This is a genomic window from Fibrella arboris (assembly GCF_041321095.1).
GTDB lineage: Bacteria > Bacteroidota > Bacteroidia > Cytophagales > Spirosomataceae > Fibrella > Fibrella arboris.
On record NZ_JBGGWE010000001.1, the window covers coordinates 288,357 to 403,699 of the forward strand.

Annotated in this window: 79 protein-coding genes and 2 tRNA genes (2 of these 81 cut by a window edge); 40 read left to right on the plus strand and 41 right to left on the minus strand. The window is 55.2% G+C overall.

Translation table 11 applies throughout. From position 1 onward, the window contains the following. The 5 genes from ACAW75_RS01120 to ACAW75_RS01140 all read left to right on the plus strand — a co-directional run. Nucleotides 1–1,467, plus strand: the 3' portion of a protein-coding gene (locus ACAW75_RS01120; protein ID WP_370726819.1) for an FAD-dependent oxidoreductase. Its footprint begins 255 nt before the window's first position; only the last 1,467 of its 1,722 coding nucleotides appear in the window; its start codon lies beyond the left edge, outside the window; the stop codon is at nucleotides 1,465–1,467. A gap of 79 nt (nucleotides 1,468–1,546) precedes the next feature. After that, entirely contained in the window at nucleotides 1,547–2,461 is a 915-nt protein-coding gene (locus ACAW75_RS01125) for a sugar phosphate isomerase/epimerase family protein (protein ID WP_370726820.1), read from the plus strand. A gap of 139 nt (nucleotides 2,462–2,600) precedes the next feature. After that, nucleotides 2,601–3,836: an AGE family epimerase/isomerase gene (locus ACAW75_RS01130; protein WP_370726821.1), complete on the plus strand. Its 1,236-nt coding sequence runs from the start codon at nucleotides 2,601–2,603 to the stop codon at nucleotides 3,834–3,836. A 187-nt stretch (nucleotides 3,837–4,023) separates the two neighbouring features. After that, nucleotides 4,024–6,216 carry an alpha-galactosidase gene (locus ACAW75_RS01135; protein ID WP_370726822.1) on the plus strand — a complete coding sequence of 731 codons (2,193 nt, stop codon included), beginning with the start codon at nucleotides 4,024–4,026 and terminating at the stop codon, nucleotides 6,214–6,216. A gap of 207 nt (nucleotides 6,217–6,423) precedes the next feature. Beyond that, nucleotides 6,424–7,887: an APC family permease gene (locus tag ACAW75_RS01140; RefSeq protein ID WP_370726823.1), complete on the plus strand. Its 1,464-nt coding sequence runs from the start codon at nucleotides 6,424–6,426 to the stop codon at nucleotides 7,885–7,887. A gap of 123 nt (nucleotides 7,888–8,010) precedes the next feature. Here ACAW75_RS01140 and atpC read toward each other — a convergent pair whose 3' ends face one another. From atpC to ACAW75_RS01160, 4 genes are all read right to left on the minus strand, one after another. Continuing rightward, nucleotides 8,011–8,259 (minus strand): ATP synthase F1 subunit epsilon, encoded by a 249-nt coding sequence (atpC, locus tag ACAW75_RS01145; RefSeq protein WP_085411989.1) that lies wholly within the window; start codon nucleotides 8,257–8,259, stop codon nucleotides 8,011–8,013. A gap of 103 nt (nucleotides 8,260–8,362) precedes the next feature. Next, nucleotides 8,363–9,886 (minus strand): F0F1 ATP synthase subunit beta, encoded by a 1,524-nt coding sequence (atpD, locus tag ACAW75_RS01150; RefSeq protein WP_370726824.1) that lies wholly within the window; start codon nucleotides 9,884–9,886, stop codon nucleotides 8,363–8,365. 370 nt (nucleotides 9,887–10,256) lie between these two features. Beyond that, nucleotides 10,257–11,291 carry a fatty acid desaturase gene (locus ACAW75_RS01155; protein ID WP_370726825.1) on the minus strand — a complete coding sequence of 345 codons (1,035 nt, stop codon included), beginning with the start codon at nucleotides 11,289–11,291 and terminating at the stop codon, nucleotides 10,257–10,259. Between the two features lie 304 nt (nucleotides 11,292–11,595). After that, nucleotides 11,596–12,294, minus strand: coding sequence for a porin family protein (locus ACAW75_RS01160; protein ID WP_370726826.1), 699 nt, complete (start codon nucleotides 12,292–12,294; stop codon nucleotides 11,596–11,598). A gap of 271 nt (nucleotides 12,295–12,565) precedes the next feature. Between ACAW75_RS01160 and ACAW75_RS01165 the strand changes: the two genes are divergently transcribed. Next, on the plus strand, nucleotides 12,566–13,390 hold the full coding sequence (locus ACAW75_RS01165; RefSeq protein ID WP_370726827.1) for a lysophospholipid acyltransferase family protein: 825 nt from the start codon (nucleotides 12,566–12,568) through the stop codon (nucleotides 13,388–13,390). A 105-nt stretch (nucleotides 13,391–13,495) separates the two neighbouring features. Then, nucleotides 13,496–13,717, plus strand: a complete 222-nt coding sequence (locus tag ACAW75_RS01170; protein ID WP_370726828.1) for a hypothetical protein — start codon at nucleotides 13,496–13,498, stop codon at nucleotides 13,715–13,717. Between the two features lie 64 nt (nucleotides 13,718–13,781). Here the strand turns inward: ACAW75_RS01170 and ACAW75_RS01175 are convergent, their stop codons facing one another. Then, nucleotides 13,782–15,407, minus strand: a complete 1,626-nt coding sequence (locus ACAW75_RS01175) for an acyl-CoA carboxylase subunit beta (protein ID WP_370726829.1) — start codon at nucleotides 15,405–15,407, stop codon at nucleotides 13,782–13,784. A 201-nt stretch (nucleotides 15,408–15,608) separates the two neighbouring features. Here ACAW75_RS01175 and ACAW75_RS01180 point away from each other — a divergent pair, with 201 nt between their 5' ends. The 12 genes from ACAW75_RS01180 (at nucleotide 15,609) to ACAW75_RS01235 (ending at nucleotide 24,702) form a co-directional block, all read left to right on the plus strand. Then, nucleotides 15,609–16,313: a dioxygenase family protein gene (locus ACAW75_RS01180; protein WP_370726830.1), complete on the plus strand. Its 705-nt coding sequence runs from the start codon at nucleotides 15,609–15,611 to the stop codon at nucleotides 16,311–16,313. A 146-nt stretch (nucleotides 16,314–16,459) separates the two neighbouring features. Next, nucleotides 16,460–16,840 (plus strand): DUF8478 family putative metalloprotein, encoded by a 381-nt coding sequence (locus ACAW75_RS01185; RefSeq protein WP_370726831.1) that lies wholly within the window; start codon nucleotides 16,460–16,462, stop codon nucleotides 16,838–16,840. A 39-nt stretch (nucleotides 16,841–16,879) separates the two neighbouring features. Then, a complete protein-coding gene (locus tag ACAW75_RS01190; RefSeq protein ID WP_370726832.1) occupies nucleotides 16,880–19,300 on the plus strand; it encodes a TonB-dependent receptor in 2,421 nt (806 codons plus the stop codon). A 67-nt stretch (nucleotides 19,301–19,367) separates the two neighbouring features. After that, entirely contained in the window at nucleotides 19,368–19,562 is a 195-nt protein-coding gene (locus ACAW75_RS01195) for a hypothetical protein (protein ID WP_370726833.1), read from the plus strand. Nucleotides 19,563–19,703: 141 nt separating this feature from the next. Further along, the gene (locus ACAW75_RS01200) at nucleotides 19,704–19,976 is read left to right on the plus strand and encodes a type II toxin-antitoxin system death-on-curing family toxin (RefSeq protein WP_370726834.1); all 273 of its coding nucleotides are present in this window, start codon (nucleotides 19,704–19,706) and stop codon (nucleotides 19,974–19,976) included. A gap of 108 nt (nucleotides 19,977–20,084) precedes the next feature. Beyond that, nucleotides 20,085–20,456, plus strand: coding sequence for an aspartate 1-decarboxylase (panD, locus tag ACAW75_RS01205; protein ID WP_370726835.1), 372 nt, complete (start codon nucleotides 20,085–20,087; stop codon nucleotides 20,454–20,456). A gap of 100 nt (nucleotides 20,457–20,556) precedes the next feature. Beyond that, the gene (locus ACAW75_RS01210; protein ID WP_370726836.1) at nucleotides 20,557–21,579 is read left to right on the plus strand and encodes a lysylphosphatidylglycerol synthase transmembrane domain-containing protein; all 1,023 of its coding nucleotides are present in this window, start codon (nucleotides 20,557–20,559) and stop codon (nucleotides 21,577–21,579) included. Between the two features lie 36 nt (nucleotides 21,580–21,615). Next, complete coding sequence (locus tag ACAW75_RS01215) at nucleotides 21,616–21,870, plus strand: hypothetical protein (RefSeq protein WP_370726837.1); 255 nt, start codon at nucleotides 21,616–21,618, stop codon at nucleotides 21,868–21,870. 127 nt (nucleotides 21,871–21,997) lie between these two features. Continuing rightward, a complete protein-coding gene (locus ACAW75_RS01220; RefSeq protein ID WP_370727098.1) occupies nucleotides 21,998–22,183 on the plus strand; it encodes a type II toxin-antitoxin system RelE/ParE family toxin in 186 nt (61 codons plus the stop codon). Continuing rightward, the gene (rfaE2, locus tag ACAW75_RS01225) at nucleotides 22,180–22,662 is read left to right on the plus strand and encodes a D-glycero-beta-D-manno-heptose 1-phosphate adenylyltransferase (protein WP_370726838.1); all 483 of its coding nucleotides are present in this window, start codon (nucleotides 22,180–22,182) and stop codon (nucleotides 22,660–22,662) included. Before ACAW75_RS01220 ends, rfaE2 begins: the two co-directional genes overlap by 4 nt. 161 nt (nucleotides 22,663–22,823) lie before the next feature. Next, nucleotides 22,824–23,507 (plus strand): zinc metallopeptidase, encoded by a 684-nt coding sequence (locus ACAW75_RS01230; protein WP_370726839.1) that lies wholly within the window; start codon nucleotides 22,824–22,826, stop codon nucleotides 23,505–23,507. 55 nt (nucleotides 23,508–23,562) lie between these two features. Next, complete coding sequence (locus ACAW75_RS01235) at nucleotides 23,563–24,702, plus strand: cyanophycinase (protein ID WP_370726840.1); 1,140 nt, start codon at nucleotides 23,563–23,565, stop codon at nucleotides 24,700–24,702. A gap of 287 nt (nucleotides 24,703–24,989) precedes the next feature. Here ACAW75_RS01235 and ACAW75_RS01240 read toward each other — a convergent pair whose 3' ends face one another. Beyond that, nucleotides 24,990–26,834: a glycoside hydrolase family 13 protein gene (locus tag ACAW75_RS01240; protein WP_370726841.1), complete on the minus strand. Its 1,845-nt coding sequence runs from the start codon at nucleotides 26,832–26,834 to the stop codon at nucleotides 24,990–24,992. Nucleotides 26,835–26,876: 42 nt separating this feature from the next. Next, a complete protein-coding gene (locus tag ACAW75_RS01245; protein ID WP_370726842.1) occupies nucleotides 26,877–27,674 on the minus strand; it encodes a phytanoyl-CoA dioxygenase family protein in 798 nt (265 codons plus the stop codon). A 190-nt stretch (nucleotides 27,675–27,864) separates the two neighbouring features. Between ACAW75_RS01245 and ACAW75_RS01250 the strand changes: the two genes are divergently transcribed. Further along, the gene (locus tag ACAW75_RS01250) at nucleotides 27,865–28,710 is read left to right on the plus strand and encodes a helix-turn-helix domain-containing protein (RefSeq protein WP_370726843.1); all 846 of its coding nucleotides are present in this window, start codon (nucleotides 27,865–27,867) and stop codon (nucleotides 28,708–28,710) included. A gap of 72 nt (nucleotides 28,711–28,782) precedes the next feature. Here ACAW75_RS01250 and ahcY read toward each other — a convergent pair whose 3' ends face one another. Then, nucleotides 28,783–30,093 (minus strand): adenosylhomocysteinase, encoded by a 1,311-nt coding sequence (ahcY, locus tag ACAW75_RS01255; RefSeq protein WP_370726844.1) that lies wholly within the window; start codon nucleotides 30,091–30,093, stop codon nucleotides 28,783–28,785. A 361-nt stretch (nucleotides 30,094–30,454) separates the two neighbouring features. Between ahcY and ACAW75_RS01260 the strand changes: the two genes are divergently transcribed. After that, nucleotides 30,455–30,658, plus strand: a complete 204-nt coding sequence (locus tag ACAW75_RS01260) for a DUF8507 family protein (protein ID WP_370726845.1) — start codon at nucleotides 30,455–30,457, stop codon at nucleotides 30,656–30,658. A gap of 17 nt (nucleotides 30,659–30,675) precedes the next feature. After that, a complete protein-coding gene (locus ACAW75_RS01265) occupies nucleotides 30,676–31,080 on the plus strand; it encodes a PIN domain-containing protein (RefSeq protein WP_370726846.1) in 405 nt (134 codons plus the stop codon). 31 nt (nucleotides 31,081–31,111) lie between these two features. On the opposite strand, the gene ACAW75_RS01270 is transcribed toward ACAW75_RS01265, so the two are convergent. Further along, complete coding sequence (locus tag ACAW75_RS01270) at nucleotides 31,112–32,641, minus strand: M20/M25/M40 family metallo-hydrolase (RefSeq protein WP_370726847.1); 1,530 nt, start codon at nucleotides 32,639–32,641, stop codon at nucleotides 31,112–31,114. A gap of 150 nt (nucleotides 32,642–32,791) precedes the next feature. Between ACAW75_RS01270 and ACAW75_RS01275 the strand changes: the two genes are divergently transcribed. After that, a complete protein-coding gene (locus tag ACAW75_RS01275; protein WP_370726848.1) occupies nucleotides 32,792–33,076 on the plus strand; it encodes a hypothetical protein in 285 nt (94 codons plus the stop codon). 42 nt (nucleotides 33,077–33,118) lie between these two features. Here ACAW75_RS01275 and tssD read toward each other — a convergent pair whose 3' ends face one another. Continuing rightward, nucleotides 33,119–34,225: a type VI secretion system tube protein TssD gene (gene tssD, locus ACAW75_RS01280; RefSeq protein ID WP_370726849.1), complete on the minus strand. Its 1,107-nt coding sequence runs from the start codon at nucleotides 34,223–34,225 to the stop codon at nucleotides 33,119–33,121. 453 nt (nucleotides 34,226–34,678) lie between these two features. On the opposite strand from tssD, the gene ACAW75_RS01285 reads away from it, so the two are divergent. The 3 genes from ACAW75_RS01285 (at nucleotide 34,679) to ACAW75_RS01295 (ending at nucleotide 36,969) form a co-directional block, all read left to right on the plus strand. Continuing rightward, the gene (locus tag ACAW75_RS01285) at nucleotides 34,679–35,356 is read left to right on the plus strand and encodes an MFS transporter (RefSeq protein ID WP_370726850.1); all 678 of its coding nucleotides are present in this window, start codon (nucleotides 34,679–34,681) and stop codon (nucleotides 35,354–35,356) included. Between the two features lie 5 nt (nucleotides 35,357–35,361). After that, a complete protein-coding gene (locus ACAW75_RS01290; protein WP_370726851.1) occupies nucleotides 35,362–35,871 on the plus strand; it encodes an MFS transporter in 510 nt (169 codons plus the stop codon). A gap of 162 nt (nucleotides 35,872–36,033) precedes the next feature. Further along, nucleotides 36,034–36,969, plus strand: coding sequence for an SPFH domain-containing protein (locus ACAW75_RS01295; RefSeq protein ID WP_370726852.1), 936 nt, complete (start codon nucleotides 36,034–36,036; stop codon nucleotides 36,967–36,969). Nucleotides 36,970–37,076: 107 nt separating this feature from the next. Here the strand turns inward: ACAW75_RS01295 and ACAW75_RS01300 are convergent, their stop codons facing one another. Further along, nucleotides 37,077–39,263: a protein-disulfide reductase DsbD family protein gene (locus ACAW75_RS01300; protein WP_370726853.1), complete on the minus strand. Its 2,187-nt coding sequence runs from the start codon at nucleotides 39,261–39,263 to the stop codon at nucleotides 37,077–37,079. A 234-nt stretch (nucleotides 39,264–39,497) separates the two neighbouring features. Here ACAW75_RS01300 and ACAW75_RS01305 point away from each other — a divergent pair, with 234 nt between their 5' ends. The 3 genes from ACAW75_RS01305 (at nucleotide 39,498) to rpsJ (ending at nucleotide 43,192) form a co-directional block, all read left to right on the plus strand. Then, the gene (locus ACAW75_RS01305) at nucleotides 39,498–40,397 is read left to right on the plus strand and encodes a helix-turn-helix domain-containing protein (RefSeq protein WP_370726854.1); all 900 of its coding nucleotides are present in this window, start codon (nucleotides 39,498–39,500) and stop codon (nucleotides 40,395–40,397) included. 213 nt (nucleotides 40,398–40,610) lie between these two features. Next, nucleotides 40,611–42,725 (plus strand): elongation factor G, encoded by a 2,115-nt coding sequence (gene fusA / locus ACAW75_RS01310; protein WP_370726855.1) that lies wholly within the window; start codon nucleotides 40,611–40,613, stop codon nucleotides 42,723–42,725. 161 nt (nucleotides 42,726–42,886) lie between these two features. Continuing rightward, a complete protein-coding gene (gene rpsJ / locus ACAW75_RS01315) occupies nucleotides 42,887–43,192 on the plus strand; it encodes a 30S ribosomal protein S10 (RefSeq protein WP_085411961.1) in 306 nt (101 codons plus the stop codon). 143 nt (nucleotides 43,193–43,335) lie between these two features. On the opposite strand, the gene ACAW75_RS01320 is transcribed toward rpsJ, so the two are convergent. From ACAW75_RS01320 to ACAW75_RS01340, 5 genes are all read right to left on the minus strand, one after another. Beyond that, complete coding sequence (locus tag ACAW75_RS01320) at nucleotides 43,336–44,214, minus strand: MerR family transcriptional regulator (protein WP_370726856.1); 879 nt, start codon at nucleotides 44,212–44,214, stop codon at nucleotides 43,336–43,338. 193 nt (nucleotides 44,215–44,407) lie between these two features. After that, complete coding sequence (locus tag ACAW75_RS01325) at nucleotides 44,408–45,070, minus strand: carotenoid biosynthesis protein (protein WP_370726857.1); 663 nt, start codon at nucleotides 45,068–45,070, stop codon at nucleotides 44,408–44,410. Between the two features lie 75 nt (nucleotides 45,071–45,145). Then, a tRNA-His gene (locus tag ACAW75_RS01330) sits at nucleotides 45,146–45,221 on the minus strand. 111 nt (nucleotides 45,222–45,332) lie between these two features. After that, entirely contained in the window at nucleotides 45,333–45,947 is a 615-nt protein-coding gene (locus ACAW75_RS01335) for a superoxide dismutase (RefSeq protein WP_370726858.1), read from the minus strand. 47 nt (nucleotides 45,948–45,994) lie between these two features. Next, entirely contained in the window at nucleotides 45,995–46,432 is a 438-nt protein-coding gene (locus tag ACAW75_RS01340; RefSeq protein ID WP_370726859.1) for a nucleoside deaminase, read from the minus strand. 77 nt (nucleotides 46,433–46,509) lie between these two features. On the opposite strand from ACAW75_RS01340, the gene ACAW75_RS01345 reads away from it, so the two are divergent. Beyond that, on the plus strand, nucleotides 46,510–46,998 hold the full coding sequence (locus ACAW75_RS01345) for a hypothetical protein (protein WP_370726860.1): 489 nt from the start codon (nucleotides 46,510–46,512) through the stop codon (nucleotides 46,996–46,998). A gap of 126 nt (nucleotides 46,999–47,124) precedes the next feature. On the opposite strand, the gene uvrB is transcribed toward ACAW75_RS01345, so the two are convergent. Then, nucleotides 47,125–49,146 carry an excinuclease ABC subunit UvrB gene (gene uvrB, locus ACAW75_RS01350; RefSeq protein WP_370726861.1) on the minus strand — a complete coding sequence of 674 codons (2,022 nt, stop codon included), beginning with the start codon at nucleotides 49,144–49,146 and terminating at the stop codon, nucleotides 47,125–47,127. A gap of 178 nt (nucleotides 49,147–49,324) precedes the next feature. On the opposite strand from uvrB, the gene ACAW75_RS01355 reads away from it, so the two are divergent. Continuing rightward, entirely contained in the window at nucleotides 49,325–50,323 is a 999-nt protein-coding gene (locus ACAW75_RS01355; protein WP_370726862.1) for a glycoside hydrolase family 43 protein, read from the plus strand. Nucleotides 50,324–50,487: 164 nt separating this feature from the next. On the opposite strand, the gene ACAW75_RS01360 is transcribed toward ACAW75_RS01355, so the two are convergent. The 5 genes from ACAW75_RS01360 to ACAW75_RS01380 all read right to left on the minus strand — a co-directional run bounded on the left by ACAW75_RS01360 (nucleotide 50,488) and on the right by ACAW75_RS01380 (nucleotide 58,344). Next, entirely contained in the window at nucleotides 50,488–51,864 is a 1,377-nt protein-coding gene (locus ACAW75_RS01360) for a M16 family metallopeptidase (RefSeq protein WP_370726863.1), read from the minus strand. A 24-nt stretch (nucleotides 51,865–51,888) separates the two neighbouring features. Continuing rightward, complete coding sequence (locus ACAW75_RS01365; RefSeq protein WP_370726864.1) at nucleotides 51,889–53,232, minus strand: M16 family metallopeptidase; 1,344 nt, start codon at nucleotides 53,230–53,232, stop codon at nucleotides 51,889–51,891. An 80-nt stretch (nucleotides 53,233–53,312) separates the two neighbouring features. Continuing rightward, a complete protein-coding gene (locus ACAW75_RS01370) occupies nucleotides 53,313–54,845 on the minus strand; it encodes a M61 family metallopeptidase (protein ID WP_370726865.1) in 1,533 nt (510 codons plus the stop codon). Nucleotides 54,846–55,017: 172 nt separating this feature from the next. Then, nucleotides 55,018–55,893 carry a TspO-related membrane protein gene (locus tag ACAW75_RS01375; protein WP_370726866.1) on the minus strand — a complete coding sequence of 292 codons (876 nt, stop codon included), beginning with the start codon at nucleotides 55,891–55,893 and terminating at the stop codon, nucleotides 55,018–55,020. 207 nt (nucleotides 55,894–56,100) lie between these two features. Beyond that, nucleotides 56,101–58,344 carry a S9 family peptidase gene (locus tag ACAW75_RS01380; protein WP_370726867.1) on the minus strand — a complete coding sequence of 748 codons (2,244 nt, stop codon included), beginning with the start codon at nucleotides 58,342–58,344 and terminating at the stop codon, nucleotides 56,101–56,103. A gap of 193 nt (nucleotides 58,345–58,537) precedes the next feature. Here ACAW75_RS01380 and accC point away from each other — a divergent pair, with 193 nt between their 5' ends. Next, nucleotides 58,538–60,031 (plus strand): acetyl-CoA carboxylase biotin carboxylase subunit, encoded by a 1,494-nt coding sequence (accC, locus tag ACAW75_RS01385; protein ID WP_370726868.1) that lies wholly within the window; start codon nucleotides 58,538–58,540, stop codon nucleotides 60,029–60,031. 81 nt (nucleotides 60,032–60,112) lie between these two features. Here accC and ACAW75_RS01390 read toward each other — a convergent pair whose 3' ends face one another. The 4 genes from ACAW75_RS01390 to ACAW75_RS01405 all read right to left on the minus strand — a co-directional run bounded on the left by ACAW75_RS01390 (nucleotide 60,113) and on the right by ACAW75_RS01405 (nucleotide 64,291). After that, complete coding sequence (locus tag ACAW75_RS01390) at nucleotides 60,113–61,510, minus strand: mercuric reductase (protein ID WP_370726869.1); 1,398 nt, start codon at nucleotides 61,508–61,510, stop codon at nucleotides 60,113–60,115. Between the two features lie 27 nt (nucleotides 61,511–61,537). Continuing rightward, complete coding sequence (locus ACAW75_RS01395) at nucleotides 61,538–62,035, minus strand: DUF4126 domain-containing protein (protein WP_370726870.1); 498 nt, start codon at nucleotides 62,033–62,035, stop codon at nucleotides 61,538–61,540. Between the two features lie 201 nt (nucleotides 62,036–62,236). Continuing rightward, entirely contained in the window at nucleotides 62,237–63,127 is an 891-nt protein-coding gene (locus tag ACAW75_RS01400; protein ID WP_370726871.1) for an FKBP-type peptidyl-prolyl cis-trans isomerase, read from the minus strand. A gap of 87 nt (nucleotides 63,128–63,214) precedes the next feature. Next, on the minus strand, nucleotides 63,215–64,291 hold the full coding sequence (locus tag ACAW75_RS01405) for an MBL fold metallo-hydrolase (protein ID WP_370726872.1): 1,077 nt from the start codon (nucleotides 64,289–64,291) through the stop codon (nucleotides 63,215–63,217). A gap of 45 nt (nucleotides 64,292–64,336) precedes the next feature. On the opposite strand from ACAW75_RS01405, the gene ACAW75_RS01410 reads away from it, so the two are divergent. The 4 genes from ACAW75_RS01410 (at nucleotide 64,337) to ACAW75_RS01425 (ending at nucleotide 70,008) form a co-directional block, all read left to right on the plus strand. After that, nucleotides 64,337–65,005, plus strand: coding sequence for an NUDIX hydrolase (locus tag ACAW75_RS01410; RefSeq protein ID WP_370726873.1), 669 nt, complete (start codon nucleotides 64,337–64,339; stop codon nucleotides 65,003–65,005). 108 nt (nucleotides 65,006–65,113) lie between these two features. After that, nucleotides 65,114–65,185: transfer RNA gene (locus ACAW75_RS01415), tRNA-Arg, on the plus strand. A gap of 439 nt (nucleotides 65,186–65,624) precedes the next feature. Further along, nucleotides 65,625–67,295, plus strand: coding sequence for a sulfatase family protein (locus ACAW75_RS01420; protein WP_370726874.1), 1,671 nt, complete (start codon nucleotides 65,625–65,627; stop codon nucleotides 67,293–67,295). Nucleotides 67,296–67,806: 511 nt separating this feature from the next. After that, a complete protein-coding gene (locus ACAW75_RS01425) occupies nucleotides 67,807–70,008 on the plus strand; it encodes a TonB-dependent receptor (RefSeq protein ID WP_370726875.1) in 2,202 nt (733 codons plus the stop codon). Between the two features lie 33 nt (nucleotides 70,009–70,041). On the opposite strand, the gene ACAW75_RS01430 is transcribed toward ACAW75_RS01425, so the two are convergent. The 8 genes from ACAW75_RS01430 to ACAW75_RS01465 all read right to left on the minus strand — a co-directional run bounded on the left by ACAW75_RS01430 (nucleotide 70,042) and on the right by ACAW75_RS01465 (nucleotide 77,816). After that, the gene (locus ACAW75_RS01430) at nucleotides 70,042–70,455 is read right to left on the minus strand and encodes an EamA family transporter (RefSeq protein WP_370726876.1); all 414 of its coding nucleotides are present in this window, start codon (nucleotides 70,453–70,455) and stop codon (nucleotides 70,042–70,044) included. Nucleotides 70,456–70,554: 99 nt separating this feature from the next. Further along, nucleotides 70,555–71,634, minus strand: coding sequence for a 4-oxalomesaconate tautomerase (locus ACAW75_RS01435; protein WP_370726877.1), 1,080 nt, complete (start codon nucleotides 71,632–71,634; stop codon nucleotides 70,555–70,557). Between the two features lie 49 nt (nucleotides 71,635–71,683). Further along, nucleotides 71,684–72,535 (minus strand): NAD(P)-dependent oxidoreductase, encoded by an 852-nt coding sequence (locus ACAW75_RS01440; RefSeq protein ID WP_370726878.1) that lies wholly within the window; start codon nucleotides 72,533–72,535, stop codon nucleotides 71,684–71,686. Then, nucleotides 72,520–73,125, minus strand: a complete 606-nt coding sequence (locus ACAW75_RS01445; protein WP_370726879.1) for a 4-carboxy-4-hydroxy-2-oxoadipate aldolase/oxaloacetate decarboxylase — start codon at nucleotides 73,123–73,125, stop codon at nucleotides 72,520–72,522. Before ACAW75_RS01445 ends, ACAW75_RS01440 begins: the two co-directional genes overlap by 16 nt. Nucleotides 73,126–73,229: 104 nt before the next feature. Further along, entirely contained in the window at nucleotides 73,230–73,946 is a 717-nt protein-coding gene (locus tag ACAW75_RS01450) for a PIG-L deacetylase family protein (RefSeq protein WP_370726880.1), read from the minus strand. A gap of 119 nt (nucleotides 73,947–74,065) precedes the next feature. Continuing rightward, the gene (locus ACAW75_RS01455; protein WP_370726881.1) at nucleotides 74,066–75,064 is read right to left on the minus strand and encodes a VOC family protein; all 999 of its coding nucleotides are present in this window, start codon (nucleotides 75,062–75,064) and stop codon (nucleotides 74,066–74,068) included. After that, nucleotides 75,061–76,356, minus strand: a complete 1,296-nt coding sequence (locus ACAW75_RS01460; RefSeq protein WP_370726882.1) for an MFS transporter — start codon at nucleotides 76,354–76,356, stop codon at nucleotides 75,061–75,063. Before ACAW75_RS01460 ends, ACAW75_RS01455 begins: the two co-directional genes overlap by 4 nt. Further along, complete coding sequence (locus ACAW75_RS01465) at nucleotides 76,353–77,816, minus strand: subtype B tannase (protein ID WP_370726883.1); 1,464 nt, start codon at nucleotides 77,814–77,816, stop codon at nucleotides 76,353–76,355. The genes ACAW75_RS01460 and ACAW75_RS01465 overlap by 4 nt, the downstream gene beginning before the upstream one ends. A 328-nt stretch (nucleotides 77,817–78,144) precedes the next feature. Here ACAW75_RS01465 and ACAW75_RS01470 point away from each other — a divergent pair, with 328 nt between their 5' ends. Further along, the gene (locus ACAW75_RS01470) at nucleotides 78,145–79,038 is read left to right on the plus strand and encodes a helix-turn-helix domain-containing protein (protein WP_370726884.1); all 894 of its coding nucleotides are present in this window, start codon (nucleotides 78,145–78,147) and stop codon (nucleotides 79,036–79,038) included. A 208-nt stretch (nucleotides 79,039–79,246) separates the two neighbouring features. Next, nucleotides 79,247–80,908: a carboxylesterase/lipase family protein gene (locus ACAW75_RS01475; protein ID WP_370726885.1), complete on the plus strand. Its 1,662-nt coding sequence runs from the start codon at nucleotides 79,247–79,249 to the stop codon at nucleotides 80,906–80,908. Between the two features lie 77 nt (nucleotides 80,909–80,985). On the opposite strand, the gene ACAW75_RS01480 is transcribed toward ACAW75_RS01475, so the two are convergent. The 7 genes from ACAW75_RS01480 to ACAW75_RS01510 form a co-directional block, all read right to left on the minus strand. After that, nucleotides 80,986–82,329: a HupE/UreJ family protein gene (locus ACAW75_RS01480; RefSeq protein ID WP_370726886.1), complete on the minus strand. Its 1,344-nt coding sequence runs from the start codon at nucleotides 82,327–82,329 to the stop codon at nucleotides 80,986–80,988. Then, entirely contained in the window at nucleotides 82,316–83,755 is a 1,440-nt protein-coding gene (locus ACAW75_RS01485) for a DUF3500 domain-containing protein (RefSeq protein WP_370726887.1), read from the minus strand. The genes ACAW75_RS01480 and ACAW75_RS01485 overlap by 14 nt, the downstream gene beginning before the upstream one ends. Nucleotides 83,756–83,957: 202 nt before the next feature. Further along, nucleotides 83,958–84,782, minus strand: a complete 825-nt coding sequence (locus ACAW75_RS01490) for a type 1 periplasmic-binding domain-containing protein (RefSeq protein ID WP_370726888.1) — start codon at nucleotides 84,780–84,782, stop codon at nucleotides 83,958–83,960. Nucleotides 84,783–84,806: 24 nt separating this feature from the next. Next, entirely contained in the window at nucleotides 84,807–85,679 is an 873-nt protein-coding gene (locus ACAW75_RS01495; protein ID WP_370726889.1) for a hypothetical protein, read from the minus strand. Between the two features lie 5 nt (nucleotides 85,680–85,684). Beyond that, complete coding sequence (locus ACAW75_RS01500; protein WP_370726890.1) at nucleotides 85,685–86,248, minus strand: hypothetical protein; 564 nt, start codon at nucleotides 86,246–86,248, stop codon at nucleotides 85,685–85,687. A gap of 65 nt (nucleotides 86,249–86,313) precedes the next feature. After that, nucleotides 86,314–99,591 carry an Ig-like domain-containing protein gene (locus tag ACAW75_RS01505; RefSeq protein ID WP_370726891.1) on the minus strand — a complete coding sequence of 4,426 codons (13,278 nt, stop codon included), beginning with the start codon at nucleotides 99,589–99,591 and terminating at the stop codon, nucleotides 86,314–86,316. A gap of 45 nt (nucleotides 99,592–99,636) precedes the next feature. Then, nucleotides 99,637–112,209 (minus strand): DUF8202 domain-containing protein, encoded by a 12,573-nt coding sequence (locus ACAW75_RS01510; protein WP_370726892.1) that lies wholly within the window; start codon nucleotides 112,207–112,209, stop codon nucleotides 99,637–99,639. A 1,255-nt stretch (nucleotides 112,210–113,464) separates the two neighbouring features. Here ACAW75_RS01510 and ACAW75_RS01515 point away from each other — a divergent pair. Both ACAW75_RS01515 and ACAW75_RS01520 read left to right on the plus strand, forming a co-directional pair. Further along, the gene (locus tag ACAW75_RS01515) at nucleotides 113,465–114,655 is read left to right on the plus strand and encodes a sensor histidine kinase (RefSeq protein WP_370726893.1); all 1,191 of its coding nucleotides are present in this window, start codon (nucleotides 113,465–113,467) and stop codon (nucleotides 114,653–114,655) included. 26 nt (nucleotides 114,656–114,681) lie between these two features. Then, nucleotides 114,682–115,343, plus strand: the 5' portion of a protein-coding gene (locus ACAW75_RS01520; RefSeq protein ID WP_370726894.1) for a LytR/AlgR family response regulator transcription factor. Its footprint extends 34 nt past the window's final position; 662 of the gene's 696 nt are visible here — the first part of the coding sequence; its start codon is at nucleotides 114,682–114,684; the stop codon falls past the right edge of the window.

Below are 115,343 nucleotides of genomic sequence, written 5' to 3' on the forward strand. Positions count from 1 at the left end.
CATTTTTACGCCAAAGACAGCGAGAACCCATACATACAGGACAAGCCTTTCGACTGGATTCAGGGGAATCAGGTAGGTGGTCGGTCGTTATTGTGGGGGCGGCAAACCCAGCGCTGGAGCGATTTCGATTTCAGCGGCCCCGCCCGTGATGGGTTCGCCGTCGACTGGCCCATTCGCTACGCTGATCTCGCTCCGTGGTACAGCCATGTGGAGAAGTTTGCGGGCATTTCGGGCAACCGCGACGGCCTGGCTACGCTACCCGACGGCGAGTTTTTACCGCCTCACCAGATGAGCTGCGTAGAAAAATTCTTTACGCAACAGATGGCTGAGAAATACCCCGACCGGCCCGTCATTATTGGTCGGGCGGCGCACCTCACAAAGCCGAACCCGATCCATACGAAACAGGGACGTGCCCAATGCCAGCACCGCACGCTCTGCGAACGCGGCTGTCCGTTCGGTGGCTACTACAGCAGCAATTCGTCGACGATTCCGTGGGCGATGAAGACCGGCAAGCTCACCCTCCGGCCCGATTCGGTGGTGCATTCGGTGATCTATGACGAGAAGAAAGCCGGGGCCGCGTCCGACAAGGCCACCGGCGTTCGGGTGATCGATGTGCATACCGGCCAGATGACCGAGTATTACGCCCGCATTTTGTTCCTCAACGCTTCGACCCTGAACACGAACAAGATTCTGCTGAACTCCACGTCGACCCGCTTTCCCGCCGGATTGGGCAATGATAATGGGCTGCTGGGCAAGTTTATGGCTTTTCATAGCTACCGGGGGCGCGTTACCGCCCAGTATGACGGCTTCGCCGATTCAACAACCTGGGGCCGACGGCCCAACGGCTGTTACATTCCCCGGTTTCGGAATGTGCATAAGCAGGAAACGAGCGGGCCGGCGTCCCTGTTTCTACGGGGCTATACTTCTACCTTCTACGCGTCGCGCCCTTCACAGGTAGACAAAGACGGGTTTGGCGCCGACCTGAAAGAACGCTTGAGCCGCTACACGCCTGGTCCCTGGCAGGTATTGTCAGGGATGATGGGCGAAACGATTCCGAAAGAAGCCAGCACCGTCCGCCTCGACCCAGCGCTGACTGATCAGTGGGGCGTTCCGTTACTTCGCGTGTCGGTTACTTACGACGATAACGACGAAAAGATGCTTCGTGACTTCTGGACACAGCTCTCCGAGATGTATGACCGCGCCGGTTTCACCAATATCAAAACCCACGACACCGGCCGACTACCGGGTAGCGAAAACCACGAGATGGGCGGCGTCAGGATGGGCCGCGACCCGAAAACGTCGCTGCTCAACCAGTGGAATCAACTGCATACCTGTACAAACGTGTTCATCACCGACGGTGCCTGCATGACATCCACCTCGAGTCAGAACCCGTCGCTGACCTACATGGCCCTCACCGCCCGCGCCGTCGACTACGCCGTGAAGCAGATGAAACGGGGGGATTTATGATTGGCAGGCTTCGCGCTCAGTTGCTTTTGGCTGCAGCCAGAAGCAACTGAGCGCGAAGCCTGCCATACCAATTAAACTCATGAACAGACCAACGCGCCGCGACGCACTAAAAACAACACTTTTGGGCGGACTGTCTACGGTCTTGCTGGGTACGTTGCCAGGTTTTACAGCCAGAAAACCGCGTTTTTCGTTCTCTACGCTCGGTTGCCCAACATGGGATCTGGCCACCATTCTAAACGTTGCCGCCAAATCTGGTTATCGGGCTGTTGAGTTTCGGGGGGTGCAGGGTGAACTGGATCTGACCAAAATACCGGCGTTTAGTTCGGTCTCCCGCGCCAGAGAAACACGTACCCAGTTTGCCGATCGGGGCGTTCGTATCTGTAACCTGGGGTCGTCGGCCCAATTGCACCATGCTGATGCCAGCAAACGGCAAAAGAACCTCGACGATGCCCGCCGCTTCATCGATCTGGCCCACGAACTCGATTGCCCGTTTGTCCGCGTTTTTCCCGACCAGCTGCCGCCCGACCAGCATCGACCAGACACACTGCGGCTGATCAGCGACGGGCTGCTGGAGTTGGGTACGTATGCCAAACCCAGCGCAGTGACGGTGCTGCTCGAATCGCACGGGGAGCTAACCCGGAGCGACTTACTGCTTCCGATCATGCAGGCGGCCAGACACCCGAACGTAGGCCTGATCTGGGATATCGTCAATATGTGGGTCGATGCAAAGGAAGCCCCGGCGGCGGTTTATCGACAACTGAAACCATTCATCCGGCATGTGCACGTGAAAGACCTTCATTTGGTAGATGGGAAACAGCAGTATGTGCAGGTTGGGCAGGGCGAAGCCCCCCTTCGCGAAGCCATCAATGCGTTAAAGGCCGGTAGCTACAGCGGGTATTATAGCTTTGAATGGGAGAAACTGTGGCACCCGGAGATACAAGACCCTGAACAAGTCATCCCCCAGTACCCCGCCGTAATGAAAACCTACTTCTGACGTGAGCACGCGGAGGCTAATGGTACGCGGATTTTGGATTTACGTGGATTCTGAGGGCTGAAGCAGGGCAAATCCGTTTTGAATCCAAAATCCGCGTACCATCAGCCTCCGCATACCAACCAACAATCTGTGTCCGATCATGACCGTACCCGACCTGCGCCTCTGGCAGCGTGAACTCAGCCAGGAGTTGAAAGATAGTCTGGCCTACTGGCAACGCTACGCCCCCGACCCAGTCAATGGCGGATTCTACGGAACGGTGGGATACGACAACGTACCCAGACCCAACGACGCGAAAGGCGTGGTGTTGAACAGCCGTATTCTCTGGACGTTTTCGGCCGCGGCCCGCCATACGCAGCACGATGATGAATACCTGCCGGTGGCAAAACGCGCTTTCGACTACCTCAATACCTATTTTCGTGATCCGCAATACGGTGGCGTGTACTGGATGGTCGATGCCCAGGGCAAACCAACGGACGATAGCAAGCAGCTGTACGGACAGGCGTTTGCGGTCTATGGTCTGAGTGAATACTACCGCGTTACGAAGCATAAACCAGCGCTGGAATTCGCGCAGGCCATTTACCGCAACATGGTGAAACACGCCTATGACCCGGCAAAAGGCGGTTTCATCGAAGCTTTTGCCCGCGACTGGACCGAAGCGACATCGTATGCTATTGCGCGCAAAGACAACGGCGAGAGCAAGACGATGAATACGCACCTGCACATCCTGGAAGCCTTCGTCGGCCTGCTCCGCGTCTGGCCAGATAACGGCCTGAAAGCGCAGGTACGTGGCCTGATCCACAATTTTCTCGGCCATATCATTGATTCTAAAACGCATCGGATGGTGCTGTTTCAGGGTATGAGCTGGGAGCCGCGCCGCACGGGCATCAGCTATGGGCACGACATTGAGGCATCATGGCTGTTGCTCGAAGCCGCCGAGGTCTTGCACGAAGCCGATTGGCTGGCCAACGTGCGCAAAGAATCGGTGCTGATGGCGCGGGCGGCGCTCTCTGGCCTTGATGCAGATGGCGGCATGAATTACGAATATGAAGGCCCCGACGAGCACAAGCCCACGCAACGCCACGACGAGGGCCACTGGAACCGCGAACGGTCGTGGTGGGTCATGGCCGAAGCGATGGTTGGTTTCATGAACGCCTACCAGCAGACCAAAGACAACCTATTCCTCGATAAGTCGGCCGCTAGCTGGGAATTTATTAAAACGCACCTGCTCGATACAAAAAACGGCGAGTGGTTCAGCGGCGTCGACCCGGCAGGTAAGGTGCTGGGCAACACCAAAATCAGCGCCTGGAAATGCCCCTACCATAGTGGCCGCGCCTGCATCGAAACCATGGAGCGAATCGGAAAATTAATCGACTGACGGCTCGATAACCTATCAATACAGCTTAATTTGAGCTGATTTACGCATAGCACTAGCTGTAAATTTCTGCTGATTCAGGGCATTGCTGCCGCACGGCCCTCCGACTAGGCGTCAGCAATGCGCTAAAGCAATCCATTGAAGAATTATCCATAACTCACGTTAATTTAGACGCTCTTTCTCACTCCTTATGCGCTTCCTGATTACCCTCAGTCTGCTTTTCGCCTTATCGGTGGTAGCCCAGACAGCCGTTGCGGCCATCATCGAGATTCCTATCGAAACCGCCCGGACAGCCCTCGTGCTCCGGGTCAATAACGAAGGCCATCTGGTTATTGTCCATCACGGAAAGCGGCTGCAACAGGCCAGTGAATACAGCCGTTTACCGGGTATAACGTACCTGAACGAAGGCTATTCCGATTTTTACAACGCCGCCTACACACCCGCCGGCTCACGCAGTTTGCTCGAACCAGCCATTCAGGCTACCCACGCCGACGGGAACCCCTCGCTCGATCTGGTCTATGTTCGGCACGAAACAAAACCAGCCGGACAGGGCCAGACCCTGACAACCGTGTTGCTGAAAGATCCACAGTACCCGTTTGAGGTGACCCTGAATTTTCGGGCCTACCAGAATGAAGACGTCCTCGAAAGCTGGTCAACGATTCGGCACACGGAAAAGAAAGCGGTTCGGCTGCAGAAATATGCATCGGCTAACCTATACCTGTCAGCAGGCAAGTACTTCCTGACGCATTACCACGGAAACTGGGCCAGCGAGGTACGGCCCGAAGAGACACAGCTCACGGCGGGCATGAAAGTGCTCGACAGCAAGCTGGGTACCCGCGCCCAGATGCTCCAGTCGCCCATGTTCATGCTCTCGCTGAACCAGCCCGCGCAGGAAGAGCAGGGCGAGGTGCTGGCCGGTACACTGGCGTGGTCGGGCAATTTCCAGTTCGCGTTTGAGTTGGATCCATACCACAACGTCCGGGTGCTGGCTGGCATCAACCCCTACGCCTCGGAATACACACTTGAACCCGGCCGCGACTTCACTACCCCCGCGTTGATCTACACCTTTTCGACGCAGGGCACGGGCGGCGCCAGCCGCAGCCTCCACCGCTGGGCCCGTAATCATCGTATTCCGCAGGGAAACGGCGATCGGCTCACACTGCTCAACAACTGGGAAGCCACCCAATTCGACTTCGACGAACCTAAACTGGTCGATCTGTTTAAAGACGGCAAGAAACTCGGCGTCGATCTGTTTCTGCTCGATGATGGCTGGTTCGGCAATACATTCCCCCGCAACAATGACCGGGCGGGCCTCGGCGACTGGCAGGAAAACAAGGCAAAGCTTCCCCACGGGCTTGGGTATCTCGTGAAAGAAGCCGACGCGGCGGGCGTCAAATTCGGTATCTGGATCGAGCCGGAAATGGTCAATCCCAAAAGCGACCTCTATACGAAACACCCCGATTGGGTGATCAGGCTCCCCAACCGCGAAAATGCCGTTTTCCGTAACCAGCAGGTGCTGGATCTATCGAACCCGGCCGTGCAGGAATTCGTCTACGGCGTAGTTGATGGCCTGTTCACCAAAAATCCGACGCTGGGGTATATCAAGTGGGACTGTAATGCGGTGATCTACAACGTTTATTCATCGGTCAATCCAACCAATCACGTGTACGTCGATTACGTGCGGGGGCTGTATAAGGTGCTTGATCGACTGCGGGCCAAGTACCCGGCTGTTCCGATGATGCTTTGCTCGGGCGGCGGTGCGCGGGTCGATTATGGCGCGCTGAAGTACTTCACCGAATTCTGGCCCAGCGACAATACCAGTCCCAGCGAGCGAATTTTTATCCAGTACAACTATTCGATGTTTTTCCCGGCCATTGCCACCTGTAACCACGTCACCAACTGGAGCAACGTACCCATCAAGTTCCGCACCGACGTAGCCATGATGGGGAAGCTGGGTTACGACCTGGTGGTGAGCCACCTGAAGCCCGACGAGCTAACATTCAGTCAGCAGGCGCTGAAAAGCTACGAGCGACTGAAACCCGCCATCTACCACGGCGACCTCTATCGGCTTCAGTCGCCCTACGCCAACGACGTGGCATCGATGCTGTACGTGAGTGAAAAGCAGGACAAAGCCGTGCTGTTTGCGTACCTAGTCAACAGCCGTTTCAAAGCGGGCAGCGACCTGCCGCCCATCCGGCTACGGGGCCTGCAACCTGACAAACGGTATACCGTTCAGGAAATAAACCTGATGCCCGGCGCTAAATCACCCATCGATCCAGCCGTTACCTATTCCGGCGATTTCCTGATGACGGTTGGCCTGAACCCCGCCGTCAATGACCGCCGTACCAGCGTTGTGCTGGAAGTGACGGAAGCGGGGAAGTAGAGAAGTCCTAACTACCCCTCGTTGTCGCTCGCCTGTGGCGAGTGACGATTATCTATAGGGCCTCTGGCCCGTTCATAGCTAACGAAGCAGTATTATGCCTATCGTCAGTAATTGTCTACCAACGGGCCAGAGGCCCTATCGATAATCGTCACTCGCCACAGGCAAGCGACAACGCAAGCCAACGATACTAGTCGTGACCAACCGCTGTTGGAACTTTACGTACCCGGTGCGGATTCACAGACGTATACAACCTACAGTCAGGAACTGCTTGATTTGAACACGTCTACTTCTTCCAACGTACCTGAGTCAACGCCTTCGGCAGGGTTACCCCGCCGGCTTAGTTTAGTGCAGGGAACGGCCCTGAACATGATCGACATGGTGGGGATTGGGCCGTTTGTGGTGCTTCCGCTCGTGATGAAATCCATTGGCGGGCCGCATTTTCTGCTGGCCTGGGCCCTGGGCGCACTTATCTCCGTCATCGACGCCCTGGTCTGGTCAGAACTTGGCGCGGCCTTTCCGCAGGCTGGCGGCAGCTACCAATTTCTGAAGATCTCGTACGGTGACCAGAAATGGGGTAAGCTCCTCTCCTTCCTCTATGTCTGGCAAACGCTGATTCAGGCCCCACTCGTTGTTGCGTCGGGCGCGATTGGCTTTGCTCAGTATGCTTCGTACCTCTACCCACTCGACGAAATCACGCGCCGGATCGTTTCGGGGGCGGTGGTGCTGCTCGTCATTGCCCTACTCTATCGCCGCATCGATGGTATTGGCCGTATCAGCGTGCTGTTGTGGCTGTGCGTGCTCGGTACGATGGGCTGGTTGATCTTCGGCGGTCTATACTACGGAACGCGGTCGGTAGGTACGTTGCTGAGCGACGCCTGGACGTCGGCCGAGCGCGTTTCGCCTACCGTATTAGCAGCCTCAATTGGCGTAGCTTCGGTAAAGACAATTTATTGTTATCTAGGCTATTACAACATCTGTCACCTGGGGGGCGAGATCAAGAAACCGGAGCGAAATATCCCGCTGAGCATGTTCCTGTCGGTAGTCGGCATTGCGGTGCTCTATGGTGCGTTGAACCTGAGCGTTGCCAGCGTATTACCCTTCGAGAAAGCCGCCAACAGCCCGTTTATCGTGAGCACGATGGTGGAGGCGCTATACGGTAGCGGGGCAGCCCGGTTTGCCACGTTGCTGGTGCTGGTCGTTGCCTTTTCGTCGCTCTTCGCGGTACTGCTCGGTTATTCCCGCGTTCCCTACGCCGCTGCCGCCGACGGACAGTTTTTCAATGTATTCGCCAAGCTCCACCCTACCCGCGAGTTTCCGTACATTTCACTCCTCTTTCTGGGCGGATTGGCGTTCATCTTTAGTTTGCTATTTAAACTAGCCAACGTCATCACGGCGATTCTGGCCATGCGGGTCGTCATTCAGTTCATCGGGCAGGCGGTGGGTTTGCTCCTGTTGCATCGAAAACGGACGGCCGAGGACAGACCTGCGGTGCATTTCCCGTTCCGAATGCCGCTGTACCCGTTACCCGTAATTCTGGTCATCGCCGTCTGGAGTTACATTTTTTATTCTACCGGCACAGCCTATATGCTCTCCGGTATGACCGTTACGGCGCTGGGCACCATAGCCTACCTGCTCATATCACGAGCGCGGAAATGGTGGCCGTTCCGTTGAAACTTGCTTCGTGTCATGGTCCCGTTGTCGCTTGCCTGTGGCAAGCGACAACGAGCAACCCAAACCCCACAAAAAAAGCAGACCCATTACTGAGTCTGCTTTTTGTACAGAGGTACGTTCGTCTTACGCGGCCAGAACGGCTTCGGCCAGAACCAGCACGCGGTTGCGGAGAACTTCTACCACGCCGCCATCCACGGTAAAGGTTTTCACCCCGCCCGATGTGGCAATGGTAACCGGCCCACGAGCCAGTGTGCTCACTAACGGCGCGTGATCGTTCAGCACCTGAAACTGACCTTCCGACCCCGGAAACGTCACCGACGAAGCCTCGCCTGAAAATACCTTCCGGTCTGGCGTTATGATATCGAGTTGCATCTTTATAACGTTTTCTGTTTACCGTTTGCCGTTTACTGTTGCTTCGCTAACTCAACTACTTGGCCTGTGCAGCGCAACAGAAAACAGCAAACAGAAAACTACCTTATTGTCCTGCTTCTTTCAACAGACGCTCACCTTTTTCAACGGCGGCTTCGATGTTACCAACCAGGTTGAACGCTGATTCGGGCAGGTGGTCATACTTGCCATCGATGATCTCGTTGAAGCCTTTGATGGTTTCTTCGATCGGCACCAACACCCCTTTCAGACCGGTGAACTGCTCGGCCACGAAGAACGGCTGCGACAGGAAGCGCTGAACCCGACGGGCCCGGCTTACCACCAGCTTATCTTCTTCCGACAATTCTTCCAGACCAAGAATGGCGATGATATCCTGCAATTCTTTGTAGCGTTGCAGAATCTCTTTCACGCGCTGAGCCGTACCGTAGTGCTTCTCGCCCAGTACCTCAGCCGACAGGATCCGCGACGTAGAGTCGAGCGGGTCAACGGCAGGGTAGATACCAAGTTCGGCTACTTTCCGGCTCAATACCGTCGTGGCGTCAAGGTGAGCAAAGGTCGTGGCAGGGGCGGGGTCAGTCAAGTCATCGGCAGGTACGTATACGGCCTGTACGGATGTGATAGAACCACGCTTGGTCGACGTGATACGCTCCTGCATGGCACCCATTTCGGTGGCCAGCGTAGGCTGATACCCTACGGCCGATGGCATCCGGCCCAGCAGAGCGGATACTTCTGAACCGGCCTGCGTGAAGCGGAAGATGTTATCGATAAAGAACAGGATGTCGCGGCCTTCACCTTCGCCTTCACCATCACGGTAGTATTCGGCGATCGTCAGACCCGACAGGGCCACACGGGCACGGGCTCCGGGGGGTTCGTTCATCTGACCGAATACGAACGTAGCCTGCGATTGCTTCAGCTCTTCGTAGTCAACTTTGGTCAGATCCCAACCGCCTTCTTCCATGCTGTGTTTGAACGCGTCGCCGTATTTGATGATACCGGCTTCGATCATTTCACGCATCAGGTCATTTCCTTCGCGGGTACGTTCGCCTACACCGGCAAACACCGACAGGCCTTCGTAGGCTTTGGCGATGTTGTTGATCAGTTCCTGGATCAATACGGTTTTACCTACACCGGCACCACCGAACAGACCAATTTTACCACCTTTCACGTAGGGAGCCAGCAGGTCGATTACCTTGATACCCGTATACAGTACTTCGGTCGACGTTGCCAGGTCTTCGAACCGGGGAGCAGCCCGGTGAATCGATGACCGACGCTCGTTTGGCAGTGCGCCCAGACCGTCGATAGGCTCGCCTACGACGTTGAACAGACGGCCTTTGATGGCTTCGCCGATGGGCATTGTGATGGGACTACCCAGGTCAATCACATCCATGCCGCGCTGTAACCCTTCAGTCGAATCCATCGCAATGGCGCGAACACGATCTTCGCCAAGGTGCTGCTGGCACTCCATGATAACGACCTGGCCATCGGGCCGCGTTACCTTAAGGGCATCGAGAATAGCCGGAATCCGAGCGCCTTCTGCCTCGAAACTCACGTCTACAACCGGGCCAATCACCTGTGTGATCTTACCCGTATTGACTGCCGTTTCCGTAATCATTGGTATATGGTAAATATGAAAAGTAAGAACCTATTTCAGCCCGCAAAAGTAGGAATAAAACCGCGCAATCGCAAAGTTCATCGTACATGTTCCTGGCCTACGCACAGGCCTAAACCAATTGTGCAAAAGGTTTTTAGGCCTGTGCACGCCAAAATCGCGGGTTTGTGATTTTTGGACAAAAACAAGGTGGACTCCTAATCTGTATCGGCTTCTACCCCCAACCCCCTGAAGGGGGCTATTGCGCTGCTTGCTAAGTCACGGAGCTTTAGCCCCCTTCAGGGGGTTGGGGGTAGAAGCCGATACAGATTAAGACAACAAAAAAAGCCCGCCTCTGAATCAGAAGCGGGCTTTCCTGTGAAATCTAGGTAGGTTAAACCGTTGCGGGCTGCGGCTGGGCCTGCGCCTGAATCAGCTCCACGTCAGGCTTCGACTGGTCGTCGAGGGTAACGCGGCCGCGCTCTTTACGTACGATACGCGAGTACAGCGACACTTCCTGGCTGAAGAGGAACAGGAACAGCAGTTTCACATAAGACGTGTGGTACTTCAGTGTCTCGTAGTATTCAGGAGCCGATTTTTTCAGTTGCGGCAGCTTATTCCAGGGGACTGAGGGGAAATCGTGGTGTTCGTTGTGGAACCCTACGTTCAGGTTCACGCTGTTCAGTTGGCCGTAGTAGCTGTACGTTTCCTGCTCAGGGTCGAGGGTCAGGTAGTGTTCCTGAATCCAGCGGGCGCCCAGTGGGTGCAGGCCAACCGAGAAGAACAGACACATCACCATGAAGGCAAGCGCTTTCCAGCCGAAGAAGACAACGATCAGCACGTCGAACACGAGTTGAACCACTACGTTGGCGACCACCCATTTGTCAATCACGGCCAGTTCGATGCAGCGGAGGGTACGAATGCCCTGGAAGATCGGGAACAGCAGCAGCCAGATGGCTTTGCCAATGGCGTAGTTGTTGATCAATTTGGCCTCGTACCAGTCGGGCAGATCGGCATCGAGTTCGTGAACACCCTGGAAGGCGTGGTGCTTGATATGGAAATTCTTGAAGGAGATAGCCGTCGGGAATACCGTTGGCAGATTGGCGAAAATGCCCGTCCAGATGTTGGCGGCGGGCTTACGGAAAATCAGGTTGTGCGCCGCTTCGTGAATACAGATAAACAGCGTGTGGGCCGGAAACGCACCGATGAACCAGGCAGCCGCAACAACCATCCACCAGGGCTGATCACGCAGGAACCAGGCCATCGTGATGATCATGGCCACACAGCCAAGCGCAACCCAGAACGTGGTAGGATTTTTTTGCCCAATCAGCTTTTTCACTTCCGGGTGGGCTTTCATAATCTGCCGCGTACGCATCCGGTGCGGCTCCGATTTGGTTGAGTACGTAAAGTCGTTAATGAGTGTTGCCATGTTCGGTTTGATGAATTGAAGGCCGGTAAAGCCGGAGGCAGTATCTTTCTAGTTACGAATTGACAAAAATAAACAGAATTGAGTGCCCCTCAACGTCTTTTTCTCAATTGTATACATGACCAATGTCATTTTGTAGGCGGAAGATGATGCGTACGCGGATTAGACCTGACTGGCGCTGCTTACTTCCGAAATACGTGTAGATCCCGTTCAGCCGTCAAATCCGCGTACCCATCGTTACCCGCACAAAAAAGACGTACCCACCAGCGGCAGGTACGTCTATCGATTGATTCGTAATCAACAAAAATTAAAGCGTAAATGCGTAGCCGAGCGACACACCGACGCTGCGGTTGCGAACGGGAAGGTTAACCAAAGGCACTTGTAGCTGACGAGTTAGTCCATAGTCATAACGGGCTTCAACAAAAAACTTGCCAGTTCCTGTGTCGGCCGATAAGCCCAGCCCCCCTACCGCGCTGATATCCCAGGGGTTAAGCGTGTTGCCGAAATCAAGGTCAACGTCCATGTTTTTGGTCGTGAATAACGCCGTGGCACGGGTTCTGATGCGGCCGTCGAAGGTATAACCAACGGCGGGGCCACCGAAAATATAGGGCTGCACAGGGCCATCGGTCAGGTTGGCTTTGAACAGCAGCCCGGTTTGAACCGACTGTGTTTGGTAGGCCATTCGCGCACCAATGGGAATATCGATGATGCCCAGATCAAGACTTGTGCCTTCGCGCAGAACGAAGCCTTTCTGAACGTAGCCAACTTCGGGCCGGAACGACACCCGGTCAGTGATGGGCACGTCCAGGAAAATGGCGGCGGCCGGACCAGGCGACAGTTCGGGCTGTACCGGCAGGTTTTTCATCAGCGAGGGTTCAGAGACGGTCCCCCAGTTTACGCCACCCCGAACGCCAACCTGCACCTGAGCAAAGGATGATGAACTAACGAGAAGAGCGGCGACCGTGAAGGCAGAAGCAAAAAACGTGTTTACGAGCTGAGTTTTCATGATCAGTAGAAAGGTTGAATTAGATGGCCCCGACGGTATGTCTATGTGGGTTGTTGAAAAGGTAGATCGGGAAGTAGAACGTCAGCTATAGGCGCGTTTTGTGGTTATTTGTAGCTTGGATGGCCAAACGTGGCTGAAGGATTAATGCCTTGTCAAAAAATTTTTCACAGAGCCAATTCTAGTTTTCGCACGCTTTGCCTCCCTATTTTTTTGTACTTTTCCCCGAAAACATTGACACCCCTTTCGGGCTTATTAGCTTACTTTCCCTCTTATGCGTTACGTTAAACCGACCCGCTTCAGCTACCTGCCCAAGCCCCTCGACAAGCTCGATTTCATCGGTCTGTTCGAGTGCGACCCATTTGGTAACTGGCTGCTGTTCAGACGTATTATTATCGCAACGGTAGGCTGGTTTACCTATTTTCGCTACACAACGGTTAACCGGATCAAGATCGAAGGCACCGAGCATCTGGAGAATTTGCCGATCAATAACGTCCTGTTTCTATCGAATCATCAGACCTATTTCGCCGATGTTATTGCCTTCTTTCATGTGTTCTGCGCCGTGAAATGGGGCTTCAAAGACACCATACTACCCCCAATGTACCTGATGGCCCCCCGTGCCCGGCAGTATTATGTGGCCGCCAGCGAAACGATGCAGAAAGGAATTTTAGCTAAGATCTTCGCCCTTGGCGGTGCGCTTACGATTGAACGGTCGTGGCGGGCCGATGGCCGTGAAGTGCAGCGTAACGTTGATTCGGCGGCGGTTGATAAAATCCAGATCGCGTTGAAACACGGTTGGGTCGTGAGTTTTCCGCAAGGAACAACCAAGCCCTTTGCCCCTATCCGTAAGGGAACAGCCCACTTGATCATGGCCAACGATCCTATCGTCATTCCGGTGGTCATTAACGGGTTCCGGCGGGCGTTTGACAAGAAAGGGTTACGCTTCAAAAAGCGGAACACACAACTATCCATCCGCTTCAAAGCCCCGTTGATTATCGGCCCTGGCGAAAGCGTAGAGGAGATTGTCGAGAAAGTCAGGAAGGCCATCGAGCAGGATATACCCGAACGGATGGACTGGGTGCAGGGAAAAGAAGGGTGATTTTTAAACCTATACGGTCTCAAAAAGACCGTATAGGTTTAGCTTTTGCAACCCTTTCAGGCTAATCGAGGTCTTTCAGGTACGTTATCTTTCGCCATACAAGTTATGAAAACGCTCCTGACATTCCTGAGCCTGTCCTGCCTGCTGGGGTGCTCCCGAAACACCCTAGAACCCGTGGGTGACTGTGTGCCAAAGGTCAATACCGATTGCTTCTGCACGTACCAGTATGATCCCGTTTGCGGTTGCGACGGACGTACCTACGGTAATGCCTGCGAGGCGGCCTGCGCTGGCGTGAGCTATACGAAGGGGGCGTGTACAGGGAAATAGTCTTCCAGGGCACCAGCCCTGGAGTGAATCAATTTCTCGACTCCAGGGCTGGTGCCCTGGAAAACTACGTCTGGATATTCCCTACGTTGAACGCCTTGGTGATAGGCGCATGGTTAGCAGCTTCGATGCCGGTTGAGATATAACGGCGGGTATCGAGCGGGTCAATCACGGCGTCGACCCAGAGGCGGGCGGCGGCGTAGTAGGGCGATAGCTGCGCGTTGTACTGATCGGTAATTTTCTGCAACAGCGCCTGCTCATCTTCGGGCGTAATGGTTTCGCCTTTCGCTTTCAGAGATGCCACCTGAATTTGTAGCAGTGTTTTCGCCGCCGAGGCACCGCTCATCACGGCCATCTGGGCGGTGGGCCAGGCAATCATCAGCCGGGGGTCGTAGGCTCGTCCGCAGAGGGCGTAGTTGCCCGCTCCGTAGCTGTTGCCCACCACAATCGTGAACTTGGGAACCACCGAATTGGCCATGGCACTGACGAGCTTCGCCCCGTCTTTGATGATGCCCCCCTGTTCGGCGCGGCTACCTACCATGAAACCCGTCACGTCCTGAATGAACACCAGCGGTATGTGTTTCTGATTGCAGTTCATGATAAAGCGGGCCGCTTTGTCGGCTGCGTCGCCGTAGATCACGCCGCCCATCTGCATTTCCACCGGTTGCCCCGACGTACCCGGGCCAGTGCGTACTTTGGCTTTTACTACCTTGCGCTGATTGGCCACGATCCCGACAGCCCACCCGTCGATGCGGGCGTAACCGCAGAGCAACGACTGCCCGTAATCGGGTTTATAGGGGTCGAATTCGGAGTGGTCGATGAGCCGGTCAATGATCGTTTGCATGTCGTAGGGCTTTACCCGGTCCTGCGGCAACAGCGTGTAGATTTCCGTTGGGTCGAGGGCTGGCGGGGCCGGTGTGGCGCGACTGAACCCGGCGAGGGGCTGACCGCCCGTTTTATCAAGAATGCGCTTTATGGCATCGAGACAGCGCTGATCATCAGGGTATTTATTGTCGATCACGCCCGAAATTTCCGTGTGCATGGCCGCTCCACCCAGTGTTTCGGCACCCACATCTTCACCAATCGACGATTTGACGAGGTAAGGGCCAGCCAGAAAAATGGAACCGGTGCCTTCCACAATCAGGGCTTCATCTGACATGATGGGCAGGTACGCCCCCCCCGCCACGCAGCTGCCCATGACGGCGGCCACCTGCAACACACCCATGGCTGAGAGATGCGCGTTGTTACGGAACATCCGGCCAAAATGGTCTTTGTCGGCAAATACTTCATCCTGCAACGGCAGGTATACGCCCGCGCTGTCGACCAGGTAGATAATGGGCAGGCGGTTCTCCATCGCTATCTCCTGCGCCCGAAGGTTCTTTTTGGCCGTGATCGGAAACCAGGCGCCGGCTTTCACCGTGGCGTCGTTGGCCACGATCACACATAACCGCCCCGACACGTACCCCATGCCCGTCACGACGCCACCCGACGGGCAACCGCCATGTTCGGCGTACAGGCCATCGCCGGCAAACAGGCCGATTTCAAGAAATTCGGTGTCAGGGTCGATCAGGTACGTTACCCGCTCACGGGCGGTCAGTTTTCCTTTTTTGTGCTGATCGTCCAGTTTTTTCTGGCCGCCGCCGAGTTGGGTACGTGCGGTCTGCTGGTTCAGGTTGTCGAGAAGGCGTTGCATGAAAATGGGGGGTGTCCCTTTGGCGGTAGCATCTAAACGGCGAATATCGGCCAGTTGTTGTCAAGGCAATGAGTAGCCCTGATCGGTAGAGCAGCCAGACAGTTCTGGTTCGACCATACAATTCCCTGGCTCGTCAGGCGAAAAAGTACGCCCGTTCATAACCCGTTGACACTTAATCAACCATAATCAATAGCTTCGGGCATGAAGCACCTACTACCGCTGCTTATTGGGGTAATAAGTCTGCCACTCGTCGGCCAATCAGTTCGCTGGCAGGCAGCAATCAACGCACTGAAGGCGCGCTTATCGACGCAGGCTACCCGGCCAATGTACGATTCGCTGCACGCGCTAATCACCAACCACTATGCCCATTTGACAACAAATCAGCGTAGCGATATCCGCAAAACGCTGGACAGTGAGGCACGATGGGCGGTTGGCACTCTTTGTAGTGCCACGGAAAAGGGGCCAAAAATGACAATCAGCGGGCAAATCACGGATGAGCTGGGGACGCCCATTCCCAATGCCCGGCTGACCATTTACCACGCTGACCAGCAGGGATACTACGCGCCCGCTGACGCTGTTTCACACAAAATGAGCGAGACTGATCCACGGCTTTTCTGCGTGTTAGTCACCGGTCAATCAGGCAGCTACCGGTTTGGGACCGTTCGGCCTGCCAGCTACCCGATTCAGTATAATGGCCGGACTATTCCACAGCATATTCACATCAATTGCACGGCAGAAGGCTACAAAACGCGCAGGGTGCAGGTCGTATTTGCCGACGACCCCGCCATGAACGACCCTTACTGGCGTACCTGGGCGACCAGACTAACGTACCCGATCCTTCAACTAAAGATCACAAACGGGATCGGCCTGCATGGCAACTGCGATCTGGTTATGAGCAAGCTGTAGCCACGGACTATACGTATAAAGGGCTGTACTGATCCGTTCCTTTCAGAAAAGACGCATTGAGTACATATTCGTTAATGATTTACTTTGTAGCGTGACGCAGTACATCGGCAGAAACCCAAAAGTCGTACGTCCTGCTTTACTGGCTGATGCGCAAGAACGCTACATATCGACTAACCGTTGCCCGGCTGCTGCTGCTGGTTCAGCTCTTCATGCTGACCAACGCCGTGGTGTTCCGGCATGCCCACCGGCTGCCCGACGGTACGATTGTCGTTCACGCGCACCCTTTTCTACCCAAAGCCCTGGGTGGGCCCGGCTCCGACCCCGTTCAGCCGAACAACCACACCAAGCAGGAGCTGATCTGGCTCGATGCCATGACCGACGTGGCCTATCCGTTCACGGAACCCACGTTTTTCGCGTTTCAGGTACCCGATCAGCCACTCCCCCCCGCTCCTGCGTCTGCCATTCATGCGCAGGTACGTTGGGGTACTTTCACCTGTTTTTCGCACAGAGGTCCGCCGTTGGCGTAAGCATCCGCTTACTGATTGTCAACCAACGTCTGTTTCTCTATGAAGATTTTACTCCTCATGGTGGCCTGTCTCGGGCTGCCTGTTTCTGTTTGCATTGCCCAAAACACACTGACCGGTCGCGTAACGCACGGTGAATCGGGTGAGGCCGTGATTGGTGCGGCCATTTATTTGCCAGACCTACGCCTCGGTGCCACTACCGACCTCGACGGAGCGTACCGAATTACTAACCTGCCCGCCGGTACGTTCACGGCGCAGGTCAGCTATATTTCTCACAAGACGCTGGTGCAGAGCGTGGCCATCAGTGGGGCCACAACAAAGGATTTTGTGATGGAAAACGCCTCGCAGATGCTCGAAGAAGTGATCGTGTCGGGGGCGTCGACCAAGACCATTATCCGCGAAAGTCCGGTGCCGATTGCCGCCATGTCGCAGCTTCGGCTCATGCAGCAAAGTTCGACCAACCTGATCGATGCCGTGTCGAAACTACCGGGCATGTCGCAGGTGACAACCGGGGCGGGTTTAAGTAAGCCCATTATTCGCGGACTGGGTTTCAACCGGGTCATCACCATGCACGACGGCATTCGGCAGGAAGACAACCAATGGGGCGAAGAACACAGCATTCAGCTCGACGAATATTCGATTGATCGCTACGAAGTGATCCGGGGCGCGGGCAGCTTGATGTACGGTTCCGACGGGTTGGGCGGGGTGGTTACGGCCCTGTCGCCGCGCCCGGTGGAAGAAGGCAAAGTTCGGGGGCGGGTGCTGACCAGCTACCAGAGCAATCATGGGCTGCTGGGCGCGTCGGTACAGGCGGCGGGCAACCAGAACGGCTTTGTCTGGCTGGCAACGGCCTCGACCAAATCGGCCGGGAACTACCAGAACCGGGCCGATGGGCGTGTTTACGGGTCCAACTACGCCGACCTCTTCGACATCAGTGGGTACGTTGGGCTGAATAAACGCTGGGGGTACTCGCGGCTCTATTTTCTCCGAACCGAACAGAAGTTCAACATCATCAACGGCACCCGCGACACCCGGACCGGCCGCTTCACCACCGCATCAATTCTAGCCAATGGTGAGGTAGCCGACCGGCCCGTTTCTGATGGTGAGCTCACGAGCCGGGAGTTCTTGCCGTTCAACTCGCAGCGGCTGGTGAACGCCAAGGTTTCGCTCAACAACCTGTTTCAGTTTGCCAACGGTGGCTCCCTGACGGCCAACCTCAGCTATGCCCGTAACCGCCGCGACGAGTTTGCCGACGTGCTTCGACCCAATCAGGCGCAGTTGGGTCTGTTTCTGTACACCAATTACTACGACGTCCGCTACAATTTCCCGACGAAAAATAACCTGGAACTGACCGTTGGCAGCAACGGCATGCAGCAGTCGCTCGACAACCAGGGGTATCAGGCCTTGTACCCCAACTACACCCTCTTCGATAACGGCGAGTTCATCTTTGCGAAGAAGAACATCGGCAAGTTGAAGATCAGCGGCGGTGCCCGTTTCGACATCCGCATGCTGACCATCGGCTCGTTGTACATCGACGCCAATGATGCTTTCCAGGTACGTTCGCAGGGGCCCAACAGCGAACGGTTTAGTGGTACCGACAAAACCTACCGCAACGTGTCGGCCAGTCTGGGTGGGGTGTACTCGGTAACCGAGAAGCTGAACCTCCGCGCTAACGTATCGCGGGGATTCCGGGCCCCCACCGTGCCTGAGCTATCGTCGAATGGCGTACACGCAGGTACGTTCCGGTACGAAATCGGTAAGCTCGACGCGGTGCCGGAAGTAGCCTATCAGGGTGATCTCGGCCTGACGTTCGAAAGCAAAAACTGGTATGTCGATCTGAGCCTGTTCCAGAACAGCATCCAGAATTACATTTATTCGGAACGGGTACTGAACCGGGCCGGCACCGATTCGCTCTTTCAGGGCAACGTACCTGTGTTTCGTTATGCGCAGGGCAACGCCCGACTGCAGGGCCTCGAAGGCATGGTGACCTATAACCCGGCATCAGCCCGGTGGTTCAGCCTGACGCAGACCTACTCGTCGGTGTTCGGGCGGAACCTCTCGGCCACGACCGACGATGCCCAGTTTCTGCCGTTCATGCCTGCACCGCGCTGGGTCACGCAACTCCGCCTTACCCGCGACCGGATCGGGAATCGCTTCCGTAACCTCTATGCTACTATGGATATCGAGCTTACGCAACAACAGGATCGGTTTCTGGCGGCCTCGAATACAGAAACGGCCACACCGGGCTATACACTGGTGCACATCGGTGCCGGTGGCGACATCACGAACAATCGGAAACAGACACTTTTCTCCGTTTATTTCTCAACCACGAACCTGTTCGATGTCATTTATCAGGCTCATCAAAGCCGCCTGAAATACCTTGACCCAAACAACGCCACCGGCCGCGTGGGCGTGTTCAACATGGGCCGGAATGTAAGCCTGAAAGTAGTGGTGCCGTTCTAACGTACCAATCAACTTTTGCGAATCAGATGGTGTTGAGTAGATTGGGTACGTTAACCAACAGGTAGTCATGACAAAAGTTGTAGATAAAGGGCTTGTCAAAGAAGCCCTTCGGGAGTTAATTCAGGAGGAGCCTGAACTGTTTCGCAGTATGTTAAAGGGACTGTTGACTGAAACGACAAACACAGTGGATGACGTTGAATTTAACCAGTTAATGCAACACAATTTTCAACGCTTCGACGCTACTTTCCGGGCTTTGGCTTAATGCGGTACTTAACTAAACAGGAGGTAGTTCGCTTGAACAAAGCGACGGTGGATAAACATGGTGGGAACTTCATGCCGCCTTCTAATTTCCTGCACGAAGAAAACCTGGATTACCTGCTCGAAGCCGTTCATTCTGAACTGTTTGGCGAACCTAATATACCTAACCGTATCCGACAAAGCAGCTGTATACTGCTACAGCATTATCGGCAATCACATCTTTTCTGATGGAAATAAGCGTACAGGGTTGGGTGCTGCTTTGATGTTTTTAAACCTGAATAAATTCGACCTATCACCTTCAGTTGATGATCCGTTGTTGACTGATTTTATTCTGGCGGTCGCCTCTGGCCAGTCGAGTTTAGATGAATGCCGGGCCTGGTTTGCGGCGTATATAGTTGCGCTTTCAGAGCGACTGTAGGCAGGTACATTCTGAACGTTACCCTACACGCGCTTGTTTTGCTCACCGGAAGGCGGCAGCTACCTTTGCTGCCGCCTTCTGCATGAAGAAGCCTTTCAAGAACAGACCATGTTGCTTACCCTAATGAAATCGAAGTTGCACCGCGTGAAAGTCACTCAGGCTGAGTTGAACTACGTGGGCAGCATCACCATCGACGAAGACCTGATGGACGCGGCGGGTCTGCTGGAAAACGAGCAGGTACACATCGTGAACAATAACAACGGCGAACGGCTCATCACGTATGTCATCACCGGTGAGCGCGGTACGGGCATTATCTGCCTCAACGGAGCCGCCGCCCGCCGCGCTCAGCCCGGCGATATCATCATCATCATTTCGTACTGCATGCTCACCGACGAAGAAGCCAAAACGCATAAGCCGCTGGTTGTCTTCCCCGACGAAAATAACCGTCTGGTAACCGGCGGGCAGGCAGCAAGGGGGTAAATTTTACAGTTTGCCGTTTGCTGTTTACTGTTGCGCTGCCAAGGAGTGAATCGCTGAAGTGGCAGCGCAACAGTAAACGGCAAACAGTAAACTTCTTTCTATGAAAAACATCCTTACCTACGCCATTTCCCTCGCTGTGGCCGGGGGGCTTCTCTGGTTCGTCTTCAAAGACATTGACCTGAATGCGATGTTCACCGCCATTGGTCAGGCCAATCTGATGTGGGTTGGTGTCTATGCCGTCCTTGCGATGCTGTCGCACTGGAGTCGGGGTGTACGCTGGAGTCTACTGCTCGAGCCCGTAACCGGCCATCGTCCCTCGCCATTCGACTCGACACTGGCGGTCATGACGGGCTATTTTGCCAACCTGCTGATTCCCCGCATGGGCGAGGTAACCCGTTGCGGCACCATGAACCGGCTCGAAGGCATACCGGTCAACGTCAGCTTTGGGACGGTCGTGGCCGAGCGCATTTTCGACGTGCTGATGCTGGTCGTTATCATTGGGCTTACGCTGGTGCTGGAATTTACCCGCCTCAGCGATCTGGTCTTCGGCCTGTTTGCGGGCAAGGGTGGGACCGGTAGTCGCACCGGCCTTTATTTATTTCTCGCCGTTGGCATAGGTGGAGCGGTAGTGGCCTGGTTCATGTATAGCAAATACAAGGAAGTGCTCCGCCGCAACGCGCTGTTTGTCAAAGTGGAAACGTTCGTTCTGGGCCTCATCGATGGGCTGCTTAGCGTACGTAAACTTCGCCAGCCTGGCCTGTTCGTCTTCCACACGCTGCTGATCTGGGGGCTGTATTACCTCACCATGTACGTCCTGTTCTTCGCCATGCCCCAGACGGCCAATCTCGGTCCGGTAGCGGCGTTGACGATTCTGATGATGGGTACCATTGGTATGGCGGCACCGACGCAGGGCGGCCTGGGTGCCTTCAACATTATGGTAGGTTCGGCACTGGTGCTTTACGGACTGACTCAACAAGACGGTCAAACGCTGGCCACACTGATGCTCCTGTCGCAATGGGCCGTGGTGATCGTTTTCGGCGGATTATCATTCCTGATTGTGCTGAGCCGTACCAAAAAGGCAGGTGCCGAAGTAGGTACGTCGCCGGTCAGCGCTGATCAGTAATTGGTTATCTTTGATTACAGCAAACTTGATTTAATAATGAGCACGGTTGAAACATTGCATCGAGTTGTCGATAATCTTCCAGAAGAGGCTCAAATCGACCTTATCCGCTATATCGCGGTGAAATACGATGACTTTTTACCACCTCTTACCGATGAAGAGAAAGAGGATACAGATGCGCTCATTAATAAACTGTTGACTGAGCGCTACACCTCGTACAAAAAGAATCCAGAAACAGCTATTCCTGCTGACGAATCACGCCGTAGAACCAAGGACAAGTATGGCTGGAAATAGTAATTTCAGTGTGCTGTTGGCGGTTGAGGCGGATAGAGATAAAGAAGCGATTATTGATTAGTACGAGACGATTAGGACGGACCTTGGCTTAGACTGGCTGAATGAGTATGATCGTGTTGAGGCTGTCATAGCGTCGAACCCCTATTTGTACGAAGAGAATTTACTTTTCATTAGGCGTGCAGTGCTGCACCGATTTCCCTACACTGTGTATTACAGAATAGACGAGGAGGATCAAATCATCATTATTCTGGGGGTACTGCATCAACGACAGGATAGAAACGAGATATTACGCCGAATAAACCTCATTGAATGACTTCTCAGAAAATCGTTTCCCGCGATGAAGCGGCGGCGCAGGTACGTGCCTGGCACACTGACGGACAGCGTGTTGTGTTCACCAACGGCTGCTTCGACATTGTGCATCTCGGCCACATCGATTACCTCGAAAAAGCACGCGCGCTGGGTGATAAACTCGTGCTGGGGCTAAATACCGACGCGTCTGTTAGCTGTATAAAAGGGCCCCTGCGTCCGGTGGTGAATGAGCAGGCCCGCGCCCGCCTGATGGCCGCCCTGCAATTCATCGATCTGGTCACGCTTTTCGGTGAACCCACCCCGCTGGAACTGATCGAAACCCTGCGGCCCGACGTGTTGGTGAAGGGTGATGATTACACCGTAGCCACCATTGTAGGAGCCGATTTTGTGCTGGGTCATGGCGGTAGCGTTGAAACCATCGCACTGGTTCCGGGTTATTCTACCAGCGCCCTGATTCAGAAAATAGTCGAAGCATATGGGTAAGTTCTCTGTTTAGAGTTTACTGTAAACAGAGAACTTACCGTTGACCACCGGTGCCCACTCTGGATAAGTGGCGGCATAAATGGGCACAATTTTCAGCCCGATTCTGTTTTATTGGTAGGTGCGTGAATCAGTTCGCCACCTCATAAACTAACTCGAAGACCATGCCTGGTGCCTATTTATTAATGATTATCCTGTTCCTGGTGGGGCTGTTTGTCCAGTGGCGACTCAAAAGCAAATTCACGGAATATTCGCAGATCGCGCTCAGTAGCGGACTTAGCGGTGCCGAAGTAGCGCAGAAAATGTTGTCCGAAAATGGAGTCACCGACGTGCGAGTGCTCTCTGTTGACGGGCAACTTACCGACCATTATAATCCGCAGGACAAAACCGTGAATCTCTCGCCCGATGTCTACCACGGGCGGAGCGTGATGGCGGCGGCCGTAGCGGCGCACGAGTGCGGTCACGCGGTGCAGCATAAAGTGGCTTATGGCCCGTTGCAGTTCCGGTCGGCCATTGTACCGTTTGTCAGCGTGTCCTCGCGTTATATGCAATGGATTCTGCTGGCCGGTATCCTGATGATCAACAGCACGTTGCTGCCCTTGCAGATTGGAGTTGCTTTATTTGCTGTAACGACCCTGTTTACGTTCATCACACTGCCCGTTGAGTTCGACGCCAGTAAGCGGGCTTTGGCCTGGATCGAGAGCCGGGGCGTTGTGTCGCAGCGCGAATACGGCGTGGCGAAAGATGGGCTGAAATGGGCCGCTATGACTTATGTAGTAGCCGCGCTTAGTTCACTGGCTACGTTGCTCTATTACGTGAGCATCCTGAACGGCCGCAGCCGCGACTGAGAAGTTGCCTGGTTCCCTTCCGCCACCTAGCGAAGGACTGTCAACTTCTGGACTTATGGATTTTTGTAAAGCCGGGTACGTTGCAACGTACCCGGCTTTTTTTATGACCGTTTTCCGCCGTTCTTTCGGGCGGCAACGTACCTGGTACCTTATGCATTTTATACCCCAATGCCCTTTTTTAGCTCGGTTACCCTATTTTTTGCTGCTTCTGACAGGGCACGTCGCCTATGGTCAAAAAGTAGCTGAGCCAACACCTGCCACGTCTACCGGTCCCGTTACGTGGCTTACGGGCGATCCTGCCGATGTAGCGACGCCCACTACGTCGGGGATGTTGCTGGCTGGTGGCAGCACCGACGTAGACGAAGCCATGCGCTGGTTTCTCAGAAAATCGGGCGGGGGCGATGTGGTGATCTTACGCGCCAGCGGGGCCGATGGCTATAACACGTACCTGCACACCACGCTGGGTGTGCCCGTGAACTCGGTCGAAACTATCTTGCTGAATTCAACCGAGTGGGTGAATGATGAACGCGTGGCACAGACGATCAGGAATGCCGAAGCCTTGTTTATTGCTGGTGGCGATCAGGGAAAGTATGTCCGTTTCTGGAAGGATTCGAAAGTAGAAGAGGCGATCAATTACCTGATCAAGACCAAAAAAGTACCTGTGGGCGGCACCAGTGCGGGCTGCGCCATACTCGGCCCAATTTATTACCCTGCCTTCAAGGAAAGCCTGACAACTGCCGAAGCCCTTGCCGATCCTTACCATGCCAACCTGATGCTAGGCCGAAACGATTTCATCGATGCGCCCTTTCTGACAAACACCATCACCGATACCCACGTTGCCGAGCGCAACCGGCAAGGCCGACTGGTGGCTTTTCTGGCCCGTGCCCGCACTGACTGGCACCTCAACGCACGAGGCATCGGGATAAGCGAAAAGACAGCCGTTGGCCTTGAACCAACCGGCATGGCGCACGTTTTTGGCCAGGGTGTGGCTTACTTTATGACGCCTGCCAACTCAGATAAACCAGAACAGTGCACGGCTGGTAAACCGCTGGTTTGGTTAGCTGGCAAAAAGGCCATTCGCGTTGTCGAGATACGGAATCCAGGTACGTTCAATTTGAAAACATGGACTGTTCCAACGGGAGGTCAGGTTACGTATTGGTACGTGGCAGACGGGGTATTGCAAATGCAGCTTTAAGAAGTTTACTGTCTTCTGTCGCGCTGCTAAGCAGCTGTTTGCGTTAGCTAACTCCCCGCGTAGCGACATAATGTTTATAGTTATGTTGCTTTCTATAAGCTTTTCCGTCGCATAGCGACCTAACTGATATGCTTTTGTTAGGTCGCTATGCGACGGAAGGAGATTCAATCAACTCAATTTTCTACCGACATCAAGTCGCTACGCGACGAGTTGGCTAACGCAAACAGCTGCTTAGGCATGTTATGCTGATGTAGCGAAGCAACAGAAGACAGTAAACTGTAAACTTCTTACTTCACCTCCCAGATTACCGCGCTCATGGCAGGCACGGTCAGCGATTGGCCCAGCATTTGCGTCTGACCCGTCTGGATGTTCCGGGCGGTTTGGTGGCCGTTCAGCAGTTCAGCGTAGTTGGCTAACTCAAGCGATCGGGCTTCGGCATTCTTGTTCATCACGACCATCACCTTCTGCGACGCGTTGTGGCGGAAATACACGTAGATGCCATTGCTGGCCGCGAAATGGGTTAGCTTCCCTGTCTGCACAGCAGGCGTGCGCTGCCGCCATTGTAGCAGTTGCTTTAGAAATTGCTGTGCTTCCCGTTGCTGATCGGTCAGGCCTTTGCCGGTGAACGCATTGGCTGTATGGTCTGCCCAACCACCGGGCATCTCGCCCCTGATCTCATCGTGGCGGTCGCTTTTCGGGTTGGTCATCAGGACTTCGGTTCCGTAAAAAAACTGCGGAATCCCGCGCGTGGTCAACACCTGAACCATACCCATTTTCCAGCGATCGAACTTCTCATTGATCTGGGTGTAGAACCGGCTCATGTCGTGGTTATCGGGGAAAACAACCAGGTTAGTCGGGGTTTCGTAGAGGAAGTCCAGCGCCAGGGTTTGATAGAGCTTCATCAGACCCTGATTATAGATTTTATCATCTTCGTTCAGGGCCGACACCAGCGCGTTTTGCTGGGGGAAATCGAACATATTCGGCATGTACGACACGTAGCCGTTCCGGTTCTGTTTGCCTTTTTGCCAGAACGCGATGATCGCCGGGTTCATCGACCATTCTTCGCCTACCATCGAAAAATTCGGGTATTCCTGCATCACCCGCCGCGACCATTCGGCCATAAAATTTTTGTCCGGGTATGGATACGTATCCATACGAATTCCGTGCAAATCAGCGTATTCGATCCACCAGATCGTGTTCTGGATCAGGTACTGGGCCAGCAGCGGATTGCGTTGGTTCATGTCGGGCATGGCCGATACGAACCAGCCATCGGCAAACCGTTTTTTATCGTAATCCGAAGCGTGTGGGTCCTGGTTGGTCTCGCGGGAATGGTTGGTTATTTCGGGCTTGTTCTGGTAGTTGAGCCAATCGTCGGTAGGCAGGTCGGCCATCCACCAATGGCCGGAACCGCAGTGGTTCATGATCATGTCGATCACCAGTTTGATGCCCTTTTTCGTCGCTGCTTTCGACAGGTCCCGATACGCTTCGTTGGTACCAAAACGCGGATCAATCTTATAGAAATCGGTGCTGGCGTACCCGTGATACGAGGCCTGCTGCATCTTGTTTTCGATCAGCGGATTGATCCATAAGGCCGTGAACCCCATGTCTTTGATGTAATCCAGATGATCCACAATACCCTGAATATCACCACCGTGACGTGTGTCTCGCCCTGTTCGGCTGGCCGGGTCGGGCAGGCCGGGTACGTTGTCATTAGCGGGGTTTCCGTTGGCAAAACGGTCGGGGGTGATCAGGTACATGACATCGGCCGGTGTGTAGCCCTGCCGTTGCGCCGAGCCTGTTGACCGCGCCTTCAGCTCATACGGATACGTCATCACCGACTTTCCGTTCTTTAGAAACTGAATCGGGAACGTACCCGGCTTCGCGGCGGGGCCAACAACCAGATCGATGAACAGGTAGTTGGGGCTTTTCACCTTCGTTACCTTCGCCACTCTTACACCAGCATAGGCCAGTTTAGGTTGCGTTTCGGCAATATTTTTCTCGTGTATCAGCAGTTGCAGCCGCGTATCTTTCATGCCCACCCACCAGAAAGCAGGCTCGACTCGCTGGGCTATGAGTGCATAACCCGTATTGAGGAAAAGAAAAACAGTGGTCAGAAATCGGCGTATAGTCATAGTAAAGTGGCCTATTCGTCAAAAGTGGCAGATAGTACAAAGTCAGTACAAAACCGGGTTCAATTCGGAATCGATCTCCTGCCCAATCCTGGCACCAGGGCACCACGTATGCCAGTCGTTCTCCTGGTTTTTATTGATGGGTTGCGCCAGCTTCATGGCCTTGTCCATGTAAATCACGGTCATGACCTTGCGCATCTGGTCGGTTATGTTGGCCCCGGCGCGGTGGAACACCCAGCCCGAATGGAAGCTTACTTCGCCCAGTTCGAAGGGTTCAACGACGTGTTCAAAATCGGTAACACGCAGTTTTTCAGCAATAAGCTTTTCGCTGTCGTCGCCGATACTCAATTCACGACCTTCCACAATCTGATGACTACCGGCGCTGAACTCAAGCGGCCCCATTGGTAGCGGTACCGCCTGAAGCGGAATCCAGGCCGTAATGGTTTTGTCGCTGCTGAGTGGCCAGTAATATTGGTCGGCATGCCAGGGCGTAATGCCACCGCCACCTTCCTTGAACAGCGCCTGGTCGTGGTACATCCGAACGCCGTCTACCCGCATCAGGTCGGCAGCGATTTTGGCCAGTCGCTTGCTAAAGACGAACGCTTTCACGTCGTCGTTTTCGCGCCAGAGGTTGAAGAGTTGCAGGAACGCTTTGCCATACGTATCCCGCTCATCAAGCGCGGCTGTTACCCTGTTCATCTTCGCCACCTGTTCGCTGATCAGTTTGTTATACTGCGTCAGCGTAGCGGCGTCAAAGACGTTTTTGAGCTTAATAAACCGGTTTTTCTGGTAGAAATTAATTTGCTCAGTTGTGAGTTCGTAAGGCGTTTCCAGCGATTTCATAAGGGTATACACTTGTCGGATTATATTGACGTACCTGGATCTTACTACAAAAATGCACACCCGATCGGTCACACCGTTTTACCTGTTTACTCCTATTTTATGCCGATATTACCATCAGCTAATCAAATACTCGCTCAGTGAGGTAATATCGGCGCAAATACATAGTCTGTTATTCTAAAGCAGTTAATCCATGAAACCGGAACTTGAACTGGGCATCACCAATTTGCCCACTGCTTCGTTTAAAGCTTTTCGGCGACAGCAGCCAGTTTTTGAATCGCACTGGCACTATCATCCAGAACTGGAGTTGGTCTACTTCGCCAAAGGGAAGGGGGTGCGGTTTATTGGCGATGATATTTCGCTATATGCTGAAGGAGACCTATTTCTGATTGGCGAAAACGTACCACACACTTTTGTCAGCTACGCCGATGAGTCTACACCGTTGGTTGAGGCCTTTTGTATTCAGTTTCCGAAAGAAATCTTTACTTCATTTGCGGAATGTCGACCGCTGACCAACTTCTTCCAGGCTGCTAAACGAGGCTTCGCTTTTCCGAAGCCAGGCGATTTGCTCGTTGGGAAGGTAAGGGAGGTGCTCTGTCACACGGGTACGTCTGCCCTGATCAGGCTCATCGAACTGCTGGATCTCCTTCGCAACGTACCTGAGCCAGTGCCGATTTTACCACAGGCATACCAGCGCCAGTCTGTTTTAGCGGATGCGTCGGCTCGCATCCGAACGGCTCTTGATTACATCAACGAGCACTATCAGCGGCCGATTCCGTTACTGGAAATTTCAGGTATATGTCATTTTTCACCCAATGCGTTCTGCCGCTGGTTCAAGCAGCACATGGGCATGACGTTTATCGACTACCTGAATAAAGTCCGGCTGACGCACGTCTGCCAGTTATTGACCTCAACCGATGCGCCTATTAATCAGATTGCCCTTCAAACGGGGTTCGATAATATCAGTACGCTAAATCGGCTTTTTCAGGCCAGGCTAGGTACGTCGCCAGGAAAATACCGGGCGAGTAAAGTAGGTTAAGCGTTAAAAAGGCGCTGCCGAAGCACTACTCAGTACCTCAGCAACGCCTTTTTAACGCTTACCTTCTATCGTTTAATAGCGGTACAGCTCCGATTTGAACGGGCCGGACACTTGCACGCCGATATAATCAGCCTGCGCTTGTTCCAGTGGTTCCAGCTTCGCGCCAACGTGGGCGAGGTGCATGGCGGCTACTTTCTCGTCGAGTTTCTTAGGTAGCACGTAAACCTTGTTTTCGTACTTGTCGGGATTTTCCCACAATTCGAGCTGGGCCAGTGTCTGGTTCGCAAACGAGCACGACATCACGAACGATGGGTGGCCCATGGCACAACCGAGGTTTACCAGACGACCTTCGGCCAATACGATGATCTCTTTACCGTCGATCTCATACATATCCACCTGTGGTTTGATCTGGCTCTTGGTAGTACCGTAATTTCCGTTCAGCCACGCCATATCGATCTCATTGTCGAAGTGGCCGATGTTACACACCACCGATTTGTCGCGCATGGCCTTGAAGTGACGGTCTTTGATGATGCCGATGTTGCCGGTGGCCGTTACGAAGATGTTGGCGCGGGTTACGGCCTCATCCATCGGAACCACTTCGTAGCCGTCCATAGCCGCCTGAAGCGCACAGATCGGGTCAATTTCGGTTACCAACACACGGCACCCAGCCCCCCGCAACGACTCAGCCGAGCCTTTACCTACGTCGCCATAACCAGCCACAACGGCCACTTTACCGGCCAGCATCAGGTCAGTTGCCCGACGGATCGCGTCGACCAGCGACTCGCGACACCCGTATTTGTTATCGAATTTCGATTTGGTTACCGAGTCGTTTACGTTGATGGCAGGCAGGTGCAGCGTACCATTCTTCATGCGCTCATACAGGCGGTGAACACCCGTCGTGGTTTCTTCTGACAGCCCTTTGATGCCCGCGATCAGTTCAGGGTATACGTCGAACACCATGTTGGTCAGGTCGCCGCCATCATCGAGGATCATGTTGAGGGGCTGCCGATCTTCGCCGAAGAACAGCGTCTGCTCGATGCACCAGTTGAATTCTTCTTCGTTCATTCCTTTCCAGGCATAAACGGGAATGCCTGCAGCGGCAATGGCAGCGGCGGCGTGGTCCTGCGTTGAGAAGATATTGCACGACGACCAGGTCACATCGGCACCCAGGGCTACCAGTGTCTCAATGAGCACGGCAGTCTGGATGGTCATGTGCAGGCAACCGGCAATGCGGGCACCTTTCAGTGGCTGACTTGGCCCAAACTCTTCACGCAGGCCCATCAGGCCGGGCATTTCGGCTTCGGCCAGGCGAATCTCTTTCCGGCCCCACTCAGCGAGGGCGATGTCCTTAACTTTGAAGGGGACGTATGTTGACGTTTGCATATCGATTGAACGACGTCGGTTGTTATGATTGCGATGTTCTCTTTTCCGTAATCTGAAAACAGGCTTCTCCGTTCTGGTTCTAGCTGATTTCTTAGGAAAGTACAAAACTACGGAAGGTCAGCCAGAAAGGCTAACCGTTGCTTTAATAGATGTGGCGAATAGAGCCGGGTACGCTGCTGTTCGCTGCTGTGTATGAGCAACGTACCGGATGCGGTGCTGTTTTCACCCTCTGCTCACAGTCGCATCAGGGCCACGTAGGTTTCCAGGCGCAGGTTTTCGGCGTGCTGGTTGTTGTTATGGCCGGGCTTCTTCTGAAATCCCTTTTATGTTTATTTTGTTACCTGTCAAAACGTACTGTACTATGGTTCATCCACCGCTCACCAACGTGCAAGCTGAATTGTTGAAGCTCTTTTCACGCCAAATACCCGACGAGGATCTGGAAGAGCTTCGACACGTTATGGCTGCTTTTTTATTGGAGAAAGCCCGCCAACGGGCCGATGCCGTCTGGGAGCGGAAAGGGTATTCTGATGAGACAATCAATGAGTTACTAAGCGGTGATGCCTGACCGAATAACCGCCGTTATTGATACCAACATACTACTCGCCGCTCTTCCGAGTCGGTCGCCGTATCGCCTTATTTATAGACGCACTCATTGCCGGGGCCTATGAAGCCTACGTATCCACCGACGTGCTGATGGAGTATACCGAAAAGATCGCCCAATTCTTCGACCATGAAGTAGCCGAAGATTTTCTTGGTGGACTACTGCTACTTCCCCATGTTTATAGGACAGAGATTTATTTTAACCTTGCTCTGATAGAGGCCGACAAAGACGATAATAAGTTTGTCGACTGCGCTTTTTCGGCCAATGTGCAGTACCTCGTCACGAACGACCGACATTTCAACGTGCTGCGTCAATATGATTTTCCTAAAATCAATCTGATTAGAGCTGACGAATTTACCGAGCTGCTTCGTGCTACCATCAGTTGACCTTGACGTAATAGGCTCGCCCGCGTATTCACTACAGCCGCATCAGGGCCACGTAGGTTTCCAGGCCATCCCAGAGGTTTTGCAGGCGCAGGTTTTCGTTTTCGGCGTGCTGGTTGTTGTCGTGGTTGGCAATCGGCACGGTGATCGTGGGCGTTTTAAGTATCTGGTCGAACAGATAGAGGGGTAGACTGCCGCCGAGGCTGGGTTGCAGCACAATGTCGCCTTTCACCGTCGATTGCACGGCTTTCACGACCGTCTGGGCAATGGGCAGATCCATCCGGGTACGTTGCGCATTATAACCCGACTTGGCTACGATCCGGGCAATACGTGGGTATTTGGCCCGTTCTTCGTCGGTGATGCTTTCCTGCTGGGTTACGTAATAGCCCTGCGCCACCACATGATCGATCACTTTCTGTACCTGCCGTTTGGCGTCATTGCCCAACACCAGCCGAAGATCAAGCGCGGCCGTAGCTGAGGTCGGAATGACGTTGGCGGCCAGCTTACCCACATTGGCACTCGCAAACCCGTTGATGTTCAGCGACGGACGCATCAGCAGGTCAGCCAGTGGTTTACCGCCGCCTTCGGCCACGGTAAAACCCAACTCTTTTTTTAGCTGCTCGTCGACCGGCGGAATCTTGGCCAGCGCCTGTTTTTCCAGATCGGTCAGTGGCGTCACATCGTCGTAAAACCCCTTGATGAGCACGTTCCCGTCGTCGTCTTTCATGGATGTCAGCAGCCGGGCCAGCATCATGGCGGGGTTGGGTGCCCAGTTGCCGTAGTGGCCGCTGTGCAAGGGTCGTTTCGAGGCGAATACTTTCAGTTCCAGGTTCACGTCGCCCCGCACGCCGAAGAGCACCTGTTTGCGCCCCGTCTGGTGCACCGGTCCGTCGCAGATGATCCAGAGATCGCTTTTCAGTTTGTCTTTATGGCGTTCCAGAATCTCGTTCAGGTGCGCCGACCCCGCCTCTTCTTCGCCTTCAAAAAAGAATTTGAGGTTGGCGGTTGGTTTCATATTTAGCTTCACCAGCGCGTCGTAGGCAGCCAGAATCGCGAAAACGCCCGCTTTATCGTCTGATGTGCTGCGCCCGTAGAGGCGCCAGTTTGGGTTGATGAAAGCGCCTGTTTTAGGCAGTTCAATGGCCTGTCCCCCGGCATCGAGCGCCGCGCTATATAAAGCTGGCTCGAAGGGTTTCAGGCCATCGGCCCATTGGTTGGGGTTCACCGGCTGTCCGTCGTAGTGCGCGTAGAAAACGACTGTTTTAGTGGCACCCGGCACCATCACTTCGCCATAGATAGCAGGTGGAACGCCTTTTGTTGTTCCATCAAGCCGTTGGGGCTCCATACCCCGCCGCTTTAGCATATCGGCAATGTAATTGGCCGTTCTCTGAATGCCGACAGTATCATAGACCACGTTGGGAATGGCCAGTAACCCCATAAATTCATCGAGCAGTTGCCGTTCGTGTTGCTGGCGGTAGGTACGTGTCTTCAGCGTCAGCTCGCTCTGGGCATAAGTAGTACTTGCGAGCAGGAGAGCCGGTATGAGGAGGGTAATTCGTTTCATAGACATAGGGCGCAGGGTACTGCCGTATAAACACCTAAGGTACAGACCGCTTCATTACCAGCCCCGATTTACCAAAAATAGGTGACTGCTTTGGTCAGCCGAAACGGCCAAACGCCTTTCCTTTTTTGGACCTTACTCTCGCTCGATACTATGAACACCTCAGCAGAAGCTCACTGCCTGGTGCGGCTGTTCGGCAAAAAACCGACCGAACTTTTCGAACAGTACCATGCCGAAAACCCGGATGGCGAAGCGCTGTCACACGCCCCCCCCCCGTTGGGCAGTCACCAACGGTCCTTCTGTCCCACGCTTTCGGGGCAAGCTCGTCTCAAAAGCCTGGTCCGTAGGGCGTGGGACGTACCTGAACGCGAGCTTGCTGCATCAGCGCCAGTGCCCCACGTGCAGCAGCAGGCTATTAATCTAAACCGTACAGTGTAGGGGCCGATTGATTCGTTTTAGTTATTGCGATTCGCTCTTATCTCATTCTATTATTCTTATAGACCCCGTATCACCATTAGACGAATAATTAGAATTTTTCTCGTGAGGATCTACATCTAATTTAAAATGCTTATTCGAATATTTTCGCTCACCCGACCATGACAGTTCAGCATTATCGAGAAAATTCATCGTTCGTCCAAAATTATAGGTTTCCTGGTAATTAGGTTCGGTCTCGCTATCAATTCGCTTGTTGTCTTTCCTGACTATCATCTCAAACTCTCCTCCCACGCCCGAAACCTCATCATCGCATACAAACTTTCTACTATAAGGAGGATCTTCATTGTTTTCAAAATCTTCTTTAGACATGTGATATTGATTAAATTTTTTAGGAAGCTCTATCCATGTTCTCCCTAAGTTATCTTCGAATTTACCATAACCCATCACTCTTGTTTCCCCTACTTTTCTTAATTCTGTCACTTCGTTTCCTACGTTAAATTTATTTCGATTTAGATGATAGTATAAAAACTGCTCTTCATTATAAGGCTCTCCCTTCAATTTAGCATCAATTACCCGTTTCACTTCTTTAGGGTCCATCGAATATTGCTTTTGTTCGGGTTTATTTTGGGGTAATTCCGGCACCTGCGCCACGGTCAATTGAGCGCTTTGCGGGGGTACCTTATGCTCTTGAGTGCGTTTGGCTACCTGAGCTACCTGCTTAGCATAACTCTGTCCTGCGCCGTGGCTTTCTACTGGCCAGTTGTTGTCGTGGATGATCGTTCCTACGGCTATGCGCTGCGGGCTGATACGTACCTGAATTTGTAGGCTGCCTCCGCCGCCAGCACCGGGTTGGAACCGCATCTGTAACCCCACACAGTAAGCACTGAAAAAGGAAATCGTCTTAAGTGTCGTTCTGGGTACGTCCTGCATCAGCACCAGTTGCCCGTCCTGCTGCATGGTAGGCGAAAACATCCATTGCATTAGGAAAGGCCGATCAGCGCCGGGTGCCGCCAGTACGCAGTCGATTGTGCCGCCATAGGTTGGCGAGGCAGGTCGACCCAGCGAGTCCGTATCCTGGTGAATGGCTAGTGAATAGGTAAGCAACGGGTAACGTACCCCCTGAACATCCAGGAAGGCAGCGAAAGAAGCCATAGAACAGGTGTGGTTAGTCTAGCGGCGCTGCCCGAGCAACAGCCGTAGCTCTAAAGTACACAGTTCGCACAGCAATTGATAGCGGCGACATGTCGCTCAGATGGCTGTTCATCAGCGAATTGACTAAACGGTAAAGTCGGGGAAAAAACCTTTTATCACGCCGATTCAATTTACCACGGCGATTGCCAGGCTGGGTCGGCGTACAGGCTACAGTGTGTTCAAACAAAGCAGCCCGCCGATTCTTGTCAACTGCAATCTATGCAGCGCATGGTTCGATAACGGCGTTGTCAACGAGTCATATTTGCGGGTGCATTGTATTCAACCAGTAAGGAATTAGAACATTCGCAGGCAATGAAACAAATTCTGTCGATTTGCATTTTTCCTGGAAGAAGTACCTGTTCTGGCTTTATCCGTTAATCCGAATTGTACTGCCCTGAGGCAGCCGCTATATGTATGAATAAGAATTTGCTGCCGCTGACGATGGGTGGTTTCGGGATTGGAATGACCGAGTTTGTGATGATGGGCATTCTCCCCGACCTCGCCCGAACGCTTCATATCTCTATCCCTGTGGCGGGTCACCTCATCTCGGCCTATGCGTTGGGCGTTGTGTTGGGGGCACCGCTACTGGTGGCCATGGCGGGCAATTATCCGCCCAAGAAAATTCTGCTGGGGCTGATGGCGCTGTTCACGGTGTTCAACATCCTGTCGGCCTTTGCGCCTACTTACGAAGTGATGCTGGTGACCCGGCTACTGTCAGGCCTGCCACACGGTGCTTTCTTTGGTGTGGGAGCCGTTGTAGCAAGCCGACTGGCTGGCCCCGGTAAAGAAGCACGGGCCATCTCGATGATGTTTGCCGGGCTCACCGTCGCCAACATCCTTGGCGTACCCCTGGGTACGTTCATTGGGCATGAGATAAGCTGGCGCATCACCTTCGTGCTGATCGGCGTGGTGGGACTGGTCACGTTGCTGGGTATCTACAAGCTGCTGCCCGAGATGCCGGTCGTGGGCGAATCGAACCTGCGTAAAGACCTAAAGTTGTTCACGTATGCTGAACCCTGGCTGATTCTGGGCGTCACGGCCATCGGTACGGGCGGTTTGTTTGCCTGGTTCAGCTACATTGCCCCCTCCTGACCGAAGTGGCTCATTTCGAGGCGAGCCAGATCACCTGGATTCTGGTGCTGGCGGGTGTCGGCATGGCCGTGGGCAACCTTCTTTCCGGGCTGGTGGCCGACCGCGTATCTCCTAGTAAAGCCACGATGCTGTTCCTGGCCCTGATGGTCGTCAGCCTGATCGTGGTCTTCTATGTGTCGCCGTTCAAATTGCCGCTGCTGGCCATGACGTTCATCACGGGGGCTATCTCGTTTTCGCTTGGGGCGCCCATCCAGATTCTGATGATCCGGGCGGCTAATGGCTCCGAAATGCTGGCTTCGTCTGTTACGCAGGCAGGGTTCAATATCGGCAATGCGCTGGGTGCCTTCCTGGGTGGACTGCCCATTGCCGCTGGCCTGGGCTATGCGTCGCCCCAGTGGGTTGGCGCAGGGCTGGCGTTCGCGGGCCTGTTGCTGGCTGCTGTCGTATACGGGCGTCAGCATGGGGCTCAACCCAATGTGGTCGATGTGGAGATGCCGGTTGAGGCCATCGGGTAAACCGGCTTCCGGTCGTTCAGTATTCCAGCCGCTTTCAGGTACGTTCGTCCGTGGTGGCGAACATCCTTACGGTAGCCGGCCCATTTATCCGGTTTGCCGGTTGATTATGAGCGCGAAATAACTAGCTTCGGCCTGTCACTATCTAAACCAGACTGACCGGCCATGCTCTTTACGCCTATCGTACTCGTTCTGATCGCGTTCATCGCGTTCCTGTCTATCGTCATCGTGCAACAGGGTACGGTGGCTGTCATCACTGTCTTTGGCAAATACAACCGGGTCCTGACGCCCGGTCTGAATTTCAAGATCCCGTTCATCGAGGTCATTTACCGCAAAATTTCGATTCAGAACCGGTCAGTCGAACTGGCGTTTCAGGCTATCACGGCCGATCAGGCCAATGTCAATTTCAAGGCGATGCTGGTCTATTCGGTCCTGAATCAGGACGAAGAGACGATCAAGAATGTAGCGTTCAAATTCATCGATGAGGCTTCATTCATGCAGGCGCTGATCCGTACCATCGAAGGGTCTATCCGTAGTTTTGTGGCTACCAAACGGCAATCAGAGATTCTGGCCCTGCGCTCCGAGATCATCGAACACGTTAAATTTCAGCTGGATACGCTGCTCGAGAGCTGGGGTTACCACCTGACCGACCTGCAACTCAACGACATTGCGTTTGATGAGGTCATTATGCGATCGATGGCGCAGGTAGTGGCCTCGTCGAACCTGAAAGCCGCCGCCGAAAACGAAGGACAGGCGCTGCTGATCACAAAAACCAAAGCCGCCGAAGCGGAGGGGAACGCCATCAAGATTTCGGCCGAAGCCGAGAAAACGGCGGCGCAGCTTCGTGGGCAGGGTGTGGCGCTGTTCCGCGAAGAAGTGGCCAAGGGTATGGCCGAATCGGCCAAAGTAATGAGCGAAGCCGACCTGGACGCCTCGCTGATCCTGTTCTCGATCTGGACCGAAGCCGTGAAACACTTCGCCGAAAACAGCAAAGGAAACGTCATTTTCCTCGACGGCTCAACCGATGGCATGGAGAAAACCATGAAGCAATTGATGGCTATCGAAAAGCTGAACGGATCGGCTGACGCAGGTAAGAAATAAGCTTTTGCGAGGTACGTTGCTTCTTACTGTGTATGGCTTCGCGAGCCTGTCGAAGGGCCTAGCTCGCGAAGCCATACACAGTAAGAAGCAACGTACCTCGCAAAAGCTTATTTTCTGGCAAAAGCAGCTTTACCTGAATCCAGGAACTTGCCGAACTTCTCGACGTTCAGATCGTAGTTGATGGGTGAAACCAGCAGCTTGCCGGTTTCATCAACGAGGCAGTAGTGCGGCTGGGCGTTGTTGCCGTAGCGGGTGATCTGCAAGTCGCCGTTCTGCGCTCCGATCGTTTTTTTCTGCTTCTGGTCGTAGTTCGACGTGTACCACTCCCCTTCCGGCAGTTCGGTTTTATCATCGACGTAGAGCGCCACCACCACGTAGTCATTTTGCAGGCGGGTCAACACCGTCGGCTCACTCCAGACGCGTTGCTCCATTTCGCGGCAGTTCACGCAGCCGTGGCCGGTGAAGTCGATAAACACGGGTTTACCTACGGTCTTACTGTAGGCCAGCGCTTCTTTATAATCGAAAAAGCCCTGAATACCGTGCGGCAGTTTAAACAGGTCGCCGTACCGAACGACCCGTTTTGTTCCCTGTTGGCCTGCTGTGTTACCAAAGCCGCCCCCATGCAGGTTAAAATCCTGCGATGTTTCGGGCGGCAAATAGCCCGCCAACGCTTTCAGCGGAGCCCCCCAGAGGCCCGGAATCATATAGACCACGAACGTAAACGTGATGATGGCCAGCAACAGGCGGGGAATGCTCACCTTTGAATTCGCCACCGGCAACCGCATACTGCCACTAGCCGTATCCACCGTGGTCATTTCGGGGCTATCGTGCGCCAGCCGGATTTTACCCAGCAAATAGAGCCCGAGCAAGCTGAAGATCACGATCCAGAAAGACAGGTACACTTCGCGGTCGAGCAGATGCCAGTGATACACCTGATCGGCAATACTCAGGAATTTCAGGGCCAGCGCCAGTTCCAGGAAGCCCAGCACCACTTTCACCGAATTCAGCCAGCCACCCGATTTAGGCAGTTTCTGTAACCACTGCGGAAAGAGCGCAAACAGCGTGAACGGAATGGCAAAGGCCGATGAGAACGCCGCCATACCCACAATTGGCTTCACTACTTCACCGCCCGCCGACGCCACCAGGATGCTGCCTACGATGGGGCCAGTGCAGGAAAACGAGACCAGCACGAGCGTGAAGGCCATGAAAAAGATACCAGCCAGACCGCCCCGTTCCGAAGCGGCATCGGCCTTGTTGACGATCGAGCTGGGCAGGGTAATCTCAAACAGGCCCAGGAACGATAGGCCGAAGGTGAAGAAAACTGCGAAGAAGAGCAGATTGGGTAGCCAGTGCGTACTCAGGAAATTGGCAAAAGCCGGGCCATTGATGCGCGACACCAACGTACCGATCAAGACATAAATGGCAATGATCGACGCGCCATACAGCAACGCTTTCCACCAGCCCCCCTTCTGGTGCGTAAAAAAGCTGACCGTCATCGGAATGATCGGAAACACGCAGGGTGTCAGCAAAGCTGCCAGCCCCGCCAGAAAAGCCGTGAGCGCAAAGCCCCAGAGCGATTGCGCCCCGCCCTGCTCCCCTTCCGGCTTCGCCAGCGGATCAACCTCACCAACTACCGGCGCCACCGACGTACCTGGCGCGGCTACTGTATCGGCAGCGATCACCTCAGGAGCAGACGAAACCGATTCAGGTACGTTGGCCGTAGCAGACGCTACTGTAGTGGTACTGGTTGGAGCCGAAGCAACGGCAGTCGTTACACTTTCTGGCGGCGTTGAGCCAGCTGCCACCGTCAACATAGATGATACGTCGAAATCGTCGCTGACCTGTACGCAGACTGTTGAACAGGTTTGGCCCTCAATGGTGCCTTTAAGCACAGGCTTATTGCTCAAAAGTTTCACCTTCTGGGTAAACACCGCCGGGTTGGGCATGATGTACGTATCCCCTTCCCAGACATCGTCGAATTTCGTTTCGTAACCAATAGAGCCCAGCTCGCCAACCGGTTGGAACGTCTTGTTTTTTTCCAGTGTCACGGTAGTTGCCTGTGGTCCCATCTCCAGTTTCGGATTGGTTTTGGCAGCGTACATATGCCAGCCTTCTTTAGAGCGGGCCGTGATCCGAATCTCAACGACATCGCCCACTTTCGCTTTCGTGGGCGAAACGCTATACGCAAACGTGGTGGGCTTGGTGATGTTATTCTGGCCAAACTGACCGAAGCTGGCCGTAACGGCGGTAAACAGGCAAAGCAACAGGCCCAACGGGGCAATAAACCGATTCATACAATGTAGGTACAACTAATAGGTTACGGAGGTAACGCGATTTGCCCGAAAAATAGTCGCTTTTATGCAGTAGTTCGAAAAGCAGACCTTACTCTTCGTAGACGGCAAAGCTAGTGCCACATTGCAGCCAGCGACCTTTTGCTAAAAATGCTCGACGTAATCTGTACATTTTATGTGAAATTCTGACTATTTTTACTGGGCTTTATACCTTCAACAGTTAAAATGGAGCACTAAGTGAAAGCGCTTTACGAAAAGGTAAATATTGACCAGGAACACTCATTGCTTGTAAAGCATATCCGTCTTACAGCGTTTGGGGCTTTATGGCATTACCATCCCGAGTACGAGCTTACGTACATTCTGGAGAGTAATGGCAAACGTTTTGTTGGCGATCACGTCACCAATTTTGAGGTAGGTGACCTGGTGCTGATTGGCCCCAACCTACCGCACTTCTGGCGAAATGATGACGATCGGTACGACGAACTGCCCGCTGAAGCCATCGTTGTTCAATTTCCGGCCACATTAGACGAAAACCTGCTGAGTGTTTTACCCGAATCGGGTGCCATTCGGCAATTGCTGCAACGTTCACGCTATGGCCTTTGCTTCAGCCCCGGCACAGTTTCCCGACTAGCCACCCGGCTGATTCAGTTACCTCACCTGGACGGCATGGCGCAGGTGCTCGAGCTTCTTGGCATTCTGAACGAACTGGCTGCCGACCGGGAGGCCATTCTTCTGGCCTCAGATAGTTATCAGCTGACGGCCAGCGAGGCCGAAACCGAACGCATGAAACGCGTGCTGGAATATGTCCTGAAGCACTTCCGTAAAGAGATCCGAATTGAGCAGATCGCCTCGGTAGCGGGTATGGCGCCGGCGGCCTTTTGCCGGTATTTCCGGAAACGGACAGGTAAATCGTTTGTCGAATACCTGAATGAACTGCGCATTAGTCACGCCCGGAAACTGCTGACCCAGGCCGATCTGAGCGTCAGTCAGGTTGGCTTTGAGTGTGGGTTTAATAATATCTCGCATTTTCACCGGCAGTTCAAACAGCAGACAGGCACGACCCCCATGCGCTATCAGGCCGTTTATCGCGATAGGCAATCGTCGTTGTTGCCTAGCATGGCTGGCTTACTATCATAAAGTTTATCGAAGCCTTTCTGATAAAGGGTAAAGACCGGAAAAGGTACGTTTCACGTCCCGGTCTTTACCCTTTATCATACTTAGCACTTTAACTTGACTTTCCCGCTGGAAGTCAGTAATTTTGCGACCTGATTCATGAAAGGCCAGCCCGTTCAACTGGGCAGGTTTCTTTCCACCGTTTTAGGATTACATAACTTTCTGTATAACAAGCTAATGGCTCGCGATTTATTATTGACGAGAAACATCGGTATCGCTGCCCACATCGACGCAGGCAAAACGACTACTACCGAACGTATTCTCTATTACGCCGGGGTAAGTCACAAGATCGGTGAGGTTCACGATGGAGCTGCCACAATGGACTGGATGGAGCAGGAGCAGGAGCGTGGTATCACGATCACTTCAGCCGCCACTACCGTTGACTGGACCTACCGCGACCAGAAATACCACATCAACATCATTGACACCCCAGGTCACGTTGACTTCACCGTTGAAGTGAACCGGTCACTGCGTGTGTTAGACGGTCTGGTATTCCTTTTCAGTGCCGTTGATGGTGTTGAACCTCAGTCGGAAACGAACTGGCGTTTGGCCAACAACTATAACGTTGCCCGTCTTGGCTTCGTCAATAAAATGGACCGCTCTGGCGCCGACTTCCTGAACGTGTGCAAGCAGGTGAAGGAAATGCTGGGGAGCTACGCCGTGCCTCTTCAGTTGCCTATCGGTGAAGAAGATACATTCCGTGGCGTGGTTGACCTCGTCAACTTCCGGGGTATTGAGTGGAACGAAGATGACAAAGGAATGACCTTCCGTGAGGTACCGATCCCAGCCGATATGCTGGACGAAGCCACCGAATGGCGGGAAAAACTCCTGGAAGCCGTTGCTGAATTCGACGACTCGCTGATGGAGAAGTATTTCGACGATCCTGCTTCGATCTCGGAAGACGAAATTCTGGCGGCGTTGCGTAAGGCTACTATCAGCATGAAAATCGTGCCGATGCTTTGCGGTTCATCGTTCAAGAACAAAGGTGTACAAACCATGCTCGACTATGTGATGGCCCTATTGCCTTCGCCACTCGATAAGGAGAGCATCGTGGGTACAAACCCGGATACGGGCGTTGAAGTGTCACGCAAGCCGTCGACGTCTGAGCCATTCTCGGCGCTGGCGTTCAAAATTGCGACTGACCCCTATGTGGGCCGTCTGTGCTTCATCCGTTCCTACTCGGGTGTGCTGGAATCAGGTTCGTATATCCTGAACAACCGCTCGGGCAACAAAGAGCGTATCTCGCGTATCTTCCAGATGCACGCCAACAAACAAAACCAGATCGATCGTCTTGAGGCGGGTGACATTGGGGCTGTGGTTGGTTTCAAAGACATCAAAACGGGTGATACCCTGTCAGACGAGAAGAACCCGATCGTTCTGGAGTCGATGGTGTTCCCTGATCCCGTTATTGGGTACGCCATTGAGCCGAAGAAGACCGCCGACCAGGACAACTTCTCGAAAGCCATTGGTAAACTGATCGAAGAAGACCCAACCCTGAAAGTTGAGTCGAACGAAGAAACGGGCCAGACCATCATTCGTGGTATGGGCGAACTTCACCTGGAGATCATCATCGACCGGATGCGTCGTGAGTTCAAGGTGGAAGTGAACCAGGGTGCTCCTCAGGTAGCTTACAAAGAGACCATCACCAAGAAGGTTGAACACCGCGAGGTATACAAGAAGCAAACGGGTGGTCGCGGTAAATTCGCCGACATCGTGTTTGAACTGATGCCACGCGACCCGGAAGAAGACGGTTCAGTGAAAGCTGGCCTCCAGTTCGACAATGCGATCGTAGGTGGTGTTATTCCGCGCGAATTCATTCCTGCCATTCAGAAAGGTTTCGCCGAAGCGATGTCAACGGGTCCGTTGGCTGGCTACCCGGTCGACTCCATGAAGGTTCGGTTGTTCCACGGTTCATTCCACGACGTTGACTCAGACTCACTATCGTTTGAATTAGCTGCCCGGATGGGCTTCCGCGAAGCAGGTCGTCAGGCTGGTCCGAAACTGCTGGAACCAATCATGGCTGTTGAGGTACTGACGCCTGAAGAGTATACCGGTCCGATCACGGGTGATTTGAACCGCCGCCGGGGTATCATGAAAGGGATGGACAGCCGCGCCGGTTCGCAGGTAATCAAAGCCGATGTGCCGCTGTCGGAGTTGTTCGGTTATATCACTGAACTCCGTACGATGTCATCAGGCCGTGCAACAGCCAACCTGACATTCTCACACTACGAAATCGTGCCGAACAACATCGCCGACACCGTAGTGAAGAAAGAAAAAGGCGGCCTCTCATAAAAATCAGTTTGCTGTTTACCGTTTACTGTCTTCTGTTGCCCCGCCAAAGAGCGGGGCAACAGAAGACAGTAAACGGTAAACAGCAAACTCCTTAAAATTTCCCTCTCCGGAGTAAATGGTTCTTTCGGCTGGGGATTAGTTAACTAAACGAACCGCTTTTTATGAATCAGAAGATTCGCATCAAATTGAAGTCGTTCGACCACATGTTGGTTGACAAATCGGCTGAGAAGATTGTTAAGGCCGTTAAATCGACGGGCGCTATGGTCAGTGGTCCAATTCCACTGCCTACCGACAAAGAGATTTACACCGTCCTGCGTTCACCACACGTGAACAAAAAGGCGCGTGAGCAATTCCAGCTTTGCACCTACAAGCGTCTGGTTGACATTTATTCGACCAGCTCGAAAACGGTTGACGCCCTAATGAAACTCGAACTACCTAGCGGTGTCGATGTAGAGATCAAAGTTTAAGTTTCCGTAGTATAAAAAAGGCCCCTGCTGTTTAGCAGGGGCCTTTTTTATGGCCTCAGTTTACCGTTTACTGTCTTCTGTTGCTCCGCTCTTTAGCAGCGCAACAGAAGACAGTAAACGGTAAACTGAGGACAGAGGACTTCTTACGTACTCGCTACCCGAATCAGATCCTCAATGCTATTGATGATCGTTCCGTTTTCGGGCATTTGGATATCCTGGCCTACCATCTGATAGCCTGTTAACAACAAGTGGGCTTCCGGGAATTGTGCGCTTAACTTATTAACGTAAAGCTGCGCTTCGTGATTGGCAGGCACTGATGTAATAGCCGAAAAGATATAATCGGGCTTATGTACATTGTAAGCAAACAGTAACTCACTAAACGGCAGACTCTGCCCCAGGTAAACAACCTTATTGTACCGAGCCCGAATGATGTAATTGGCAAACAGAAGGCTGATCTCATGCATTTCGCCTTCGGGCAGGAACAGCAGGTACTTCTTGCCGTTCGGTCGTTGCTTACTCACTTGTCCATCGATGGCCACAATTAGTTTCTGGCGAATCAAATTCGTGATGAAGTGTTCCTGAGCCGGGCCAATAGACCCCGTTACCCACAACGTACCTATACGGCTCAAGAACGGATAAATGATGTTGATCATCGTGTTCTCAAAACCGAACTGCAGGATATTGGTACTGATAATTTTCTCGAACCGGTCCTCGTCCAAGTCGATCATCGATATGGTAAGGGCATGAATCTGATCGGGGTAACTTAGCTGGCGATCCGAAATCTTGATCACCTCCTGGTACATCGCCTCTACACTGAGTTTGGAGATCTCCGAAATTTTGTAACCGTGGTCTTTCAGCAGCGAGATGTTCAGCACCAATTTCAGATCCTGATCATCGTAGGTACGTATGTTCGTATCCGTACGCTTGGGCTGAATGATATTATAGCGATGCTCCCAGATCCGCAACGTGTGGGCTTTTATGCCGGAAAGTTGCTCTAAATCTTTAATCGAGTAGTTACTCATGGGATGATCTGATTACAAGTTGGTGCAGAAAATAGATGCTGTAAGAGCACGCTAAATGAACCCATTTCAACGCTGCGCAGGTAAACGCAATGTCTAAACTAAGCACCTATCTATCGCTTTGCAACATTTCATTTGAAAATGCAATAACGCCATTATGAATTCTATCCTATAACCCTGATAAGGCCCCCTTTGTTTAGCGAATGGCCAACCTGTACAGGAGTTGATGGCCAACAAAGAAGACGATCTGGAGGCTGATTATTAGCAGAGCAACCCGGTTTTCTCTACGAAATGGGAGTCCATACCATATACTGAGCAGGGCAACTGCAACGAGCCACCAGCCCAGGTAATTTTGTATGGGAATAGGCTTACCAAACCAGGTCCAAAAGTCGAGGCGAATGGCAACGGGCTCAACCAGGACATCGAGGGCAACCATTCCAGCGGCAGCCAGGGCTGTTTTTACGTAGACAGGCCAGGGGAAACGATCAAAAACGGAACCGAAACAGTATGTCAGCAATAGCCAGTTGGCTCCGATGATGGGCGGGATACCGAAAAGTTTAGGCCCTAATCCTGTACCGTAGGCGTATGGTCCGCCGAATACGTACCCGGTGCGTACCCCCAGCATTTCAACAAAATAGCCCGTTAAGATGGCCAAAGCGATGTAGAACGCGAAAGCTGGCCGCCAGTCGGTATGGTACCATAGTAATGCCGCCAACGTACCCAGCAGGTTCAATACCGTTAATTGCTTAAAAAGCGGCGCAACAGCTGGTATCTGCAACCCAATTAGTCCGGCCAGGTATGCCAATACCAGAACAGTACGAATAGGTCTATCATAACGGGGAGCAGGTAAGTCGGCCATATTTCTATGCTGGCTGTTTGTAGCAGTTAAGGCTAAAAAAAAAGTCCTGACACGTATGTCAGGACTTCAAATGGTGGGTGCACGATGGGTCTCGAACCCACGACCTCCGGCACCACAAACCAGCGCTCTAACCAACTGAGCTACGCGCACCATTTAATTTGAGAATGCAAAGGTAGCTAAGAATTGAGAATTATGAGTGCCTTTAGGCCCATTTTTCGCACAAAATTTCACTCACAATTCTTAATTCCTCATTATTAATCACTTAAGCTGCCTTCGCCTGTTGGTAGCGAGCATCAGCGGCATTCCAGTCAACGACATTCCAGAAGGCGGCAATGTATTCGGGGCGACGGTTCTGGTATTTGAGGTAATAGGCGTGCTCCCAAACGTCGAGCCCAATGATTGGCGTCCCTTTCTGCTCGGTAACGTCCATCAATGGGTTATCCTGGTTTGGGGTCGATGTAACAGCCAGTTCACCATCAGCCGTAACGATCAGCCAGGCCCAGCCCGAACCGAAACGCGTAGTAGCCGCTTTCGTAAACTCTTCTTTCAAGGCATCAAACGAACCGAATTTCTGATCAATGGCTGTTGCCAGCTCGCCCGAAGGCTGCCCGCCACCGTTTGCCGACAGGATATTCCAGAAGAACGTATGGTTAAAATGACCGCCGCCGTTATTACGAACAGCCACGGGGTATTTGCTCACGTTAGCGACCAGTTCATCGATCGACAGGTTTTCCATTTCGGTGCCTGTCACGGCGTTGTTCAGGTTCGTTACGTAGGCGTTATGGTGTTTGCCATGGTGGATCTCCATGGTCTGCTTGTCTATGTTTGGTTCAAGCGCATCGCTCGAGTAGGGCAGTGGATCTAATACGAAAGCCATATCGTGTTTAAGGTTTAATTCACCCGGTCTAACACCGTGCTTTTGCTTTATGTTCTTAGCCGCCCGAAAAAGTTCGTCATCAAAGCGCTGCTTTCATCGGCTAAAATGCCTGTCTCTACCCTTGTTTTTGGATGCATCGGCGACGGACTCAGCCGCGAGTAACCACGTTTAGGATCGTCGGCACCGATGACCAGCCGACCAAGCTGCGCCCAGAAAATGGCACCTGCGCACATTACGCAAGGTTCGAGCGTAACATAAAGTGTACAGTTTGTCAGGTATTTACCACCCAGCGCCTGTGTAGCGGCCGTAATAGCGATTATTTCGGCATGGGCCGTTACATCGTTCAGTCGCTCGGTCTGATTACGCCCTTTTCCGATAATACGGTTCTGGCAAACAACCAACGCGCCAACCGGGATCTCGCCCATGTCGGCCGCTTCTTCAGCCAGCGAAAGGGCTATCTCCATAAAGTACTCGTCGGTGAACATGGCGAACGCTTTTGGTCAAAAATACTTATTCGTCAGACACCATATGATGCCTACTTTTGTGTTAGTATTATCGCCCTATGTCTGATCTGATTAACTACCGACTAGTGTATCCAGACCCTCGCGAATCTGAAATCAATCAGACAGGGGGTTACGTGGAAATACATATCACGCACCACAATCACGAGACTGAGCGTAATGTGGCAACAGCTATTCTGTTAGCAAAGCTGGGCTACAAAGTGCGCTTGTTACCAATTGACACTACACCTTACGCAAAAAACCCAGACGCTTATTTTCTTAACGAAGAAATTGAAGTAGAATTCAAACATAACCTTACGCCCACTCGATCAGCTATAGAAGAAGCAATCCGTAAAGGTCGCCATCAAGCAAACTACCTTGTAATCCACATTCTAAGCAAGGTGTCGGCAGCTGACATAAGGTCAGCAATTATCGGTCGAATGAAGTTTACTAAGAATGTCCGTAAACTCTGGATTATCCGGGATGAGAAGGTAATTACACTAACACGTGAAGAAATCTACGACGGAACAATTGCGCTAAAAATACAATGAGGTGACGCTAAAACCGGCCGGTTACGTCACCTCAAGGTCATGGGCGGGGATCTCTCCCCATCCAATACAAAGATATAATACGATCAGTACAAACGAAAATTACTGTCAATAGTAACTTTTCAGCAACTACACCTTCTCCTCCTTCAACTTATCGCGGAGTTGGAAAAGCTCATCGCGGAGGCGGGCAGCTTCCATAAAGTCGAGGTCTTTGGCGGCGCGTTCCATGCGTGCCTGCGTTTCTTTCACCAGTTGCTGCAGGTCGTTCTTACCCATATACTGCACAACCGGATCAGCCGCAATGTTGATCTCGTCGGGCTCCACGTAGAACTGCTTCGGTTTCGAGTCGGCCACTTTGGTTTGCCCCATGATCGACTCACGCGATTTAAGCACTGTTTTGGGTGTAATGCCGTTCGCGATGTTATAGTCCGTTTGAATGGCACGGCGGCGATTTGTTTCGTCGATCGCTTTTTCCATTGATCCGGTGATCCGGTCGGCGTACATCAGCACCCGTCCATTCGCGTTTCGGGCGGCCCGGCCAATGGTCTGGATCAACGACCGGATGTCGCGCAGGAAACCTTCTTTATCGGCGTCCATGATGGCCACCAGCGACACTTCGGGCAGGTCAAGCCCTTCACGCAGCAGGTTCACGCCCACCAGCACATCGAAATTACCGAGCCGCAGGTCGCGCAGGATTTCAACCCGGTCGAGGGTTTTTACCTCCGAGTGGATGTAGCGCGTTTTGATGCCGACCCGCTCCAGGTACTTGCTCAGTTCCTCGGCCATTCGCTTGGTCAGCGTGGTGATCAGTACGCGCTCGTTTTTCTTGATGCGAGCATCCACTTCTTCCAGCAGATCATCAATCTGGTTCAGGCTGGGACGTACCTCGATCTCTGGATCAAGCAGCCCCGTTGGGCGAATAAGCTGCTCCACCACGACGCCTTCACTTTTGCGCAGTTCATAATCCGATGGGGTGGCCGACACATAAACGGTTTGCGGGGTGAGGTCTTCAAACTCCTGAAAGGTCAGCGGGCGGTTATCCATCGCCGACGGGAGCCGGAATCCGTAATCGACCAGCGCTACTTTACGCGACCGGTCACCACCCCACATAGCGCGGATCTGCGGAATAGTCACGTGACTTTCGTCGACCACCATCAGGAAATCGTCGGGAAAATAATCGAGCAAACAGAACGGGCGCTGGCCGGGCTGACGACGATCGAAATAACGCGAGTAGTTCTCGATACCCGAGCAGTAGCCCAGTTCGCGCATCATTTCCAGGTCGAATTCGGTCCGTTCCTTGATCCGTTCGGCTTCCTGCTCGCGGAATTCACTCTCGAAAAACTTGATCTGCGCTACCAGATCATCCTGGATTTGATGGATAGCCCCATTCAACGTATCGCGACCCGTTACGAAGAGGTTGGCCGGAAAGATCGTAATCAGTTTCTCTTCCGACAGTTTTTTACCCGTTCCGGGGTCAATGCGCTGAATGGTTTCTATTTCATCGCCGAAGAAAATAAACCGGTACGCGAAGTCGGCATAGGCCACGTACAGATCAACGGTGTCCCCTTTAACCCGGAAGTTGCCCCGCTGAAAATCACCTTCCGTGCGGCTGTAAAGAATGCTGACCAGCTTATGCAGAAACTGGTTCCGGCTGATCCGTTCGCCCACGCCCACCCGAATCACGCTATTCTTGAATTCTTCGGGGTTACCCATGCCGTAAATACACGACACCGACGCAATTACGATCACATCGCGCCGGCCGCTCATCAGCGCCGACGTGGCCGCCAGCCGTAGCTTATCGATCTCTTCGTTGATCTGGAGGTCTTTCTCGATATACGTACCGGTGGTGGCGATATAGGCCTCGGGCTGGTAGTAGTCGTAATAGGAGATGAAATACTCGACGGCGTTGTTGGGGAAGAACTGTTTGAACTCGCCGTAGAGCTGTGCTGCCAGGGTTTTGTTATGGCTCAGGACAAGCGTAGGGCGGTTGGTCCGGGCAATCAGGTTGGCCACCGTGAAGGTTTTACCAGATCCGGTGACCCCCAGCAGTACCTGCGCCGGTTCATTGTTATTGATACCTTTAACCAGCTCTTCAATGGCTTTGGGCTGATCACCGGTCGGTTGAAAGTCAGAGGTTAATTCAAAGTTCATCAGCGTTGTTGCTCCAGGTTGGCGTAATCCACCAATTTACGAATAAACTAGCCAACAGGCAAGGTCGTTTCAGAAAGAAGTAATTTGAGTTGATAACCGCTCAGGTACGTTGCCTTTACCCAAACCTTTTCTACCCTGGCAAGTTGGTGCATCATGGCCTTTAGCCTGATTGATCACAATGCCTATCTCAAAAACGACGTTCACGAATCCGTTGCTTTCCTATGGCCCCGACCCCTGGGCAGCCTGCCATGACGGGTTTTATTACTACACGCATTCGACCCGTACCAACCTCACTATCTGGAAGACGCGCGACATTGCTGATCTGGCCAACGCCGAGCAGAAGATTGTCTGGAACGTACCTGCCGACGGCCCCTTCTCGAAAAATATGTGGGCCCCCGAGCTGCACTACCTCGACGATGGAACGGGTAACAAATGCTGGTACGCTTACCTCAGCGCGGGTGCAGACCGGGATGCGGGCGATCAGCGAATATGGGTGCTGGAAAACAGAGATTGTGACCCGCTGCAAGGCGAGTGGCGCATGAAGTGCGAACTCACCACACCCGATGGGAAATGGGGGATCGACGGCACCGTTATCGACCTGGATGGCCAACTGCTGCTGGCCTGGTCGGGTTGGGAGGGCGACGAGAATCGGCAGCAGAATATCTACCTCTGCCGCCTGAGCAATCCCTGGACCTGCGTGGGCGACCGGCTGCTCCTGTCTGAGCCAACTTTGCCCTGGGAGCGTCACAACCACGACCCTGACCCCGAGAGCAAACGTAACCAGGTGCTGGTGAATGAAGCGCCTGCCTTCATGCGCCATCACGATCAGCTATTCATCGTTTATTCGGCCAGTGGCTGCTGGACAGACGAATACGCCATGGGGCTGCTAACGGCTAAAATCGATAGTGACCTGATGAATGCATCGTCATGGACCAAAGCGCAGGAACCGGTCTTCAAAACGTCGGTGCATAACGGCTCTTTCGGGCCGGGACATGGCTGCGTTTTTCACACCGAATCCGGGCAAACCTGGCTCCTCTATCACGCGAATCCCGGCCCGAATAAGGGCTGCGAAAACGAACGTAATCCACGCCTACAGCGCATTCACTGGCACCACGACGGAACACCAAATTTTGGTATTCCAGCGGCGGAAAAAAGGGAGATGGAACGGCCTGCTTGATCTCCGTTGTCGCCTGCCTGTGGCGAGTGACCCTTAACTAGATGGCCTCTGGCCCGTTGGTAACTCATGACCCGGTTGACGATCAACATTCGGCATCATTTGACCAACGGGCCAGAGGCCCTAACGTTACAAGCAATCGCCACAGGCAAGCGACAACGGTCCCTTTAAAATCCTTCTGCCTTAATCTCTTTCTCGGTGATGGTACCGTACTTTTTCACCTTATCGCGAATGGCTTCAGCTTTGCCAATCAAGACAAACTGAAGCCTGTCTTTCGGAAAATACTGATCAATAATCTGCCGCGTTTTGGCCACCGTCAGGCCGTCGACGTTTTTCTGGAAATTGTTGATAAACGACTCATCGAAACCCAGGCTAAACATATCGGTAAGCAGGTTGGCCAGGCTACTGGCCGATTCGTAGCGAGGCGGGAAATCAGCTTTGACGTAGTTTTTGGCTGATGAGAGCGTTTTCTCGTCGATACCCGTCCGGTGCAGGCTGTCGAGCACTTGAAGGGCCATATCGATGGCCTGGGTGGTGGTGCTGTTCTTTGTGAAGGTCGAGATGGCGAAGGTGCCGCTTTTCCGGAAAGTACCGAAGCGGCTGTTGGCCCCGTAGGTCAGGCCCGAATTTACCCGCAGGGCATCGTTCAGCCAGGATGTAAACCGGCCACCCAGAATGGTGTTGACCACCGTCACGGGAATGAAATCGGGGTTGTTTTGGGTGATGCCTTTTCCTCCAATTAAAAACGTGGTTTCGCGGGCATCGTCTTTATTTACCAGCAGCACCCGGTTTTTATCGAAGGCAAACGTCGGTTCGGCAACCACAGGCGAGGTGGCGGTGGCCGTTTTCCAGTTACCAAACAGATCGGTGAGGCGCTTCTTCATGGCCGCCGTGTCGAAATCGCCGACAAGGGCGATGGCCGCCCGATCGGTGGTGAAGTTCTTCTGGTAAAACTGCCGGGCATCGCTCGCCGAAATCGCCGAAACAGACGCGGGCGTTCCCGAAAGTGGATTGGCGTAGGGGTGCCCCTCGAAGACAAACCGGTTGAAATACGACCCCACTACCCCGCGTGGACTTTCTTTCTGCTGCGTGAGTTGAAGCAATTGCCGCTGTTTGTATTTATCGAACTCGCCCTGATCGAAGGTTGGCTTGGTGAGCACGTCCTGAATAATATCGAACAGCAGATCCTGATCTTTTACGGCGAACGAAGCAGTCATTTTGGCCACCTCTTTGCCAGCAAATGTCTCTACGCTGGCCCCCACATATTCGATCTTTTCTTCGAGCTGCGCCTTCGTGTATTTCGAGCTTCCGAACAGCAGCGCCTGCGCTGTCATGTTGGCCAGGCCATACCGATTTCCATCCTGCACGGCGCCGGCATCGAATACGGCCGAGATGTTGATCAGCGGTACTTCGTGCTGCTCCATCAGGTAAACCGTCAGGCCATTCTTCAGCTTAAATTTCTGGTAAGGTGGCACCTTGAACGTCTGTGCCATCGACGTACCCACCGCCACAAGGGCAATAATAAACGTGAATAGGTATCTCATGTGATGTCGGATTGGGAAGCTCTGTTAGTTGTTTTTGGCCGGGTTTGGCTTCGGTTCCGGCAGCAGGTAGCCCACGGTGCGGTTGCGCTCGGTCAGGTACGTCCGGGCCACGCGCTGCACATCTTCTCTAGTCACTTTTTCGTAGAGCGACGGGGCTTCGTACAGTTTTTTGTAATCGCCAAAATACAGTTCATACGTACCCAGCGAATTGGCCTTTCCATTAATGGACTCCATGGTCCGGTAAAACTCCATCAGCTTCTGATTTTTCAGCTTTTGCAGCTCCACGTCCGTGATGCCTTCGTTGATCACCTTATCGATCTGGCGCAACACGGCCTGCTCCAGTTGTGGGGCTGTAACACCGCTGGCGGCAATGGCGTAGATAGAAAACAGGCTCGGGTCGAACGACATATCGGCGTTGGTGAACACGCGCGATGAAATGGTTGAATCGAGCACCAGCGATTTCACCAGCCGCGACGAGTTACCCGAACTGAGCACGCCACTGAGCAGATCGAGCGCATAGTAATCGGGGTGCCGCGAGGCGGGCGTGTGATACGCCAGCAGAATATTGGGCGTCGCTACATCTTTGTAGGTCGTGGCCCGCCGTTCGCCGTTTTGAGGCGGCTCAACGGTGCGGAGGCTGTCGGGCAGTTTTTGCGCCGGAATTGGCGCTATATACTGTTCAGCCAGTTTCTTCACCTGTGCGGCTGTCACGTCGCCTACCACAACGGCCACGGCATTATTGGGCGAATAATACGTCTTGAAATACCGCTCCAGATCGGCCTGCGTCCATTTCTTGATGTCCGACTCGAAACCGATGACCGGAAACATATACGGGTGCTCCACAAACGCTACCGACTGTACTAATTCGCTCAGCACGCGGTAATTGCTGTTTTCCAGACCAGTGCTCCGTTCTGATAATACCACGCCGCGCTCGCTTTCCACCATTTTCGGGTCAATCGCCAGATCGCGAATCCGGTCGGCTTCGAGATCGAAGATCGTTTCGAGGGCACCGCTTTGAAACCAGTCGGTATAGACCGTCGTGTTTTCGGTGGTATACGCGTTGTTCGACCCGCCGTTGGCCTCCATGACCCGGTCGAACTGTTTGGGGCCATACTTCCTGGCGCCATTGAACATCATATGCTCGAAGAAATGCGACAGGCCGGTAATGCCGTGTACTTCATTGCGCGAGCCTACTTTCCAGAATGAATAGAAATTGGCGTTGGGAATCGAGTGGTCTTCGAGGACCATGAATTTCATCCCGTTCTTGAGCGTGAACGTCTGCACGTCCTCGGCCTTAGGTTTATTCTGTGCCAGCACAACGCCCGCCGAGAGCGTTAGCGCCGCCAGCAGCCCTATCTTTTTGTTCATGAGGAGATTTTAGTTTGGCGAAAACCTAAAACTAATGCCCGGTTCGCTCACGAACAATGCCTGAATGAAGTACGGTCATTTCAATGTACCAACGTCTGCATAAACCAACGTACCCAGTTCAGCCGCTCCGGCTCATGGCCGATCCATTGCAGCACCACGAGGCCGGCCTCATCGTAGTCCATCCGTAGGCCCACAAAGGCGAGGTACTCATTCAGCACGGAATCGATGGGTACGTTGCTGGTGATGCAACTGTCGAAATACCAGTCCATAGGCTCGTCGGCTACTTCAGCCACAATGGCTCGGTAGTCATCGTATGTATAGCCGCGTGCGGGTTGGCCATTGTCAGCCGCACCGAAGCGCTGCCAGAGCAATCGCATCACATCGTCGAGCGCGCGTTCGTGGTTGAATTTCCGGCGCAGGTGCAGATCCAGAATCAGCGACACGATAGCCCCTTTGTGGTAGACCGACACTTTCCGATCGGGCACGCCACGAACGTACCCATCGAGCCATAGATCCCACGACGATTCGGTCAGCGACAGCGAGGCCCGCCCCGCCTGCTCGACATGACGTTTCAGAATCACCAGCAGTTCTTTCAGATAAGCCGCATCATCGAACACGCCCGACCGGCGGAGCATCAGATCGCCGTAGTACGTGGTGATCCCTTCGGCCACAAAGCAGGTGGTAAAGTAGTTTTCGCGGGTAAAATCGTAGGGGGTCAGCTCGGCGGGACGAATCCGGCAGATGTTCCAGGCGTGGAATAGTTCGTGCGAGGCCACGCCCAACAGGTCGGTGTACAGGCCTGCGCCTTCAACCGTTATGCCATCAGCAGCCAGGCCTTCCAGTTCAGGACCAAGTACCAGCACCGTGCTGTTCCTGTGCTCAACGCCGTGGTAATAGGGCACCGGCAACACAAGCGTCAGGAAATGGTATTCCGGTTCAGGGAAATCGCCGAACAGCCTGATCTGGGCTTCGGTAAACCGGGTGAAATCGGCTGTGATCTGGGCGGGGTCAAAAGCGGGCGGCAGCAGGTAATTCCAGCCCTGTACCCAAACCGTTACGGCAACCTCCCGCACTGTATAATGAATGGCCTGCAACGTACCTGAGGCAATCAGCGGACTGTCGACCAACGTGTAGTAGCTGCTGGCCAGTAGCGTTTTGTAGCCCTTTTGCGGAAGGCCACAGGCAATTTGCCAGCCATCGGGAATGTTGAGCGTGAGCGTACAGGCTTCATCCAGCCGACCTTCGGCATATACGCATAGGTTAACCGGATTGATGTACCAGAAATGCGATGAATCGGCGTAACTGCTCCCGGCGTCGAGCTTATGGTCACCGGCCACCAGTCCGAAATACGCATAACGTACCTGAACCGACGTAGCACCGTTTGTCTGCACCATCCAGCGATCTTTCGTCACTTTCCGGTACGCCAACGGCTGATCGTCCTGATCAAAAACGGCAAATGACCGGATGTTTTTCGCGAAATGCTGCAACTCATATCGACCCGGTCGCCAGGCGGGCAACTGCAACGCAAGCGAATCGCCCGTCACAGCATCAATACGACAGCTGACGTCAATGTAATGGCTGCTTGGTTTGGCAACAGAAAGGGTGTAGTGCATGATAAACCTATAAGGGCCTGGCGACCTTATAGGTTTCCACAAGTTCGCTAATCCAGGTCAATATAACACGGCGGCCGGGTGCTATACGGGTTGCTTTTGCAGCTGGCTGACGCATGGCCCTTCGACAGCGCGAAGCCAGATGCAAAGCAACCTAGAGCGACAGCACAACCGCTTAGTCCAGATCAATATAATATGGCTCGTGATCCATTTCTTCGCGGGCTTCTCCGGCGGCTTCGAACTGGACTTGTTCTGGCTCAGTGAGGGCTGGTTTGGGCCATTGTGCCTGCACCTGCTGCACAAACACGCCAGCGCTGACCAGTGCCAACGTACCGGCGACTGCTGCTACGGCTTCGTTTCGGCCAGCCTGTTTGGCCGCTACGCCGGTAAAGCCCGCTACAAACGGCAACAGGTAATAGGGGTCGTTCAGCTTTTTCGACACCCTAACGCCAATGGCTCCCAGCACCCCGAGCAGCCCTACTGCAAACGGCACCGCCCGCTCGCGACTCACGCGGTAGCCCGCTTCAAGGAGCAGATTGGTGGTGGCCACCCCCGTGGCCACCGTAATCCAGCCGGCGTAGATGCCCGTTGCCCGATGAAAGGTCTTTTCGGGTTGCGGTACGTCAGGCGTTTGGCCAACTCCCAGGGCATTATGCAGGGCCAGTACCGTTGGCAACGTACCCACCGTGATGGCATTGGCCGCCACCCGCGCCTCTTTCTCACCCCTTGAGAAGAAAACGCCGAACAGACCGTTCAACAGATAATTTGCGACCAGCCAGGGGGCCGCTTTTTCGTAGCGCGGATTGCTGGCCTGCGAGGGCAACGCCTGGTGTATGGCCAGGCCCAACGTACCGGTATAGATCACCGGCCAAACAACCGCAAACGTTTCATTGGCGGGGGTAATCAGATTGGTTTCCAGTTCGTCCTGAAACTCGGGCACCACATCGGTGCGGCGTTTTTTATTCCGTGGACCGGCAAAGAAGTACGTACCTACGATGCTGCCAATGACCAGTGCAGCCGTGGCCAGGCGGCTGATTCTTGTGTTTTCCATAACGGCGATTGAGCGATTTCTTTCTAAAACCCGCTCCATCACGCGCTTGTTTGTTACTTTTTTGCTTGATGCTGCTTTAGTTGGCGAATTGCTTTTACGCTGGAAAGCTTCGTATTGGAAGTTGCTTTTGCGTCTGGCTTCGCTAGTCGAAGGGCACGACTAGCGAAGCCAGATGCAAAAGCAACTTCCAACGCCAAGTCTCTTACCTTATCGAACGATGTTGTCCCCTTTCAGATGCTCGTTCAGGTAATCCATGTATTGCTGGTAGAGCAGTACGTAAGTCGTTGAGCTATACGCTACGCCGTGGGCGCCGGGTGGGTAAATACGCAGATCAGCGTCTTTTCCGGCATCTTCCAGCGCGTTCATCAATTGAAAGGTGTTGCGTACGTGTACGTTTTCGTCCATCGTTGAGTGGGCGATAAACATCTTGCCCGCCAGATTCTTAGCGTAGGTCGTCACCGCGCTTTTCTGATACGCCGCGTCGTTTTCAGGCACCAGCCCCATGTACCGCTCCGTGTAGATGCTGTCGTACAGCCGCCAGTCGGTGACGGGTGCGCCCACGAGTGCCACTTTGAACACGCCGGGGTGGGTCAGCATGGTGTAGCTGCTCATGTAGCCGCCGTAGCTATGCCCGCGAATGGCCATCCGCGCCCCATCGACCCACGGCAGCGTAGCCAGGTATTGGGCCGTTTCGGCGAAATCCAGGCTTTCGTAATAGCCCAGCTTTTCGTAGACCATCTTCTCGAACTGGCTGCCGTAACCGCCGCTTCCCCGGTTGTTTACGCCCACCACTACGTACCCCTGCTGCGCCAGGTATTGATGCCAGGGTTGCGCCTGCCAGTCGTTATATACCGATTGCGAACCCGGCCCGCCGTAGATATCAATGACCACCGGATAGCGTCTGGCTGGCTGAAAATCGGTTGGCTTGATGATCGAAATGTCGATTTTCTGACCGTCTTTGGTCGTGAACGAGCTTAGTTCCTTAGGTGAATAGGTATTGGTACTCACATACTCTTTCACGCGGGCATTGTCTTCCAGCGTCTTCACCAGGTTGCCTTTCACGTCGCGCAGGTCAACCTGCGTGGGCGTCTGCACGTTCGAGTAACGGTCGATGAAATACTGCCCGTTGTCCGACATGTTGATCGTATGGCGACCGGCAGGTGTTGTCAACCGCTTTTTATTTTTACCGTCGGTATCCACTACGTAGAGCTGCCGTTCCAGCGGCGAGGCTTCGGTCGACGTGAAATACACCTTTTTCGCCTTCGGATCGATGTGCTGAATGGTCGACACCTCGAAGCTGCCCTTCGTGACCTGATTCAGCAGTTTTCCGGCATAATCATAGCGATACAGGTGCGCCCAGCCGTCGCGTTCCGATACCCAGTAGAACTCATTCACGCCCTGCGGAAACTCGAACAGGTGATTCACACCCGCGAAGAAATCAAACACATCGACCCAGGTTTTCGAGGTCTCGGTCATGATCACTTTAGCATCGCCGGTGCGGGCGTTGGCCATGTACAGGTTCAGTTCGTTCTGCTTCCGGTTCAGATGCACCAGCGCCAGTTGCCCTTCCTGCGACGTCCAGTAAATGCGGGGAATATAGCCCGGCGTGGATTCGCCCTGCTGGCCTTCCACGTTCATGAACGCCGTTTTACCGTTGGCAATCTCGATAGCGCCAATCCGCACGCTCGGATTTTGGTCACCCACGCGGGGATACGGCAATGAATCGTAGGTTTCGCGGAAGCCCTGGTAATTCGTGAGGCGGTAGATGGGTACGTTCCGTTCGTCAGACTGCCAGAAGGCAATGAACTTACTGTCGGGCGACCAGGCCCAGGCTTGTGCCAACCCGAATTCCTCTTCGTAGGCCCAGCCGAAACGGCCATTGTAGACAGCCGCTTTCGCGTCTCCAGTCAGTTGCGTTTCTTTCTGCGTGGCGAAATCGAACACGAACAGATTGCCGCCGCGTTCGTACCCTACCTGCTTGCCATCGGGCGAGAGTTCGGCGGTTTGCGCATCTTTGGCAACCAACTTCAGCACCTTATCGGCCAAACTGTAGACGTAGTAATCCGATATGCCCGACCGGCGATAGACCGGCCGGAAATTGGTCTGAAAGAACAGGTTCTTCGAGTCGTTCGACCATTGAAACGACTCGAAATCGAACGTTTTTCCGCTGCCTGGAAATTTCATGGTTTTGCCATCGAAGAGCACCGTTTCGCTCTTGTCAGCGGGCGAGAACACCTTGATTACCCCTGCCCGGTCGAGGAACGAGAAGCGTGTGCCACCATCGATCCAGTTCACCGATCGTGGCCCGTTCGCGCCCGCCAGCTGACCGCCGGATCGAATGGCCTGTTGCAGATCGGCGTAACGCGCTTTGGGCGTTTGTGCGACAGATGGCGTACCCACTGGCGTTGCAGCGGCCAGAAAAAGCCAGAGTATGTGTTTATTGATGGACATAGAGCAAAGTTACTTTCCTCGACATTACTTTCTTAAAGTTACTGCTCAGAGAAGCCAATCGTACTCATTTAATGGTTAAAGTTGCAGTGCAGATTCGGATGTCAACTGTTGCTTCGCGCTTGCGCATCTGGCTTCGCGTGCGGGCCCTTCGACACGAAAGCAATACACCCGACAAAAACGACCTTTACCCCCTATGAAAATTAATAAACTGCTTGTTGCCAATCGCGGCGAAATAGCCCTTCGTGTCATGCGTACCGCTCGCGAAATGGGCATCAGAACCGTGGCTATCTACTCGGAGGCCGACCGCAATGCCTTGCACGTTCGCTACGCTGATGAAGCCGTTTGCGTGGGGCCTCCCCCATCGGCGCAGTCGTATTTGCGGGGCGACGCCATCATCGAGGTGTGCCGGAAACTGGGCGTCGATGCCATTCATCCGGGTTACGGGTTCCTGTCAGAAAACGCCAATTTTGCTCGTCAGGTACGGGAAGCGGGCCTGATTTTCGTTGGCCCTTCGCCCGAAAGTATCGAGGTGATGGGCAGCAAGCTGGCCGCTAAAGCCGCCGTATCGGGCTATAACATCCCGATGGTGCCCGGAACGCCCGACGCCATCGATGACCGCGAAGAAGCCAAAGTCATCTCGGCCAACATTGGTTATCCCATTCTGATCAAAGCCAGCGCGGGTGGCGGCGGAAAAGGCATGCGGGTCGTGGAAAAGGAAGCCGACTTCGACGAGCAGATGGACCGCGCCGTGAGTGAGGCCGTTTCGTCGTTCGGCGATGGGTCGGTGTTCATCGAAAAATACGTCACCTCGCCCCGCCACGTTGAAATTCAGGTATTGGGCGACCAGCACGGTAACATCATTCACCTCTTCGAGCGCGAATGTTCGGTGCAGCGGCGACACCAGAAAGTGGTGGAAGAAGCCCCATCGGCCATTCTAACGCCCGACATCCGGGAAGCGATGGGGCAGGCGGCGGTTGATGTGGCGCGGGCGTGTGGCTACTACGGAGCCGGCACGGTGGAGTTCATCGTCGATGCGAACCTGAACTTCTACTTCCTCGAAATGAACACCCGCCTCCAGGTAGAGCACCCGGTCACTGAACTGATTACGGGCGTCGATCTGGTGGAGCAGATGATCTACATCGCCGAAGGCAAAGCGTTGACGATCAAACAGGAAGACCTGAAACTAAAAGGCCACGCCGTGGAGGTACGTGTCTATGCCGAAGACCCCGCCAACAATTTCCTGCCCGACGTAGGTACGCTGGACACCTACGTTCGGCCACAAGGCAACGGCGTGCGCGTCGATGATGGGTTCGAGCAGGGCATGGCGATTCCAATTTATTATGACCCGATGATTGCCAAGCTGATCACGTATGGCAATGACCGCGAAGCCGCGATTCAGAAGATGATCCGGGCAATTGGTGAGTACCAGATCACGGGTGTACAAACCACGCTGCCGTTCTGCAAATTCGTAATGGAACATGATGCGTTCCGTTCCGGCCAGTTCGATACGGGTTTCGTCGCCAATTACTTCACACCCGAGGTGCTGAAAACCGAAGCCGACCCGCAGGAAATCGAACTGGCGGCCGTGCTGGCAACGTACCTGCTGGATAAGCAGAAGCCACAGGCCCCCGCCCTTCAGACACAGACCGCGTCAACAAGCCGCTGGCGCGAACGGCGGATGGGGTAATGGATTAGTTGATCGGTTGCTGTATTGCTTCGCGAGTCGGGCCCTTCGACTCGCGAAGCAATACAGCAACCGATCACAAACTTACTCCACCCTGCTGAACACATTATTGAGCGCTTCGGCCAGGGTAGGGTGCGCAAAGATGGCGTCGCGGAGGCGTGGGTACGTCAGGTTACCCATCATCGCGATCTGGAGCATGGTCATTACCTCGCCGCCTTCCATCCCCAAAATCGCCGCGCCCAGAATCTGGTCAGTATCGGCGTCGATAATCACTTTCATCAGGCCCTGGGTACGTTCCGTTTCAATGGCCCGCGCCACACTCGACATGGGCATCGACGCCACTTTAATCGATTTCCCCTGTTCGCGCGCTTCGGTTTCGCTCAGACCAACCCGGCCCAGTTGCGGATCGGTGAAGATCGTATAGGGCACCGGCCGACCGGCAATTGACACGTTGCCTCCTTGGAGCAGGTTCTGCTTCACTACCCGGTAATCGTCGTACGAAATGTGGGTAAACGCCGGGCCGCCTTTGATGTCGCCCAACGCATAGACACCCGGCTGACTGGTCTCCAGCCGGTCATTGACCTGAATGAAGCCGTGTTCATCAGTTGCTATGCCAGCCGCCGCCAGGTTAAGCGCGGCGGTGTTGGGCGTGGTGCCGGTCACGACCAGCAAATGCGTGCCGGTCAACGCAAGGGGGCGTTCCTCCGTTTTCAAGGTCAGCGTAACGCCGCCATCGGCACTTTTACTCACCTGGCCGACAGTGGTGTTGGTCATCACCCGCACGCCTTCGTCCTCCAGGATTTTCGTCAGTTCGTCGGCAATGTCTTTGTCTTCGCGGGAAAGCAGTTGATCACCCCGCTCAATGATGGTCACCTCGCTACCAAACCGACGAAACATCTGGCTGAATTCAACGCCGATGTAGCCTCCACCCAGAATCAGCAGGTGCCTGGGTAGCTCGGTCGCGTCCATCAGTTCTGTCGATGTTAGCCAGGGCACAGTGTCCAGGCCGGGCAGGTCGGGCTTTTTGGGATGTGTGCCGCAGTCGATAAAGATGTGGGGGGCGGTCAGCTTTCGTTCGCCGCCATCGGGCAGTTTTACCGCCACTTCGCTGGGGCCCATAAACCGGGCTTCGCCCTGAATGAACGTCAGGTTTTCGGTTTCGGCGAATGAATCGCTTATTCCTTTCCTGAACTTGTCGACCACGTTGTTTTTCCGATCAATGACCGCCTTGAAATTGACCTTTACGCTGGCCGTTTCAATACCGTATTCGGCGGCGCGGCGGGCCTGAAAAGCCATTTCGGCCGATGCCAGCAGCGTTTTGGTCGGTGTGCAGCCATAGTTGATGCAGGACCCTCCTACATGATTCCGCTCAATGATTGCGGTGCGCCAGCCTTTTTCGGCCAGTGCCGTCGACAGCGGTTTACCCGATTGCCCAACGCCGATAATCACGGCATCGAATTGCTCGGAAGATGAATCGTTCATAAGGGTGCGGCGAAAGAATCAGGTACGTTAGTAAGCCAGGTAGCCAGTGGGTTTAATGCCATCTACAATGGCCAGGCCGGCCGTGGCCACCAGGGCATCTTCGGCCAGGGCGCCAAGTGTGTCGGGTAAGCCCAGATCATGATCGAGCCAGCGGCGGAGATTGAAGAACAGCAACGTACCTGCCACGGCCCCCAGACCCCCAAGAACAGCGCCAATCGGCATTTTCTGCCCTTCTACCTCACTAACGACCGCCCCGCAGGCAGCACCCATCCCGATACGGGCTATAAACTGCGGCGGCGACGTGCGGTTGGGTGCGCTGGGTAACTTATCGCCCAGCAGTTCGCCACCGGCCAGTGCAGTAAGAACTTTCGTTGTTGCGGGCTGCGCCAGGTATTGCAGCAGGTGTTTCGGGTCTTCATTCGGAATAACCTGCGACAGTTTACGACTTAAAAGGGCCGGGGCCGACATGGCGCGCATGCCAGCAATGAAACCGATCTGCAATGACCGGAGATAGGATTTGTTCATACCGTTGGTTACCTGGAAGCTGTCAGATGATCGGGTGGCGGAACTGGTTCTGCCCATTCGCCACCCTGTTTGCCAAACCAGTAAAACCGGAAATAGTTAAGAAAGGCTATTCTCCAAAGACAGACCAATACGCACTGGTTAATAAACATAAAAGCCCTCCAGCTTCCTGGAGGGCTTTTATGCTAAAGGAACCCGACGGTTTTATTTAGCCGAAACAACTTCTACCGTAAACGCCAGCGGCGAATAGGGCGGAATGGCCACGTTGCCCACTGCATCATACTTGATGGTGGTGCCGTATCCTAATGAAGAAGGAAACACAATAACCCCTTTCTCCCCAACCCTAAACGATTTCAGACCGGTTTCAAATCCGGGAATGAAGCTGCTACGGCCCAGTGGTACATCGAGTGTTTTGCCACCCCCGTCGTCAAACGGCTTTGTAGCCCGCAACAGGCTACCCGAATACTTGACCGTCACGGTTTGTCCATCAATCAGTTGTGCCCCGATAGGGTTCAGCGTTGTTTTGATAACCCGTAGCCCGTTCGTCTGCATTTCAGAAACGGTGTACTTGTTGCGTTCAATAAAATTCTCGATCTGCTGATCTTCCGACCGGGCGCGGTTAAGCGTCACATCGAACCGAACGGGCGTATTGGCGGGCAGTTTGTTGCCAACGGCTGCTTCAGTACCAAACGCGGCGTATGACGGGATTAGGAAGATGGCTTTTTCGCCTTCGCGTACCTTCGCAAAACCGGCCTCCAGGCCAGGCAACATCGCATTCAGCCCAAACGGGAAATAAATAGCGGTATCGCGGGCGGCTATATCGATCACGGTGCCGTCGAGTTTGGCGATCGTGTATTTGAACTCCAGCTCATCGGCCTGAGCAGGCAGTTTCCCCGTCGGATTGGCCTGCGTAATCACATACCGGACGCCATAGGCTGTCTCGCTCACGGCCAGGCCGTTTTTCCGGGCATAGACGCCAATCGCTGTGGTATCATTAACAAACGTATCCTGCGTAGGATCGACGTAATTATCCTTGCAGGATGTAAAGGAGATGGCTATGGCAGCGGCGATAAACGCCAGACTCAGTTTACGCATTGTTTTTTGAATTGATGCCTGAGGAGCGACATCCTAAGTGAACTATATACCAGTACCCCAATTTTTAAAAGAACGTTGGAATGGGGGCTAAAAATTTACACTTTCGCCATTTTTTAGCGCTCTGAACCGCTCGAAATCAACTTTTTGGCTGGTCAGCGCTTTTTTAAGATCGGTCACGGGTTCGCCTTCCCCATCATCGGCCAGCGGAAACGTGCCGAAATGAATGGCTACACTCTGTTGCGAACGTACGTCCTGATGAATCAGCACGGCTTCGGCCGGATTTACGTGCACCGGCGACATGAACCAGTTTGGCTTATAGGCGCCGATCGGGATCAGCGCCAGCCGGAGCGGACCAAACTGCTTGCCAATGGCTTTGAAATGGGGTCCGTAGCCTGAATCGCCCGCAAAATACAGTTTCCCAGCGGCCTTATTGTCGATAACGTACCCAGCCCACAACGTCGCGTCGCGGTCGAACATACCACGGCCCGAGAAATGTTGCGCCGGAACGCAGTGCACGGTTGTCTGTTCATTGATCGGCACGGCTTGCTGCCAGTCCATCTCGGTAACATTAGTCACCCCCTCCTCGTCCAGAAAGGCTTTGACACCCAGCGGGCAAATGATTCGGGGCTTGTCGCGGGCGGCCAGCTTTTTCACCGTCCCAATTTCAAGGTGGTCCCAATGATTATGGCTGAGGAGCAGCACGTCTATTTTGGGCAGATCCCCGAAGCGAATGCCCGGCGGACAGCTACGGGCCGGGCCAGCGAAGGAGAACGGGCTAACGCGATCTTCGTAGATCGGGTCGGTCAGCACATTCAGGCCGTCGAATTGCAACAACATGGTCGAATGGTTCACATACGTCACGCGTACGGGCGATGCGCCCGTTGAATCGGCACCAGCCGGTACCTGTGCATCAGGTACGTTGCCAACGGGGTCGTTGTGGTAAGCAGGCCAGGGTTCGGTGATGTCGTGATTCAGCTGCCAGCGAATAACATCGGCCAGGCCACGCGGCTGTGGGGCACCGGGTGTAAAGAACGTTTTACCGTTGAAATGGTCAGAAACAGGCCCTTTGTAGTGCGGAGCCGAGATCAGGTACCCAATGAGCAGGGCTACCAGAAAAAACACAACCAGAACGACCAACAGGCCAATGAGTATCTTTGAGAGCATAATGTATAGCTAGGCGCAGGTAACGGCGTCTGTTGAATCAATACTATGGAACAGTTAGAAGACGCCCCGAAATTCAAATTCTGGAAAAAGCAGCTCGAACTCAACGGCCTGACCATCCACAAAATTAGCGATCATTTCATCCGCCGTCGTCATAATGGTGAAGTTCTCTTCGCCATGCTCACCGTCGACGCCGATACGCCCGAAGGCGACAAGATTCCGCCCGTTTGTTTCCTGAAAGGGCACGCCGCTTCGGTGCTCGTCTGTCTGATTGATGACAAGACCGGCGAGAAGTTCGTAGTCCTTGTCCGGCAGCGCCGCATCTCCGATGGGTCCCAAACCTACGAACACCCCGCCGGTATGGTCGACGTTGACGATGACCCGACTGATACGGCTGCCCGCGAAGTAGGCGAAGAAATTGGCCTGCAAATCACCCCGGATGAGCTGACGAAGTTAAATCCGAGGCTATGGTACCCCAGCACCGGCACCAGCGACGAAGCCATGCATTATTATTTTGTGGAGAAGACCATGTCGCGCGACGAAATCATGCGGTTTCACCTTCAGAAGATGGACAGCGAGTCTGAATTAGAGCGCATTACCTCCGTTATTGCCACCATCCCGGAGGCGCACAAGCTGGTGAACAATGTGAACGGGCTGCTGATTCACTACCTGTATCTGCAAAAAGTGGGCGACTACGATACGATGAAACTACTGTAGAAAGTGGGCACGTTGCTGGTTTTTCAAACTTGCACTTGCGCTTAACCCGGCAGAACCGCTATATTTGCACTCCCAAACAGGCCCATCGGCTCGCTTGGGCTTGTACCTGCTTCCGTAGTTCAATGGATAGAATTTCGGTTTCCGGTACCGACGATAGGGGTTCGAATCCCTTCGGGAGCACATTTTAAGTATTCATCCGAATACAAAAACACACGAAAACGCTAACTGTCAACAGGTTAGCGTTTTTTGTTTAACACTGAGGTGCTTCATAACGGGACGAGTTCATGCCCAAAGACCCTACTCCAACGCCCTGGACGACTTCCCATTGGTCAGGAAACGCGCCCGGTGGTGAAAAAATTCGACAACTACGCGCAGGATCAATAGAGGTGACCTGCTCTCTACACTTCAGAGTCGCGCTTCCAGCAGAATAAGGATTAAGACAGCGATTACAACGGGGAACTGATTGGCTGACATTCCGGGCGCAACACGCACTTCCGGCAGAACAGGGGGCGCAGGCAATTAGCAACTGGCCCACGCTGGCTTTGTCTTGATACGGTACTACTGCCTCTTGTGTTCACCCTCGTTTCACGCTTGCCAAAGAACTTACTCGCACTCGATCATGCAATTCACTTTCCTGCCTAACTGGTTAAAAGGGATGGGTATTTTAGGGCTGCTCCTGTCGGTCGCGACGACGTTTTCGCCAGAGGCAGAAAACGGCGCTCCACCCGCCCGGCCCAATATTATTTTCATTATTTCAGACGACCACACGTCCCAGGCCATTGGTGCCTACGGTAGTAAGCTGGCTAAAACCCCGAACATTGACCGGATAGCGCGCGAAGGAGCCATTCTCTACAACAATGTCGTAGCCAATTCAATCTGCGGTCCTAGCCGGGCTACCTTGCTGACCGGCCAGTTTTCGCACAGGAACGGCTATAAGTTCAATGAGAAGGTTTTTGACATCAATCAGCCGGTCTTTTCTGAAGAGTTGCAGAAGAATGGCTACCAAACCGCCTGGGTCGGCAAAATGCATCTGGGTAGCCTGCCCCACGGCTTCGATTACCTGAATGTTCTGCCGGGCCACGGTAGTTATTACAATTCCGATTTCGTCGACTCCAATAACAAAACGACGCGCCATCCTGGGTACGTTACCGATGTGGTAACGAGCCTGTCTACCAACTGGTTGGCCCATCGGGACCCGTCGAAACCGTTTTTTCTGGTCGTTGGCCATAAAGCAACGCACCGCGAGTGGATGCCCGCTATCGAGGATCTAGGCGCGTATGATACCGTTACGTTCCCGATCCCATCTACGTTCTACGATACGTATGCGGGGCGTGTGGCGGCCCAAAAGCAGGATATGAGCATTGAAAAAACAATGATCCTGACATCTGACCTGAAAGTACACGCCGACTATGGGCTTGACGAAGCAAAGCTGACAACAGAGCGAGCTGCGTTGAAGAAGACACGCTACAACGATGCACCAACTACCGCCGCCCAGGAGAAACAGTTGGATGCATCTGTGCGGGACGGTGCCTATCGCCGCCTCGACCCTGAGCAGAAAAAAGCGTTTTCGAGCTACTACGCGAAGATCAGTAAGGAATTTGACGATAAAAAGCTGTCGGGCAAGGCGTTGACCGAATGGAAATTCCAGCGCTACTTAAAAGATTATTTAGCGACCGCCAGGTCACTGGACCGCAACATCGGCAAGCTGCTCGACTACCTGGACCAAACCGGGCTGGCCCAAAATACGGTCGTCGTATACACTTCCGATCAGGGCTTTTATCTGGGCGAACATGGCTGGTTCGATAAGCGCTGGATTTACGAGGAATCGCTCAAAACGCCGTTTGTCATTCGGTATCCGGGCGTCATTACCCCGGGCAGTCAGGTCAGGCAGGTTGTCTCGAACGTCGACTGGGCACCGACATTGCTTAACCTGGCAGGAACGGCCGTTCCCGCCTATATGCAGGGGGAATCGTTCCTACCCTTACTGACCGGGGGAAAGAAACCCTGGCGGAACGATGCCTATTATCACTACTATGAATATCCGCAGCCGCACCATGTCTCGCCCCATTTCGGGCTGCGTACCAGGCAATATACGCTGGCTCGTTTTTATGGTCCAGACGATTTTTGGGAGCTGTACGATATTCAGCAAGACCCGCAAAATAGGCGGAATTTATATGGCCGGAAGGGCTACGAGCGCGTAACCGCTTCGCTGAAAAAGCAGTTGAAGGAGCAAATTGTCAGGTATAAAGATGAGGAGGCGCTCAAGCTCTTCGAGAACAGCCCACAGTAGGCTACAGGGGTTGGTTTCGTACTCGTTCAACTGGCGGTTCCGGCCCCCATGCTTTCGATGGCCCTGCCCCGGCCACGACTTCCCCGCACTTCGGCCAGCGAACGGTTGGCCTGGCGGGCCACCTGCCCGCATAGTCAACCGGGAGATCGGCAACTGTTTCCATGCCGCCCGGGTTTGATCGTCAGGACAGATCCGCCCCTGGCCAACAGAGAGAAAAGGCGGCTTTTGTAGCAAAACGCCCAACAATGACAATGAAGTTGGCCATACGGAGTAACTCCGTCAAGCAATGAGTAGCCTGGTACGCTGTTAGCAGTCAATAAGCGAACGGGCCTCAGCGATCAATTCGGCTACCCGCCAGCGTCAACGGAGCGCCAGCAGCCATCCGCCTGGTTTAATGATCAATCCAGCGATGACAATACGCCAGCAATACCCGTTATGGTACGGTGGGCTGATCGTCCTTCAAATTTCCTTCATAATTGATGCCGAACCTTGGCGGCAAACATGATAACGTATGCGACACTGGATACTTCCTACGCTGCTGGTGCTGGTAGCGGCTTCATCGTATGGGCAAACAGCCCGCTTTATTCGCGTTGAAGACAGCTTAACGCGCGAACCGGTCATTGGCGCCACCATTCGAACACCCGCTGGCGTTAAACCGGTCATTGGGGCGGTTACCAATGCCAGCGGCGTAGCGGCGATGCTCAATGCACCAGCCAGCGTCACCGCGCTTACCGTAAGTGCCATCGGCTACGAAACAGAAACATTCCCGCTAACTACGGGCGGCGATACGCTCGTCTTTCAGCTCCACAGCCAGGACCAGTCGCTCGACGAAGTGACCGTTACGTCTACCCGTACCAACTCCCGGATTGATGACCTGCCCATTAAGGTTGACGTGCTGGGCCAGGAAGATATGGACGAAGAGAGTGCGGTGGTGCCGGGCAATATCAGCAGTATTCTGGGCGACATTTCCATCATCCATGTGCAACGTACCTCGGCCGTCAATGGCAATCAGGCTATTCGTATGCAGGGGCTTGATCCGAAATACACCCAGATCCTGCGCGATGGATTACCCCTCTACGAAGGGTTTTCGGGTAACCTGGGCGTGTTGCAGATCCCGCCGCTGGATCTAAAGCAGATCGAGGTAGTTAAAGGGTCTGTTTCGACCCTGTACGGCGGTGGCGCCATTGGCGGCATGATCAACATTGTGTCTAAAGCCCCTACCTCCGACGCCCCTGAATTCACGGCGCTGCTCAACCGATCGAATCTGAAAGAGACCAACCTGAATGCCTACTACGCGCAACGGTACGGCAAAACAGGACTGACGCTCTTTAGTGGCTACACCGATCAGCAGGCGGTCGACGTAACCGGCGATGGCTTCACGGACAGCCCCGAAATCAAGCAGTTTACGTTTCATCCCCGTTTTTTCTGGAAACCAACAGACCAGACCAAACTGGACATTGGGTACGCGTTTACCACCGAACACCGCGCCGGGGGGTATTTGCCCGCGCTGGAAGGGGCGCAGCCTACTGCCTACAAGAACGTTACCGACCTGCAACGGCATACGGTCGACTTCAACGCCAGCCACAACACCTCAGCCACCAATGCGCTGACGGTGAAAGGGGCGTTGAGTACGTTTCACCGGCAGAACACCGACTACCAGAAACTGTCGGACGGGCGGCAATCATCGGTTTACCTGGAAGGAAATGACCTGGTCCGTTTCGGGAAACACCAACTCATTGTGGGGGCGAACCTGACGGTCGAAGCCTTCAGAAAAAATCCCGACAGCACCCGACTGGTCGATTACACGTACAATACCGTGGGCGGATTTGTGCAGGACGACTGGCAGGCCGGCGAAAAAGTTGCGTTGCAGGCGGGGCTCCGATTCGACCACCATAATACGTTTGGCCGTTTCTTTCTTCCCCGGTTGTCGGTGAAACTGAAACCCGCCGAGCCCTGGACGGTGCGTCTGAGCGTCGGCACTGGCTACAAAACGCCTAACCTGTTTGTGAACCAAACACCCGGTGCGCCGAACGTAAGCCTGATTTTTCCCCGGCTGCTGCCAATCGATGTGGCTACGGTGAAAGCGGAACGATCTGTAGGCACCAACCTGGACGTTGCCTATGCCAAAAGTTTCGAGAACGGCTTCTCGGTACAGGTCGATCAGGCCTTTTATTACACCTTCGTCAATGCGCCGGTCGTGTCTGCCTTTTCCAGCCTGTCGGGCAATCTGGGCGCGTATACCCAGTTGATCAATGCGCCCTATGACCTGTATAGCGTTGGCACCGATACGTACGTGCGGCTCGAATACAAGGCGTATGAATTGTATTTCGGCTATAACCATACACTCGCCCGGCGCAATGGCCCCACGGATAATACGTACCTGCCCCTGGCCCCACAAGACAAGTTTTCGACAACGGTAGCCTGGGAAAATGACCATTTCCGGTTTGGCATCGAAACCAGTTACGTGGGCACACAGTACCTCTACAACAACCAGCCAGTGGCCAATTACTGGTTCTTTGCCGGCGCAGCCGAATACCACTACAACGACCATTGGCGGCTGGTGCTGAACGCTGAGAACCTGTTCAATATCAGGCAGGCGAACTACGAGACAGTGGTATCAGGGGCCAATCTGACTGTTCAGCCAACCTTCCGACCCATCTGGGCACCACTCGAAGGCCGGATCGTGAACATGGCCCTGAAATTCACGTTATGAGCAACCGGTCGCCATCAATACCAGGCTACAGGCTCAGAGAATCAATACCAGTGTACCGGCAATGATCAGGCAGGCTCCGATGGCCGCTTTCCAGGTCAGCGCTTCGCCCAGAAACACGACCGACAGAAGAATGGCGATGGCTACACTCAGCTTGTCGACGGGCGCTACCTGTGCGACTTTGCCCAGCTGCAACGCTTTGAAGTAGAATAGCCACGAGAGGCCAGTGGCAAGGCCTGACAAGCCCAGAAACAGCCAGTTCTGGCGACTGAGCGTGGGTATGGTGTCGATGCCGCCCCGCCAGAGCACCAGCCCCCAGGCAATGACCAGGATGACCACCGTTCGAATGGCGGTGGCCAGGTCTGTATTGACGCCCTTAATGCCAACTTTGGCCAGTACGGCTGTTAGCGCGGCAAACAAGGCCGAGAGTAAGGCATAGATCCACCACATAACTAAGTCGATTAAAAACAGATCACTTGTAAATTCGAGCAGGACAAAACTAGCTCCCAGCCACTAAGGGACGGGCCAGGTACGTTCCCTAGTGGCTGATCATGGCACCAGCACCTCGCCCCGGCTCAGCAAACGCGCCGTGCGGATAACGCCCGATTTGCCGATCCGCACGGCGCCCTCTACCACCTGCTGTTCCAGCCGAACCGTGAATTCGCCGGTTGGGTGCTCAACGGAATACCCATCTTCAGCGCTTGGCGGCAGAACGGCAATGCCCTCTGTCACGGAACCGGGCAACAGGCAGGCTGTTGCGGTCGACACGGCCCCCAACACGCCAATGGCTTCGTGAACCCGGTGCGGTATAAACGTTCTGGTGCTAACCATGCCCCCCGACCGGGGCGGCGCAATCAGGCACAGTTTGGGCACCGTTTTTTTCGATACATCGCCCAGCCTCATAAGCGGACCAGCGGCCAGCCGGATTCGTTCGAGCGTTTGTTTCAACGGCTCATTGGCGTCCAGTTCGGCCGGTGATTCATAGCCGTTGATGCCAAGGTCGGCGGCTCGAAGAAGCACTTCCGGTATGCCATTGTCGATACAGGTCACGGCGATACCTTCTACCCGATCCTGGGCCTGGCCTGTGGGAAGCAACGCGCCGCAGCTCGACCCGGCAATGTCCAGGTAGTTGCAGATGATTGGTGCAGCCGTACCTGGAACCCCATCAACGCTGGCATTGCCCCCGTAATCGACCACGCCGCCGGGCGTTTGTACCGTCACCTCGCAGATACCTCCCGTATTCACCATGTTGATCCGGGCCGTGGTGGTCGGGCTGTCAGCTTCAATCAGGCCCGACTCGATCGCAAACGGCAAAACGGCCGCCAGTATGTTTCCGCAGTTTTGATCGGCCGACACCCGCCCTGCGCCCACCACTACCTGCAAAAACAGATAATCCAGCTCCGCATCGGATCGGCCTGACCGGCTCACTACCGCTACCTTACTGGTCAACGATGTAGCGCCCCCCAGGCCGTCAATTTGTCGAGGATCGCCACAGCCGACGCCCTCCATCGCTGCCAGCAGCAGGCGGTTTCGTTCGGCTTCAGCAGCAGGAAGGTCAGACGCCCTGAAGAACAGGCCTTTCGACGATCCTCCCCGGAATTGCATCACTGGAATGGCAAGTTGTGGCATAAGAAGATGGTGGGTTAGGGATGTTGGATCAGGGATTTGCCAGCCTGCGTCATGTGGCCTGTGACTCGTTACGATCGATCAGGTTTTCCAGACTAGTCAGTGTGGCGCGGGCCATAACCGGTTCTATATCCCGGGCGGTTAGCATGGCCACAACCGCTTCGAGCTCGTGACTTCGGCGAATAGCGTGGGTCCTGCTCCCTTCCAGAAACCGGTCGATCAGGGTATCATCGCCCCCAACAACAGACAGAATCTGCTCCCGTATGTACGGTTCCAGGCCAAACGAGCGACCAGCGGCAACCGCCTCGCCCACTACCGCAGCAATGCCTTTATACACGATCGATCGCAGCAACTTGCGGGTGGCGGCCTCCCCTACCACCTCGCTCAGGACGCTGATGTGCAGGCCTAACGGTTGTAATTGGCCGGCGAAAAGGATAGCGCCAGGTCCTGACACCAAAAATGGGGTCAGAATACCCTTGGGCGGCACCGGCGCCATGATGGCCACATCGACGACCAGCGCCCCCGACGGGCTGATAATCGCTTCGACCTGCCGCTTGGTATCGGGCGAGGCGGTGTTCATTTCGGCGTATACCTGTCCCGGCTGCAAGACTGGCCACACCTCCGCAGCAACCTGTTCGGCCACAGCCGACACGTTTACACTCAACACTATATCCGCGTTTCGGGCCGCGTCGGCATTATTACTGGCCAGCTTTACCGCCGGAGAAAGGGCTCGTTTACAAGCGGGGTCATAGCCAACGACGTCGACGCCCAAACCCACCAGATCATTGGCGAAACGACTCCCCGCTTCACCCAAACCAAGAATAGCGATTTTCATAAGTGGCGAGAGCGTGAAAGAGTGGGTGGTGAACGTACCCGCTCTTTCGCCACTCACTCTTTTTCCCATCCGTAGAGTTGAATTGATGTTTTTCCTTGCCGGAGCTGTTCGCGGATAGCTTCTTCGCGGCTTTCGCGGGCTGTGGCCTTGTCAATGACTTCCTGAACCCGATTGCGGGGCACCACGACCACGCCGTCCCGATCACCCACGATGATGTCTCCGGGGTGAATGACCAGCCCGCCAATCACAATGGGCTGGTTCAATGTGCCTCCCTCGATGCTCGACGTCCCCCGAATGCACAGCCCCCGGCTGAATACCGGAAAGCCCATCGCCTCGATGTCGTCGGCATCACGCACGCAGGCATCGATCACCAGACCGGCAATCCCCTTTGTTTTGGCGCCAAGGCTCATCAGGTCACCCCAATACCCGGCCTCGTAATAGTCTGAACAGTGCACCACTAGCACATCGCCGGGTTGAGCGTAGGCGTAGGCCCGGTGTAGTATCTTATTATCGCAGGGGATGGTCTGTACCGTGTAAGCCGGTCCGCAGATCGTCATGCCCGGCGCAATGGGTTTTATCGCCGAGGTCAGGTTTCCCACCTTGCCGAGGGCCTCGTGGATGGTGGCGGCTGAGAAACGGGAAAGCTCTTTTGCTATCATGTTGCTACGCGTCATTAATGAGCTAAACGACCAATGCCTATCAATGGCCGGTGCGCCCTGGTCCGGTATATCGGCGCGGGCGCCACCTACTGGCCAGTTGATGGCTAGAAAATACTGGCTGTTATTCGCGGCACCTGGCTCTGGTGGGCTTCGGCAAACTGAATACGCTTCTGGCCCGAAATACGGCGGGCGTGGTTGGCACGGCGGGAGGCCAGTTCGGCGTAATAGTCCCGCAGGTACGTTTGCGCACCCATACAGGCCATCGCCGCCCGTTTTTTCTCCATCACCGAGGTTATGTCGATGAACGTATCGGGTATAAATCCGCATAGTTCGGGCTGGTGTGGCTCGAATGAGTACCAGACGGGTGGATCAATGTTTTTAAACGCGCTCGGTACGCCCGCCCCCGACGACAGCAACCGGGCGCGCTGCACCGCCTGGAAGGCCAGCGGATGATCGGGATTGAATGGGTCTTTTTCGCTGTGCGTCAGCATAACCGTCGGTTCAAAATCGCCAATGAGGGTAGTGAGCTGTTCTACCCGCTCATCGGTCAAAAGCATAGGGTAATCGCCCCAATCCAGAAACCGGATGGGTGTTCCGAGAATGTCAGCGGCCTGCTGCGCCTGCTGATGGCGAATTACCTTCACGCTGTCGACGCTGCGGGTCGGGTCTTCTTTCCAGAGTTCGCCCGACTCGCCCCGCTCGCCATACGACAGGGCAACGACTAACGTATCGGCTCCTTCTTCAAGCGCCTTGGCAATGGTGCCCGCTGCCCGCCAGACAAAATCGCCGGAGTGCGCACCGATAACGAGAAGTTTTTTCATAAGTGGGAAAAGAGCGAATGGCGAAAAAGTGAAAGAGTGAGTGGCGAGAGAGTGAAAGAGTGAGAGGCGAGAGTGCGAATGGAAGTAGCGGGTACGTTCACCACGCGCGCTCTCGCCCTTCACTCTTTCGCCAGTTGCTCACCCGGCATTGGCGTGCCGTGGGTGTGAAAACTGGGGATGGTGGGCAGCCCCCACGCCTGGCCTTTTTTACGTTCTTCGAGGGTCCAGTATACCGTCTGGTAATCAGGGTCGGTGATGAGCCGGGCGGTGGTATTGGCAATCTCGACGCGGTTGCCGCCGGGTTCGTAGACATACAGAAAAAACGTTTGCTGGATGGTATGCTTGTGCGGCCCCGTTTCAATTTTGATGCCGTTTTCCAGGCAAATATCGGCCGCAATCAGCACCTCCTCCCGGCTGTTGACCGCGTAGGTTACATGATGGAATCGCCCCTGTACCCCCAGATGATCGACCGTTACGGCCAGATCATACGATTTTGAATTCACCATAAACCAGACCGCTTTCGGGTTCATATCGTCGAGATTATCAACGATGCTCTCCGACAGGATACCACCCAGCGTGTTTAATTGAAAATCGCGGAAAGCCCGCACATCGAAGGCAAACAGGTTGAGGTGATCGATCCGCCGGACGTTCATCCCGCGTCCCGGAAACCGGCTGGCCGTATTCTTCAACGCCGACTGGTCTGCGGGGCCGCATTGGTATTTCTCGGTCTCGAAATAAATCTCGGTCAGGTGACCATCGGGCGAACGATACAAATAGGCGGGGCCGTGGCCGAGGTCGCCGTCATGCCAGCCAATGCCTAAACCGGTAGCCTCAATGGCTGCCACCCGCCGGGCCAGGGCCTGGGGACTGCGGGCACGCCAGGCAAAATGGCGCATACCGGCCTGTGGGCTGGCCGTTAGCTTCAAGGTATGATGCTCATAGTCGTCGTAGGCCCGCAGATAGACCGAATCGCCCGCTGTGGCGGTGATCGACATGCCCATAATGTCTGTGAAAAAACGGGTGCTGTCGTCGAGTTTTGGCGTCAGCACCTCAACGTGGGCCAGATGGGCCAGATCCCAGATGGTGTTGCGGGTGTTATCGTCGGTAGGTACGTTCATGATGGGTCGGCTACGCGAATGAGTAGGGTAGTCATACCGGCGATGAAGGCCGGTATGGCAAACGCCATGAAATTGGCAGACAGGCTCCAGCCCAGGCCAATCAGCAGTCCGCCAACGATGGGGCCCACCACTGCGCCAATGCGCCCTGCCCCCACGGCCCAGCCCACCCCCGTTGCCCGAATACGGGTTGGGTATAATTTGGCCGCTAATGAGTACATGCCCACAAAACCGCCCTGGATGCCGAAGCCGATTAACCCAACCAACACCAGGACCCATACCGACCCGCTCACGAACCCAAATGCCACCATTAGCGCAGCAGTGGCCATCAGGAATCCACAGATGACGCGTTGCAAACCCAGTTGGGCCGACAGATACCCCTGTGTGAGTATCCCGAAAAAGGCACCCAGGTTGAATACCGTGCCAGCGTAGATAGCCAGATTCATCGCCAGACCCGCGTTAGACGCCAGTTTGGGAATCCACATGATCAGGAAATAAAGCGTCGCAAACGACATAAAGAGGGCCACCCAGAGCAGCAGAGTGGCCACGCGCCGGTTGGCACCAACCAATTCGGTCACCGACGCCTTTACCGCAACCGTTTGTAACGCAGGAAGCTCGGTCAGTGGAGTGCGCTGCATGCGTACCAACAACGCATTGGCTCGTTCCAGCGCCGACGCCGAGCGGGATTTGAGCAGAAAGTCGAGCGATTCGGCCAGGAAAAAATAAATGATGGGTAGCGTGAGGAGGGTGGTCGCTCCCGCCACGCCAAACATAGCCTGCCAGCCGTAGGCTGGAATGATCCGAGCCGCTACCATACCCGACAGCACCGCCCCGATGGGGTAGCCTGCCATGACTAAACTGACCCAGAAGTCTTTGGTACGGGCGGGGGCATATTCGGCCGTCAGCGTGGCCGTACTGGCCAGCATGCTACCGATACCCAGCCCACTGATAAACCGGGCCAGAATGAGCATCATGACCGACGAGGCATACATAGTAGCCAGCACACAGCTGCCCATCAGCACCGCCGAAAGCAAGATCATCTGGCGGCGGCCAATGGTATCGGCTTTCGCGGCCAGAAACATGGCTCCTACCGCCATGCCCAGCAAGCCTGTGCTGAATACCAGACCGAGGTCGGCAGGTGATACGCCCCATGCTTTTGCAATGGCCGGGGCCGTGTATGAGATAACCATCACGTCCATGCCATCGAGCACATTCATCAGAAAGCAAACCAGAATGCTCGATACCTGAAGGCCCGACAGGCGGGTGGGTCCGGTGGCAGGGAGTGCAGTGATCATTTTTTGGCAGCGTTAACTACGTTATCAATCCAGGCAAACAGCTCATTAAGGTCATAATCACCGCTGTGCCCCCGATTCCAGGGTAAAGCAAAGTTTACGTTATAGCCCTTGTTGACCAGCTTCGTGTACAGGTTTATGGGTACCTGAAAGCCCGTGTCCCGGTCCAGCGCACCGTGGCGCAGGTACCAGTTTTTTGTCGTGACGGCCTTGGCATCGCCAATAAAATTCATCGGATTCAGCAGATAGACCCGGTCTCTGATCGCTTTGTCGACGGTGGCCGACGGGTTACCGGTTGCCTTTTGCAAGCTAAAGTCAGTGTAGTTCACGGCGCTACTTGCCTGGGTACCAAAAAGCTGGTTTTCAGGGGTTAGGTCGGGACCGAGCGTACCCATTTTATCAAAGGCCGGTGGTGACTTGAGCGGGGTTTTGCCGACGATATACGGCAGGTACGTGTCGAGATCGATATCCGTGACAAACTCGCCCGGCGACCCGCGAAAACCCGTGTTCAGTTTCACGCCCGTACTGGCTGGCATGTCCATTGCCGCATCCCGTGCTTTCTGCGCCGACCTGATCAGGAATGTCTTCAGGTAAGCCCGATACGTCTCGGCGGTCAGTGGCGCCCCGTCAGGCAGGTTGAGGGCAAGGCTACGTTGGTAGGCCGGATACTGAGCCGCCAGCTCACCGGAGATTGCCGCCTGCGCCGGCGACAGGGCGCGCGTGCCCTGGTTGGTGCCGCTGTATAACCACTCGTAGATCATGTCGGCGTGGTCCAGGTCGATGATCGGGCAGAACGTAACGGCGGCAAAAACATCGTCGCGGGCATTGGCCGCCCCCAGCGCTTTCAGATACGGTTCATAGGCCGGGTGATTGCCCGTGGCGCCCAACAGCGCCGACATGGCCCCGCCAGCACTGGTACCGTCGGTAATGATCCGCTCGGCACTCCCCGCCATAACAGCGTCATTATGGCGTAAATACCGAATGGCCGCTTTGAGGTCGACGATACCGGCCGGCGCTTTGCCACTGAAGGCGGTTGTCCCATCGGGTTTAGTCAATTTGGCGTTCCAGCCCCGCGAACCGGGTATCACCACCACGTAGCCTTCCTGCAACGCCCTGCCCGACGCGTCGGTGCCAACTGGTGCCTGGGCTTTGGCCGAGAAATAGCCGCCCACGTAGGTACGTAGGAGAATCGGCGTTTTGCGGCTGTTCGTATAGGCCGACTCTGGTACGTACACATTCAGGTACTGGTAGGCCGAGTCGGCTACGTTGGCCACGTAATAGATGGTCTCGTAGGCCCTGTATTTTACCGTTTTCCCATCCGGAAAGCTAAGTGTGCGCTCGTCGGACTTCCGGTTCGGATTAAACGCCAGGGGATCGGCAGCCCTGGTAAATAATGGCGATGCCGATGCATACCCGGTCAGCAGCAGGGAAACGATTACCGAAATGCTCATCAATTGCTTCATCAATATACTGCCGTTAGGTACGAGCCAACCCCTTTTTCGGTACCGGAGATGGCGTGACAAAGGTATCTGTCGCGGCCAACCGGGCGCCGAAACACTTCGGCCTTTTATGGAAACAAATCGAACATCAGCGCCGCCGAATCTATGGCCCGTCGAACAAACCAGGGCCTGAAACGGGTTGGTGGTTGACTGACAAGCTAGGCGCTGGTTAACTTATCCCTGCATTTCGCCCGATAAATAGTGATAAACCTGGCTATTATTTGCTTTTTTAGCGCAACGCAAGGCTAGTCATTGACCACCTGGCGTTGGACACAAACTAAACCTGTACCCTGTGCACCGTATCACGCAGTACGACGGTCTTTACGGTGAGGCGAGTAGCGAAACCGCCGATCGCCAGCCCACGGCTGACTATGTATTTTCTGAGTTGCTGGAAACCCGAAGCCAACGGTTCGACTGGGTTATTCAGCCACACATTCACGCCCGCTTATTTCAGGTCTTTTTCATAGAGAACGGACAATTCAACTTTCAGGACGCTACCGGCGCCCGCGAGCTTACCGGGCCATGTCTGTTACTGATCCCTCCTACCGCCCTACATGGTTTCGTGTACCAGGCCGAAGCGAATGGCCGGATTCTGACCCTGTCTGATGCGCTGGTTGATGCCCTGTTTCCGGCCAACTCGCCCCTGACCGCCATGCTGGGTACGTTGCAATGCATCACCAGTTTTCAGGAACCGAACGCCGCCGGGCGGATCAACGAGTTGATGGCGACCATCGACGATGAGGTGTTTGACGATCAACCCGAAAAGCGCCTGATGCTGCACGTGTGTCTGCAACAGCTTTTTCTGGTTGTCTACCGGCACTGGCAACAAAACGAAGAACCGGGAACGGGCGTCAATAACCTGTCGCTTCAGTATTTCCGCAAATTTCAGCAGCGCGTTCGGCAGGCGGGCACGTCGCGAAGCATTGCGCAGCTGGCCGATGAGCTGGCCATTACGCCCGTACACCTGAACCGCATCTGCCAGTCGGTGGCCGGCAAATCGGCCAGCCAACTGGTGCAGGCCCACCTGCTCGACGAAGCCCGCAAGTACCTCACCTATACTACTTATTCGGTGTCGGAGATCGCCTACCTGCTTCACTTCGAGTACCCCAATTATTTTGCCCGGTTTTTCAGGAAACACACGGGCCTATCGCCTTCCGAATTCCGGGAAGCACACCAGCGCCGGTGAGTGCCCGCGGCAGTGGGCATAAGCGTGTGGCAGCACACGTGCGCTTGCTGTAGGTTGCCCACTCAACGGGCGGTTAAAACTGGCCCTGCCACTAGTAAAATAAACCGCAGCGCCCCTTATAGAATCAGCTCATCCGGCAGAAGGGTATGCCCGTCTTTCGCGGATAGTCTGCTCAGTATCATCCCTTTCCCCTCATCAAAAATTTACCATGAAATCGTCAAGACGTAATTTTTTACAGTCGCTGGGCGTGGGCGCTGCCAGCCTGGGTGTTACGCAGCCAGTCGTTGCTGCTGCGGGGGTAGTGCCGCCCAAAAAAGTGAAGGCCGTCGGCGATGATCAGGTTTTGTTTGTCGGAGACAACATCGCCCTTGCCAACACGCAATACGGCAAGGTCCGGGGCTTTATCCTACGGGGCATCACCCAGTTTCTGGGCATTCCCTACGGAGCCGATACGGCCGGGAAGAACCGGTTTATGCCACCACAAAAACCAACGGCCTGGACCGATATCCGGCCGGCACTGTGGTGGGGAAACTCGGCGCCACAAATCATGGAAAAGCGCTACGCTAACCCTTATGCCTCGTTTGTGGACCACTGGAACTACGACGACGTATCGGAAGACTGCCTGAAACTGAACGTATGGACGCCCGCCATCGACACGCAGAAACGGCCAGTGGTGGTCTGGTTGCACGGCGGCGGATTCACCAACGGCAACGGCATTGAACAGGACGGCTACCACGGCGAAAACCTGTCGCGCCTCGGCAATGTCGTTTTCTGCTCCATTAATCACCGGCTCGGGCCGCTCGGCTACAGCGACCTTAAAGCGGCCGGCGGCCATGCGGCTTCCGGCAACGTGGGCAATCTGGACATGGTGGCGGCGCTCGAATGGGTTAAAAACAACATCGCCGGTTTCGGTGGTGATCCCAACAACGTAACCATTATTGGGCAGTCGGGTGGCGGGGCCAAAGTCACTACGCTGATGAATATGCCCGCCGCCAAAGGACTGTTCCACAAGGCGGTGGCTCTGAGCGGCAGTTCGCTGGCTGGCACCAAAAAAGAGTACGCCGAAAAGCTGGGCCTGGCCATCATGGACGAGGCTGGCCTGAAAGCGGGCGAGATCGATAAACTCCAGCAGATTCCGTGGCGGCAGTATATCGATATGGCCAACCGGGCCGTCGATAAAATGGCCGACGAAGCTAAACGGATGAACATTCAGCGGGGGGGCTTCTCCCCTGTCGCCGACGGAACGTACCTGAACGAAGGGGCCTTTTTCGCCGACCCCGCTCATTTCTCGGCCAGCATCCCATTGCTGATTTGTACTACGTTCCACGAGATGAACCCCGACCGCACAGAAGCCAGCCTGGAAAGCATTTCGCTGGCCGAAGTGAAAGAAAAGATCAGGCCGCGTTTTGGTGATAAGGCAGGCGAGATCGTGGATGCTTACGCAAAAAACTTCCCGAAGGCGCGCCCCATCGAACTTTGGGCGTTGATCGTTTCTAACCGGAAGAATGCCATTGCCGCTGCCGACGCGAAAGCTGCCCAGCAAAAAGCGCCCGTTTATGTGGCCTGGTTTGGCTGGCAACCCCCGCTCTTCGATGGCCGGATGCGTGCCTTCCACTGCGATGATATCTGTTTCTGGTTCTACAACACCGATCTGATGCTGACCCATACCGGTGGTGGCAAACGGCCACGTGCGCTGTCGGAAAAAATGGCCGGGTCGTTCCTTAATTTTGTGAAGACGGGCAATCCCAACGGGGGCGGTTTACCCAACTGGAAACCGTACACCGCTCAAAACGGCGAGACCATGATCCTGGACGATACCTCCGCGCTGGTCAACGACCCCGACCGTGAAGCCCGGAAAACCCTGGCGTAAAGGATTGGTTAGACCAAAGTAAGGTAGCTTTCACGCATGGCTGACACGCGTCAGCCATGCGTGAAAGTAGCACCGCGCTAGGCGGCGGGGCGAATCCGGTTGAACCGCCAGCTCACAACGGCCATAACGGCCAGCCCCACGCAAAGCCAGGGAGCCAGCGTAGCCACCCGCTCAACCAGCGCCGTAACCCCATTGGCCTGCCCCGACACCCGTTCGGCTACCCAGGCGAGAGCCGCCACCCCAGCCAGAACGGCCCCTGAGCTACGTAGAAACCAGTAAAACGGCGTCTGACTTAATAAAATCAACCACGGGATAACGAGCGCGATAATGCCCACCTGCATAAGTTCGATGCCCAGGTTGAAGCCCAGGATACTTAACGCCATGGGGCCGGTATCGAGCTGTAGATTGGCCAGTGTACTGGCAAAAGCCAGCCCATGTACCAGACCAAACCCAGCCGCCACCCACGGCTCACGGCCCGGAAAGAGCGGCCGTAGAGCGTGAATAGCCGACACCAGGATAGACACCGCAATGAGCACCTCAACGGGCTGTCCGGGTAAACGCAGCCAGCCCATAGCGCCCAGCAACAGCGTGAACGAGTGCCCAACGGTAAAGGCCGTCACAATGAGCAGTAACCGCCGCAGGCTATAACGCACCCCGCCAAAACGCCCCCACCGACGACCCGAAACGAGCAAAGGGGCAGGAAGCAGCAAGGCCAGCAGAAACAGCAAATGATCGGTACCTTCTGAAATATGCCGCATCCCGAGCTGTACCATTGCCCGAAAGCCGGTCCAGCTACTACCCGTTTCCAGATTGACGGTGAGCGGTCGTACCTGGTTATTCACAATGTCGAGCTCAATGACGCCTACCTGCGCGGGCGTTTCTGCCGTTACCAGCCCCCGTTCCCAATCCTGCCGGACCGATACCAGTATTTTGTGCGTCACCACCTGATGCAGAACGGCATCATAATGAAATATAAACCGCCGAACATCGGCGCCCGCAGGCGGCACCAGTCGTATAGAGGCTGTCAGTTCGCGATACGTGCCGTTGATCGGATTTTGGGTTTCCTGCACCGCCAGCGTACCTACCGTTACGGTCCAGGTACGTCCATCAGGGCTTTGTGCCTGGATATGCTGGGTCAGATAAGCCTGCAACTGTGGACCAAGCCGGGTGATCAGCCCCTTGACCGAATCATTGACGGCATGGCCAAACGCAGCCTGTAGTTCATTCAGCGGAATCTGTACGTCCGCCTCGATCCGATGGGCATGCACAGTGAGCAGCACCACCGAATTGGGCATCGGGTGGGCCAACAACGTACCTGACAGAGCCAGCAGGCACAGCAAACCACCCAGCACCCGCCTGAATGGAGAGCCACCGGGTGTGCTTTTTAGTTGCCCCGGAAACGATAGCTTAGTTGCCGCCATAATCGCCGGTGTGATCGCGCCAGACCGAATGCGGATGCGGCGTGTTTCTGATGATCACGCCGCCCTGATACGAGAACTCGATCCAGACACTTGGGCCGTCGATACGAACGTAGTCGTTGGCCGAAGCAACGGCTGTTGTACCCGAGTAGGCAACGTAGGTCGCTGCTAACTCGGCGGTGTACTTGGTCAGGATCGTAGCTGCCGTAGTAGCCTCCAGGTCATTGACATAGAGTTTGATGGCATTCAGCACCAGCGCCTGCTCGGCTGCGCTCAGATTACCAACCTTGACCCCCAGTTTGGTAGCGGGAAACTGGTTGTCTTTACCGGGACCTAACACCAGGTCGGTAAACGTACCTGCGAGTTTGGCGGTGGCCTGTTCGCTACTGCTCAGGCCCGACAGCATGGCGGCGAAAACCTGCCGTTCCTGTTCAAAAGGCTGGTAGCTGCGGTTGTTGGCGCTCACTGCAGCCGCCGGCTCAACGCCCCGGAACGCTGGCGTAACGCCAGTCAGAACGCCCGCATTGAACGTGTAGGGCTGGGTGTAATGATGACCGGTGAAGAGGATCTCCCACAGGCTGCTGGTGCTGGGCGTACCCAGAAACGAGATGTAGAAATTACCGGCTCCGTAGGCAGAACCGCCCCCGATCGTGTTCAGGTAATCATCGGCTACCAGATTACCCAACATCTCATCATACCCTTCGTCGGTGGTATTGATCGCCAAGACAGCCACCATCAGGTCACGAAACGCCGCCAGCTGGACAGTGTTGAGCGAACCCAGCGTGATGCCTATCCGGGCAGAGAGCGCAGCGGGCAGATTCGACCATTTCTGCGCGTTGGTCTTACTGTACGTAAACTGCATGGCTGCTACCTGGCTGCTGCTTAACGTGGCCTTGAACGCTTCGGCCAGGCAAACAACACGGGCCAGGCCAGTGGCTGTTGCACAGGTCGTATTGGCACTGGCCGTGGCGGCCAGCGCGCCGGTAATGGTGCTGGAGCCACTCGACGTAGTTCCTGAACCCGGTGCGCCAACCGCTAAGGCAAGGCTACAGGTCTGACCGCCAAAACTGAGTGCAAACGTAGCCGTACCCGTGCCCGAAGGCGTCCCGCTAATGGCGTAGGTCAGGTTCCCCGCGCCGCTCGCCAGCGTGCCTGCCTGTAGCGTAGCGTTCAACCCGGTTACACCGGTCGACGTGATGGCACTACCAGCAGCATACGAGGACCCATTGCCACCCGTATAGGGTACACTAGCCGTGCCCGTATAGGCAGTGCCGCTGGCAGCCGTGGCTGACAGGGTGGCCGACCCACACGAAAGCGCAGAGACTGCTGCCGAGGTGGGTGTTACCGTGGTGTCGGTGTTTTTACAGGAGAAAAAGGCCAAAAAGCCAATGGCCATGGCTGTGATAACGGACTTGAAAGGGCTACGCATAAATCGAGCTGTGACAGTAAACAATACTTATCATTACGTTCAGCCGCCCAGGGTTGTTGCTCCATAACCAGACACATTGCGAACATAGGCAGACACTTTTAGAACATTAGCTGGCGGGGGTCCGACAAGGGCACAAAAAACAGCCATTGGCTCCCTCGGGATAAGGTGGCCAATGGCTGTTCTATACGTTCAACAAGGCTGGTTACTGAAACCAGATTTTCTGGGATATCCGCTCGGGTTTATCTTTCCGCTCTACTGTCAGCACCGAATAACCGCCCAATTCGCTCCCGTCAATCTCACGGCCGGCCAGCGTTGCTACGCGCTCTGAAAAAGAGCGCAGCACCACCCCATTGGCATTCGTCAGTTTCACGGTAACCGTTTCACCGGGCGCAAAACCTTTCATGTACAGCCGAAATTTCCCGCCCACACTCGGGTTGGGATACGCCACCACTTTCAGGCTGTCGGCTTCACTGACCGGTTGGTTGCCCTCTATGGCCAGTATGAGCAGGGAGGCCACCCGGCTGTCTATTTTCAGGTAATCATTCCCCTGAATATCCGACATATAATTCCGAAAATCGCCGCCCTGCATCCCGGCCTGAGCCGAATTGGGATCTTTCGATTCGTCGTATAACCGTACCTTATCAACGTACCCGGGCTGTAGCCCAAAATCGAAGAGTACATAATCCTGCCCCGCCACCAGATCCAGCTTATCGCCCTGACTGGTAATGCCATGAAAGTCTGCCGTGGGCGCCGCAGCGGGCGCAAACACCGCCGAATTATCAGCCCACGAACCAGCCAGCAGGCTACGGATCGACAGCGGTTGATCGGCCAGCGAGGCGGGCAATACCACCGACACCTGCGACGGGCCCCACGCAAAGTTACGCGCCGAAAAGCCAGCGCGGGCAATCACCTCGTAGCGATTCGCCGCCGCATTGAACGACAACCGAACCGAAATTTCAGGCGACGACTGAGCCAGTAAGGCTGGACTGATCAGCCAGCCCAGTACGAGTAAGATCGCTTGTTTCATGAGTCTGGTTCTTTCCAGTTACGTTTAGCGGACACGAGTCACCAGCAGTGGTAAACATTGCCCCACACAATCACCGCAAAGCGTTAGCGACAGCGCCGGCGACAAGGCCAGGCAACTAGCCGTTACCTGACCGATGGTATTGGCCCCATTCACCACCAGATTGGCTAGGCTGTTATCATCTGTATACGTGATGGCATAGGCCGAATACGTGCCATTGCTTAATCCCGCAGAATTGAACGAGGGTGTTGACCCAATACGCACCAGTTTGCCCGATGCGTCGGTGAGTGCATAACTGGTTTTGACCCCTGCCCCCGAGCTACCACCCGCGCTCTGAAAGGTAATCAGCTGACCAATCTGATAGTCGCAGGGAGAAGCGGGCGGCGGCGAAGACACGCAGGCTTTAAAAACCAGGGCCGTTGACCAGTCGAAGCAGGAAGCCGAGACGGCACTCAGGGCATTGCCTACCGACAGGCCCGTTACGGGTGCTTCGTAGGTAAGCGCCACAGCCATATACGTGGCCGTTCCACTCAAGCCGGAGAAACTGGCGATAGGGCTGATCTGGAGGATGCTTCCTGTATTGGAAGCCAGCACGTAGCTGGTTGTAACGGCCGTGCCACTGCTACCGCCGCTGCTGGTGAGGGTCACCGTTGAGGTCGTGTAGTCGCAGCTGGCCAGGGTCAGCGGGCAGCCGTAGTCGTTCACCGCAGTACCACCGGGTGTACCGGGGCATAAGTCGCTGGCATCGTCTACACCGTCCAGATCCGAGTCGGCTAGCCAGCCCGTGACCAAACTGCCGGTTGTGCCCACCGAACGGGGCGCAGCCAGCGCCGAAGCAGCCGTCAGGCACAGCCAAACGCATACACCCAGTATCCAGGAACAAGCTTGTTTCGTATACATGGGTGTTATTTGCTTAGGGTGGGCGCTGTCAGATTACAGGCCGTACAGGTGGTGCCTGTGTTGGCGTAGTTCTGCAGATAGAGGTTGGTCTGGCCCAGCGCGTCGTTGGCCGAGTACATGGTATTGGCAAAGTCGCCCCCGTTCATTCCCGCCACACTCGAATCAGGATCTGACCCGTTGATGAACAAGCGAAGACCGGGCAAACAGGCACCCCCAGGCAATACGAATGTAAAGAGCAGCGTTTCCACTCCCGTGGTCAGATCGACCTTCAGGCCGTTGGAGCCAACACCGTGAAAATCGGAGCCCAGCACACCGTAAGCCTGTGAATTGTCGGTCCAGCCACCCGCGGCCACGCTGTTGATGGTGAAGGCCACGTTGGCTACTGCAGACGGTGTGACAACGGTCACCTGAGCGCTGCCCCAATTGTACTGGGTCTGCGTGAAGGTTGGCCTGGCATACACCTCATACCGGCTCAGCGGAATGTTGTAGCGCAGCGTGTAATCAACCGTTTGGGCCAGGCCAGTCAGCGCCAGACTTAGCAAACACAATACCAAAAAACTCGTTTTCATGGTGGTAACTGAAAGATAGTTAAAAAAAAGAGGGCATAGCGGCTGGCTATGCCCCCGGGCCGTTACTATGGAATCTGTTCCAGCATCCAGTCGAAGTTGTACAGTTGGGCACTATTCATCTGCGTACTGGTCTGGTAATTGGTAATCACATTGGTAAATATCAGCGAAGTGTCGTTCGACGTTCCCTGGTATTTGACCTTGCCATCCATGTTCACATCCCCGAAATAGTACCCCAGTGCATTGTTGTAGTTATACAAGGGGTTCGTACTACCGGTCTGTGCGCCGATCACTTCAGAGAAAATCAAGATCAGGTCATTGGCCGTGCCCTGGTATTTGACCTTACCATTGTGGTTGGCATCGCCCGCCCACAGGGCCTGTTTGCCATTAACCGTAGTCTGCTCCCAGCCTTCGTAGTTAAATACCCCGACCACTTTATTCCAGGTTTGAGCGGAACTACTTGACGTGAAATCAACAATCGTACCAGTTACTGAAAGTGGAACACTGGTAGCCGTCATTACACCCAGGTGGTTACGATGTTTCACACTCACGTAGAAACTACCGGTCATCCCCGGGAAGCTCAGCGGCGATACACCATCACTGGCCAGCACCACGTCACCATCGCGCTGCACCAGGGCCGACCGCGTTGCCACCACCAGCGACAGATTGCTCGGATCACGGAGTTCCACAAACACCCAGTCAACGATCGCGTCACCAGTACCCACATTCTGGGCCGTTACGCTGGCAGGCATGGTCTCGCCACCGCCTCCATTGACATGGGTGAAGCGGACACCTCCCATAGCCGAGTAGGGTTCGGTCAAGGGCAGGAATTGCTGGCTCCGCAGATCATCGCGCATCAGGTTATTGGTACCACCAATCAATGCGCCCTGCAACAGCACCTTCAACCGCAACACCAGGGCAGCAGGGTCGACGGGTTGCTGCACCAGCACACTCACCGTGGCCAAATCGCACTGGCCAGCACTGTTGCAGACAGCATAGCTGAAGCTGGTCGGGCCAACGTACCCAGCAGCGGGCGTATAGGTGTAGGCACCCGTCGGACTCATCACCACCGTGCCACTGATCGGTTGGCCACTCGTGTAGGTCAGCGGTAAACCAGCCGGATCGCTGTCGTTGGCCGACACCGTGCCTGATTTTGGTGTGTTGACTTGGGCGATCAACGCATCATCAAGGGCCACCGGTGCCAGGGTCGTTCCTACCGGCGGCGTTGGCTGAACGTCTACTGTCACCAGGGCCGTGGCACACAGAGGCGTAGTGGCTTTGTCGCACACCTGATAGGGGAAGCTGACTACCCCCGTGAAGCCCGCTGGCGGCGTGTAGCTCACCGTGCCGGTGGCATTCACCAGGGCGGTGCCTACAGCCGGTGGCGACAGAATCACCGGGTGGCTCAACTGCCCATTCAACGTCGTCGCACTGTCAGGGTCCGTGTCGTTGGCCAGTACCACAATCGTTACCGGTATGCCCGCTGTTGTCTGGGTGTTGTCATTATTGGCAACAGGCGGGTTATTGGCCGTCAACACAGGGTCTGGCGCTACATTCACGCTCACACAGGTGCTGGCACTCAGGCCCGCCGTGCTTGAGGCGGCGTAACAGAAGCTGACCGTTCCGGTAAAGCCGACGGGTGGCGTATAGGTGTAGCTGCCGGTTGGCGAGAGCGTTACTGTCCCTGCCCCTGGCTGACTAATCAAGCTCGCCGTCAACGGTAACCCCTGCGGGTCCGTATCGTTGGTCAGTACATTGCTGCTCACGGCCTTACCCGGTGCGGTGTTGGCAATATCCGGCGTCACCAGGGGGGGTAACGAAGCGGCGGGGCCAACAGCCGTAAACATGGTCACATCCGTAGCCCTGCCACCGGGCGTACTCACCACGGCCGTCACACTCTGCAGGCCCGCCGCAAACGTCAGGCTCGAGCAGGCGAACGTACCCGAGGCCGAAGCCGTCGTGACGCACCACTGACTGTTGGGACCAAGCACCGTCACACTGGCCAGCGGTGTGGCCGTTCCCGACACCGTGGGCGTGGTCGTAGCCGTGCCGTTATCCGCGGGTGAGAGAATGGCTACCGTGGGTGGGGCGACGCTGGTGAAGGTAACGGGTAGCGAAGTGCGGCCACCGGGAGTGGTAGCCGTCACCGTCAGGGTGTTTGGCCCTTCCGGCAGTGGCGTGGTCAGCCCACAGGCGAAGGTCCCTGAAGCCGAGGCCGTGGTCGTACAAAGTGTGGCCCCCAACGGATCGGTGATGGCAATAGTGCTACCGGGCGTGGCCGTGCCGGCAATGGTCGGCGTGGTGGTGGTCGACACATTCACCGGCGAGCTCACCGTCAGACTGGGCGGACCAACGGCCGTGAAGCTCGTAAGGGCTGGCGTACTGGTGCCGCCTGCGTTCACCGCCACGGCCGTCACACTGGCCGGACCAGCCGGGAAGGTCAGGGCCGACGTCGAGTAAGCACCCGTTGGACTGGCCGTTACGCTCACCGGCCCACCCAGACTGCCGGGGCTACCCGTCAGGGTTACTACCGCATTAGGCGTAGCCGTGCCCGAAATCGTGGGTGTGGTAGCCGCCGTGCTGTTATTGGCTGGCGAGAGAATGGCTACCGTGGGCGGAGCGATGGCCGTGAAGCTGGTGGTGGTCGTTGAACAACCGCCCGACAGGCAAGCCGTGACGGTCAGGGTAGTTGGTCCGGCAGACACGGATACCGGGCAGGCGAACGTACCCGAGGCCGAAGCCGTCGTGCTGCAAAGCGTCACCGGGCCAGGACCAGTGATGGTCACCAGGCTACCCGGCGTGGCCGTGCCTGAAATCACTGGAGCGGTCGTCGTTAAAGGCCCTGTCGGCGCGACCGTCAAGGAGGCCGGCCCTACTACCGTGAACGTATTCACATCCGTAGCCGTACCATCAGGCGTTGACACTACAGCCGTTACGCTCTGCGGACCTGCCGGGAAGATCAGGCTCGAACAGGCGAACGTACCTGAGGCCGAGGCCGTCGTGACGCACGACTGACTGTTAGGGCCAAGCACCGTCACGCTGGCCAGCGGCGTAGCTGTTCCCGACACCGTGGGTGTGGTCGTAGCCGTGCCTCCTTCCGTTGGTGAGAGAATGGCTACCGTCGGCGGTGTTGCTGGCTGTACGGTGAGGTGAGCAGTGGCCGTGGTGCAGAGCGTCGGTGAGGCATTGTCGCACACCTGATAGGTGAACTGCTCGCTGCCCACAAAGCCCGCCCCCGGTACATACGTGTAACTACCCGTCGGAGAGAACACCACCGTGCCACTCACCGGATCACTCAGCTTGCTGAACACCAGCGGCTGACCTTGCGGGTCGCTGTCGTTGGCCGCTACCGTCGCCGTGGCACTCACCCCCCGCTGGGTCAGCAGGGCATCATCCAGGGCCACAGGAGCTGTGTTGCTCACACCCACCGGTGGGGTGGGGTCGATGGTGAAGGTGACCAGGGCTGTCGCACAGGCCGGTGACGTACCGCCGTCACAGACCGAGTAGGTCAATTGGTCGGTGCCCGTATAGCCTGCCGTTGGGGTGTAACTGACCGTACCATCGGGGTTCACCAGGGCCGTACCGTGGGTGGGCTGAGTCACGATCACCGGATTCGACAGGGGCTGACCTTCGGGGTCCACATCGTTGGCCAGTACCGCTACCATTAGCGGCACACCCACGGTTGTCCTGGGCGTATCGGGGTTGGCAATGGGCGCATCGTTGGTAGCTGGGTTAGCCACCGGAACGGGGAGCAGCGTCAGCGTCGTGGTGGCGCAGGCGGGTGGGGTAGCCCCATCGCAGACCTGGATGGGCACACTCACCGGAGCGGTGGTGCCCACTGGAGCGGTGTAGGTGTAGCTACCATCGGGCGAGAGCGTCAGCCCCGGTGGGGGACTACCAATGACACTGGCCGTAAGCGGACTGCCTTCGGGGTCATGGTCGTTGGTCAGCACATTGCCTGTGGCTGGCACCCCCACGATCACATCCGTAAAGTCGGGCGTGACCAGCGGCGACTGATTCGCTGCTGGCTGAACCAGTAGGCTTACGGTAGCTACATCACATTTACCCGCACTGTTACAAGCCAGATACAGGAAGTTGTCCGGGCCAACGTACCCAGCAGCGGGTGTGTAGGTGTAGGCACCCGTTGGCGACATCACCACCGTTCCACTCGCTGGTTGGCCACTTGTATAGGTCAGTGGTAAACCAGCCGGATCCGTGTCATTCGTCGACACATCACCCGCCTTCGGCGTATTGATACGCACCAGTAACGCATCGTCCAACGCTACCGGAGCCAGGGTTGTCCCCACCGGCGGTGTTGGCTGAACGTCTACTGTCACCAGGGCCGTGGCACACAGAGGCGTAGTGGCTTTGTCGCACACCTGGTAGGGGAAGCTGACTACCCCCGTATAGCCCGCTGGCGGCGTGTAACTTATCGTGCCGTTGGCATTCACCAGGGCGGTGCCTGTGGCTGGCTGAGCCAGAATCGTTGGATTATTGAGTTGCCCATTCAACGTCGTCGCACTGTCAGGGTCCGTGTCGTTGGCCAGCACTGCAATCGTCAGACTCTGCCCCGACGTCGTCTGGGTATTGTCATTATTGGCTATAGGCCGATCATTAGCTGTCGGTGAAGGAACCGGGTTGACATTGATCGACACACAGGCGCTTGAACTCAAGCCAGCACTGTTCGTTACGGAGTAGCAGAAGCCCGTTGTCCCCGTAAAGTCAGTTGGTGGGGTGTAAACATACGTCCCATCCGATAGCATCGAGACGGTTCCCGCCGTAGGCTGTGTTATCACGGAAGCCGTCAACGGACTACCCTGTGGATCGATATCGTTGGTCAGCACATTGCCTGTGGCCGGTACGTTGACGTTGGTGTTAGCAATATCAGACGTAGCTACTGGCGATAACGTCTCAACTGCTGGCTGCACGGTGAGGTGAGCGGTGGCCGTGGTGCAGAGCGTCGGCGAGGCATTGTCGCACACCTGATAGGTGAACTGCTCGCTGCCCACAAAGCCCGCCCCCGGTACATACGTGTAACTACCCGTCGGAGAGAACACCACCGTGCCACTCACCGGATCACTCAGCTTGCTGAACACCAGCGGCTGACCTTGCGGGTCGCTGTCGTTGGCCGCTACCGTCGCCGTGGCACTCACCCCCCGCTGGGTCAGCAGGGCATCATCCAGGGCCACAGGAGCTGTGTTGCTCACACCCACCGGTGGGGTGGGGTCGATGGTGAAGGTGACCAGGGCTGTCGCACAGGCCGGTGACGTACCGCCGTCACAGACCGAGTAGGTCAATTGGTCGGTGCCCGTATAGCCTGCCGTTGGGGTGTAACTGACCGTACCATCGGGGTTCACCAGGGCCGTACCGTGGGTGGGCTGAGTCACGATCACCGGATTCGACAGGGGTTGGCCTTCGGGGTCCACATCGTTGGCCAGTACCGCTACGATTAGCGGCACGCCAGTAGTCGTTTTGGGCGTATCGGGGTTGGCGATGGGCGCATCGTTGGTAGCTGGGTTAGCCACCGGAACGGGGAGCAGCGTCAGCGTCGTGGTGGCGCAGGCGGGTGGGGTGGCCCCATCGCAGACCTGGATGGGCACACTCACCGGAGCGGTGGTGCCCACTGGAGCGGTGTAGGTGTAGCTGCCATCGGGCGAGAGCGTCAGCCCCGGTGGCGGACTACCAATGACACTGGCCGTGAGCGGACTGCCTTCGGGGTCATGGTCGTTGGTCAGCACATTACCCGTGGCCGGCACCCCCACGATCACATCCGTGAAGTCGGGCGTGACCAGCGGCGACTGATTCGCTGGGGCGCTGACAGTAATGTAGACGGTAGCTGGCGTACATAAGATCGGCGAACCGGTATCGCACACCTGATAGGTGAAGTGATCGGTGCCCACAAAACCCGCGGCCGGTACATAACTGTAGCTACCCGTTGGCGAGAAGACAACCGTCCCGTTGGCCGGATTAGTCAGTTTGGCAAACACCAGCGACTGACCCGCATTGGGGTCGCTGTCGTTGGCCGCCACCGTGCCCGTCGCAGGGCTGTTTTTCGTCGTCAGCAGTTGATCGTCAATAGCCACTGGTGCCAGGTTCGTTGCACTGACGGGCGGCGTTGGATCAACCGTGAACGTTACTACGGCGGTGGTACACAGCACTGGTGAGCCGGTATCGCACACCCGGTAGGTCACCTGATCGACTCCCGTAAAGCTACCCGCAGGCGTATAGGTGATCGTCCCGTCGGGATTCACGCTGGCCGTGCCATTCGTTGGGCCACTCACCATGAGCGGGTTACTCAACGGCTGGCCTTCGGGGTCTTTGTCATTGCCCAGCACATTCACCGTCGTCGATACGCCAGCCGTTGTCCGGGTGGCATCGCTGAGCGCAACTGGCGCATCATTAGCGGGCGTTGGCGTTGGCACCGGCGTCAGGGTCAACACCGTTGTGGTGCAGGCAGGCGGTGTACTACCGTCACAGACCTGAATCGGAACCGTTACGGGTGCCGTTTGGCTGGTCGGCGAGGTGTAGGTATAGCTGCCGTCAGGACTCAGGGTAAAGCCCGATGGTGGGGTACCGATGACAGAAGCCGTCAGGGACTGACCTTCGGGGTCTTTGTCGTTGGTCAGCACATTACCAGCCGTTGGCGTACCCGGAATAAACGTATTTACATCTGGCGTTACGCTCGGTGGCAGGTTGAGGGGCAACTGCACCTGCACACTCACCGTGGCCACATCGCACTTCCCGGCACTGTTGCAGACGCTGTAGGTGAAACTGTCGGGACCAGCGTACCCAGGAGCCGGGGCATACGTATAGCTGCCGGTTGGCGACATCACCACCGTACCTGACGTCGGCTGGCCTGCTGTGTAGGTCAGCGGTAACCCAGCCGGATCGCTGTCGTTGGTCGACACCGTGCCCGATGCAGGCGTATTGAGTTGAGCGATCAACGCATCATCAATCGCCACGGGCGCAAGCGTTGTGCCGACTGGTGGAGTTGGCAACACGTCGATACTCACCACCGCCGTCGCACACAAGGCTGGCGTGGCTTTGTCACACACCTGATAGGGGAAGTTGACTACCCCCGTGAAGCCCGCTGGCGGCGTGTAGCTCACCGTGCCGTTGGCATTCACCAGGGCCGTACCCGTGCCTGGCTGAGTCAGAATCGTTGGATTACTGAGTTGCCCATTCAATGTCGTCGCACTGTCAGGGTCCGTGTCGTTGGCCAGCACTACAACCGTTACCGACGTACCTGCTGTGGTTTGGGTGGCATCGTTGTTGGCAATGGGTCGGTCGTTCGCTAGTGGTGACGGATCAGGATTGACATTGATGGTCACACAGGTGCTGGCACTCAGACCCGCCGTATTACTGGCGGCGTAACAGAAACTTATCGTCCCCGTGAAGCCAGTCGGCGGACTGTAGGTGTAGCTACCTGTTTGGGTCATCGTCACTATACCTACCGCTGGCGGGCTCAACAAAGTCGCCGTCAACGGTAACCCCTGCGGGTCCGTATCGTTGGTCAGCACATTGCCGCTCACGGCCTTACCCGGTGCGGTGTTGGCAATATCCGGCGTCACCAGGGGGAACTGTGCCCCCGCTGGCGGCACCGCCGTGAACGTGGTCACATCCGTAGCCCTGCCACCGGGCGTACTCACCACGGCCGTCACGCTCTGCGGGCCCGCCGCAAACGTCAGGCTCGAACAGGCGAACGTACCCGAGGCCGAAGCCGTCGTGACGCACCACTGACTGTTGGGACCAAGCACCGTCACACTGGCCAGCGGTGTGGCCGTACCCGACACCGTGGGCGTCGTAGTAGCCGTGCTGTTATTGGCTGGCGAGAGAATGGCTACCGTGGGTGGAGCGACGCTGGTGAAGGTAACAGGTAGCGAAGTGCGGCCACCGGGAGTGGTAGCCGTCACCGTCAGGGTGTTTGGCCCTTCCGGCAGTGGCGTGGTCAGCCCACAGGCGAAGGTCCCTGAAGCCGAGGCCGTGGTCGTACACAAGGTCAGCGGACCGGGTCCCGTAATGGCAATAGTACTACCGGGCGTGGCCGTACCGGCAATGGTCGGCGTGGTGGTGGTCGACACATTCACCGGCGAGCTCACCGTCAGACTGGGCGAACCAACGGCCGTGAAGCTCGTAAGGGCTGGCGTACTGGTGCCGCCTGCGTTCACCGCCACGGCCGTCACGCTGGCCGGACCAGCCGGGAAGGTCAGGGCCGACGTCGAGTAAACGCCCGTTGGACTGGCCGTTACGCTCACCGGCCCACCCAGACTGCCGGGGCTACCCGTCAGGGTTACTACCGCATTGGGCGTAGCTGTTCCTGAAATAACAGGTGAAACCGTCGTAGTGACGTTAGCAGGCGTGGTTATGGCGACTGTTGGCGGACAGGCCAGCGCAGTGGCCGTTACAACGGCAGACGCTGACGTTACACAGCCTGATACCGAAAGAGTGACCGCGTAGATGGCTGAGCCAGCCACAGGCGATGATAAGATAACCGATTGGCCCGTCGTTTGCGTCAGCCCTGTCCCGGTCCAGGTATAGGTTCCATTGAGGGGACCAATCGCCGTTAAGGCAAGGGTACTGGTTAGGCAAACCGTTACGGAAGTAGGCATAATGGCCACCGTCACGGATGAGCAGTCTGTAACGGTAAAGCTACTCACGGCTGGCGTACTCGTGCCCCCCGCGTTGGTAGCCACAGCCGTTACGCTGGCGGGGCCAGCCGCAAAGGTTAAACTCGAGCAGGCATACGTACCTGACGCAGAGGCCGTTGTCACGCATGACTGGCTATTGGGGCCAAGCACCGTGACACTAGCCAACGGCGTGGCGGTTCCCGACACCGTGGGTGTGGCCGTAACAGTCCCATTATCGGCGGGCGACAGAATGGCAATCGTGGGCGGGGCTACCGCCGTAAACGCATTCACTACCGGACCAGATACGCCCGCCGGACTGCCCGCTTGAGCCGTTATGCTCGCGGGACCAGCAACAAAGGTCAGGCTGGTACAGGTATAAGACCCATCATTGGCGGCTGTAACCACACAGGGCGTATTGCCCGGTGCGCTCACCGTGACGCTGCTACCTGGCGTAGCCGTACCCGATATGGGCGGGTTGAGCGAAGCCAGCGTTCCGGGGGCAGGCGTATTGATAGCCACTGTAGGCGGAGCTACTACCGTGAAGGTGGTCATAGCCGGGCTACTGGTGCCGCCCGCGTTGCTGGTACTCGCCGTTACCGTGTTCACACCCGTGGTAAAGACTGTGGGCATGGTGGCCGTATACGTGCCTGTTGGCGAGGCCAGGGCCGTGACACTATTGCCGTTGCTGGCCGTTAGCGTCACCGTGCTGCCCGCCGTGGCCGTACCGCTCACCAGGTTCACCCCGGCAGGCTGGGTGGTATTATCGGCGGGCGAGAAAATGGCTACTGCAGGCAGAGCCAGAGCTGTCAGGGTTACGGGCTGAGTAGCCGTGCCACCAGGCGTGGTAGCCGTCACCGTGAGAGGCGTAACCCCCGTAGTTACCGTTACCGGACAGACGAACGTACCTGAAGCCGAAGCGGCCGTGGCGCAGAGCGTGGCCCCGGCTGGATCGGTAATGGCGATCACTGCACCGGGCGTAGCCGTTCCCGAAATGGGCTGGGTCAGCGGTCCTGGTATCAGGGGCTGAGCCACTGTCAAACTGGGTGGCCCAACGACCGTGAAGGTAGTCACATCCGTCGCTGTACCGCCTGGGTTGCTCACCGTGGCGGTCACACTCTGCGGACCCGCCGCAAAGGTCAGGCTGTTACAGGCATACGTACCTGAAGCCGAGGCGGTCGTTATACACGACTGCCCACCCGGAGCCAGCACGGTAACCGAAGCCAATGGCGTGGCCGTTCCCGAAATGGCAGGCGTCGTAGTAGCCGTACTGTTATGGGCTGGTGAGAGAATGGCAATTGTAGGCGGGTCGAGGGCCGTTAGGCTCACGCCCTGCGTCACCGTACCACCCGGACCTGAGGCCGTCACCGTCACCGACGTAACCCCGGCTGTCAGGGTTACAGGACACGAGAACGTACCGGATGCGGAAGCTGTGGTTGTACACAAGGTGGCCGGACCGGGACCCGTAATGACAATCGGGCTACCCGGCGTGGCCGTTCCCGACACAAGTTGTGTCAGCGGACCCGGCACAGGCTGGGCGACCGTCAAACTCGGCGGAGCCACGACCGTAAAGGTGCTGACCGCTGGCGATGACGTACCGCCCGTGTTACCTGCTACCGCTGTGACCGTGTTCAGGCCGGCCATAAAGGCAGTCGGCATGGTGACCGCATACGTACCCGTTGGCGAGGCCAAAGCCGTGACACTGTTGCCGTTGCTGGCCGTCAGTGTCACCGTGCTGCCCGCCGTGGCCGTACCACTCACCACATTCACCCCGGCGGGTTGCGTCGCGTTGTCCGCCGGACTCAGAATCGCTACCGTTGGGGGCGACGAACAATCCGGGTCCTGAACCGCGCCATTCGCGCTCTGGCCAAGGCTCTGGCCCGTGCCCGCCAGGATCGGTATGCCCGTGCTGCCCACCGTATTGCCCAGGTTTTTCGTGACCGGCCCGGTCGATGTACCCGTATAGCCTGGCCCGCTGTTGCCACCCGGCAGGGCCGAGTTGACCAGATTGATTGCTTTGAAGGTTCCGCCGCCTTCGATGACATCGGGGCAACCGTCGCCGTCAGCATCCAGGTCGAGCGTGTTGGCGATGCCGTCGTTGTCGAGGTCATAATTGCAGGGGCCACTCATGTAAGCCTCCAGCACCCACGGACCAATGACCGTGCCGCCCGATACGCCCACCACCTGGTATTCGGTATACGCCGTGGTGTTGGTCGGGAAGGGAAACTTCACCGTCTGACTGCCGTTGGGCGACGGACCAGGCCCGGCCACGGTCAGCGAGGCGACAATGTCGGCCCAGGGGCCGTTGCCACCATTTCGGCCCTGAACGGCCACCACTGCATCACTCGAGAGGAACGAGCCGCCGAAGGTAATACTCAGTTCAATGCCTGTCAGCACCCTGGCTGTGGGGAAGGTCAGCCCGATGACAGACAGACCGGCAAAGGCCGCTCCGCTGGTTTGTCTGTAGCCAAAATTCAGTTCCTGCAGACCGTCTACCAGGTTGGCCGCGTTGCCAAAGGTGCTGAAGTCGGGCATAGGGGGTCCCATGTTGGTCGAGACTCCGTAGGATGGTATGCCGACATAAGCGAGTACGCCGGTCTTCGATACCTGCTGGGTGATGCAGTTCTCGTCAGTATCCAGAATACCGTCGTTGTCGTCGTCGAGGTCGTCCTGGTCGGCAACGCCGTCGCCGTCGCTGTCGATAGATATGGTGAAGCTGGTGGTGGTCGTTGAACAGCCGCCCGTTGTACAGGCCGTCACCGTCAGGGTGTTTGGCCCAACCGGCACACTCACGCTGCACGAGAACGTACCGGAGGCCGAAGCCGTAGTCGCACACAGCGTAGCACCCAGCGGATCGGTGATCGTCACCAGACTACCCGGCGTGGCCGTTCCCGACACTACCGGGGCGGTCGTCGTCAGCGGACCCGTGGGGGCCACCGTCAGACTGGCAGGGCCAACGACGGTAAAATTGCTCACCGCTGGCGTTGATGCAACCCCGGCATCACTAGCTATGGCTGTCACACTCTGCGGCCCCGCCGCAAACGTTAGACTCGAACAGGCATACGTACCTGAGGCAGAGGCTGTTGTTATACACGACTGCCCGCCCGGAGCCAGCACCGTCACACTGGCCAATGGCGTGGCCGTTCCCGAAATGGTGGGCGTGGTGGTGGCCGTTCCGTTATCAGCCGGAGAGAGAATCGCTACTGTTGGGGCAGCGGCTGCACTGATGGTAATCGTGTAGCTGAAATCAGTATCGCAATCGTTATCATCATTGCCATAGGCCGTGAAACTAAACGTACCCGCCACGGTAGGTGTACCGCTCAACACGCCCGTAGTCAGGTTTATGCTCAGGCTGGTGGGCAGCGTACCGGCCGTTCGGCCATAGTGATAAGGAGCCACGCCACCCGAGGCCACAAACGTCTGGCTATAGGCCACGCCAACCTGTCCATTAGGCAGGGTGGCCGGGGTCATCGTCAGCACGTTACAAACAACGGTCAGATTCAGGCCCGCCGTAGCGGTGCAGCCATTGGCATCGGTAACCTGAATGGTAAACGGCCCGTAACTAGTGCTATTGGTTGTCCCGGCAATGACCCCCGTGGTGGGGTCAAGGGTGAAGAGGTTGGGCAGGTTACGGTCAATGACGGAAAACGAGAGGGGAGCGGTCCCTCCCGTTGTGGCGATGGTCTGGCTGTAGGGCTGCCCCACGGTGGCACTCGTTAGCGAAGTAGTCACCACGCTGAGCGAACAGGCATTGACCGTGAAGCTATTGACTACCGGGGTGCCGGTTACGCCGCTCAGGCTGGGAATAGCCGTAACGCTCTGTGGGCCATTCGTAAACGTAAGGCTGGTGCAGGTCCAGGCTCCGCTGGGTGTGGCCGCTACCGTGATGCAGGTCTGGCTGTTCGGCCCAAGCACCGTGACATTGCTGCCCGGTGTGGCCGTTCCCGAAATAGGGGGATTCAGGCTCGCTACGGTTGCCCCGTCAGCAGGTCCGGTAATGACGATAGACAGTGGTGCCTCGCACACCCGTACCCGTACCGTGTTCGACACGCCGAAACAGTTTGCCTGGTTGGTGGTGATGTCGTACAGGCTGTTTCCCGGCGTTAAGCCCGTCAGCGAACCACTGTAATGAACGGCCGTGATGGCGTAATCGCCCGCCGGTACGCTGGCAAAACTGGTGGTAATGCCGGTTTGCACAATCAGATTCGTAGCCTCATCGACCAGGACATAGGTGGTGGTAACCCCCACTGGTAAACTGGCAACAGTAAACGTAACACTGATTGGCGCACTGGCGAAGTCGCAGCTACCCGGTGCCGCACACACCCGTACCGGCAACGCCGCCGAGTAGGTCAGGCAGGCACTGGATTCGTAAACCCCCGAAATCAGTTTACCGGCGGTCGCATCAACGAGCAGACCTTTGTAATGCGCCGCCACGGCATAATACAGGCCTCTGGGTACGTTGGTAAACGTAGGAGCCGAAGCATTAGCCTGCACAATGGCCCCCGTCACCCGGTCGACCAGCAGGTACGTGGTGGTATAGCCCGCCGGTATATTGGCGACCGTCAGCGATACCGTTGCCGGTTCACTGACGTAGTCGCAACTGGCCGATACGGCTGGCGGCACCGGCTGTTGGGCAAAGGCACCCGTCAGTGCCCATGCCATCAATAGCCCGCCTATCCAGATGGTACGGCTTATACGGAGTAACTGTTTGATATCACTCATCTTGTGTGTTCGATTGAGGTGAACCCGATTCGTCCGGTAAGCCGATTATTTGCCCAGTGTGGCTGGTGTGATCGCGACGCAACTGCCGCCAATATCCATCACCGGCTGATTCTTGCCCGATGGTGTCTGACCCGCCAGGTTGTAGGTACACGTACCCACGCCCGTCACGGTCACCGTCAGCGTACCCAGCGTCGACCCGTCGTAGTTGACCGGCACATAGAACGTTTGCACACCGGTTGCCGTAGCCACCAGGTTCGTCGGATTAATCTGGAGCGACATCCCCGACCCGCTCACCGGCACCGGCAACGTACCTGTATTGGTTACGTCGATGGTCAGTTTCAAGACGCCGCTACCCGCTGTGCCCTGGTTGATGGCCCCGATGATCTGCGTAGCCGTGCAGTTGATGGTGCCACTGGCCGGTGCCGCCGTGACCACCAGCGTATACGTTTTGGTGACGCACTGCGGGGTGGGCATACTGCTGTCGCATACTTTAATGCAGAAGTAGTACGTACCTGGGGTTGTTGGGGCCGTATAGCTATAACTACCTGTGCCACTGGCCACGGTCAGGTTAGACGGTGGCAGCTGCGTAGCACCCGAAACGGCCGAGCACGACGAGTTACCCGTGTCATTGCTGTAGGTGTAGGGAGTCATGCCGCCACTTGGTAGCAGGTCACTCGCCGCATTGCCGGTTTGTGTTCCACCCGATGTGGCCGTCAGGGCTGGTGGCGTGCCGGCGGTCAGCGGAGCCACCGTGTTCACCACCGTTATCTGAGCGGTGGCCGGGCTGCTGGTGCCTGCATTATTGCTGGCTACGGCACTCAGCGTTTGCGGACCGGCCGTCAGTGCTACCGGACAGCTCCAGGTGCCGCCTGCCGTGGCGGTCGTGGTGCAAAGCTGGCCGCCGTTCGATGAGGTCAGCGTCACCGAGGCACCCGGCGTGGCCGTTCCCGACACGGTTGTGTTCAATGCCGTGGTGGTGCTGTTGGCCGGACTTAGAATAGTCACCGTCGGCGGGTTCATAATGGTCGTGCTGACCACGTTAGAGTTTACCGCTTTGATACGGAAGCCCGAATTGACATCCGGCGTGGCCGTGGCTATGTTGCTGGCCGCAGCCCCGACGGTGTAGCTGTTGACATTGGCCTGAATGCTGAACGTGACCGACCCGTTGGCCGGTACAATCAAATCGCGCAGGGTCAGGGCCGAGCCACCAGCGTAGGCGGCTACGGCCGTGCTGCTGGTGTATGCCCCCGACAGGCCCGACAGCGAACCACCCACAAACGTCAGTTCACCGGGCAGTATATCCTGGAACGTCGTCTGCACGGCTGACACCGCGTTGGTCGAACTCACCGTGAAGTTGTAGGTGACTACCGTATTCTGCGCCGTCGTTGCTTTGTCCACCGTTTTACTCACCGTCAACTGGGCGTCGGGGTCGTTGGCGATCAGGGTCAGTGGCGTTGGCTGGGCAGCCGTACCCGCCACCGATGGATCGTCGGACAGGTACGTGGCACCGGTGCCGTTGGTGACCACATAGCTGGCCTGGTTGTTATAGTTGCCCTGTGTGCTGCCGACGGCATCCACAAAGAAATAGTGCGTTCCCGGCGGCACCGACACATTGCTCAGGCTCAGGTTCGGGGCGCCACCATAGGCATTCACCGAGCCCACGGTGAGCGAGGTCGAGTACACAAACGTGCTGTCCACCCAGAGTAGTCCGCCCGGCAGGTTGTCGGTCAGGTTAATGGTTTTGGTGGCGCAGTTGGTGTTCTGTACCGTGAACTTATAGGTGACGTTCTCGTCGGTCTTCTGCGGATTGGGCGATACCTCTTTGTAGACATAGATGTTGTCGACGAGCGGTGCTTTCGGCACGGGCGGCAGGCAGGTGGTGGTCACAGGCCCGATCCGCATGTCGTTATACACGTTGAAGTTGAAGCGATTATCCTTGCGGTATTCCACAATGACCTCTTCCACCGGCTGATCGAAGTTCACGTACACCCGACCCCAGGCGCTCAGATCCCAGGGCCAGTAGCCCCCGATAGCCTGTTGCGGATTACCCTGGTAGTTCAGTTGCAGGGGGTCCCAGGCCACCGTGGGTTTAAACTGGGTGAGTTTGGGCGAAATGGTATTAGCCCCCTGCTTGCCGTAGATCTTCACCAGGTCACGGCTCCAGTACCAGCCATCCACGTCATAGACCATGAAGTTCACCGTGTTGGCCGATACCACCGACGTAGACGTTCCCTGCCGGAACTGCATCCGGGTGGTGATCGTGTTATTCTGCGAGAGTAGCCCCGACGCGCTGTTGTTGTCGTTGCGCGGAATGAACAGCCCATGCCCGTCGAATACCGGCCACCAGTCCACGGCGGGTTTATAGAGCAGGTTGTTGTTGCCGCCATCCGATACCGTCACGCTCATGGTCATCGCCGCCGTAGCCGACTGCGACTGCGGAATGTAGTTGGGCAGCAGCACTTTCTGTTTGGTACCATACCACCAGCCATTCCAGTGGAACGTCTGCGGTTTAGGAGCCACACAGGCATTGGCCGGCGCAATGGTATTCCCCACAAACCGGACGTAGCTGGTGCTGTTGGCCGGGAAGTCGAAGAGCGACGTGGCCGTGCCGTTGGTGTAGCTCATCGGCACCGAGGCGAGCAGGGTCGTGAACCCCGCATCGCTGAACACCTGCATGTAGATCGGGTACGTGGCGTTGAAGCCAAACGTCGACACATCGACCTGGAGGAACGCCGCCGGGGCTGTTCCTGTTTCGGTTACTTTATAGGCCAGGTTGGTGTAGCGATCTGCCAGGGGTGGTGGCGGACAACCCGTAGCGGCCGCCGCCGACAGGGCCGACGTACCTGTGAGGCCGTTGTCGCCAAAGGCGATAAACGACTGGTCGACGGTGAAGCTGCCAGGGTTGGTGGTATTACTGGCGGCCACCGTATTCGAGATACTAATGGTCATTTTGGCCCCGCCATTCATCGATTTCGACTGCTTTTGCAGCAGTTGCTGGCAATCATCGCGCCCTACGCCCGTTACGTTGGCCGAGTAACTCGCCACGTTGTAGATCGTTGTGCCCGCCCCCGACAGGTAGTTGTGCGACAGGGTAACACCATACTTCAGGGCCAGGTAGCTTTCAATCTTGTTGACATCGATGGCGTTCATGGCCGCGCCGTTGGCCGTTTTGTAGACAACTACTTCGGCAATGTCGCCCAGGAACATTTCGCTCAGGCTGCTGCCATCGTTGGCGGCATCCCCTCCCACGCCCATCTTGTTGGTACTGAAATCGTAGGTTGTGATTGGGGAGGCATTGATTGTCCCGGCCGTACCGTTCCATTTTATGGTTTGTGCTGTCCCATCTTTGGGTAATAAATGGGCCGTAACTCCGGAAAGGACTCCCAGATTCGTCGATGTGATATCGTTACCGCTCCCGGCCGTCCAGACGGAGGGTCGGTTGGCCGCTAAATTGTTATACCATTGAACGTGCGTTCTGTCTCGATTGAACCCATAGAAAGCCCGCCAGTTATTGTCGTTTACCCGCGTCATGGCAAACACATGAACGGCATCGGTCCCCGACGCAAACGCATCGGTCATCAAAACATCTGAGCCATCGAAGGTGACAGCCGGGTTGTAGTTGAATACGTTTTCTGTAAATGTTGGCTGCGAGTTTGCCAAACTAACCTTTGTGTGATTCAGGCCATTGGGCGAATAATCAACCCAGGTTTGTACGGCCGAGCCGCTGGCCAGGTTTGTAATGGCATCAGCCTTAAGCCAAACGGTCAGGTTTGGGGTCACGCAACCCGGTGCAAACGACGCTCTGCCGAAGGTGAAGTACTGCCCGTTGGCCAGATCGACCTGGGCAACCAGGTTACCAGTCCCATCAGGGGTCATGGCATATTCAGTGGCCGTACCAGCCGAGAAGGAGCTGGCACTGCTTCCCACCAACAGATACGTCCCTGTGGCGCTACCGGGAACGCTCACCGTGACCGTACCGACCGTTCCCGTTTCCTGCACCTTCCAGATGCGGCTCATCAGATAAACGGGAGCGGCAACGGTGAAGCTGTGCGGGGTGTAGCTAAGTGCGTAGTCTGAGGCCAGGCCATTGCTGCCCCATACGGCGTAACTCTTGTCGGTGGCGAACACGCCCGAATTAGTTTCGTTCGACAGTTCAACCGTGCCCAGACCAATAGCAGGCTGGAACCCGGCGTTTACTGAACGCGACTGTTTCTGGTTCAATCCCTCAACATTGTCCAGACCAATACCGGCAATATCGTAGTTATAGGCACTATTCGCCGTTGCGCTCCAGACAACCGTACTGTTTGTGGCCAGGTAATCAACGTTGCTCCCGTTGCGATTAACAATACCGTTCCCCTGCCCCAGCGTTACTCCGTTCTTAATAGCCAGGTACGTGTTCACCCGCTGCGCTTCATTGTCGTTCAGGTTACTGCCGTAAATGATGACCTCGTTGATCGGGCCTTCCCACGGTTCAGTACCAGCCGAACCCCGGTCGGCTCCTACAGACAATTCCTTAAAGAAGTGAGGCTGCACAATGGCGGCCAACCCGGCCGACTCGTCGATATAACTCCAGCTGGGCGTGTCTTTATAACCGTCTGTCCAGGTCGCCATCGATGTACCGAATGAGGCTATACTATTGGCCGACGCAAAACCAAGTAACTGTGGCTGAACATGTTGTGTCAGCGCGTTGCGCGTGTAGCCGGTGCCGTTATACCAGCCATTGACCCCTCCAGCCGGCGAAAATTTATTGCCTTTGCCAAATGGTCCCAAATCGGGCGAACCCCCTACTCCATACGGGTTCCAGCCGTTGGATGTGGTGCCGGTGTTCAGCTTATTGAATTCAAAATAATCGAATACGTCCGCCGTTGATAGCAGTGTCCCTACGCCAAGATCATCTGATTCGTCCTGTGCGGCCATCATGAAGGTGTACGGCGAGGTACCCGGCATGAATGAATTGGCGTTATACAACACCTTCGACCCTTGGTAGTAAATGCTGGGGTTATAGTTGACCAGCCCACTGCCGCTGGTAATGTATTCGGGACGGTTAGCAGCGGTCGCCTGCACCAGGCTGTATGGATTCAGCAACACCTGGTTGTCCCACTGAGAAACCAGCGTTCCGCTTGTGGTCACGCCCGCGTCGGCTTTGAGCCATATGGTCAGGTTATTGCTCACGCCCCCCGGTACTCGTTGAGGTGCGCCGAAGGTGAAGAACTGTCCGTTAGTCAGGTCTACGCTGGCAACCAGGTTACCGTTACCATCCGAGGTCAGGGCTACTTCCTGTGTGCTGGCCGGCAAAAAACTGGCGGTATTGCTCACCAACAGATAGTCGGCTCCCGACGAACTGGGAATACCGACCACAACGGTACCGACTGTACCGGTCTCCTGCACTTTCCAGGTGGCGGCCATGCGGTAGAAGCCAACGCCGCCCGCCGGGGTAAAGCTTGTGGGTACATAGGCCGCCGAGTAACTGCGTGGTTGTGCATTGTCGCCCCAGATCAGGAAACTCTTGTTGGCCGTGAAGACACCGTTGTTAAGCGTATTGGCACTGGTCAGGGTCGATCCGTTGCCAACAGTGGGTTGTATCAGCCGGGTATTTATGCTTTTCGACTGCTTCTGGTATAGCCCCTGGGCATCGTCGCGGCCGATACCGGCAATGTTGGCCGAATAACTGGCTACGTTGTAGATCGTGGTGCCATCAGATGCTACATAATTATGCGAAAGCGTAGTGCCGTATTTCAGACCCAGATAGCTTTCGATCCTGTCAATGTCGGGGGTGGCCATCCGCCCCCCATTGCTGGTGGGCGTACCCGTTTTGTAAATAACGACCTCGGCAATATCGCCCAGGAAGTTTTCGCTTAAAAACAAGCCATCGCTGGTAACATCGGAGCCAACCCCCATCTTATTCGTATTGTATGAATACGCATTCGTCCCCGCGATGTTGGACGACGCCCCGTTCCAGTGAATGGTCTTCTGCGAGCCGTCTTTGGGCAGGATATAGGAGGTAACCCCGTAATCGAGGCCCAGCGCACTACTCGAATAGTAATTGCCACTCAACCAGACCGAGGGCAGTGTAGAGAGCCACTGCACGTGGGTCGCATCGCGGCCAAAACCGTAGATCGCCCGCCAGCCGCTATCGCCCACCCTGGCCATCGCAAAGGCGTGAACCGCTTCCTGGCCCGAGGCAAACGCATCGGTGATCAGCACATCGGAGCCGTCGAAGCTAACTGCCGGGTTGAAGTTGAAGCCGTTGGTTTTGAATTTGGGCTGGTAGGCAGCCGTGGTCTGGGTGTGGTTCCGGTTGTTCACCGACTGGTCATCCCAGCCCGTCAGCGCGGCTCCGTTGGTGGTGCTGCTGGTACCCGCATCGGCTTTGAGCCAGGTTTGCAGGTTTGAGCTAACTCCGCCCGGTGCAATCACTACCGCCCCGAAGCTAAAGAACTGGCCGTTGGTCAGATCGACCTGGGCCGTCAGGTTGCCGTTGCCATCGGCGGTGAGCAAAATTTCCTGCGTCGCGCCGGGGGTAAATGTACCGTCGCTGCTCACCAGCAGGCGTTCGGCGCGGCTGCTGACGGGTACGCTCACCGTGATGGTGCCGACCGTACCCGTTTCCTGCACTTTCCAGGTACGTGCCATCCGGTAAAAAGCGCCTACAACGGCTGGCGTAAAGGTGGTTGGTGCGTAGCTAAGCCCGAACGTCGCCGACTGGGCGTTATCCCCTACGATATCGAAGCTATTGTCGGCAGCGAAGGCATTGCTGTTCAGGGCGTTGGTGGCCGCAATACCGGTGCCGTTGCCAATCGTAACTAATCCTCTGGCATCAATCGACTTCGACTGTTTTTGATTCAGACCGCTGGCATCGTCGCGGCCAATGCCGGTGATGTTGGCCGAATAACTGGCTACGCTATAGATGGTTGCGCCCGTACTCGACAGATAATTATGCGAGAGTGTGGTGCCGTATTTCAGACCCAGGTAGCTTTCGATCCTGTCAATGTCGGGGGTGGCCATCCGCCCCCCGTTGCTGGTGGGCGTACCCGTTTTGTAGATCACTACCTCGGCAATATCGCCCAGGAAATTTTCGCTTAAAAACAGGCCATCGCTGGTAACATCGGAGCCAACCCCCATTTTATTCGTATTGTATGAATACGCATTCGTCCCCGCGATGTTGGATGACGCCCCGTTCCAGTGAATAGTCCGCTGCGAGCCGTCTTTGGGCAGAATATACGAGGTAACGCCGTAGTCGATCCCCAGGGCGGTGCTCGTATAGTAGTTGCCCGATGTCCAGACCGAAGGCAGCGTAGAGAGCCACTGCACGTGAGTCGCGTCGCGGCCAAAACCATACATTGCCCGCCAGCCGCTATCGCCTACTCTGGCCATTGCAAACACGTGAACGGCTTCTTTACCCGAGGCAAAGGCATCGGTTACCAGCACATCGGCCCCATCGAAGCTAACCGCCGGGTTGAAGTTGAACGCGTTGGTTCTGAATTTGGGCTGACTGCCGGCTGTTGGCTGCGTATGGTGTCGCGCATTGCCCGACTGGTCGTTCCAGCCGGTGAGGGCGGCCCCGTTGGCGGTGGAACTGGTGCCTGCATCGGCTTTTAACCAAACTTGCAGGTTGGCGCTGACACTGCCGGGGCCTTGTGCTGGAGATACAGTACCTGACGTGATATTGATTGGAATAATGGTTGAAGCACATTGTGCTGTTGGCGTGCTGGCATCACATACTTTGATACCAATAGCATCCGTCCCTGAATAGGCCGCTGTTGGAGTATAGCTATAGATACCCGTTGTTGGATCAATGCTTACTGTACCATGCGGGGTAGCCAATGGCCCTGTACCTGCCGTTGCCGAACCAGATACCAGGTTGAAAGCACTGTAGGTTAGGGGTTGCGTACCGCCCTGTGGGTTAGCTGATATGGCTACACTGGCACCACCGGAGAAGGGCGAACCGGAAGCAACCGTTTGCGTATCCGGGCTAGGGTTCACGGTCAAAGCCGGTGAACTACCAACCGCCGTTAGCGTCAACGGCTGGCTGACGGTGCTGCCGGAAAGAGCTGCGGACACCGTCAGCGTCTGTTGACCCGTCGATAAGGCCACTGGGCAGCTAAATTGGCCGCTAACAGCGGTGGTGGTGCATAGGGTCGCATTACTCGGCCCAACAATTGTAACCAAACTGCCTGCCGTAGCACTGCCCGAAATAGTCGTATTCAGATTAACCTGACTGTTGTTGGCCGGGCTAACGACGGTCAGCGATAGGGTTGTTTCCGTAGCAAACGTAAAGAACTGACCGTTATTCAGGTTTACATTGGCTTCCCAATCGGTGCCGTTTAGTGTCATCGGAATTTCGGTAGCTCCACTGCTGAAGTTGCCGTCGGCATCTACCAGCAAATAAACAGTACCTAATTCAGTTGGTAGTTTGGTGGTTTGGCTGCTGCCGTTGTCCGGCACCTGTAATTTGACCGAACCGACCGTACCCGTCTCCGCTACTTTCCAGGTGCGGGCCAGTATTTTTCGATTGGCGGGTGCTCCTGTAGTTCCAAAAGAACTGATACTACCTGTATTGTCGCCAAACAGCAGAAAACTCTGGTCAGCAGCGAAACCATTAGCATTCAATGCATTGTCGGCAGCAATGGTGTTGCCGTTCCCCATCGTGACTAAGGCCGAAGTGCTGACACTTTTAGACTGTTTTTGATTCAGACCGCTGGCATCGTCGCGGCCAATGCCGGTGATGTTGGCCGAATAGCTCGACACGTCGTAAACGGTCGTGCCACTGCTCGACAGATAATTGTGGCCCAGTGTTAATCCGTATTTGATACCCAGATAGGTCTCAAGGCTCTGGACTTGGCCTGTAGCCAGGCTATTACTGAAGGCAATCACTTCGGTAATGATCCCGTCATAAGGCTGAGTGGCTGCGGTAGTTGAAATTGACCCAATTGCCAGTCCAGGAAAACCGCCGAGGCCTGTATAATCGGGATCAGGTGTTGAGTTGATTAACGCTTTGTTAGTTCCATTGTTGAAATAAGTAACGCCCCCAGCCGCTGTAGAGCTTTTTACCATCGTCTGTATGACTGGCACATTAGCCGACTGATCATTTAAAGCAGAAGTCTGGTGTGAGGCACTTTCTGCAGTTAAAATGCTATATCCAGATGCTTTTCGTAAAGACTGGAGGGTACTGAACGATACCATGTAAGCAGTACTCGTAACGGCGGTAGGTACGGATACGGCTACAACGGCGAAGTTACAAGTGCCACAGAACACCTTTTCGGCACCATAGGTTTTATTGCTCAGGAAGTTAGTACTGCCATTAAAGCGAATCCCAGGATTAAAATTCAGTCCCGAACTTAGGTACGTTGGTTGGTTAGCTGCATTTGTTTGACTAACAATATTAGTGAGGTTGGTTGCATCAGCCCATGCCGTGACAGCCGTACCCGATACACTTAGATTGGCATCGGCTTTTAACCATAGTTGTAGGTCGCTTGCAGTCACATGACCGGGGGAGACCGCCACCTTCTGAATAGGAATTGTAACCGAACAAGTACCCGAACCCTGAGCCGAAGCCAATGTAAGCGTTACTGTGGAACCTATATCAGAACCATCGTAGGTAATAGGTATCGTGAGCGAAGTTTGCCCGGCTGTCAGACTTACAGGGGCATGATTTGTCTTAAAGCCAGTACCACTAAGTGTAATAGCCACCTCACCTGCTGTAACGCCCGTAACCGGCAGGGTAATCGTGCCTTGTTGGTCAAGATCTGTGCTGGCCGTAAACGACCCCGTTGTAGTGGCCAGCGCAGCGTTACCAAAGGTAAACTGGCCAGGATAGATGATGGGCCGGGGACCCGTCAGCGAATTCGTACCTATGTGGTGGTTGGTGGATGTGCAACTGGTCAGTGGAACCGGCAGAGACGTTACGGTTGGCAGCGCAGCATCTAAATTATCAAATCGGTAAATATTGTTGATATTACCGGTTATTACTGGTGAGCCAGCTGTATATAGACTGTTGCCCGCCGGATCGAGACAGGGAATATCCTGTCCTAAAAAGGTGTCGATTACGTTACATACACCATTATAGCGGTTAATCCTGTAGAAGAACAGCTTGCTTTGATAACCATAGTAAACGCGATTACTCGACTTTGTGAATATCAATGGGAAGCCACTGGCACCACCATTAGCATCAAAAGGGGCATTTAATCTACTAAGTTGGCCGGTTGTTCGGTTAAAGTCATAAACCAAACTATTTTGTCCATTTGAAATTGAGTTATCGCTCGTTGCAATAGCAACTCGGTTTCCCTCTGCGCTAAACGTTATTCCCGTTGTAGCATAATCATCGCTTGAAACTGATGTTAATGGTAGCGTTGTGGCTACCTGAGCATCGGCAACTATGACCGGCGTAGCACCGGAGGTGTTAATGCCAGTGATCCGTTTGACAATAAATTGATTACCAGCATTAACAGCCACCCATATACTGACCCCATCGGAGTGTGGTGTGCCAGCGAGTGCCGCCGTCGTGTTCGTACTGGTAATGAAAACCTGGTTTTTGGTTTCGACAGTACGGGTGGCCAGGTTAATGACCGAATATAAGATTGCTCCTGACTGAATAGTTGGTGTCGCTCCAAACGTGAAACCGTTTGATGAATGAAACAGATAAACCCGATTGGGATCGCCCGGTACCGGTACAAAAAGCGGGCCCTGGGTGCGGCCATAAGCGTGACTAAGGCTGTTACCATTGGTCAGCGTAGTACCATCTGGATTCCGAACACTTATTAATGGACTGGTATTATTGACATTAACCGTGTTTGGCGTTAGAAATAGCTCCAGGTCTCCGTTCGTTGGATCGGAATACGTTGCTGCTGCTCCATAAAAAATAGTGTTGTCATTAGATGGCGCATTATACGATAGACATTTAATAGCGGGGCTGGCCGTTGGATTGGCGGGATCGAACTGGAGCCAGGTGGCCGTGCCATTGCCCCGCATAGTTACCCAGTTATTGGCCGCATAGTTATAGGTATTAGGAGCTAAACCGGCTGAACGTTGCGTGGCTATGGTGAAATACTGCCCGTTGGTGAAGTTTACATCTGCTTCCCAGTTTGTGCCATTCAGCGTCATGGGAATTTCGGTAGCCCCACTGCTGAAATTCCCGTCTGCATCGACAAGCAAATAAACTGTATTGGATTCCTCCGGTAGTTTAGTAGTCTGGCTACTACTGTTATCAGGCACCTGAATTTTAACCGAGCCTACCGTACCCGTCTCTGTTACGCGCCATGTTCGCCCCAGTATTCTCCGGCTTGATGGTGCTCCGGCTTTCGAAAAGAAACCAGCATTGTCGTCATCGTCACCAAAAACGACAAAGCTCTTGTCAGCCGAAAACGTATTGGCATTCGTCTGATTACTGGTAGCAATATTGCCTAACCCTATTGTAACGAGTGCTTTACTGTTGGCAGATTTTGACTGTCTTTGATCCAAACTGCTACAATCGTCGCGACCAATGCCAGTGATATTCGCTGAATAACTTGAAGGATTATAAATGACGGACCCATCGCTGGCTACGTAGTTATGATTCAGTGCTAGACCATATTTAAGCCCCAGGTAAGATTCAACGATCTCGCGCTGGCCAGTAGTCAGGCTGCTGCTGTAGGCAATCACTTCAGAAATGATTCCACTAAAGGGAGACGCTGATGCCGTATTTGATGCTGATCCAATTCCCAGGCCCGTCCGCGTAGCAGTGTAATTCGGATCGGATGTTGTATTGTTGAAAACGTTGGCCGCTCCATTCGTAAAAACGGTCATCCCTCCGGCCAGTGTTGAACTTTTCATAACGGTCTGGATGGCTGGAACCGTTACCGATATACTGGCAGGAGAAGCAATATGACTCACAATTTCTCCCACCAGATAGGTACTTCCCGGAGACGTTACAGCTAAATACTGGTTGGCAGTAAACGACACAGCAACCCTGCTTCCCGAAACAGAGGTGGGTATAATTACCGAAAACAAGGTATAGTTATTCTGGCCGGAGAACACATTTGTGTTAGGGTAGGTCGTATTGCCCAGGAAATCATTCGTGCCATCGAAGCTAATGCCAGGGTTGAAGTTTAGCCCCGTTGCCTGATAAGCTGGCTGGTTAGCCGCTGTAGCCTGACTAACGATATTCGCCGGGGCGGCTGCGTCAGCCCAGTCTGTAACGACAGTGCCCGATGTGGTTACACTGGCATCGGCTTTAAGCCAGAGTTTAAGATTAGTCGTACCGATACAGCCCGGATCGACCAGGGCAGCCGCCTTTGCAGAAGCGCCCCCCCCGGCTGATGGCCCTGATGTTGGGAGCGTTTGCTTACCTATTTTTTTATCTGTACCGTCGGCAGTCGGAGACTTGGCGTTGGCCTGCGTGCTGATTGCGGTGTGGCTATTGGGATCGGTCAACAATAGATCGTCCGCTACATGCAGCCCGGCAACACCAGCGGTTGCTCCCATGGCCACCAACAGACCACAAACCAACCGAAACCAACTAAATGCCGGGCTATCGGGTAGCCTGACAAACGCATCCATTTTGTCACAACATTCCTTAAAGTCGTTCCGAAGTGCTGGGAGCAAGTGGGTTAGATGCAGTTTTAGGAAGGAAAACTTTTGCATGGTCGTTACTGGTTTACAAGTAGTTGTTGGGATGTGCTGGCTGAATTTGCCGTTGAGCTAGACGAGTTGAGTTGGCATCTCAAAGCGACCCCACTACCAGGCACGGGTAGATAGTCGCCACTACTAACCCACATCAACAGGCCTGTACCAGCCCCACTGTTGTCATCAGCACGGTGCGTGAAAGCAAGACCATTCTGTGCCTGTACCTGGGATATGCCCAGCCAGCCAATCATAAGTATTCCGAAAGTCAATATTGTCTGACCGAAATAAGCGTGCGGACTTGTTGACTGCCACACGCGAGCGAGCACCAGCCAATACCGCTGAAGAACGTTGGCAGGCTGCGTTAGCCACTTTGGTAGATACGCCAATACCGGCCACAGGAGCCGGGTATAGAACTGGCCGTAAACAGAGAGTAGAACTCTATTCATAGTAGTATACGCTGGTGGTATAGGTAAAAAGTCAATCAGATAAAAAAAAGAGCGAGTAAACAATGACGCGAGTGACCGCCACGTTAACTATCCGTCTAAACACACATGTAAAGGCGCACGACTACCATCGACCGTAGTCGCTGGCATGCCAGGGCACACAACGTGCAGCCGCACGTTACGTTGGGGAAGAAACCCCTGAGAGAGAAGAAGAAAGGAAGATGCCGTCCGAGAGGACTAGAAGATACGGGTCAGTACCCTCGGGTGTTGGCTTAATTCCGGAAGGCCTGTAGCTCCAACTACAGGCCTCTCCTTTTTGACTACATACTCACTCTAAAAACTGGTCTACTATTTGTATAGATTTAGTTATTTCCTGCTTTTCCTTTCGCTCCGAAAGGGCACCACCAGGCACGCCCGTGTCTGGTAGTTTCTTCCCTGTATCAACAAACTTTCCAGTTACTAGCCACAACGATCGGTAACGTTGTATACACCCATCAACAAGCGCTAAAACTGATCGATATCCCCCTTTTCCGGCACGAACTGAGCACTGCCAGCTTTGCCTGCTTTCTATAGTTGTTAGTGTTCAGTTCAGATATATCAACGGGATATATACGTATATAAACTCAGCATTTATCACCACGAACAGAAGCTATCGTTTTGTTAAGTACTTTTATCATGTATTCATATGTCTAATTTTGGCAAGAATAATGCTAGGTACTATTTGTAGAAAAAGTATCGTTTCCGAAAACTATTTATGCTTACAATCGCTGTATCTCCAACCTATTAATACCATTTAATTAATGCATTCTCCAGATTAGTAATTTCCAGCCGTGCTTGCCTATCCATCCGTTTACCATCAGCATGACACCCTTATCCGAACATTTCTGCTGGGAATAGTCTGGCTTGTCGGTCTCTCCTGGCTGCTCTACGTCTCCTTTCACGCTAAAAACAGCCCTTATCGATGGGGCACTAGGGCTTTATCTGTTTCCGCTATCAGCGGTTTGCTGCTGGCCGGGCAGGTCAGTCATCTCATTCTGGTTTACCAGCCAGGTCTGTTTACGAACCCGGCGCTCTGGTTCATGGTGGGCAACATCGGTGGTATGTTTGTCTTCTTTATTTGGCAGCTAACCCATTACCAGCCGCATAAACGCGAACGCCCGGCTCAGCAACAGGCCGAATCGGCTCCATTGGCCCTATACACGGAGCAGCTATTGCGGCAGCAGCATGCGCAGCTTGAAGCGCGGCTGGCCGACGTAACCGCCGAACTGGCGGTTGCCAACCGGGATAAATACCGGGTCTTCTCTATCATCAGCCACGATCTCCGCAGCCCGGTAGCATCGCTGAACGATTCACTGCGGCTTCTTCAGCAACATATGGTCAGCCAGGCCGATTTTGTAAACCTGACCCGGCAGCTCAGCAAATCCACGGATCGCCTCTACAACAACCTGGATAACCTGCTTCACTGGTCACTGACGCAGCTGGACGAACTCCGTTCGCAGCCTCGGCCAGTGCTTCTCCGAGACCTGGCCGACGATGTACTCGACCTGGCGGAAAGCACGGCCATGCGCAAAGAAATCACGCTCAACAACCTGATCATCCCGACTATACCTGTCTGGGCAGACGAAGATCAGTTGAGAACCGTTCTCCGCAACCTGGTCGATAACGCCCTTAAATTCACGCCCGTCGGCGGGGAGATTACCCTCTGGGGCCAGCGTAGCAGCAACTGGGGTACGTTGCACATCCGGGATACGGGCGTAGGCATTGCCCCTCAGCGCCTGAAAACCCTCTTCACACAGGCTGCGTCTGAGCCGGGCACCCACGGTGAAAAAGGAATGGGATTTGGCCTTCGCCTATGCCGGGATTTAATTGAGCGTAACGGCGGGCGGTTGGCGGTGAGCAGCAAAGCAGGCAACGGAACAACGTTTCGCCTTCAGTTGCCCCTTGTGCAGGCCCCGGCCCGTACGGCTACACCTGCCTGTCATCAACGCTACTATCCCGCCCCGCCCGGAACGCCCGTATAGCGATCATACACCTGCTCAACTGAACCATGCAAACGTATCGCTGCCTGATCATCGAAGATTCGGAACCTACCGCCCTGCTGCTGAAACAGTACCTGACTGACCTGTCTATTTTCAGTCAGCTTACCATCTGTTCTACCTACAGCCAGGCGATAACAGCCCTGCTCCAGCATACGTTTGATCTGATTTTCCTGGACATCGAACTGAACGCAGCGAACGGACTTGAGTTACTGAGAACGGCACATTCCTTCCCCCCCGTTATTGTGATCAGTGCCCACCCGCAGTATGCGGTCGACTGTTTCGACCTGGATGTAGCCGATTACCTGCAAAAGCCCTTTAGCCAATCGCGGTTACTCCGAAGCATACAACGGGCAATGAGCATCCGGGTCGACAAAGAAAGTATCGTGACCAGTCAGGTCATTTTCCTGAAAGTAGGGCGGCGACTCCAGAAATTCGCCTTCTCCCAGATCGACTTCATTGAAGCGTATGGCATTTATTGCAAGATTCACTACCAGGGAAAAATAGACGTCGTCAATGAGCCGATTATGGTGCTTGAAGAACGCTTACCCCTGCACTATTTCCGGCGGGTCCATAAATCGTTTATCGTGAACCTGAACCATATCACCAGCTACAATCACAATAATTTCTTCATTGGCGACGCCAAGATTCCGCTTGGCATTTCGTACCGCGA

Coding starts and splice junctions, on each gene's coding strand:
- ACAW75_RS01125 (WP_370726820.1), top strand. CDS start 1,547: ATGAACAGACCAACGCGCCGCGACGCACTAAAAACAACACTTTTGGGC.
- ACAW75_RS01130 (WP_370726821.1), top strand. CDS start 2,601: ATGACCGTACCCGACCTGCGCCTCTGGCAGCGTGAACTCAGCCAGGAG.
- ACAW75_RS01135 (WP_370726822.1), top strand. CDS start 4,024: ATGCGCTTCCTGATTACCCTCAGTCTGCTTTTCGCCTTATCGGTGGTA.
- atpC (WP_085411989.1), bottom strand. CDS start 8,259: ATGCAACTCGATATCATAACGCCAGACCGGAAGGTATTTTCAGGCGAG.
- atpD (WP_370726824.1), bottom strand. CDS start 9,886: ATGATTACGGAAACGGCAGTCAATACGGGTAAGATCACACAGGTGATT.
- ACAW75_RS01155 (WP_370726825.1), bottom strand. CDS start 11,291: ATGGCAACACTCATTAACGACTTTACGTACTCAACCAAATCGGAGCCG.
- ACAW75_RS01160 (WP_370726826.1), bottom strand. CDS start 12,294: ATGAAAACTCAGCTCGTAAACACGTTTTTTGCTTCTGCCTTCACGGTC.
- ACAW75_RS01165 (WP_370726827.1), top strand. CDS start 12,566: ATGCGTTACGTTAAACCGACCCGCTTCAGCTACCTGCCCAAGCCCCTC.
- ACAW75_RS01170 (WP_370726828.1), top strand. CDS start 13,496: ATGAAAACGCTCCTGACATTCCTGAGCCTGTCCTGCCTGCTGGGGTGC.
- ACAW75_RS01175 (WP_370726829.1), bottom strand. CDS start 15,407: ATGCAACGCCTTCTCGACAACCTGAACCAGCAGACCGCACGTACCCAA.
- ACAW75_RS01180 (WP_370726830.1), top strand. CDS start 15,609: ATGAAGCACCTACTACCGCTGCTTATTGGGGTAATAAGTCTGCCACTC.
- ACAW75_RS01185 (WP_370726831.1), top strand. CDS start 16,460: ATGCGCAAGAACGCTACATATCGACTAACCGTTGCCCGGCTGCTGCTG.
- ACAW75_RS01190 (WP_370726832.1), top strand. CDS start 16,880: ATGAAGATTTTACTCCTCATGGTGGCCTGTCTCGGGCTGCCTGTTTCT.
- ACAW75_RS01195 (WP_370726833.1), top strand. CDS start 19,368: ATGACAAAAGTTGTAGATAAAGGGCTTGTCAAAGAAGCCCTTCGGGAG.
- panD (WP_370726835.1), top strand. CDS start 20,085: ATGTTGCTTACCCTAATGAAATCGAAGTTGCACCGCGTGAAAGTCACT.
- ACAW75_RS01210 (WP_370726836.1), top strand. CDS start 20,557: ATGAAAAACATCCTTACCTACGCCATTTCCCTCGCTGTGGCCGGGGGG.
- ACAW75_RS01215 (WP_370726837.1), top strand. CDS start 21,616: ATGAGCACGGTTGAAACATTGCATCGAGTTGTCGATAATCTTCCAGAA.
- rfaE2 (WP_370726838.1), top strand. CDS start 22,180: ATGACTTCTCAGAAAATCGTTTCCCGCGATGAAGCGGCGGCGCAGGTA.
- ACAW75_RS01230 (WP_370726839.1), top strand. CDS start 22,824: ATGCCTGGTGCCTATTTATTAATGATTATCCTGTTCCTGGTGGGGCTG.
- ACAW75_RS01235 (WP_370726840.1), top strand. CDS start 23,563: ATGGATTTTTGTAAAGCCGGGTACGTTGCAACGTACCCGGCTTTTTTT.
- ACAW75_RS01240 (WP_370726841.1), bottom strand. CDS start 26,834: ATGACTATACGCCGATTTCTGACCACTGTTTTTCTTTTCCTCAATACG.
- ACAW75_RS01245 (WP_370726842.1), bottom strand. CDS start 27,674: ATGAAATCGCTGGAAACGCCTTACGAACTCACAACTGAGCAAATTAAT.
- ACAW75_RS01250 (WP_370726843.1), top strand. CDS start 27,865: ATGAAACCGGAACTTGAACTGGGCATCACCAATTTGCCCACTGCTTCG.
- ahcY (WP_370726844.1), bottom strand. CDS start 30,093: ATGCAAACGTCAACATACGTCCCCTTCAAAGTTAAGGACATCGCCCTC.
- ACAW75_RS01260 (WP_370726845.1), top strand. CDS start 30,455: ATGGTTCATCCACCGCTCACCAACGTGCAAGCTGAATTGTTGAAGCTC.
- ACAW75_RS01270 (WP_370726847.1), bottom strand. CDS start 32,641: ATGAAACGAATTACCCTCCTCATACCGGCTCTCCTGCTCGCAAGTACT.
- ACAW75_RS01275 (WP_370726848.1), top strand. CDS start 32,792: ATGAACACCTCAGCAGAAGCTCACTGCCTGGTGCGGCTGTTCGGCAAA.
- tssD (WP_370726849.1), bottom strand. CDS start 34,225: ATGGCTTCTTTCGCTGCCTTCCTGGATGTTCAGGGGGTACGTTACCCG.
- ACAW75_RS01285 (WP_370726850.1), top strand. CDS start 34,679: ATGAATAAGAATTTGCTGCCGCTGACGATGGGTGGTTTCGGGATTGGA.
- ACAW75_RS01295 (WP_370726852.1), top strand. CDS start 36,034: ATGCTCTTTACGCCTATCGTACTCGTTCTGATCGCGTTCATCGCGTTC.
- ACAW75_RS01300 (WP_370726853.1), bottom strand. CDS start 39,263: ATGAATCGGTTTATTGCCCCGTTGGGCCTGTTGCTTTGCCTGTTTACC.
- fusA (WP_370726855.1), top strand. CDS start 40,611: ATGGCTCGCGATTTATTATTGACGAGAAACATCGGTATCGCTGCCCAC.
- rpsJ (WP_085411961.1), top strand. CDS start 42,887: ATGAATCAGAAGATTCGCATCAAATTGAAGTCGTTCGACCACATGTTG.
- ACAW75_RS01320 (WP_370726856.1), bottom strand. CDS start 44,214: ATGAGTAACTACTCGATTAAAGATTTAGAGCAACTTTCCGGCATAAAA.
- ACAW75_RS01325 (WP_370726857.1), bottom strand. CDS start 45,070: ATGGCCGACTTACCTGCTCCCCGTTATGATAGACCTATTCGTACTGTT.
- ACAW75_RS01335 (WP_370726858.1), bottom strand. CDS start 45,947: ATGGCTTTCGTATTAGATCCACTGCCCTACTCGAGCGATGCGCTTGAA.
- ACAW75_RS01340 (WP_370726859.1), bottom strand. CDS start 46,432: ATGTTCACCGACGAGTACTTTATGGAGATAGCCCTTTCGCTGGCTGAA.
- ACAW75_RS01345 (WP_370726860.1), top strand. CDS start 46,510: ATGTCTGATCTGATTAACTACCGACTAGTGTATCCAGACCCTCGCGAA.
- uvrB (WP_370726861.1), bottom strand. CDS start 49,146: ATGAACTTTGAATTAACCTCTGACTTTCAACCGACCGGTGATCAGCCC.
- ACAW75_RS01355 (WP_370726862.1), top strand. CDS start 49,325: ATGCCTATCTCAAAAACGACGTTCACGAATCCGTTGCTTTCCTATGGC.
- ACAW75_RS01360 (WP_370726863.1), bottom strand. CDS start 51,864: ATGAGATACCTATTCACGTTTATTATTGCCCTTGTGGCGGTGGGTACG.
- ACAW75_RS01365 (WP_370726864.1), bottom strand. CDS start 53,232: ATGAACAAAAAGATAGGGCTGCTGGCGGCGCTAACGCTCTCGGCGGGC.
- ACAW75_RS01370 (WP_370726865.1), bottom strand. CDS start 54,845: ATGCACTACACCCTTTCTGTTGCCAAACCAAGCAGCCATTACATTGAC.
- ACAW75_RS01375 (WP_370726866.1), bottom strand. CDS start 55,893: ATGGAAAACACAAGAATCAGCCGCCTGGCCACGGCTGCACTGGTCATT.
- ACAW75_RS01380 (WP_370726867.1), bottom strand. CDS start 58,344: ATGTCCATCAATAAACACATACTCTGGCTTTTTCTGGCCGCTGCAACG.
- accC (WP_370726868.1), top strand. CDS start 58,538: ATGAAAATTAATAAACTGCTTGTTGCCAATCGCGGCGAAATAGCCCTT.
- ACAW75_RS01390 (WP_370726869.1), bottom strand. CDS start 61,510: ATGAACGATTCATCTTCCGAGCAATTCGATGCCGTGATTATCGGCGTT.
- ACAW75_RS01395 (WP_370726870.1), bottom strand. CDS start 62,035: ATGAACAAATCCTATCTCCGGTCATTGCAGATCGGTTTCATTGCTGGC.
- ACAW75_RS01400 (WP_370726871.1), bottom strand. CDS start 63,127: ATGCGTAAACTGAGTCTGGCGTTTATCGCCGCTGCCATAGCCATCTCC.
- ACAW75_RS01405 (WP_370726872.1), bottom strand. CDS start 64,291: ATGCTCTCAAAGATACTCATTGGCCTGTTGGTCGTTCTGGTTGTGTTT.
- ACAW75_RS01410 (WP_370726873.1), top strand. CDS start 64,337: ATGGAACAGTTAGAAGACGCCCCGAAATTCAAATTCTGGAAAAAGCAG.
- ACAW75_RS01420 (WP_370726874.1), top strand. CDS start 65,625: ATGCAATTCACTTTCCTGCCTAACTGGTTAAAAGGGATGGGTATTTTA.
- ACAW75_RS01425 (WP_370726875.1), top strand. CDS start 67,807: ATGCGACACTGGATACTTCCTACGCTGCTGGTGCTGGTAGCGGCTTCA.
- ACAW75_RS01430 (WP_370726876.1), bottom strand. CDS start 70,455: ATGTGGTGGATCTATGCCTTACTCTCGGCCTTGTTTGCCGCGCTAACA.
- ACAW75_RS01435 (WP_370726877.1), bottom strand. CDS start 71,634: ATGCCACAACTTGCCATTCCAGTGATGCAATTCCGGGGAGGATCGTCG.
- ACAW75_RS01440 (WP_370726878.1), bottom strand. CDS start 72,535: ATGGGAAAAAGAGTGAGTGGCGAAAGAGCGGGTACGTTCACCACCCAC.
- ACAW75_RS01445 (WP_370726879.1), bottom strand. CDS start 73,125: ATGATAGCAAAAGAGCTTTCCCGTTTCTCAGCCGCCACCATCCACGAG.
- ACAW75_RS01450 (WP_370726880.1), bottom strand. CDS start 73,946: ATGAAAAAACTTCTCGTTATCGGTGCGCACTCCGGCGATTTTGTCTGG.
- ACAW75_RS01455 (WP_370726881.1), bottom strand. CDS start 75,064: ATGAACGTACCTACCGACGATAACACCCGCAACACCATCTGGGATCTG.
- ACAW75_RS01460 (WP_370726882.1), bottom strand. CDS start 76,356: ATGATCACTGCACTCCCTGCCACCGGACCCACCCGCCTGTCGGGCCTT.
- ACAW75_RS01465 (WP_370726883.1), bottom strand. CDS start 77,816: ATGAAGCAATTGATGAGCATTTCGGTAATCGTTTCCCTGCTGCTGACC.
- ACAW75_RS01475 (WP_370726885.1), top strand. CDS start 79,247: ATGAAATCGTCAAGACGTAATTTTTTACAGTCGCTGGGCGTGGGCGCT.
- ACAW75_RS01480 (WP_370726886.1), bottom strand. CDS start 82,329: ATGGCGGCAACTAAGCTATCGTTTCCGGGGCAACTAAAAAGCACACCC.
- ACAW75_RS01485 (WP_370726887.1), bottom strand. CDS start 83,755: ATGCGTAGCCCTTTCAAGTCCGTTATCACAGCCATGGCCATTGGCTTT.
- ACAW75_RS01490 (WP_370726888.1), bottom strand. CDS start 84,782: ATGAAACAAGCGATCTTACTCGTACTGGGCTGGCTGATCAGTCCAGCC.
- ACAW75_RS01495 (WP_370726889.1), bottom strand. CDS start 85,679: ATGTATACGAAACAAGCTTGTTCCTGGATACTGGGTGTATGCGTTTGG.
- ACAW75_RS01500 (WP_370726890.1), bottom strand. CDS start 86,248: ATGAAAACGAGTTTTTTGGTATTGTGTTTGCTAAGTCTGGCGCTGACT.
- ACAW75_RS01505 (WP_370726891.1), bottom strand. CDS start 99,591: ATGAGTGATATCAAACAGTTACTCCGTATAAGCCGTACCATCTGGATA.
- ACAW75_RS01510 (WP_370726892.1), bottom strand. CDS start 112,209: ATGCAAAAGTTTTCCTTCCTAAAACTGCATCTAACCCACTTGCTCCCA.